Below are 114,159 nucleotides of genomic sequence, written 5' to 3'. Positions count from 1 at the left end.
CGGGCAGATCGTGCTGCCCCGCTACGCGAACCTCATGTTCCCGCCCTACTGGCTCTACGACGTGCTGCGCTCGCTCGACTACTTCCGCAGCACCGGCGAACGGCCCGATCCGCGCATCGCCGACGCGGTCGACCTCGTGCTCGCCCAGCGCGGCGGCGACGGGCGGTGGGCAGCCGGAACGCCCTGGCACGGCGAGGTGCACTTCGCGGTCGACGCGCCGGCGGGCGAGCCGAGCCGGTGGAACACCCTGCGGGCCCTGCGGGTGCTGCGCTGGGTCGAGTCGTAGGCCCGCCGCGGCTCAGCGCGCCGGCTTCGAGGGCAGCCCGAACGCGTAGAGCGCCTGGTCGGGGTCGGTGTCGGGATAGCCGGCGATGGTGTAACCGGTGCCCCAGTAGACGGTTCCGTCGGAGATCGCCGCGCCGGCGTAGCACCGGTCGCCCGAGGCGAAGTCCCACAGCACCGTGCCGTCGGTGGTCTTCAGGGCGTACATGTGCCCGTCGGCGTCAGCGGAGCACGCGTACATCACGCCGTTGGCGACGGACACGGGGCCCGACGCGATGCCTTCGGCCGGGTTCGGACGCTGCCAGAGGATGCGACCGGTGCCGGGGTCGAGGGCCGACCAGCCGCCGTACTCGACCGTGCTTCCGTCCTGCAGCTCCCAGGGCTTCGAATCGCTGTTCGCTTCGGCGGTGTAGATCCGGGTGGCGTCGATCGCGGAGCCCCATTGGAGGCCGCCGTTGTACCCGCCGGGTCCCACCTGGGTCTGCCAGCGCACGGCGCCCGTCGCCGGGTCGAGCGCCCAGTACGTGCCGCTCTTCTGACCCGCGCCGAGGAACTCCACGCCGCGGACCTTGTAGAGCGCTGGGGCCTGGGCGAAGTCGTGGTCGGGCCCGGCACCGGGCGGGCAGTCCGCGTTGGGCTGGTCGAACGGCGGGAAGCCGGGGACGCCGCAGTTCAGGTTCCAGAAGTCCGTCGGCAGCGCCCGCGTGCTCCACTTCACCGCACCGGTGGCCAGGTTCAGCGACACGATCGAATCGAAGAGGTTGGCAGGGTCCATGCAGGCGGCCCGGCCGGCGTCATCCGTCGCCTCCGAGACGCACGTGACGACCGCATCGGGAACGGAGTAGTTGTTGCCCGTCGCGATGTAGACCGAGCCGCGCTTGGCGTCCACGGCCGGGGAGCTGCCCCAGACCGCCCCGCCGGTGTAGCCGTCCGGCACCGTGTACGTCTTCCACTTCACCGAGCCGGTCGCGACGTCCACCGCCATCAGGAAGCCACGGAAGTCGAGGGGGTAGCCGAACAGGGCGAGCGCCTCCTCGAACGAGGCCGCCCCGATGTAGGCGACACCGTTCACGATCGTCGGCGATTGCGTCATGAGCGGGTATCCGCCCTCGACCGTGGTGCGCCACAGCAATTGGCCGGTTCGCTTGTCGATGCCCATCACGTAGCCGTCCGGGCTGAGCAGCTTGCCCGCCTGGTCGCCGAGTACGAGCACGTCGCCCCAGATCGCGGGGGTGGAGCGGGCGAAGTCGCCTGCGATCCCGGTCATCGCGGCGATGCTCGCCTGCCACTTGATCGTCCCGTTCGCCGCGTCGACGGCGTACAGGTTGCCCGCGTAGTCGGGCACGTACACGACCCCGTCCTCCACGGCCGGGGTGGCCGACACGTCGCCGGCGGTGGCGAGCCGCCACTTCGGCACGAGACGGCTGACGTTGCCGACGCCGATCGTCGATTCCGTGGAGTTGTGCCGGGTGTTGGACGCGTCGAAGCCCCACGACCGCCACGCCCCGTCCTTGGCCCCGTATGCGGCCGGCGACGCCAGCATCACGGCGGTGATCGTCACGGCGACGACGGCGACGACTGCACGAACTGATCTCACGATGCACCCCTTCAGAAGCGGGGCGGCGGGGCAGGTGATGAGGGGTTCGGTGACCTCGCCGTTCCGGGACATCCGAACGGGTCATCTGTCGGTCTAGCAGGTCCTCATGGGAAGGTCAATGAGCAGTTCTCATCTCTGTTCGTCAGCCGGGTGCCGCGCTTCCTCGGCGCGCACCGCGCCGTGCTCGAGCCGCGCGATGCGGGCCCGCGCGTTCCGCTCACTGGGCGACACCCCGCCGAGCACGCGGTTCGCCGTCACCAGCAGCAGCCGCGTGAGCGTCACCGCGGGCCACCACGGCCGCCGCAGGCCGAGGAGTTCGCGGTAGCGGGGGTCGAGGGAGGCGACGGCCCCGCCGAACAGGATCGGGTACAGCCGGCCGGTCAGCCCCGGCAGCCCGGGGCGTCGCAGGAAGCGCACGGCCTCGGCGACCCGATCGTCGGGCTTCGCGTCGACCAGGAACGCGGTCATCTCCTCGTGCAGCGCGGCGACCGACTCGGGCGGGTGCGGCACCCCCATGAGCCGCCCCGCCTGCGCCCACTCGCGCACGTAGGCGTCGGGCCCACCCGGAATGGGCCCGCCCCACAGTGCGTGCGCGCCGAGGAACGCCTCGGTGAACGCGTCGTGCACCCACCGCAGCAGCTCCTCGTCGTTCGCCGCGTAGTCGCGTTCGATCCCGCGGGCGTCGACGTAGGTGCCGGTGACGCGTTCGTGCAGCCGCGAGACGAAGGCGGATGCCGCGGTGGCCGCCCGCGTGTCGCCGAAGGTCGTCGTGGCGACCCACCGCACGGTGCCGTCGAGCCGCCCGAGCGGATCCTCGTGGTAGCGCGAGTGGTCGTGCACGCCCGCCATGGCACCCGGATGCAGCGTCTGCAGCAGCAGCGCGCGGATGCCGGCGACGAGCGTGGGCAACGCCCCGTTGACCGCCCACACGGCGCTGCCGGGTCCGAAGAATCCGGCGTCCTCGCCCTCGGCGAGCGCGAACGTCCACCCGGGCGGCTCGCGCCGACCGCTTCGACCCGGTCGCCAGCGGACGCCGGCCGACTCCCGCTCACGCACATCGCCCATCTCTCGACCGTACGTCGCGTCGGCCCGTGCACGGCTGCGGATCTGCTGCGAACCGGCGCCCGCGGCCTCCAGCGCTCAGAGGAACAGCTTGAACCCCACGTGCGAGGCCGCGAAGCCGAGCCGCTCGTAGAACCGTCGTGCGTCCACGCGACGCGCGTCCGAGGTGAGCTGCACGAGCGCAGCGCCCCGCTCGCGAGCATGCCCGATCGCCCACTCGAGCATCGCCGTGCCGAGGCCGAGCCCGCGCGTCGATTCCGCCACCCGCACCGCCTCGACCTGCAGGCGCGTCGCCCCGGCGCGCGCCAGCCCGGGGATCAGGGTGAGCTGCATCGTGCCGACGACCGCCGCGTCGGGCGCCTCGAGCGCCACCAGCGTGTGCGCCGGGTCGGCGTCGATGGCCTCGAACGCCCGCTCGTATCGGGCGAGGTGCTCGGGGTCGGCGCTGTCCTGGCCGGCGCGCAGCGAGTCGGCCGCGATGAGCTCGACGAGCGCAGCGACATCCGCTCGCCGTGCCCGTCGGAGGGTGAAGGTGGAGGTTCCGGAATCGATCGTCGCGAGGGTCACCCAGCCAACCTCTCACACCGCGCGAGCCGCTCTCACACCGCGCGAGCCGCCTTCGATCCCGGAGGGACCTCCGACCCTGATGCACGCGCACCGCCACTGGTGGAGTCGGACCAGGCGAGCGGAACGGGCGCGCCGCGATGGGGTGGTCGTGATGGCGGAGGCGGGCGCGGGTCAGCGACCGCCGCACGACCGCGACGTGTTCGTCAGCTACTCGACCGACGACAAGCCGATCGCCGACGCCATCGTGCACGGGCTCGAGGAGACCGGCATCCGCTGCTGGGTCGCACCCCGAGACGTCATGCCCGGCATGATCTTCGGCGACGAGATCGTGCGTGCGATCGAGTCGAGCCGGGTGATGGTGGTCGTGGTCTCCGACACGTCGAACCGGTCGCACCACGTCGTGCGCGAGGTGGGGGCCGCGGTCGCGAACAACGTCATCGTCGTGCCCTTCCGCGTCGACGCGACGGAGCTGACGGGCGCGATGTCGTACTACCTGTCGACCGAGCACTGGCTCGACGCGGTCACGCCGCCCATCGAGTCGCACGTCGCGCAGCTGGCGACGGTGGTCCGCGACATCCTCGCGACCGCGCCGGTGGCGGCGCGGCGGCAGGGGGCGACGGATGCCGCGCCGGCGAGCGCGCCCGAACCCTCGGATGCCGCGGCGGCGAGCGCGCCCGGACCCTCGGATGCCGCGGCGGCGAGCGCGCCCGAACCCTCGGATGCCGCGGCGGCGAGCGCCGCCGGGCCGCTCCGACCTCCGCCGCCTCCGCCGCAGCCGGTCGGCGCACAACCGCCACCCCCACCGCTGCCGCCGGTGCCGCAGTCCGCGCCCATGCCGGCCGTGCCGGCTCCCATCGTCGCCGCCGCCCCGACTGCCCGCAGGCTCCGGCCCGGACTCCCGTGCGCGCTCATCGCCGGCGGGGTCCTCCTGCTCCTGCTGGTCGCGGGAGCGGTCACGGCCGGCGTGCTGCTCACCCGGCCCACGACGCCGTCCGATGCCGGCGGCACCCAGCCGACCGACTCGCTCATTCCCGAGGGCCCCGTCGCCGTGGGAATGGGAGTCACGATCACCCCGGCCGAGAACTGGTCGGCCTTCGCACAGGGCGACGACTACGTGCTGCTCTACAGCGACGACCTCGTCGACTACGCGGGACTCGACGTCACGGTGAGCGCCGCCCCGCCGGCGACGATCGAGGAGGCGCTCGCCGCCGACATCCAGCTCTGGGGCAGGACGGGCGCCACGGTCGCCCCGGCAGGCTCGCCGTCGGCATGGCAGGGCGACACCTTCGACCAGGTGCTGAGCGTGACGTTCGAGTGTCCGGCCGACAGCACCACGTGCGAGGGGCCCAAGGTCGGCACGTACACCGAGCTGTTCGACACCGAGACGGGCAACCGGGCGTTCGTCATCTACGACGCGCCCAGCTCCACGGTGCTCGAGGCGCACCAGGAAGAGGCCGACAGCATGATCGAGTCGCTGGGCTAGCTCCCGCGCGACTCCCCCGCCTGCCGGGGACCGCCAGACCGGCCCGCGCTCACGCCGACTCCGGACGCTCCCCCGACAGCCCCTGCACGGCCTGCTCGATCCCGGCCTCCTCAGCCTCGACGTCCTCCACGTACAGCGTTCCGGCGACGATGAGGCCGTCCCGGATCCGGAACAACGCCACCCCGTGCACCTCGAACGGGCGCCCGTCGACGCGCGCCCCGGTCCACGACCATTCGCACCACGTGGTGTCCCCGTCCTCCACCGACCGGTGCACCTCGACCCGCAGGTCGGGCACCCCGGCGAACATCGCCGCCCAGTTGGCCCGAACCTGCGAGCTGCCCACGAACGCTCGCCCCGGGTGGGCGGGCTGCCGGCTGTCGTAGTCGGGATGGAAGAGCGCCAGCATCCCATCGAGGTCGTGGGCGTTCATGGCCCCGATCAGCTTCTCCATCACGATGTTCATCGCGCCTCCTCGGTCGAAGCAGGTTCGAGGTTCCTCGGGGCTACGGCGTCCACCACGGCCGCAACGGCAGGTCGCCGTTGCCGCCGCGGTCGTCGGGCCGCACCGCGAGCACCTGGTGCAGCTGGATGCCGTTCGTCTCGAACGCGAGCCGCGACCCGGCCATGTAGAGGCCCCAGATCTTCGCGGTCGGCAGGCCGACCTCGGCGACCGCCTCGTCCCAGTGCGCGACGAGGTTGGCGCACCAGTCGCGCAGCGTCATCGCGTAGTGCAGGCGCAGGTTCTCCTCGTGCAGCACCTCGAGGCCCACGTCCTGCGCCTCCGTGATGATGCGGCCCGAGCCGGTGATCTCGCCGTCGGGGAAGACGTAGCGGTCGATGAAGCCGCGGGTCGACGCTTCGTGCTTGTTGTCCGGTCGGGTGATGCAGTGGTTGAGCAGGAGCCCGCCGGGCCGCAGCCGGGACTGCAGGAACGTGAAGTACGAGGCGTAGTTGCGCACGCCGATGTGCTCGAGCAGCCCGATCGACGACACCGCGTCGAAGCCCGACTCGGTGATGTCGCGATAGTCGCCGTAGCGCACCTCGGCGAGGTCGGCCAGGCCCTCGTCGACGATCGCCTGCTGCGCCCACGTCGACTGTTCGCGCGACAGCGTCACGCCGATGGCCCGCACCCCGTGCCGGGCGGCGTAGCGCACCATGCCGCCCCAGCCGCATCCGACGTCGAGCAGCTGGTCGCCCCGCTTCAGGCGCAGCTTCTCGAACACGAGCCGGTACTTGTTCTCCTGCGCTTCGTCGAGGGATGCGTCGGGGCGCGGGTAGCACGCGCAGGTGTAGGTCATCGACGGCCCGAGCACCCACTCGTAGAAGGTGTTCGACACGTCGTAGTGGTGGTGGATCGCCTCGGCGTCGCGGGACTTGCTGTGCCGGAGCCCCGCAGCCACCCGTCGCCACCGCGGCGGGGCCTCCTCCGGCGGCGGCGCGATCGGCCGCAGGTGCTCGAGTCCGATCGAACGGAGCACCTCGACCATGACCTTCGGCGAGGGCAGCTTGAACTCGAGGCTCTCGGTGAGCGCCTTGAGCAGCTCGTACGGGTCGCCGGGATGCACGCCGTGGACCTCGAGGTCGCCGGCGATGTAGGCGCGGCCGAGCCCGAGATCGCCGCGGCCCGTGGCGAGGTAGGTCGTGCCGCGGGGCGACTTCAGTTCCAGCCCGAGCGGCGCGTCGGGTGGTCCGGCCGAGCTCCCGTCGTAGGCGGTGAATCGCAGCGGGAGCCTGCCGCCGGCGAAGATCTCCAGGATCTCGGCGAGGTTGAGCCTGCCGGCGGCGTTCGCCCGCGCCGTGGCATCCGGCACCGCCGCCGTCGCCACCGGCGCCGCCGCCGTCGCGGCCTGCTTCGCCGTCTCGGGCGCGCCTTCCTTGAACGAGGTCATCGTCGTTGCACCGCCTTCGCGTAGAGGTCGAGGAGTCGCGCATCGGGGTCGTACCGCCGCTTCACCGCCCGATACGTCGTGCCGCCGTAGAGCTCGTCGAACTCGTCGGGCTCGTAGTAGGCGTCGGAGTAGAGCGACTTGTGCCCGTCGAGCTCGCTCACCTTCCGCTCGATCCGCCGGTTCGTCGCCCCTTCGGTCGCACCGACCGGCACCGTCGACCAGAAGCCGACGTTGACGTACGTGCGGTTCGGGCGCAGGGGGTAGAGCGGCCAGCCCTCGTCGTCGCGCAACCGCAGCGGGCACAGCCAGATCGGCTCGATCGGCACGTTCGCGAGGAACCAGTCGACGAACTCGGCGCACCGCTCGACCGGCACCTCGATGTCCTGCACGACGCGTTCGCGCGGCGGGCGGCGCTTGAGCTGCTCGAGGCGATCCCCGATGTCGAACCGGCGTTCGAGCTTCATCAGCTTCCAGTAGGCCGCGCTGTTGCGGTAGCGCCGCGGCCAGAGCCGGCGAACGACCGGATGCTGCGCCCCGAACGCCGCCGAGCACCAGAACCAGTCGGCATCCCACCGCCAGAGGTAATCGTGGATCGTGAGCCGGTCGTGGGTCGCGCCGTCGTCGTGCTGGATCGAGCGGTAGTAGATCCGCTGGCGGGTGTAGTCGCTGACCGGGCCGGATGCCGCGGTCTGCACGCCCACGCAGAGGTAGCTCTCGTCGGCGCTGAACACCACGCCGTCGAGGTAGTCGACGGGAACTCCGTCGAGTGCGCCGGTCTCGACGATGCCGTCCATCGTCGCCACCAGCTCGCGGAGCGTGTGGAACCGCAGGTGCGTGAGCGCGACGACGGGCTGCACCGGCTCGAGCTCGATGCGCAGGCGCACCGCGTAGCCGAGCGTGCCGTACGAGTTGGGGAAGGCGCGGAACAGGTCGGCGTGCTCGCTGCGCGACGCGGTGACCGCCTCGCCGGCGCCCGTGAGGATGTCCATCTCGAGCACCGACTCGTGCGGCAGCCCGTTCCGGAACGAGGTGGACTCGATGCCCAGCCCGGTGACCGCGCCGCCGAGCGTGATGGTCTTCAGCTGCGGCACCACGAGTGGCGCCAGGCCGTGCGGCAGCGTCGCCGCGACGAGGTCCTCGTAGGTGCACATCCCGGCGACGTCGGCGGTGCGCGCATCGGGGTCGACCGAGATGACGCCCGTGAGGCCCGACGTGTCGAGGCCGGGCGCCTCGGCCTTCGCGCGCGTGCGGAACAGGTTCGAGGTGCGCTTGGCGAGCCGCACCGGGGCCGACGGCGGCACCGCCCGATAGCTCGCGAGCAGGCGCTCCACGCCGTCGGCGTGAGCGGCCGGTGCGTCGGTCGCGGGTGCGGACACGCCTCCACGGTAGTCCCGGCGCAGCACCGGAAGCGAGGGGTTGCGCCGCCTGCCCCTCCGCCCCCAGCGCATTCGCCGCCGCGACCACGTACGCTCGAAGGACCCCACCCGATCCGATGAGGAGCCCGCCTGCCATGAGCGACCCCGCAGCCCTGGACGTCTTCGACCGCCGCGAGTCCGAGGTGCGCGGGTACATCCGCGCCTTCCCGACGGTCTTCGACCGTGCGGTCGGGTCGACCCTCATCGACGCCGACGGCCGCGAGTACCTCGACTTCTTCGCCGGCGCGGGCGTGCTCAACTACGGGCACAACAACCCCGTGCTCGTTCGCGCGCTCGTCGAGTACCTCGAGCGCGGCGGCATCCTGCACGGCCTCGATATGGCCACCTCGGCCAAGAAGGCGTTCATCGAGGCGTTCGAGCGGTTCGTGCTCGAACCGCGGGGGCTCGACCACAAGCTCCAGTTCACGGGCCCGACCGGGGCCAACGCGGTCGAGGCGGCGCTCAAGGTCGCCCGACAGGCCACGGGCCGGTCGAACGTCGTGGCCTTCACCAACGGCTTCCACGGGCTGAGCCTCGGCGCGCTCGCCGCGACGGGCAACAGCCACTACCGCGCCGCGGCGGGCGTCGGCCTCGACGACATCGCGCGTCTCCCCTACGACGGCTACCTCGGGCCGGACGTCGACACGCTCGACCTGTTCGAGAAGATGCTCGACGACCCGGGATCGGGACTCGACCTGCCCGCCGCCGTGATCGTCGAGGCCGTGCAGGGCGAGGGCGGCATCAACGTCGCCAGCGTGCCGTGGCTGCAGCGACTGCGCGAGCTCACGGCCGCCCGCGGCATCCTGCTCATCCTCGACGAGATCCAGGCCGGCGTCGGCCGCACCGGCTGGTTCTTCGCGTTCGAGGCCGCCGGCATCGTGCCCGACATCGTGACGGTGTCGAAGTCGATCTCCGGCTCCGGCCTGCCCATGTCGCTCGTGCTGCTGCGCCCCGAGGTCGACGTGTGGAAGCCGGGAGCGCACACCGGCACGTTCCGCGGCAACAACCTCGCCTTCGCCTCGGCCCGTGTCGCCCTCGAGACGTACTGGGCCGACTCGGCGTTCACCGACGCGATCGCCGCCAAGTCCGAACTGCTGCGCGGCGAGCTCGAGCAGATCGCGGCCGAGTACCCCGACCTCGGCTTCGTCGTGCGCGGGCGCGGCCTCATGTACGGCCTCGCCTGCGACCGCGACCGCGGGCTCGCCGGGCGCATCTCGAAGGCCGCCTTCGCGCGCGGCCTCGTGATCGAGACCTCCGGCGCCTTCGACGAGGTGCTCAAGTTCCTGCCGGCCCTCACGATCACCGACGACGAGCTCCGGCGCGGCCTCGGCATCGTGCGCGAGAGCCTCGACGCGGCGCTCGCCGGCTAGACGGCGCCGAAGAACTCCACCGCCGCCTGGCGGAACACGCGCGACCCCGGCGCGTTGAAGTGGTGCCGATCGGGCAGCTCGACGAACGTGCCGTTCGGCGTGGCATCCGCCAGCAACTTCGACCGCTCGAGGATGGCGTCCTCGCTGCCGGTGGCGAAGAGGATCGGCTGCAGCGGCGGGTTGGCCGGATCGGGGTCGGAATCGCCGAGCCGCATGCCCTCGGCGAGCGCGACGAGCGCCCGCAGGTCGTTGCCGGGCACCCGCTCGGCGAGCGTGCAGTAGTTCCACGTGACCTTGTCCTCGACCGGAGTGCCGTGCTCCGCGTACGCGCGGGCCTGCTCGATCTGCAGCCGGGCGAGCGGCCGGCCGTCGGGGATGCCGCCGAGCACCGCCCGGTCGATGCGGTCGGGCACCTGCACCGCGACCTGCCAGCCCACGCGCGCGCCGAGCGAGTACCCGGCGTAGTGCACGGTGTCGAGCAGGTACGTGTCGAGCACGGTCACGAGGTCGTCGACGAGCGCGTCCATGCCGAAGGCGGATGCCTCGTGCGGCTTGTCGCTCGCGCCGTGGCCGCGCTGGTCGACGCCGAGCACGCGGAATCCCGCGCGCGTGAGGTCGCGCACCCACCCTGTCATGACCCAGTTGTCGCGGCAGCTCGACGCGAACCCGTGCACGCACAGCACGGTCGGCGCGTCCTCGTCGCCCCACGTGTAGGTGGCGATGCGTCGCCCGTCGGCCGACATCACGTACTGCGGCGACGGCATCTCGGTCAGGGCGGGGATCGCGGCGGTCATGCCGCCCATTCTCCCGGTCGGGCGGGCCGCGCGCTGCATCCGGTCGTATTGTTCAGCGGGCTCGACAGCGCGCTCGACCTGCTGTCGATGACGCGGCCGCCCCCGTCACCAGAACAGGACGACACGCCGACCGCGCCTCGAAAACAGGAAGACGCGCCGCGTGGGCAGGCGGGCCTACCTGTTCTCGTGACGCTTGCGGCGCTCAGCCCGGCACCCGCGCCCCCGCGCCAAGCAGGCCTCTCCCCATCGCAGCTCCGATACTGCCGTCACCAGAACAGGACGACACGCCGACCGCGCCTCGAAAACAGGAAGACGCGCCGCGTGGGGCAGCTGGCCTTCCTGTTCTCATGGCGCCCTCCGCCCCCAACCCGGCCACCGCGAGCCCCCGGCCAGGCCATCTCATGCAGCATGGTCAGCGGATGCCGCGTGGCGGGCGGATGCCGCGTGGCGGGCGGATGCCGCGGCGTCGGCGGATGTCGAGGCATCCGCGCGCGCCGCGCGCTCACTCCGCCGGCGACTCCGACTCCGCGGTGCGGGGCGGCGACGAAGCCTGCCGGTGCTGCCGCGCGTACTCCTGCAGGGTCGCATCGGTGTCGTCGTCGGCGGGGATGAACCGATCGCGCAGCACGCGAGCGAAGTCGTCGATGCCCGCCTCGAGCATGTGGCCGCTGTTGCGCACGGTGCGATCGGGCGAACGCCGGGCGATCCTCGCAAGGCGCAGGCCGTACGGGAGCTGCGCCGCGAGGGAGGTGGCGGGGTCGTCCTCGGTGAAGTAGTACGACTCGGCGTTCTGCGACAGGTCGACCCGCGCCTCGACGACGTCGACGCCGATGGAGTCGAGCATGGCGCTGGCCGTCTGCGGATCCATCTCCGGAAGGTGCTGCGCCACGTCGGCCCGGTCCATCAGGGCGAGCCGCAACGCGAGGGCGCGACGTCGGCCGAGCGCGGGATAGAGCTCGATGAACCAGGCGACCGCGGCGGTGAGCAGCGCGAATCCCGTGAGCGCCTGCAGTGGGGCGACGACCCGCAGCCACGGCTCGATCGGGTACACGTCGCCGAGGCCCAGCGTCGACATGCTGACGACCGAGAAGTAGAAGGCCTCGACGATCGGCGGATGTTGCTCGGGATGCACCTCCGACGCGTAGCCGAATCCCGACGGCACGTGCGGCAGGTACACGAGCGCCCAGCCCACCACCTGCAGCGCCGCCCACAGCGTGACGGCGGCGACCGTCGCGAGAGGTCCCGCCACAGAGCGGCCCCGCCGGCCCGCCGCCGACGACAGGCGCCAGGTCGTGTTCGCGACGAGGTGCGTAAGGCGACCGCGCCCGGTGGGGTGGAGCACCGAGTGGAAGACCTCGTTGAGGCCGATCGCGATGATGACGAGTCCGGCTGCCGTCCACACCCAGATCACGAGCCCACCGCGATCCCGCTGCGCTTCATCTCGGCCATGCGCCCAGTCTCGCAGCCGACCGGACGAGGCGAGTGGGCACTTCAGCCCTGGAAGTCCTCGGGATCCACTTCCTCGAGGAACTTCTTGAACTCGTCGAGCGCTTCCTCCTCGGATTCCGGGTGCGGTTCGACCATCTCGGCGGGGATGCCGGCCTCGTCGAGCACGTCGTCGGCGACGAAGAGCGGCGCCTCGGTGCGCACCGCGAGGGCGACCGAGTCCGACGGGCGCGCGTCGAGCACCGTCGGGCCGGAGGGGGTGGCGAGGCTGATCTCGGCGTAGAACGTGCCGTCGTCGATGCGGGTCACCTCGATGCGCTCGACCTCGGCGCCCACGGTGTCGAGCAGCGTCTTCATGAGGTCGTGCGTGAGCGGCCTCGGCGCGTGGTCGCCGCCGAGGGCGATGAGAATCGAGGTGGCCTCCTGCTCGCCGATCCAGATCGGCAGCACCCGGCCCACGCTCGGCTCCTCGCCGATGGGTTTCAGCAGGATGATGTGCTGCCCCGCAGCGTCGAGGGCAACCCCGAGGACGCGAACCTGGACCATGGCGCCTCCCGCCGGACGATGGGCGTGACACTGCCATGCTACGTCGCACCGCCGTCGGCGCGACCCCCGCGGGCGGCAGACGAGCCGGGCGGATGCCGCCGTCGGTGGCGGCTGGCAGACTCGACGCATGACCGCGCAGATCGGCACTCCGGGCGGCACGCCCGAGCGGCCCGCCCTCTTCTTCTCGGGGCCCGAGGAGTTCCGCGCGTGGCTCGAGGCCAACCACGCCACGGCGACGGAGCTGTGGATGGGCCTCTACAAGAAGCACGTGCCCGACCGCGCGCTCACGTGGGAGACGGCGGTGCCCGAGGCGCTGTGCTTCGGCTGGATCGACTCGGTCGCCCAGCGCATCGACGACGATGCCGTGCGCCAGCGCTGGACGCCGCGCAAGCCCTCGAGCAACTGGTCGAGCGTGAACATCGCGCTCGTCGAGCAGCTCACTGCCGAGGGGCGCATGCGCGAGGCGGGCCTCGCCGCGTTCGAGCGGCGACGCGACGACCGGTCGGGCGTGTACTCGCACGAGAACCCGCCCAAGGAGCTGCCGCCCGAGGCGGCGGCACGGCTCGCAGCGGATGCCGCGGCATCCGCCTTCTGGGAGCTGGCCACCCCGAGCTACCGCCGCCAGGTCGTGCACTGGGTGCTCACCGCCAAGCAGGAGGCCACACGGGAACGGCGGCTGCAACAGGTCATCGACGACAGCGCCGCGGGGCGTGTGGTGCCGTTCCAGCGCTACGGCGAGATCCCGAAGTGGGTCGAGCGGGCTGCCGCGGCGGCGCGTGCCGCAGACGGTGATGTTCTATAGTCGAACACATCGTTCACCTCGTGGGCGATCGCGTGCGGGCACGCGCCGCCGACCACCGAAGAGGACCCATGGCCGCCGCAGATGCCGGAGCAGCCGGCACCGACACGACCACCGCCGCACCGCAGTCGCAGACGCTCTCGCGCGGCATCCGCATCCTCGAGATCCTCGCCGACGCGCGCGAGCCGCTCACGATCGACGAGCTCGCCCAGCGCCTGGGCGTGCACCGCTCGGTCGCGTACCGCCTGCTGCGCACCCTCGAGCACCACCGCCTCACGGTGCGCGACCCCGGCGGGCGCATCATCCTCGGCGCGCGCCTCGCGGCGCTCGCCGCGGGGGTCGCCCACGACGTGCAGGCCGAGGCGCTGCCCGAGCTCACGAGCGCGGCGAACGAACTGGCCATGACGTGCTTCCTCGCGGTGCTCGACGCCGACGAGATCGTCACGCTCACGAGCGTCGAGCCGCGGCACGCGATCGCGTCGGTCGCGCAACGACCCGGCACGCGCCATTCCATCGGCCTCGGCGCACCGGGCAAGGTCATCCTCGCGTCGCTCCCCCAGCACGTCTGGCCCGCCGACGTCGATGCCCCGCACCGCGCCGAGCTCGACGAGGTGCGCGCCCGCGGCTACGCGATCAGCCACGACGAGGTCATCCCGGGGCTGCGGTCCACGGCGGTGCCGCTCAAGCTGCCGAACGGGCAGCCCGCCGCCCTCGCGGTCGTCTACGTCTCGAGCACGCGCTCCGACGCCGAGATCGCCGAGCGGCTCGCGACCGCATCGCGGTCGATCCGCAGCGCGCTCGGCGGCTGAGGGGCGAGCGGATGCCACGCCGCGGGCCGGATCGCGCGGGTGCGACGGAGCCCGGCCGATAGGGTGCCGGGATGTCGATCCCTACCGACCAGTCCGAGCACGACGACCGAACCGACCGAACCGCAGCCGCCGACCACCCCGCCGAGGTCGGACCCCACGCCGGTGCGCCGCGCCGGCTGAGCCCCTGGATCCCGCCGCTCATCGGCGTCGCCGGCGCGATCCTCGGCCTGCTGCCTTGGCTCGTCACGGGCATGCGGCTGCCGCTGCAGAACCTGTGGGCCACCGAGACCCTGCCCGACCGCATGCCGGTCGTGCTGCTGCCGTTCAGCCAGTACGCGCTCATGCTCATCGCTGCGCTCCTCATCATCGGCGCTGCCACCGCCGGCCTCGCCGCCCGCGCGACGCGCCCGCGCCTGCCCGGCGGCGGCGTGACCGCGATCTTCGCCGGGCTCCTCGCGACGCAGGTGATCGCGGCCGCGCAGACCACGACGGTCGTGCGAGCCGGGCTCGAGGACCGCGGCGAGTCGACCCTGTACCTCAGCGCCGTGCTCGCCGTCGTGGTGCTGGCGATCCTCGTCGGCACGCTGGCGTTCTGGCTCATCGCGACGGCACGCCGAGCGGGCGCGCTCCTCGGGCTCGCCGTCGCCGCGATCGCCGTCGGTCCGTGGCTCAACGGCCTGATCGTGCCGTTCGGCACGATCCCGGCCGAGTGGGTCACCGCGCTGTTCGGGTGGACCCGGTGGGTCCCGGCGATCCTCGTCGGCGTGGCGATCGCGTGGTGCGGCGTCGACACCGTCGGTCGCGTCATCGCCGCGCTCGCGAGCCTCCTCCTGCTCTGGGCCGCGCCCGCGGTCATCACGGGGGTCTCGAACGCCGCCGGAAGCCGCGTGCTCGCGAGCTCGCCCGCCGACATGGTCGACTACGCCGTGCAGGTCACCCGCATGGCGCTCTTCCTGCCCGAGCTCGCGCTGCCCCCCATCGTCGTCGCGGTCGTGGTGGCTGCCGCGGGACTGCTCGCTCGCGCCGTCATCCGCCGACGCGGACGGGCCGGCGAGACAGGCACGACGATCGGCGGCTGAGGGCGACGGATGCCACGCGGCATCCGTCGCCGTCGCCGTGTCGTGGTCAGGCCGTCACGGGCAGGTTCGCACCCAGGATCGGGGCGAAGAACGCCGCGAGCTCGGCCGTCGCCGTGAGCGGCAGCACGTTCGCGACGTACTGGTCGGGGCGCACCACCACCACGGCGCCGCCGCGGTCGATGCCGCGCAGCTCGAAGACGTCCTGCTCGGGGTCGGTCGCGAAGACCTTCTCGAGGTCGATGAGCTCGAACGGACCGACCCGGGGCTTGAAGACCGCGGGCACGGCGCCGAGGTCGACCTCGGTGTGCGGCTGCTGGTAGACCACCTTGACGTCGAACCATGCGTCGGGATCCGCGCCGGCGGGCGTCGCCGCGAGGGGCGAGTCGGGCGCGTTCGCGATCCACTCCGCGAGGTCGGTCACGGCGGATGCCGCGCCCGCGCGCGCCGCGTCGGCGAACACGTAGATGCGCCAGCGGCCGTCGGCCGTCGCGTGGTGGCCGAGGTGCACGTCGTTCGCGTCGCACACCCGGGTGACGACCGCGGACTTGAAGCGCTTGCCGATCGGGAACCCGGTCGCGAGCTCCTGGTGCGCGGCCTCGCCGACGATGAGCGACGGCGCGTACTGGGTCATGAACCCGGCGGGGAACTCGGCGGTGCGCACGTAGAAGTCCTCGAGCTCCGAGGGGCTCTCGAACTCCTCGGGCTTCTTGGCCATGAGCGTCGACCACTGCTTGTCGAAGTCGATGAGGTTCTGCGCCACCACCTGCCGCTCGGCGGAGTACGTGGCGAGCAGGCTCTCGGGGCTGCGCCCCTCGAGCACGTGGCCGAGCTTCCAGCCGAGGTTCCACCCGTCCTGCATCGACACGTTCATGCCCTGGCCGGCCTTCGCGCTGTGCGTGTGGCACGCGTCGCCGGCGATGAACACCCGCGGGGTGCGCGAGCCCGCGGCATCCGCGAGCACGTCGTCGAAGCGGTCGGTGAGGCGGTGGCCCACCTCGTACACGCTGTGCCACGCGACGTTGCGCACGTCGAGCGTGTACGGGTGCAGGATGTCGTTGGCCTTCGCGATGATCTGCTCGATCGAGGTCTCGCGCACCTTGCCGTGGTCGTCGGGCGCGACCTCGCCGAGGTCGACGTACATGCGGAACAGGTAGCCGCCCTCGCGCGGGATGAGCAGGATGTTGCCCGCCTCGGACTGGATCGAGCACTTCGTGCGGATGTCGGGGAAGTCGGTGACGGCGAGCACGTCCATGACGCCCCATGCGTGGTTGGCCTGGTCGCCGGCCATGTGGCATCCGATCGCCGCCCGCACCTTGCTGCGCGCGCCGTCGGCGCCCATCACGTACTTCGCGCGCACGACGCGCTGCTCGCCCACGCGCTCCCCAGTGGTGCGCGCGAGCGTGACGGCGACGGGGTACTCGGCGCCCGCGCTGTCGCCGGCGATCTCGAGGCCGACGAACTCGTAGCCGTAGTCGGGCTGCATGCGGGTCGGAGCGTTCGCAGCGAACTCGGCGAAGTAGTCGAGCACCCGGGCCTGGTTGACGAGCAGGTGCGGGAACTCGCTGATGCCGGTCTCGTCGTCGATCGTGCGCGCAGCCCGCACGATGCGCGTGGGGTCCTCGTGGTCGGGCTTCCAGAACGCCATCTCGGTGATGCGGAACGCCTCGGCGATGATGCGCTCGGCGAATCCGAACGCCTGGAAGGTCTCGACGCTGCGCGCCTGGATGCCGTCGGCCTGACCGATCTCGAGGCGGCCGGGCCGACGCTCGACGATGCGGGTCACGACGTTCGGGAACTGCGAGAGCTGCGCCGCCGCGATCATGCCCGCAGGCCCCGTGCCGACGATGAGCACGTCGACCTCGTCGGGGAGCTCCTCGGGGCGGTCGATGCCGACGCCGGCGGCCGGCTGCACCCGGGGGTCGCCCGAGACGTATCCGTGGTGGTGGAACTGCACGGGTTCTCCTTCACATCGTTGTGGCTTGGCTTCGCGATTCGAGCGGTTCGATGCATCCTTGCTGTTCGATAATCGAACGTCACATTCACATATCGCTCACCCGATGATACGCACACCGCCCCCGACGCGCAACGCGACGCCGATCTCAGTGCTGCCCCCCTGGCCGCGGACGCCCGACGGGCGTACGTTGCCCTCGTCAGCGTCGGTACGACCCTCGAGGAGGCGGTCACCATGACGTACGGCATCGATGTGGGCACATCCCAACGGGAGATCGACCTCCGCAGGGCGCGCGACGACGGCGCGGAGTTCGTGATCGTGAAGGCCGGCGGGTTCAACACCGGCGAGCTCTACGTGGCGCCCTTCTACCAGGCGCAGATCGAGGGGGCGATGGCGGCCGGCCTTCCGCGCGGACACTACTGGCTCGTCGGCGGTGTGCTGGGGCCCGAATCCCAGGCGGACTACTTCGTGCAACACCTGCACGGGTTCGACGCATCGCACGACGTGCTCGCCCTGGACAACGAGCGCCTCGATCGCAACGGCACGTTCTGGAACCAAGGAGATGCGGTCCGGTTCCTCGCGCGCGTCCAGGCGCTGACGGGCATCGCCTGGAATCGCCTGTGGCATTACGCCGGAGCATCCGACTATCGCGGTCACACCCCGTGGGGCGCGGTGGCCGATCTCGGTGTCCGATTCTGGTGGGCGGCATACGGAGACGGGCCGACCGGCCATCGGCCCGACCACATCCCCGACCTGCAGGGGTCGATCCCGACCGCACATGTGCACCAGTTCTCCAGCAACTCGAACTGCGCCGGGTTCGCCCTCGACGGCAACCACACCGACCTCTCGGTCGCCGACCTGTTCGCGACGCCGGCGGTCGCGGGAGTCGCGGCGATGGCGGCGTCGCCGCTGCGCGGAGCGGGCATCCCCCGCACCAGCACCGAGGACGACGGCGTCCCGGGGCTGAACTACTGGAAGCGGTACCAGGTCGTGGCCTCGCGATTCGGCTACACCGGACCGATCGACGGCGACCCGGGCCGCAACACGCACCGGGGGTTCGCGCGATTCCTCAACGCCCTCGATCTTCCGGGACAAGCGAAGACCAACACCGACATCGACGGCATCCCCGGCCGCGTCTTCAACGAGCGACTCCAACTGCTGGCGCAGAAGAACGGCTACGCCGGCCCGATCGACGGTCGGCCCGGCGCCGAGACCTTCAAGGGCGTCGCCCGCTACCTCAACCGCGCGGTCTGAACTCGCCGAACCGGCGCGGTGCGGTCGAGGGCTACTCCCCGCCGCTCAGCGCCTGCTCGGCCGCCGCCGCGTACTCGTTCGCGACCCTCGCGACCTTGTCGACGTAGTCGCTGTCGTGGTTGTAGGAGTAGATCGCCGCGCGCCACGCACCGTCGCTGGTCATCGGCCCCGACGCGCAGAGGTAGCGCGCCGTGGCCAGGGCGGCGTCGTCGATCTGGTTCGGGTCGGCCACGTCGTCGCCGTTCGCGTCGCTCCCCCATTCGACCCACGTCGACGGGATGAACTGCATCGGCCCGACCGCCCGGTCCCACGTGGGGTCGCCGTCGAGGAGCCCCTGGTCGGTATCCGCGATCTTGACCACGCCGACGCCGTCGAGCGCGCGGCCGACGATGGCCGGGTCGGAGTGCCCGCTCTCGTCGAGCACCGCACCGGCGTAGCGTCCGTGGTTCGACTCGATCGAGCCGATCGCGGCGATCGTGGCCCAGTCGACGCCGCACTCCGGCTGCTCGTCGGCGATCGAGACGTGGGCCGACGCGTACGCCGAGAGCGCGCGCTCGGGGATGCCCGTCGCCGCGGCGATCCGCGCCGTCCATTCGGGATCGACGCGCGGCAGCAGCACCGCCATCGAGTCCGACACCGGCGACGAGTCCTCGTCGGTGGGGAGCGGTTCGTCGGACGCTGCAGGGCGGTCGTCCGGCAGCGTCGCGGGCGGCAACGCCGTGCGCGGCAACGCCGGGCCCCCTCCCAGCGCGGGCGCCGCGAATCCGGAGGGCTTGAACGCAACGCCCGCCGTGCTCACCGCGTAGATCGCGCCGACCGCCAGCGCGACCACCCCGGCCACGAGGCCGACGTAGCCGAGCACGCGACGCACGACCTCCCAGCCCGTCGCCCGGGCTCGGCGGTGCTCACCGAACTCGTCGGAGGTCGAATCGTCATCCCAAGACATCGCTGAGCCGTTCCGTTCGGGCATCGGTACCGAGGTCGCCCGCCGGGCCGACTGCCGCCATCCCATCAGCGAGCGGTGTCGCCGACCCGTCCATTCAGGCTACTCGCGCCCCGCGAATCCCGCACGGGCGGAAGCCACCCGTCCCGGGCCCCGCGGCATCCCCGGGTCGACCTCGGATGCCGCGGTGCCGACGCTCGACCGACACGCGCTCGACCTCGTCTGCGACAATCGGAGAGCGAACCATCCGCCCGCCGCCGAGCCGAAGGACCAGCGATGACGCCGAACCGACCGATTCACGACGAACGGCCCGCAGAGGGTGAAACGAAGCTCGCGCTGTTCGGCGCCGCGCTCATGCTGGGCATGGGATTGATCGTGATCGCCAGCGCACTGGTACTCATCGTCGCGGCCGTCGCCCTGGGCGACACCGCGCTCGTGCTGCCGGAGTGATCCGGCCGGGTCGGATGACCCGCCGCCGGCGGGCCCGGTGACCTCCCGATCCCATCGCGGCGGCCAGGTGCGTCAGGTGCCGTCGTCGGTGGGGTCATCGGCGTAGAGCGCGTCGAGCACGGCCGCGGCATCCCGATCTCCGGATGCCGCGAGCCGCTGGATCTCCACGATGTCGCCCCGCTGTGCCGCGAGCTGCACCAGCTCGCTCAACGCCGCAGTCCTGCCGCTCTGGGCGAGCAGCCGCAGTTCGTAGGAGTCCGCGCGATCGCCGGCCAGCTCCACCAGTCGCGCTGCTGCCTCCTCATCGCCGCGCTCCGCGCGCTCTCGCAGGTCCTCCAGTTCGGCATCCGACAAGGCCGTTCCTCCGTTGTCTCGGGGGGGTCAATGTAGCGCTCGACGACGGGTGCCGCACGCCCGCGCCGCCCCGCGCGCGTATACTCTTCGCTATGCGTACACTCGTTCGCTTCGCGAACATGGCGACGGTTCCGCCGTGTGCGAGGCATCCGGCGCGACCGTCGGCCTGCGCGTGCGCGAACTGCTGCAGCTCGACCTGAGGGAGATCCGATGACCGCCAGCTTCGTCTACGACGCCGTCCGCACGCCCTTCGGGCGCTTCGGCAAGTCGCTCGCCGGCATCCGCCCCGACGACCTCGCGGCGCACACGATCGAGGCGCTCCTCGCGCGGCATCCCGACCTCGACCCCGCCCGCATCGACGACATCGTCCTCGGCGACGCCAACCAGGCCGGCGAGGACAACCGCAACGTGGCGCGCATGGCGGGCCTGCTCGCCGGCGTGCCCACCTCCGTGCCGGGCACCACGGTCAACCGCCTCTGCGGTTCGAGCGTCGAGAGCGTGATCCAGGCCAGTCGCGCGGTCGAGACCGGCGACGCCGCGCTCGTGCTCGCGGGCGGCGTCGAGTCGATGAGCCGCGCGCCCTGGGTCGTGCTGAAGTCGCCCACCCCGTACCCCGCCGCATCCCAGACGATGCACTCGACCACGCTCGGCTGGCGCATGGTCAATCCGCGGATGCCGCAGCAGTGGACGGTCTCGCTGGGCGAGACCGCCGAGCTGCTCGCCGACCGGTTCGACATCACCCGCGAGGAGCAGGACGAGTTCGCCGTGCGCAGCCACCGCCGCGCCGCCGCGGCGTGGGACGCGGGCCTGCACGCCGAGGTCGTCGCCGTTCCCGGCACGACGCTCACGCGCGACGAGGGGATCCGCCCCGACGCTTCGGTCGACACGCTCGCGGGGCTGAAGCCCGCGTTCCGGCCGAACGGCACCGTCACCGCCGGCAACGCCTCGCCACTCAACGACGGCGCGTCGATGGTGCTCATCGGCGGCGAGCACGCCCCTCTCGACGCCGAGCCGCTCGCGCGGATCACCGGGCGCGGCGTGTTCGGCAACGACCCGCACACGTTCGGCATCGCCCCCGTCGAGGCCGCGAACCGCGCGCTTGCGCGCGCGGGACGCACATGGGCCGACGTCGACGTCGTCGAGCTCAACGAGGCGTTCGCGTCGCAGTCGCTCGCGTGCCTGCGACTCTGGCCCGAGCTCGACCCCGAGAAGGTCAACATCCACGGTGGAGCGATCGCCATCGGGCATCCGCTCGGCGCGTCGGGGGCCCGCCTCGTCGGCCACCTCGCGCACGAGCTCGCCCGGCGCGGCGGCGGGGTCGGCGTCGCGGCGATCTGCATCGGCGTCGGCCAAGGGCTCGCCGTCGTGCTCGAACGGTAGCGTGGTCGCATGGCCCCGGAACCGAGCGACGAGTTCGTCCAGTCGTTCGCACGAGGGCTCGCCGTCATCCGCGCGTTCGACGCCGATCACCCGCGGATGACGCTCAGCGAGGTCGCCGAGCGCACCGGCCTCACCCGCGCCGCAGCACGTCGATTCCTGCTCACCCTCGTGACGATGGGCTACCTGACCGGCGACGGCAGGGCGTTCCAGCTCACCCCGCAGGTGCTCGAGCTCGGCTACAGCTACCTCTCGGGGCTCTCGTTCCCCGAGCTCGCGCAGCCCCACCTCGAGGCGCTGTCACGGGAGCTCGGCGAGTCCACCTCGGCGTCGGTGCTCGACGGCGCCGACATCGTCTACGTCGCGCGCGTGCCCACCCGGCGCATCATGAACGTCACGATCACGATCGGCACGCGGTTCCCCGCCCACGCGACGTCGATGGGCCGCGTGCTCCTCGCTCACCTGCCGGCGACACGACTCGACGCCTACCTCGCGAACCTGCACGCCGAGCACCGCACCGACCGCACCGTCACCGACCCGATCGCCCTCCGCCGCGTGCTCGACGAGGTGCGTCAACAGGGATGGGCGCTCGTCGACGAGGAGCTCGAGGTGGGCCTGCGCAGCATCGCCGCTCCGGTGCACTCCCGCGACGACACCGTGATCGCGGCGGTCAACGTCGCGAGTTCGGCGAGCGCGGCGAGCGCCGAGCGCCTCCGTGAGGAGTTCCTGCCGGCGCTGCTCGGCGCGGCCGAGCGGATCGACCGGTCGATCCGCGTCGGCAGCGTCTCGGGCTGAGTTCCCGGCGCGGTCCAGCCGCTTCGGTCAGCGTCGCGGCGTCCACCCCGGCGGCAGCGGCCCGTCGATCGCCGCGCGCTCCAGGTCCGCCTCGGCCGACCAGCCTTGCGCGGCATCCGTCGAGTCGAAGCCGCCACGCGCGACGCGGAACCCGACGTCCTCGTGGTGCATGCGCGGTGCGCCACCGCGTCGGGTCGATGCCCGAACGCTCCACGCGTCATCCGCGAAGGCGCCCCCGCGGAACACGCGGTAGTCGTCGTAGCGGGCCGGGTCGAGCAGGTCCCAGCACCACTCCCACACGTTCCCGAGGGTGTCGAACAGGCCGTTGAGGTTCGGCAGCTTGGCGCCGACCTGCTGCGGCGTCGCGACGCCGTCGGCGCTCGTCCACGCGACCTCGGCGAGCGGTCCGTAGTGCGGACCGGTCGAGCCGGCGCGGCACGCGAACTCCCACTCCGCCTCGGTCGGCAGGCGGTACCCGTCGGCGTCGACGTGCCACGTGACCTCCTCGCCGTCGTAGGTGTACGCGGGGTCGAGCCCCTCCCACTCGGATGCCGCATTGCAGAACCGGACGGCGCGGAGCCAGCTCACGTCGGTTGCCGGCCGGCGCGGGTGCGACGCCGACTCGCCGAGCAGTTCCGCCAGCTGCTCCTGCGTGACCGGATACACGCCGATCTCGAACGGCTCGAGCTCGACGCTCCACCGCACGTTCCGGCGCGCGTCGTGCAGCGCGACGGTGCCGCCCGCGATGCGCGCCAGTTCGATGTCGGTCACCGGGGAAGTCTCGCAGGTCGCGACGCCGAGCAACGTCGCCTCCATCGGCAGCGTCGACATGACGGCGAACGATCGGCTCGGTGATCGACACCGTGGCGACGCAGGCGCCGGGGCGGATCACGTAGTGTCACCCCGCTCGACAATGGCGACGACAGGATCCACCATGACTGCACCTTCCACGCTCACCGCGCACCCCACGAAGCTCAAGCGCTCGCTCGGCCTCTGGGCCATCGTGGGTCTCGGCCTCGGCTACATGACCCCCATGACGGTGTTCGACACCTTCGGCTACGTCTCGGAGGAGAGCGGCGGGGTCGTGCCGCTCGCGTACCTCTTCGCGCTCGTGGTGATGCTGTTCACCGCGATCAGCTACGGGCGGATGACGCGCATCTACCCCTCGGCCGGATCGGCGTACACCTACGCGTCCGAGACGATCCACCCGAACGTCGGCTTCCTCGTCGGCTGGACGGCGCTCCTCGACTACCTGCTCCTCCCGCTCGTGAACGCGCTCCTCGTGCGCCAGTACTTCGAGGCGTTCTTCCCCGAGGTGCCCGGATGGATCTGGGTGCTCGGCTACGTCGCGGTCATCACGCTTCTCAACCTGTGGAGCATCTCGTCGACGTCGCGGGTGAACGCGACCCTGCTCGTCTTCCAGGTCGTGCTCATCGCCGTCTTCGTGATCCTCGCGTGGGGCGCACTGCAGCAGGGCGCCGGCAATGGCACTGCATTCAGCATCGAACCGCTGTACCACGCGAACGTGCAGATCGCGACGGTCATCAGCGCGGCGACCATCGTGTGCTTCTCGTTCATCGGATTCGACGCGATCACGATGTACACCGAGGAGGCGAAGGACGCGCACACCGTGCCCAAGGCGATCGTGCTCGCGCTCGTGCTCGGCGGCGTCATCTTCTTCACCGCCGCCTGGTTCGCCCAGTCGCTCTTCCCGGTCACCGAGGGCTTCACCGAGGGCACCGCTCTCCCCGAGATCGCCTACTCGGTCGGCGGCATGATCTTCCAGATCTTCTTCGTCTCGGCGGCGATCGCCGCCGCGGCCGCATCGAGCCTCGCCTCGCACGCGAGCGTGTCGCGCATGATCTACGTGATGGGCCGCAACGGCTCCGGCCCGATCGCACGGCGCCTGTCCTACGTGCACCCGCGCTTCCGCACCCCGGCCGTCGCGGTCGTGCTCGTCGGAATCGTGTCGCTCGGCGCCGCCGTGGCCGACCTCGACTTCGTCTTCTCGATGATCAACTTCGGCGCGCTCATCGCGTTCACCGTGGTGAACCTCGCGGTCATCCTGCACTTCGCCGTCCGTCGCCGCGAGGTGAAGAGCGCGTGGCAGGTCGTGCGGAACGTCGTGCTCCCCACGATCGGCGTCGTGCTCACCGTGGTGCTCTGGCTCAACGTGAGCAGCCAGGCGATGACCTACGGCCTCATCTGGCTGTCGATCGGCTTCATCGCGCTGCTCGTGATGACCCGCCTGTTCCGGCGCCGCCTGCACATGTCGCTCGAGGAGGACGAGGTCATCGCCGAGGGCGACGAGGGCCCCGACGCACTGCTCGAGGAGGACCGGGAGCGCCTGGCCGCTGGGGAGTAGCCCGCGCTCCCGAGGCGCCGTCCGGAATGGGGTCCGGGCGGCGCCTCACCCGTTCCACGGCGGCAGCCTCGGCCGGCTCGCCCGCCGTCAGAGCAGCGAGGCCGCCCATCGCAGGTGCGGATCGGCCTCGCTCGCCCACCTGTCGGTGATCCGGCGGGCCCGGGATGCCTCGGGGCCCTGCAACCGCTCGAGCAGCGGCCGAACCACGTCGCCGACCAACGGATCGACGAGCTCGCGCACGCGCGCGTCGCGGAGGAACTGCTCGAGGCGCGTGAGGTCGTTGCCGACCAGCATCGCCGCGTGCCGCTGCAGCACCACGATCGCGGCGAACCGCCGCTCGTACACGGGCACCGACCAGAGCTCGGCGGCGAGCGCGGTGGCCTCGTCATGCGTCGAGATCGGATGCCGCCGATCGGCATCGCGCACCGTACCCCGCACCGCGCCCACCGAGGCGCCGTAGAAGCGCAGGCCTCCGCCGATCCGCTCGGCGTCGGCCTCGGCCCGCGCCTCCGACCCCTCGGCGCGGAGCGTGGAGTCGATGAACTCGGCGGCCGGCAGCGTCACCGTTCGATTCTCCCGCCTCGAGACCGCCGCCCGGCGACGGATTCGCGATGGCGACCAGCCCGCCGCCGAACTCGTCACTTCGCGCCGCATTCGGTGCGGATGGCGCCCCGCGAAGTCGCGAAGTGACGCGCGCCGCCGCAACGAGGGCAGCGGATGCCGCGAACCGAGCGATCCCGCTCCGACGAACGCCTAGAGCCCGACGCCGCGCGAGCGCAGGTCGTCGGCGAACGCCTGGCGCAGCTCCTCGTCGACGACGAGGTCGGCCGCGGCGATCGAGTCGAGCACGGACTCCACGCGCGTCGAGCCGATGACGGGCCAGGCGCCGGGCATCGCCTCGAACATGGCGGCGAGCACCGAGCGGTGCACCGAGATCCCGCGCCGCATGGCGACGGCGGCCACCCGGGGCACGTGTGTCGCCAACGGTGTCGACTTGGGGCCGCCGAACGGCGCATATGCGAGGAACGGAATACCGGCCTGGACGCAGTAGCGATACTCCGACGCGGTGTCGAACCCGAACGCGAAGCGGTTCTCGACGGCATCGAGCGTGGTGATCGCGCGCGCCCGATCGAGCAGCTCGACCGAGGCGTTCGACAGGCCGATCGCCTCGACGACGCCTTCGTCGCGCAGCGCGGCGAGCTCGCGCACCGAGGCGTCGAGGTCGTCGACGCGATCGGCGCGGTGCAGCAACAGCAGAGAGGGCGGGGCGCCGAGCACCTCGCGGCTGCGCAGCGCGTCGGCGCGCACCCGCTCCGCGCTGCCGTCGACATCCCACGCGGCACGGCCCAGCCGGAAGTGGCCGGCCTTCGTGATGATCGGGATGTCTGGCCGCTGGGTGCGGGCCGCCTGCGCGATGCGTTCCCCCGCGGCGTCGTCGTCGACCGTGGCATAGGCACGCGCGGTGTCGATCGCGAGCACGCCGGCGTCGACGGCGGCGCGCACCACGGCGAGCGCGCTCTCGATCGTGGCGCCCTCCTTGAGCACGAGGGATGCCACGCCGAGCACGACGCCCCGGGCGGGGAGTACGAACGCCATCAGCGACCTCGGATCGGTTCAGGGAGTGCGCACGTGAACCACGTCATCGCGACCTTCCAGCATCGGTGGGGAGAGGTACGTTCAAACTACTGGATCCGGTGCGAGCGCGGGTCGCGCTCCGCGGAATCGTCCGTAATGCTTGTTCCTTATAGACGTGCTGTAACGGTTCTTGTAACGTGACCTCCACTCAATGAAGAGAGGAGTGCCATGCGCACACCACGGACGGCGGCGACCCTCGCCGCAGGCACCATCCTGCTCCCCCTCATGTTCGGCACCGGAACCGCGTACGCGTCGGGTCTCGACGGCAACCTGGTCCTCATCGGCGGCGCACTCAACGAGAACGCGCAGATCCTGCAGCGGATCGTCGCCGACGCCGACCCCGACGGCGCGGGCCCCGCGCGCGCCCGGATCGCGGTGGTCACCGCCGCCTCGGTCCCCGCCGCCTCGCCCACGGAGGCATCCGACCCGACGCAGAGCAACGCCGCGGCGAACGGGCTCTACTACGCCGACCTCTTCGCCCGGTACGGCGCCGACACGTACCTCGTCCCGATCGACATCGAGACGAACTACGCAGGCGATCCGTACGTTCCGGGCAACGCCGACAGCACGACGGTGGCCGACCAGGTGCGCGCCTCCACCGGGGTGTTCTTCTCCGGCGGCGACCAGTCGCGCTACGTGCAGACGCTCCTCGACTGCGCCCCCGCACCCGGGGACGCCTTCACGGACTGCGCAGACACCGCAGTGCTGGCCGCGGTGCGGGCGGTGCTCGACGCCGGCGGCGTCGTCGCCGGTTCGAGCGCCGGGCTCACGATCCAGAACGGCAGCGACATGGTCACCGCCGGAGAGTCGTACGAGTCGTGGCGGTACGGCGCGTACGCGGGCACGGGGATCGGGTCGAACGATCTCACGTACTCGCCCTTCGGCGGGTTCGGCTTCTTCACGGAGGGCCTGCTCGACAGCCACTTCGGCACGTGGGGCCGTCAGGCCCGCATGGTCGCGCTGGCGGATGCCACGGCACACGACCTCGTCGTCGGCGTCGACGAGACGACGGCGCTCGTCTACGACCGCGCCACGCGTCGCGGGGAGGTGATCGGCGTCAACGGGGTCTCGGTTCTCGACCTCTACGGCGCGACCATCAGCGGCGACCGCGCCGAGGGGGTGCGCTGGCACTACCTCGTGAACGGCGACCGCATCGACTTCGCCACGCTCGCGGTGACCGCGGGGGCTGCCGAGCGGTCCGGGGTCGGCACCGGCAGCGGCCCCAACGTGAAGCGCGACATCTGGGACTCGCCGTCGGGTTCCGGCGGCACGTACTCGATGGTCACCCAGGCGAAGGCGCTCGTGAAGAGTTCGGCGAACGTCGCCCAGGGAACGACGTTCGAGCGGAACCCGCGCTACCGCACCCACCTCGACCGCGTGAGCGCGACGCGATGGTGGACGACGGGCGGCTTCGAGTCGCTCGAGGTCTCGTTCATCCCCGAGTAGTCCGCCTGCGCGACGATGGGCCGCCGTCCCGTTCGGGCGGCGGCCCATCGTCGCATTGTCGACCGGCTCACGCCATCGTGTCGAGGATGGCCGTCAGGTGCTCGTACGTCGTGAGCGGGTTGATGATCGCAAAGCGCGTGTTCGGCCGGCCCGCGTGCGAGCTCGGCGTGACGAAGGCGTGCTGCTCGTCGAGCAGGCGCGCCGACCACTCGGCGTAGTCGGCCTTCGACCAGCCCTCGCGTTCGAACACCACGACCGAGAGCTGCGGCTCCCGGACGAGCCGGAACCCGTCGCGCCGATCGATCTCGCGGGCGATGTCGTGTGCGAGCCGGATCGAGGCGGTGACCGCGTCGCGGTAGGCGGCGGCGCCGTGCGTCGCGAGCGAGAACCAGAGCGGCAGGCCACGCGCCCGGCGGGTCAGGTGGGCGGCGTAGTCCGACGGACTCCATTCGCTCGTCTCGGTGAGCGTGTCGAGGTACTCGGCGTGCTGCGTGTGCGCGCGGCGGCCGGCCTCCGGGTCGCGGTAGATCAGTGCGCAGGCGTCGAACGGCGCGAACAGCCACTTGTGCGGATCGACGATCACGGAGTCGGCGCGCTCGACGCCGGCGAATCGGTGCCGCGCCATGGGCGAGAGCATGCCGGCCAGGCCGTAGGCGCCGTCGACGTGCAGCCACACGTCGAACTCATCCGTGACGGCGGCGATCGAGGCGAGGTCGTCGACGATCCCGAAGTTCGTCGAGCCGGCGGTCGCGACGACGGCGAAGACGGATGCCGCGTGCTCCTCGAGCGCGGCCCGCACGGCATCGCCGCGCAGCACGCCATCGTCGCCCGGCTCGACGGCCACGACGTCGACGTCCATCACCCGCGCGGCGGACGCGATCGACGAGTGCGCCTCGGCGCTGCAGACCACCTTCCACCTCGACGGGAGTTCGGCACCGGATCGCGTCGCGACGGCGCGAGCATGCTCCCGCGCGGCCACGAGGGCGGAGAGGTTGCCGAGCGTGCCGCCCTGCACGAACACGCCTCCAGCCGACGCAGGCAGGCCGAACTCCGCGGCGAGCCACGAGAGCACCTCGTTCTCGGCGTGCACCGCCCCGGCGCCCTCGAGCCAGGACCCGCCGTACAGCGCGCTCGCCGAGACGACGAGGTCGAACGCGACGGAGGCCTTCGTCGGCGCGGTCGGGATGAAGGAGAGGTACTGGGGGTGGTCGGTCGTGATGCACGCCGGCGCGAGCACGTCTTCGAAGAGGGCGAGTGCGCGTTCGGCGCCGATTCCGTGCTCGTCGATGCTCCGCCCCGCCCTGAGGGCGAGGTCGAGCGGGGCGATGGGCTTGTCGAGCGGGGTGTCGCTCGAGAGGATCCGGCCCCTGGCATACCTCAGCACGAGCTCGACGAGCTCCGAGGTGCGGTCCGACACCTCGTGCATGGATGCCGCGGACGACGGGGCGACTGGCGTGGACATGTTCCTCCGATCGATGGGCGCTCGGATCAGTGTGCGCGAGCGGCGCTGCATACGCAAATCATCCTCACGGAAACGCCATGATGCGCCGGTTCATTGCGCAAGTGCTTCATGGAGTGCACGATTCCATCGTTCCGGTCACCGCCCGCACTGAGGCTCCGGGCGCGCCACCTCCCGCGCGGCGAACGGCATGCGAGTCGAGGGGGCCACCCGTTTGAATTGCACACAACCAAGTTGTGTGCAATTCTTTTCCCTATGGCAGTCGTGACGGATGAGATGGTGTGCTTCTCGCTGTACGCCGCATCCCGGGCCACGACGCAGCTGTATCGCACGCTGCTCGACCCTTGGGGACTGACCTATCCGCAGTACCTCGTGCTGGTGGCGCTCTGGCGCGAGGGCGAGCAGACCGTCTCATCGCTCGGCGAGCTCCTGCAGCTCGACTCGGGCACCCTGTCGCCGCTGCTGCGCCGCATGGAGCAGGGCGGCCTCGTCGTCAAGGAGCGGCGGTCGCACGACGAGCGCGTCGTCACCGTGGCCATCGGGCCGCGCGGCGCGGCACTGCGCGCCGAGCTGGCGCACGTCCCGTCGCGGATCGCCGCGGCGACCGGCGTGCAGGCCGGCGACGGCGAGGCGCTGATCCGCACGCTGCAGCAGGTCACGGCGTCGATGCACGCGGCTGCGGCATCCGCCCACGCACCCGACGCGACAGCAGCGTCGCCCCATTGATCCCGCCCGCCGGCCGCCGACCGCGGCCCGGGCACTCGAACACGAACGAACGGAGCCCCCTCATGCGCGCCCTCATCCACTCCACCTTCGGCGAGCCCGGCACGGTGCTCGAGGTCGCGGATCTCCCGCTGCCCGAGCCGGGCCCGACCCAGGCCCGTGTGCGCACCCTGCTCGCGACGATCCACAACCACGACCTGTGGACCGTGCGAGGCACCTACGGGTTCAAGCCCGAGCTGCCGGCCCCAGCGGGAACGGAGGCCGTCGGCATCGTCGACGCCGTCGGCGCCGACGTGACGGACGTGCAGGTCGGCCAGCGCGTCGTCACCGGTGGCACGTTCGGCGTCTGGGCCGAGTACTTCGTCGCGGATGCCGCGGGGCTCATCCCGGTGCCCGACGGCGTCGCCGACGAGTCCGCCGCCCAGCTCGTGTCGATGCCGTTCAGCGCGGTGAGCCTACTGCACTCGCTCGACCTGAAGCAGGGCGACTGGCTCGTGCAGAACGCCGCCAACGGCGCGGTCGGCCGGATGGTCGCGCAGATCGGCGCCGCACGCGGCCTGAACGTCATCGGGCTCGTTCGCCGGGCCGAGGGCGTCGAGGAACTCCGCGACCAGGGCATCGCGAACGTCGTCGCGACCGATGCCGAGGGCTGGCGCGACGAGGTCGCCGCGCTCACCGGCGGCGCTCGCATCGTCGCCGGGGTCGACTCGGTCGGCGGCACCTCGTCGGGCGAGGTGCTGTCGCTGCTCGCCGAGAACGGCACCCTCGTCGTGTTCGGCGCGATGCAGTCCCCGACCATGCAGCTTGACTCCTCCGATGTCATCTTCAAGCAGCTGACCATCCGGGGATTCTGGGGCAGCCGCGTGAGCCGCGACATGGATGCCGCGACGCGGTCGATGCTCTTCGGCCAGCTCATGCACCACGTGCTCTCCGGGGAGCTGACGCTGCCCGTGGCCGGCATCTACGCCTTCGACGACATCAGCGAGGCCGTCAGCGCGAGCGGCACTCCGGGGCGCGTCGGCAAGGTGCTGCTGCGCCCGTAGCGCGGCGCGGCAGCGCGGAACCCACGCGCGGGCTCACGACCGCTCCACCGCGCCGACAGGAGTCGCGGCCGCGCTCCCACCCGCGACTCGCATCGTCGCCCCCGCCCGAGCCGCGAACGCCGTGGCGGTGGCGGCGATGGTGTGCTGCATCACGTCGACGGCGGCGGTGGGCGCGACATCCGCTGGTCGGGCGAGGCTGATCGTGCGCTCGAGCGTCGGCCCGTCGAGCCGCACCGACCGGAGCCCCGGCCGGTCGATGAGCACCATGGCCGGCACGATCGCGACCCCGAGCCCGCGTTCCACGAACCGCAGGACCGCATCCATCTCGGCGCCCTCGAGCACCACGTCGGGCGCGAGCCCGGCCGTGCGGAACGCGGCATCCGTCGCACTGCGCAGGTCGTAGCTCGAGCTGAACACGATCTGCGGCAGCCCCGCGACCTCCGCGAGCCCGATGGCCTCGCTGGTGGTGACGGGCGGCAGGGCGGCGGATGACACGACCACGAGCTCCTCGACGAGCAGCGGGGTCACGGTGAACCGTTCGACGGTCGCGGCATCCGACGTCGTGATCAGGGCGAGGTCGAGCTCACCGCTCGCGAGTTCGTCGAGCAGCCGGCGCGACCCCTGCTCCGAGAGGTGCAGTTCGATGGCCGGATGCTGCGCGTGGAACGCGCTGAGCACCTCGGCGACGAGGCTGATGCAGAGGGTGGGCGTGGCGCCGAGCCGCACCCGGCCGCGCTCGAGTCCGGCGAGTTCGGCCAGCTCGCGCCGCACCGATTCGGCGTCGGCGAGCATGCGCCGCGCGAGGGGCAGCAGCGACTCGCCCGCGACCGTGAGCGTGCTGCCGCCGCGGGCGCGGTGGAACAGCTCGGCGCCGAGGTCCTGCTCGAGCGCGGCGATCTGGCGGCTCAGCGAGGGCTGGGCGAGGTAGAGCTCCTCGGCAGCACGGGTGAAGTTGCCGAAGCGGGCCACCTCCACGAACGATCGCAGTTGCTCGAGGTTCATGTCGATAGCCTATGCGCATCGTGTCGACGTCAAAGATGCATTGGACGCATCGGTACGTCGAACCTACCGTGGAACGCATGACAGCTTCAGCCGGCACCGCTTCCGAGCGGCAGATCTCCACGACGGTGCTCGTGATCGGCACCGGCGGATCGGGCCTGCGCGCCGCCATCGAGCTCGCCGAGGCGGGCGTCGACGTGCTCGCCCTGGGCAAGCGCGCCAAGTCCGACGCGCACACCTCCCTCGCGGCCGGCGGCATCAACGCCGCCCTCGCCACGATGGACCCCGACGACAGCTGGCAGCAGCACGCCGCCGACACGCTCAAGGAGAGCTACCTCCTCGCGAACCCGCACACCGTCGAGATCGTGACGAAGGGCGCGGCGCGCGGCATCGAGGACCTCGAGCGCTACGGCATGCCGTTCGCGCGCGAGCACGACGGCCGCATCTCGCAGCGCTTCTTCGGCGCCCACACCTACCGCCGCACCGCGTTCGCGGGCGACTACACGGGGCTCGAGATCCAGCGCACGCTCGTCAACCGGGCCGCCCAGCTCGGCGTGCCGATCCTCGACACGGTCTACGTCACGCGCATCCTCGTGAACGACGACGGCGCGGTGTTCGGCGCCTACGGCTTCGACCTCGACGACGGCACGCGCTACCTCATCCACGCCGACGCGGTCATCCTCGCCGCCGGCGGCCACAACCGCATCTGGCGTCGCACCTCGTCGCGTCGCGATGAGAACACGGGCGACTCGTGGCGTCTCGCCGTCGAGGCGGGCGGCCGCGTGCGCGACCCCGAGCTCGTGCAGTTCCACCCGTCGGGCATCATCGAGCCCGAGAACGCGGCCGGCACCCTCATCAGCGAGGCGGCCCGCGGCGAGGGCGGCATCCTCACCAATGGCCTCGGCGAGCGCTTCATGGCGAAGTACGACCCCGAGCGCATGGAGCTCTCGACGCGCGACCGCGTGGCCCTCGCGGCCTACACCGAGATCAAGGAGGGCCGCGGCACCCCCAACGGCGGTGTCTGGCTGGACGTCTCGCACCTACCGCGCGAGACGATCATGCAGCGCCTCCCCCGCGTCTACCAGACGATGCTCGAGCTGCAGATGCTCGACATCACGAAGCAGCCGATCGAGATCGCGCCCACCGCGCACTACTCGATGGGTGGCGTGTGGGTGCGCCCCGACGACCACGGCACGGATGTCCCGGGCCTCTACGCCATCGGCGAGGCATCCTCGGGCCTGCACGGCGCCAACCGGCTCGGCGGCAACTCGCTCATCGAACTGCTCGTCTTCGGGCGGATCGTGGGACAGGCCGCGGCATCCTATTCGGCCTCGCTGACGGCGCAGCAGCGCTCGGCGGCCGCGGTGCAGACCGCGCGCGACGAGATCGCCGGGCTGCTCGCCTCGGACGGTTCCGAGAACGTGCGCGCCCTGCAGCGCGCCATCCGCAACACCATGACCGAGCACGCCGGCGTCGTGCGCGACGAGGCCGGCCTCCTCGCCGGGCTCGCCGAGCTCGACGCGATCGAGGCGCGCATCGCCGACATCGGCGTGCACCCCGACATCGCCGGCTACCAGGACCTCGCCCACGCCTTCGACCTCAAGTCGGCCGCCCTCGCCGCCCGCGCGACCCTCGAAGCCGCGCTCGAACGGCGTGAGACCCGCGGATGCCACAACCGCAGCGACTACCCCGAGACGGATGCCGCGCTGCAGGTCAACCTCGTCTGGTCGCCCTCGACGGGCGTCACCCGCGAGGAGATCCCGCCGATCCCCGAGGAGATCGCGGCGCTCATGGGCCGCGAGGTGTCGGTGGCGGGCAAGCTGCTCGAGTAGCCGGGCCTTGGGCGGTGGCGCTCGCGCGGATAGTCTGTCGGCCATGACCGAGCGCTCCCCGGCTGTCGGCGCTCGCCGGGCCGGCCCGGACGATGCCGAGGCGGTCGCGCGCTTGTTGCACGACTTCAACACCGAGTTCGACACCCCGTCCCCCGGCGCGGCGATCCTGACTCGACGCCTGCAGTCGCTGCTCGCGGGACCCGACACGATCGCCTACCTGGCCGGCGAGCCGGCGGTGGGCGTGGCCCTCGTTACGCTGCGGCGCAACGTCTGGTACGACGGACCCGTGGCCCTGCTCGACGAACTCTACGTCGAGCCGGACCGTCGGGGCCAGGGCCTCGGTGCGGCGATGATCCGCATGCTGATCGCCGACGCCGAGGCGCAGGGCGTCTCTGCGATCGAGATCAACGTCGACGCCGGAGACGTGGACGCGCAGCGCTTCTACGAGCGCCAGGGGTTCAGCGGCGTGGACCCCGACACCGGAGAGCGCGCGTTCTACTACTCCCTCGAACTGTAGGCACCACGGGATCGCGGCGCCGTCAGACGGCGGTGTACCCGCCGTCGACGACGAGGATCGAGCCGGTCACGAACAAGGATGCGCCGCTGGCGAGGAACACGACGCTCGGTGCGATCTCCTCCGGGAGCGCGAAGCGCTGCTGGGGCGCATCTTCAACCCAGTACCGCTGGAACTCGGGCCGGTCGACGGGCGCCATCTCGGTCTTGACGTACCCGGGAGCGACGGCGTTCACGCGGATGTTGTACGGCGCCCACTCGACGGCGAGCGACTTCGTGAGGTGGTGCACCGCCGCCTTCGAGGCGTTGTACGCCGGCTGCCATTGGGGCCGGTTGACGATCAACCCCGACATGCTTCCGATGTTCACGATCGAGCCGCCGCCGAGCTCACGCATGTGGGTTCCCGCGGCGATGCTGGTCTTCCACAGGGCCCGCAGGTTCAGGTCCCACACGGCGTCCCACTCCTCGTCGGTCACCTCGAACGACGGGTTGTGGATGCAGGTTCCGGCGTTGTTGACCAGCACATCGACCCGGCCGAGGCCGTCGATCGCCGCGCCCATCATCGCCGCGACCTGCGCGTCATCGGTGATGTCGGCGGTGATCGCGAGGAACTCATGGCCCGCGCCCTCGGCTTCGGCGACGACTGCCGCATTGCGCTCCTCGCTGCGTCCGGCGATGGCGACGCGTGCGCCCGCTTCGGCGAGCCCGAATGCGAACGCCTTCCCGAGACCCTGGTTGCCCCCGGTGACCAGCGCGGTCTTGCCCTCGAGGCTGAATGGTGAGGTCATGCGAGCACCTTTCGATCGTCGGCCATCTGTGTTCGGTGTACCGGAAATGCCGTCCGCCCGCACCCCTCCGTTCTGGGCTACCCGTCCTCCGACGCTGCGAGTGGAGCGGGTGCGCGGCGAACCCGGGGGCCGGGGAGCGCGCGCACCGCAACACCGTGACCGAGCACTCCGGAGCGGTCCGGCATCTCGAGTGACGTCGAGCTCGGAACGCCCTCCGACGGGGGCCAGCGAGGAAGGGCGGTGAGGGCTAGCCTTCGGCCGGATGCGCTCAACGTGGCATCACGGCCGAACCCGCGCCGGCGGGACTCGCCGACACCCGGATGAAACGCATGCATGCTGCGAGATCGAGCGAAGGAGTCGTCGATGGCAGAGGATGGTGCGCTTCCGACTGGGGTGCAGGAGGGCGTCCGCTCTCGCCCACGACCGGTGACGTGGGCATTCTGGCTCTGGTGGCCGCAGATCATCTCTCAGGCCTTGACCGTGATCGGCGCCGTGGTTGCCTCCGTCGGGGCGCTGGTGGTCGGGGGACCTGCGTTGGACGTCGTCATCTTCGCCGCCCTGCCTCTAGGCCTTCCTGTTGCCGCCGTGACGGCGCTCGAGGTGTGGCTCCTGTTCCGTCTGCGCAGCGGCAGTCGTCGCGCGCGAACGGTGCTGGCCATCCTCGCCGTCGGATCAACCGCACTTGCGATCTGGTCGGCGGTCTTCCAGGTCCTCATGCGCCTGCCCGGCTCCGGCACCGTCATCTCCGCACAGGAGGGTCCTGGGGCCGCGTACGGCCAACTCGCCCTCAGTGCGCTCCTCGCGACCGCGATGCTCATAGCGACCGTCCTCACCTTCACCCGGTCAGCGCGCGCCTTCTTCGATCTGCGCGGCCCGGATGACACGCAGACAGGCCCGTCCGCCACGGCGGGCGATGCGCCGGCCGAGGGTGAAGCGACATCCGACCTCACGGTGCCGAATCCCCCGGAATGAGGCCACCGCGAGGCCTCGACGGGCCGATGGAAGCGTTGGCTTCCCCGCGTTCCGCACGTATCCTTCGAGTGCGGCGCCCGGGATCACGCGATTGAGTGGGGGAAGCATGGACCGTTGGGGGAACGGAACTGCACGGGACGACCAAGGGGGCGGATCGCCAGGCGCCAAGCCCCACGCCGATGACGCGCTGAGCGGCGCGCTGCGTGCGACGGATGCGCGGGCCATGGAGATCTCGGAACTCTCGCTGCGCGCCCTGTCCGCGAAGGCCGACCTGCTCGCGTACGTGGACGAGCTCGAAGACGAGATCCGTGGACTTCGACGGCGATTGAGCGTCAACGCGCCGCTCGAAGCGACCGACGACACTGCCTGAGGCCGCCGTTCGCGTTCAGCCCCTCGACGACCCCGACCGGCGACGACGCCACCGACGGCGCGCGACGGTCAGGTCGGGAAGTTCACCGGTCTGCAGCCACGCCGTCACGTCGCGAGCGACGGCGTGCCGCTCGCGGGATCGGCCGATGCCGATGATGGCGATGCCGAGCAGCACGAACGCGAGCAGGATGCCGCCGATGTACGTGAACGCCGACCCGTACCCGGCGATGTGCGGGTCGAGGAACCCGTACGGGTACCACCACGGCGTGCTGCCGTCGGGGTTCGGCACGCGTTCGCCGCGCGACATCGTGTAGGCCGTCCAGACGAGCGGGTAGCTGACGATGACCGCGAGCGACCACCACGGGAGCCCACGGCGCCTGCCCGCGAACAGCAGGTCGAGGAGGAAGTAGATCGGCAACACGACGTGCAGCGTCTCGGTGGCCCACGAGTCCATGAACTTGACCCAGGCGGGATCGGTGGCCGCGATCGGCGCCGGATCGCCGCGGAGCAGCACGTTGAACACGATGCCGAGCAGGATCACGGGCCCGGTGACCGCGGCGATCGCCATGGCGATGCCGAGCGGCTCGGGCGACGTGCCCGGATGCCGCAGCATCCATCGCGCCGCCACCGTCAGCACGCCGATGCTGAGGATCGACGACACGATCGTGAACAGGCTGAAGTAGTTCGCCAGCACGTCGCCGAGGATCTGCTCCTCGCGCAACCCGCGATCGATGTTGACCAGCAGTCCGGCGACCACACCCGAACCTGCCGCGGTCGCGGCGGCGACCCTGAACCATACCCAACGCATGAGACCCCCCAGTTCGATGCAATTCGGGTTGGGGAAGTTGTAGCACCCGCCGTCCCGCGACAGTCCGAAGTCTGGCGCAATTATTGAGGAAACCTCGGGCGAGGGCGCCGTCCATTGTGGAAGAGCTCCAAACCCCGCGAGCCGTGGGTCGCGAGCACTCGGGCCAGGCGCGCAGGCGCGCGCCACTACCATTGGGCGACGTGAACGCTCGCGCAGACCTCAACCCCTCGCTCGACAGCTCCCGCGTCACCGGCGTGACCCCCTCCGGCATCGCGTTCGATTCGGTCGCGGCATCCGGCACACCCGTCGTGCTGATCCACGCGGGCATCGCCGATCGGCGCATGTGGGATCCGCAGTGGTCGCAGCTCACCGCGGCTCGCTCCGCGGTGCGGCTCGACCTGCGCGGGTTCGGGGAGTCCGCGACCGAGCCCGAGGGCGAGTGGTCGCACGCCGCCGACGTCGTCGAGACGCTGCGTCACCTCGGCATCGAGCGATGCCACCTCGTCGGGGCGTCGTTCGGGGCGGGCGTCGCGGTCGAGGTGGCGCTGACTGCGCCCGAGCGCGTCGAGTCGCTGCTGCTGTGCCCGCCCGGCGGGAGCCTGCTCGCGACGCTGACCCCCGACCTGAAGGACTTCTTCGACGCTGAGAAGCGCGCCCTCGCCCGCGACGACCTCGACGCAGCGGTCGAGGCGAACATCGACGCCTGGGTGGTGGGCCCGCGGCGCAGCGCGAACGAGGTCGACCCGTCCGCCGTCGCAGCCGTGCGCACGATGCAGCGCCGCGCGTTCGAGGTCGCCGCATCCTGGCAGGGCAACGCACCCGAGCTGGAGCTCGACCCGCCGGCGCTCGAGCGCCTGTCGCAGATCACCGCACGCACGCTGGTCCTGGTCGGCGGCCACGATCTCGAGACGACGGATGACGCAGCAGCTCGACTGATCGCAGGCGTCACGGGTGCCCGGCGCATCGACTGGCCGGATGTCGCGCACCTCCCGTCGCTCGAGAAGCCGCAAGCGTTCCTCTACCTCCTCATGGACTGGACCGTACCCACCGAGTGACGACGCCCTCGTCAGCGCGCCGGACCCGCATGGGCCCGGACCATCTCCTCCAAGGACCGCTGGTCGCGGATCGGGCTCGACCGCGGGTAGCTCGTCGTCAGGAAGTGCTGCGCGAAGGGGAAGCACGCCACCGAGAAGGGGGACTCGGCGAGGAACTCCGTGCCGAAGGTGTTCCGTTCGACCTCGACCGAGTCCAGCGGCAGGTGCAGCGCCTGGCTCATCTCGCCGGGGTCGAACACCAGGCCGAACGGCTGCGACCGTGCATGGGCGAGCCGACCGCCGTAGTCGACGGACATGTTGCCCTCGACCCACAGTCGCTGGTCGAGCGGCCGCATGGTGCCGTCCGCCAGGCTGACGGTGAGCGCCAGGTCGTTCGGACGTTCGCGACTTCGGACGTCGACGATCACCTCGCCGGCGTGCGAGGTCGTGATGACCGCCCGGTCCGTGGTCGAGGCGGAGAAGCCCTGACCGGGGTCGTAGTTGATGGTGTTGGATTCGACATCGCAGATCACCCAGGTCAGCATCCCGGTCCGCAGGTTCTCCGCGATCAGGTACAGCTCGACGCGAGCGCCCCAGAAGACCGAGGCGTGGACGTTGAATGCGCCGAGGATCGCAGAGGTGCGCGGCGCCTCGCCCTCGAACATCGAGGTCGCGACGAGGCGATAGCCCGGCGGCAGCATCCGATCCGCGGCGGCCTCGTCGCGGATCTCGTACGCCAGGAAGGTGCAGTACGGCTCCACGACGAACCCCATGTACTCCGGACCGCGGGCCTTCGACACGATCCAGCGCTGTACCCGCAGCGGCAACCGTGCGAGCATCTCGGCTCGTCCGTACAGCGCGGCGACGCCCTTCGGCGAGATGGAGTGCTCCGTGCTGCCGATGAACCGTCGCAACTCCGACCGGGCGATCCGCGATTCCATGCCGCAACGCTAACCGCGCGCGATCGACCGCGAATCGTCCGGATGATTGACGCTCGACCGGCAACCACCGGCAGGTCGCCCCCGCCCCATCGGGCTGTCGGGGCATCCGGCCCCGTCCCCGGAATGCCCCGCCGCGCCAGACGTTGGAGAAGGGTATGAAGCGCATCGGTTTCCTCTCGTTCGGACATTGGTCGAACTCCCCCGGCTCGCAGACGCGATCGGCGTCGGACGTGCTGCTGCAGTCGATCGACCTCGCGGTCGCCGCCGAGGAGGTCGGTGCCGACGGCGCTTACTTCCGCGTGCACCACTACGCGAACCAGCTCGCGAGCCCGTTCCCGCTCCTCGCGGCGGCGGGCGCGAAGACGAGTCGCATCGAGCTCGGCACGGGCGTGATCGACATGCGCTACGAGAACCCGCTGTACATGGCCGAGGATGCCGCCGCCGCCGACCTCATCGCGGGCGGCCGACTGCAGCTCGGCATCTCGCGCGGGTCACCCGAGCAGGTCGTCGACGGCTACCGCTACTTCGGCTACGAGGCACCCGAGGGATCGACCATGGCCGACGTCGCCCGGAACAACGCGACGGTGTTCCTCAAGGTCATCGACGGGGCGCGGTTCGCCGAGCCGAATCCACGCCCGATGTTCGCGAATCCGCATCCGGGGCCGCTCGGCATCCAGCCGCAGTCGCCCGGCCTCCGCGACCGCATCTGGTGGGGCGCCGGCTCCGACTCGACCGCCGTGTGGGCGGCCGAGCAGGGCATGAACCTCATGAGCTCGACGCTCAAGGAGGATGAGTCGGGCGAGCCCTTCCACGTGCAGCAGCGCAAGCAGATCGAAGCGTTCCGCGCGGCCTGGGCCGAGGCAGGGCACGAGCGGGAGCCGCGCGTCTCGGTGAGCAGGTCGATCTTCGCCATCGTGAACGACCTGGACCGCGCCTACTTCGGCGGCGGACAGCGCGACGAGTCCGACCAGTTCGGCGTGATCGACGACTTCCGCGCCGTCTTCGGCCGCAGCTACGCCGCCGAACCCGACGTGCTCATCGAGCAATTGCGCGAAGACGAGGCGATCGCCGCCGCCGACACCCTGCTGCTCACCGTGCCCAACCAGTTGGGCGTCGACTACAACGCGCACGTGCTCGAGTCGATCCTCACGCACGTGGCGCCGGCGCTGGGGTGGCGGTAATCGAGGGCTGAAGCGGTCGGCACGAGGGGGTGATCGCGGCCTACCGCATCGGGAAGACCTCGAGCGTTCCCGCGGTGGCGCGCACGTGGAGATCCGCACCCGTCGGACGGAGCGCTGCACTGAACAGGCCCGCGGTGGAGGCGAGCTCGAACACGGGCCCGTCGACGATCATCCGCAGCGGTCCGGATGCCGGCACGATCGACTCGTCGTCACCGATCGTGACGACCGCGGTCTCGGAGGCCCGCAGGACGCGGACCACCTGCTCCCCGCCGGAGTCGACGGTCAGCTCGCCGGACGTGGCATCCCATTCGATGTCGGCGGTCAGACCCGGGATGCGACCGTCGGCAGCGAGTTCGCCCCGGTGGGCGGCGACATCCGGGTGGGGTGTCGCGACGAGCTCTCCGTCGACGATCGAGAGCCGGAAGGGCACGCTGTGCGCTCCCGCCCAGCCGGCCTGCTCGTCGACGACGCCGCGGATCCAGAACGAGAGGCACGGGCGGCCCTCCGCGTCGAAGAAGAACGAGGGCGCGTAGTAGCCGTCTCCATAGGTCAGCCGGCCCCATCCGACGGCGTCGAACCGGCCCTCCCGGTACGCACCGGTCGCGTAGCCGGCGTAGTGGAGCACGTCGGCATCCCACACCGACGAGACCATCACGTCGACCCCGTCGACCTCGAAGAACTGCGGGCACTCCCACAGGGCGCCCATCCAGACCGGCTCGCGCTCGGAGGTGGAACGCGACAAGGCCACGCCGTCGTAGCTCCAGGAACGCAGGTCCGATGACGTCCAGGACAGTGCCATCGCGGTGCCGTCCCGGTGGGCCGCACCGACGAACATGCGCCAGCCCGACCCCTCACGGCGCACGAACGGGTCACGGAACGCGATGAGGTCGAGGTCACTGGGCGCCTCGACCACGACCTCCCCCTTCCGCCATTCCCGCCACTCCCCGTCGACCGGGCGAGCGGAACGGATGCGGCCGATCCCGAAGTCCGGAACCGTGGTGGCGGTGTAGAAGATGACGGCGTCGTCGCCGTCCTCGACGAGGCATCCGGTCCAGATGCCGTCATCGCCATCGCCCGGTGCGATTGCCACCGAGTGCTCCGTCAACGAGAGGAGGTCGGGTCCGGTCGCGTGGCCCCAGTGGCAGTTGGGTGCCCACGTCGTGCGGTCGGGCACGTACTGGAAGAACGCGTGGTACCGGCCGTCACGGTAGGTGATTCCGTGGGGGTCGTTGATCCACCCGCTGCGCGCGGTGAAATGCAGGGTCGGTCTCATGTGGTGTCCTCTTGGTGGGACGAAGAGGTTCGGGCGAGGGTCTGCGGGACCGCCCGAACCTCTCCGTGTCTTCAGGCGCCGGCTCGCTCACGAGGCGGCGCAACGGATTCCCGCTCGACCAGCGGGCAGTTCAACACGGTGGGATGCGCGGCGAGCAGCGATCCGTCCTGCTTGCCCTGGATCGACTCGGCGAGCGCCGCGACCGCCCAGGCACCCATCTCGTAGTGCGGCAGCGCCACCGTCGTCAACGCGGGGAACAGGCTCTCGGGAAGGGGAGCCTGGTCGTCGAAGCCCACGACCGACAGGTCGGTGGGGATCCGCAGGCCGCGGTCGGCCGCTGCGCGATAGGCCCCCATGGCCATGCGGTCGTTGTAGCAGAACACCGCCGTGGGTTCGCGATCGAGCAGTTCGAGCGTCGCGGTATAGCCGCCACGGGCATCCGATCCGCCCGAGGCGATCAGCCCGTCGGTCGAGAGCCCGGCGCGGGTCATCGCATCGACGTAGCCTCGCAGGCGCCCTCGTGTGGCCGGAACGTCGTCGGCGCTGGCCGCGAACGCGATGCGGCGGTGGCCGCGTGCGACGAGCATGTCCACGACGGATGCCGCGCCGCCACGTTCATCCGGCAAAACGGCGGGGATCAACCCGGCCTCGTCTCGCGCGCCGATCAGTACCGCGGGGCGCACCCGCAGGTTCTCGGGCGGCGAGATCACGTCGTGGTACACGGTGGCGTAGATGATGCCGTCGGCCTGCCGGTCGAGGAACGCCTGGATCTGCGTCGAGTCCACCTCGGGGTCGGGGTTCAGCTCGGAGTTGATGATCGCGAGCGTCAGGTTGCGGCGGCTGGCCTCCTCCTGCGCACCCAGGATGATCCGACCGGCGTGCGGGGTCGTCGCGATCTCCTCGGTCAGCAGGCCGATCATGTCCGAGGCGTGCGTGCGCAGGCCGCGGGCGAGGCGGTTCGGCCGGTATCCCAGCTCCTCGGCAGCGGCCCGGACACGCGCCGCGGTCTCCTCGCTGACCCGGGTGTGCGGTGTCTCGTTGAGCACGTGCGACACCGTGGTCTGCGAAACTCCGGCGCGCGCGGCGACATCCCTGATCCCGTTCGTCTTCTCGGACACCCGGCTCCCCGTCATCGTCGGCCCCTCACGTTCGTACCACGTCTCGGTCGGATGCCCCGGGCGACGGCGCCGGGAGCGTCGGCAGCGGCCTGACGGCATTCACCGCGCGGTCCGCCCGAACCTGGTCATCGGTCCCGGAGTCGAGGATCGTGTTGCCGGTGGCCGCGGCATCGACGGCGACGGTCGTCACGTCGAGGCCGAGCGCGCTGTCGGTCGTCAGGAGCGCGTCGACCTGCGCCGCGAAGCACGAGTCGCCGGAGGTCGTGCTGACGTCCTTCGCGACGATGTGGTTGCCGGAGACGAAGTTGCCGGTGCCCTCGACGAGCCGGATGATGACCGGAACCGATCCCTCGGGCCGGACGCTGCGCGCCTCGACGATCTCGGAGAAGTGGTTCCCGATCACCGAGTTGTCGCTGCCGCTGATCGCGAGCAGCCCGTAGCGATCGTCGAGACCGTTGTCGACGCCGAGGAACGGCGTCCACGGCTCGTGGTCGCGCAGGAAGTGGTTGGACCCCACGAGGTTCTCGGAGCTGTTCGCGGCGAGGATCACCATCCCCGGGTAGAACGAATGCAGCCGGTTGTTGGTGACACTCGAGCGCGTGACGCCGTGGAGGTGGATGCTGCTCGCACCGCGCGGGAACACGTTGTTCGCGGTGATCAGCAGACCGCCGTGGTGCTCGGCGTAGATCGACCTGCCGGCGAAGCCCGCGCCGATGAGGTTGTCGGTGATCTTCGACGCCTGCCCCCACCCGCGGAGCTCGATGCAGCTGCCGCACTCGGCGATGAAGTTGTCGTGGATCGAAAGCGCGTCGGCGTTGTAGATCGTGACCGCGTTCTCCAGGTAGACGAATCCCATTCCGGTGATGCGGAACGAGTCGTTCGCATCGGCGACGTAGATGCCGGTCTTGCCGTTGACGTACGAGTTCTCGGGATTGCCGCCCGGGCCGTCGCCCGTGAAGTGGAGGCCGTCGATGCAGAATCCCGAGAATTCGACCGAGCTGATCCGGGGGCTGCCGCTGCGCGCGATCAGGAACGCGGCACCATCCGCCTCCTCCTCGACGCCGGCGGCCGGGAGGTCGACGAGGATGCGGCTGCCGCCCGGCCACAGCTCGTGGAGACCCGATCGCTCGTCCTCCGGCAGGTTGAACCGGATGCTCGACGACGTGAAGCCGTGCCCGGCGCCCTCGATCCTGAGGAAACTGACGTCGACCACCACCTGCGTGCGCAGGCGGTAGTCCCCCGGCGGAATGGAGATGACGGCGCCCGGCCTGCCTCCGTCTGCGACATCCGACACCGCTTGGCGCCGCTTCACGTCGGCGATGATGCTGTTGATCACCGCCCCGACGTCGTCGTAGGGGTTGCCATCGGGCCAGGTCGTGACGTCGTACTGGTTGCTGGTCGACATTGCGTTCCGTTCGGGTCTTCGGCTCAGCCCTTGACGGCGCCGAGGGTGAGGCCGGCGACGATGTGCCGCTGGAGGAAGAGGGTGAGGAGGATGACCGGCACCGAGTAGACCGCTGCGAGCGCGGTCATGCCGCCCCAGTCCAGGCCGAACTGGCTCTGGAAGTTCGCGATCACGACCGGGGTGGTCTGCGCCCGCACCGAGGTGAGCAGCAACGCGAAGAGGAACTCGTTCCACGAGGCGAGGAACGCGAAGATCGCGGTCACCGCCAGGCCGCCGGAGACGACCGGGAGCACCACACGCCACATGGCCTGCAGTCGGCTGCATCCGTCGACCTCAGCGGCTTCGCTCAGTTCATCGGGAACGGCTTCGAAGAAGCTCGCCATCAGCCAGATCGAGAGCGGGAGCGAGATCGTGGTGTGCGCGAGCGCGAGCCCGAACGACGTGTCCGTGAGTCCGAGCGTGCGCATGACTGCGATGAGCGGTGCGCCGACGGCGATCGTCGGCACCATGCGCGTCACCAGGGCGGCGACGATGAAGACCCGCCCGCTCGGCGTGCGGAAGCGCGTGATCGCATACGCGGCCGGCACCGCGAGCACCAGCGACAGCAGCGTCGAGGTGACGGCGGTGACGACGCTGTTGACCAGCGCGGCGGGCACGCCTTCGCGGCTGAGCGCGGCGACGTAGTTGTCGATCGTCCACGTCTCGGGCAGCACCGTCGGCGGCACCGCGATGGCATCGAGGGGCGTCTTGAACGACGTCAGCAGGAGGTACACGAACGGGAATCCGTACAGGACGATGGCGGCGGCCAGCAGCACCCACAGCAGGATGCGGCTCGTGCCTCGGGTTTCGAGCGGGTTCATCGTGCACTCCCGGGTCGCCAGATCAGCAGGATCGCGGAGATCGCCACGGCCAGCATGACGATGAGGTAGACGGTGCCCATGGCGCTCGCGAGTCCGGGATCGCCGAATCGCGTCATGGTGCGGTAGATGAGCAGGCTGAGGGTGGTGGTGCTGCCCTGCGGGCCGCCATCCGTCTGGATCAGGATGATGTCGAACGCTCGGGCCGCGTCGATGCCGCGCACGATCAGCGCGACGGCGATGACCGGTCGCAGCAGCGGGATGATGATGCTGAACAGGATGCGCGGGTAGCGCGCGCCGTCGATGCGTGCCGCCTCGATGACGTCGCCCGGGATGTTCTGCAGGCCGGCGAAGAGCACGAGCGTGATGAACGAGGTGGTGAGCCAGATGTCGGGGATCGCCACCGAGAACAGGGCGATGTCGGGGTCGCTCAGCCACTGGATCTGGTCGGGGCTGGAGAGGATGCCCGCCTCGAAAAGCAGCTGGTTGACGATGCCGAAGTTGTCGATCAGCAGGAACCGCCACAGGAGGCCTGCGACCACCGGCGCGATCATCAGCGGGTACATGAACATCGTGCGGAAGAACGTGGATCGCCGGCCGAGCGCCGTGAACAGCAGCGCGACCGCCAGTCCGAGCACGAACTCCGCCGTCACCACGATGACCGTGTACACGACGGTGCGCACGGACGCCGATTGGAAGGCTTCTGACGCGAACGCGGTCGCGTAGTTCGCGAACCCGACGAAGGTGCGCGGAGCTCCCGCGAACGGGGAGATCTCGAAGAAGCTGTCGTAGACGAACCGTACGAGCGGCCACAGCACGAATGCCGCGAGGAACAGGGCCGCCGGCGCCAGGAGCATCAGGGCGAAGCGACGATCGCCCCGGTCTTTGCTGAGGTGCCGGCGCGGCCGGTGGGGGCCCCGGGTGGGGGCTCCGGGGCCCCGGGTGGGGGCGGCCGGAGCCGCCTCCACCCGGGTCTGGGGAGCGAGTGTCTCCACGATCACCTTCTGGTCCGGACCGTCTACTCGACGATCGCTTCGATCTGGGACTTGGCGTCGGTGAGGAGCTGCGCGGTGTCGGCTCCCGGTTCGACGGCCTTCTGCATCATGGGGATGAGCACCGAGTCGACGATCTCCTGCCACTGCGGCGTCGCGGGCCGGGGCAGCGACTGCGCCGCCTCGAGGGTGGAGACGAGCGCAGGGTAGTTCTCGAATCCGGGCTCGCCTGCCTTGCTCTCGAAGGCGCTCTTGCGGGCGACGAGACCGAGCGAGGTGTCGGCGGCGAGGTCGTTGTGCTCGTACGCGAACGCGACGAAGTCCTTCGCGGCATCCTGGTGCTCACCCGACGCGGGAACCGACAGGTACCAGGCTCCCGGCACTCCCGCGACGCCGCCGGGTCCGGCGATCATCGGGGCCACGCCGATCGAGTCCTTCACCGGCGAGTCGTCAGGCGTCTGCCGGTAGGCGTGACCCCAGAAGCGCATCATGGCGAGCTTGCCCTGGTAGAAGAGGTTCTGGGCTCCGGCCCAGTCCAGCTGCGCCGCACCCGACGGCGCATAGGGCAGCAGGCTCACGTAGAAGTCGAGTGCCTTCTGGTGCTCGGGGCTGTCGACGGTCACGTCGCCGGTCGCGGCATCCAGCACCATCGCCTCTGCACCGGCCTGCGAGACGGTTGCGAGCCACTCGGTCTCGACGGCGCCCTTCACATCGGTTCCGTAGAGGTCGACGGTGCCGTCGCCGTCGGTGTCGCGCGTGAAGAACTCGGCGACGTCACGGTACTCCTCCCACGTCGTCGGCGCGGCGAGCGGGTACCCGTACTTCGCCTCGAAGTCGGCCATGTTCTTCGGGTCCTCGAAGAGGTCGGTGCGGTAGAACAGGATCTCCGAGTTGGTCCAGACGGGCATCCCGACGAACGTGCCGTCGACCTGCGACTCGCTCACGAGGCCGCCGAAGAGGTCGTCCTGAACGTCGGCGGTGAACAGGTCATCGAGCGGGGCGAGCGCGGGTGCGAATGCCGGGAGCCAGATCGCATCGAGTGCCGCGATGTCGAACGACGGCTTGCCGGCCTGGAGCTCCGAGGAGATCCGGTCGTAGAGCCCCGCGTAGGGAAGCTCGACGAGCGTGACCTTCGTGCCCGTCTTCTCCTGGTACAGGTCGGCGATCGGCTGCAGTTCGGCCTTTCCGCCGCCTTCGACGACGACGGTGAGCTCGTCGCTCTCGGATGCGGCCTCTCCCGAGGCGCCCACGCCGCAACCGCTGAGGGCGAGCGCGGCGACGGTGACCGTGGCCGCGGCGACGAGCAGGCGGCGTCCGCGCCTCGTCGGCTGTTGTGTGCGAAGCTTCATCACTTCGACTCCATTCATTGATGTGTGACAGGAACGCAGACCCTCTGGGGACGAAGTGCCAATACGTTTTGCCAAATCGTCTTGGCAGGAAGCTAGCCGACACGGATGGCGGCCGTCAAGACGTCGGGCGTGCCAAAGAATTTTGGCGCCGACTCGCAACAGGCGAGGCAGAAGCGGATGCCTGGACGGGCCGTGAGTCCGCTCGTCGCGGTCGGGCCGACCGTGTCGGCTGCCGCTTACTGCTGGGGGCTCTGAGCCGCCTGCCGACTCCACCCGGCGGCTGCTTCAGATGTCGACGGAACGTCGCAACACGTACCTCGGCCTCCGCCACATGTGCGAGCGGATGGGGCGACCGCATCCCTTCATGGGGCCATGACCTCGAAAGCGGGCGTAGCCTCGGAAGGTGACAGAGCAGCAGCCGTTCGACGTCGTCCAGGAGCATGACGGGTGGGAGGTGCGCCGCTATCCGTCACACGTCGTGGCCGAGACCGTTGTGCGGGGCGTGCCGTTCGAGGATGCCGGCAATCGGGCCTTTCGCCTGCTCGTCGGGTACATCGGCGGTGAGAACGCCGCCCGTCGGTCGATCGAGATGACGGCGCCGGTGGTGCAGTCGTCGGAGAAGATCGCGATGACGGCGCCCGTGCTGCAGGAGCGCACCAGTGAGGGGCATGCCGTGGCCTTCGTGCTGCCGGCGGGGATCACTGAGGCCGAGGCGCCGATCCCCACTCGTCCCGAAGTGAGGTTGCGGACGGTGCCGGAGCAGTTGGTGGCCGTACTCCGGTTCAGCGGTCGCTGGACGCGGGAGTCGTGGGAGCGGCACCGCGACGAACTGCTCGCCAAGGTGACCTCCGCGGGGCTCCCGGTCCGCGGCGAACCGCGTTTCGCGCGTTTCGACCCGCCCTTCACGCCCTGGTTCCTGCGCCACAACGAGGCGCAGGTGGAGGTGGAACGCGCCGCCTGATCCGGCGCCGCCGCCCGCTCGTCGGCGGTCAGGTTGGCCGCCGCCCAGCGGGCGATCTCGAACTCCGGATGCCGCGTGGCATCCCCCGTCGTCTCCTCTCGATTGCGGTCCTCGAACCGCTCGACCCCGGCCGCATCCACGAGCACCGACCCGAACGGGCCGTCGCCGGCGGCGAGCGCTTCACGCGCGAGCTCGACCGCCCGGCCGATACGCCCACGCCACAGACCGGAGACGGCGTGCACACGGGCTGTCCCGTGCGCACGCCGTCTCCTCCTCGCGCGGCAGCTGAGCTACTGCTGGATGAAGGCGAGGATGTCGGAGTTGAGGACGTCCGCGTGGGTGGTGAGCATCCCGTGCGGGAAGCCCTCGTAGATCTTGAGGGTCGAGTTGCTGAGGAGCTCGTCCTGCTTGAGAGCGGCCTGCTGGTAGGGCACGATCTGGTCATCGTCGCCCTGGAGGACGAGGACAGGCACCGAGATCGCCTTGAGGTCCTCGGTCTGGTCGGTCTCCGAGAATGCCTTGATGCCCTCGTAGTGCGCGAGGGCGCTGCCCATCATGCCCTGACGCCACCAGTTGGCGACGACCGGCTCCGATACGGTCGCCCCCTCACGGTTGAAGCCGTAGAACGGGCCCGACGCGACGGCCTGGAAGAACTCGGCTCGGTTGGCGGCCAGCGCGCTGCGGAACCCGTCGAAGACCGAGATCGGCAGCCCTCCGGGGTTCGCGTCGGTCTGGACCATGAGCGGGGGAACCGCCGCGACGAGCACGGCCTTGGCGACGCGGCCCTGGGGTTCGCCGTGTTTCGCGACGTAGCGGGCGACCTGGCCTCCGCCGGTCGAGTGGCCGACGTGGATCGCGTTGCGCAGGTCCAGGTGCTCCACGACGGCGGACGCATCGCTGGCGTAGTGGTCCATGTCGTGGCCGGTGCTGATCTGCGACGAACGGCCGTGACCGCGACGGTCGCTGGCGATGACGCGGTACCCCTTTCCGAGGAAGTAGAGCATTTGGGCGTCCCAGTCGTCCGAAGACAGGGGCCACCCGTGGTGGAACATGATGGGCTGGGCGTCGCGGTCGCCCCAGTCCTTGAAGTAGATCTCCGCACCGTCGTCCGTGGTCACAAAGGACATGACCGACCTCCAGTTTCCTCTTCAGCCGAGGCTCTGCCCGGCCATCTTGCGTTGGATGCTGCGCCAGGTCGGCGAGGCATGTTCGACGCAACGGTTGCGGGTCCCGATCCTTTCGGCGCCTCCGCGCGTCGCGCCCGTGGCGCCGTCTTCGGTTGCCAACGGGTACTTGATTTCTGCAGATAACCACCATCTCCGATCGAAGGACACACCGCTACCCCGCTTCAGAGACTTCACCCCGACGTATCCCCGAATTCAGTCACCGCGAGGACCTCGTGCAGCTGGATGCCGCCGCGCTCGAACTTGAGCCGCGGCCCGGCCAGGCGGCGATGTGGGCCTGGATGTGCGGGTTCGGCCCGTGGTGGATGAGCGGCACGCGCGCGGCGTGGCCGACGAGCAGGAAGGCCGGTCGTTCGGCCGATATCCAGCCTCCCCATGGACTCGGATGCGCACCCGACTATCGCGGTTCGATTCGGTCTGGCCGCCGAACGCAGGCGGCTAGATGGAGCCAACTGCGCGTTCGATGAGCGCCCGCACCTCGGGCACGAGTTCGTCGACCGGCCCCTCGACCGGCAGCCCCGGCACGACGGCCGTGATCGGCAACACAGCGACAGCGGATGCCACGGCGCCGGCCGCCGCGCGCCATCCGCTGATCTGTTCCGCCGACGCCACGTAGACGATCCGCCCGAGCCCCACCCACGCGTGCGCCGCCGAGCACATCGGGCAGTGCTCCCCCGAGGTGTACACCGTGGCCGCCGCCCGCTCGTCGGCGGTCAGGTTCGTCGCCGCCCAGCGGGCGATCTCGAACTCCGGATGCCGCGTGGCATCCCCCCATCGTCTCCTCCCGATTGCGGTCGGCGAACCGCACCGTGCCCGACGCGTCGACGAGCACCGACCCGAACGGGCCGTCGCCGGCGGCGACCGCTTCACGCGCGAGCTCGACCGCCCGGCGCAGATGGATGAGGTCGGTCTCGCAAATCGACATGCCTTCAAGCTTGGCGCGTGCTCTTGGAGATGGCACCTCTTCCATAGGATGTCTCGGTGCCTCTCTTCGACCACATCGGCATCACCGTCGATGACCTCCCCCGTTCGATCGCCCAGTTCGACCCGGTGATGCAGGCGCTCGGCTGCACCCGCCAGGACGCCGACAACGGCGTCTCCTGGTACCTCGGTGAGGAGGAGTTGATCCTCTTCCCCGCCCGCGAGCCCGGCACTGGCCCGCACCGACACGGCCAGGTCGGATGGCAGCACCTCGCCTTCCCCGTCGACTCGCGCGCCGACGTCGACCGCCTGCACCAAATCGCGCTGGATGCCGGCTGGACGGCGGTGAGCGGCCCGAAGCCGTTCCCGCGCTTCAACGACCGCTACTACGCCGCCTTCGTCGAGGACGACAACGGCATCCGCCTCGAGTTCATGTTCAACCCGCCGCGGGAGCCCGCGGCGACGGAATCGGCCGTCGGGAGCTGACCTGCGTCCGCGGCCCCGGCCGACCGGCTACGGCGTCCACCACGGCCGCAGCGGCAGGTCGCCGACGCCGCCGCGGTCGTCCGGCTCCACCGCGAGGACCTGGTGCAGCTGGATGCCGCCGCGCTCGGACCGGACCCGCGGGCCGGCCATGTAGAGCCCCCATACCTTCGCGGTCGGAAGGCCGACCTCGTCGACCGCCTCGTCCCAGTGCTCGACGAGGTTGGCGCACCAGTCGCGCAGCGTCATCGCGTAGCGCGGGCGCAGGTTCTCCTCGCGCAGCACCTCGAGGCCGGCATCCTGCGCTTCGCTAATGATGCGGCCGGACCCGGTGAGCTCCCCGTCGGGGAAGACGTAGCGGTCGATGAACCCGTGCGTCGAGGGCTCGGACGTGTTGTCGGGCCGGGTGATGCAGTGGTTCAGCAGCAGCCCGCCGGTGCGCAGCCGCGACTGCAGGAAAGCGGAAGTACTTCGCGTAGTTGCGCACCCCGATGTGCTCGAGCAGCCCGATCGACGACGTGGCGTCGAACCCGATGTCGCGGATGTCGCGGTGTCGCCGTTACGCACCTCGGCGAGCTCGCCCAGGCCCTCGTCGGCGGTGGCGCGCTGCGCCCACGTCGCCTGCTCCTCCGACAGCGTCACGCCCGTGACCCGGATGCCACGGCGCGCCGCATGACGCACCCTGCCGCCCCAGCCGCAGCCCACGTCGAGCAGCCGGTCTCCCGGGCTCAGCCGCAGCTTCTCGAAGACGAGCCGTGGCCCTTCCGTACGAATACCGGCCACCGCGATCAATAGCACCGACGCTTTCTTCAGCAACTCGAAGGCTTCACGCACGAAGGGATCCTCTTTCGTGGTGTGCTCAAGCTCGGCGAAGTTGACGACGTAAAGCTCTGGGAGCATCGCCGGATCGTACGGGCTGGCTCCTGGACGCAATTCAGGATCCATCGGCATACCCGAGTAGCTCTTCGTGCGGAGGCGAGTCGACCTTCCAGCGGTATCCCGCCCCTGCGGGCTTCAGACGGCTCTGCGCCGTCGTCAGTACTAGTTCGTCTTTGGCGCGGGAGATAGCCACGAAGAACTCCGCCTTCACATCGGCATCGTCATCGCCCCAGAAGAACTGCGGTTCAACGCCCAGGACGATGACCTTCTCGAACTCCAGCCCTTTGCACTTATGCACCGTGAGGATTCGCACGGCGTCTTCCTCGGAGAGTCGGTCCAGTGCCCCGATCGGATCACCGTCGACGTTCAGCTCTCGCTCGAACGACTCCAGCGCCTTGGTGATCATGTCGTCTAGACGCGACCCCTGTTGGTAGGCGGGTGACAGCGCACTCAGTGCGGGTCGCGTTACGAACTCCAGGAAGGTCTGGATCAGCGGTTCCCACGACGCGAAGTCGGTGGCGTCGAACCCAGCCGCTCGCACGGCAGCCCGTGCGTTCAGGAGGATTGCGCGGAGCTTGCTGTCCAGAACCCCGTCCGCCTCCTCGATGCCGCCGCGCGTTACCACGCGCACCAGTTCCGCGTAGGCCTCAGGGCGACCCTTGTCCGCCACGACCCGTAGGAAGTTGAAGATGAGTGCCGGCACTGGCTCGGCGGTCATGTCTTGCGACTGCTGCTCGTTGCGGTACGGAATACCAGCCGCTGCGAGGTGTCCGCCAAGGACGCTTGTGATGAGATGCGGCTGCTGCCGAGCGAGCACGGCGATCTCCCGCGGCGGCACACCCGCATCGAGCCAGCCGCAAACCAGGTCCGTCACCGCGATTGCTTCGTCCTCGTCGGTAGCGAAGCGAAGCACCTGCAGGACGCCTTCCTCACCTTCGAGGTCGGCCGGCGGGCTGGCTGCCGCCGGATCCATCTCCAAAATCATGCGGTTCTGCATGCGGCGCAGCCGAGGCTTTGATCGGAAGTTCTGGTACAGCTTCAGGCCCAACGCGCTGAAGTCGGTCGCGAAGGTGGCCATTACGCCGCGAAGCGCGTCGGCGAACCCCATGATCCGCTGCTTGGTGTCGCCGACCCCGATGAGCTGCACCCCGGTGCCAGCGAAGGCCTCCTTCAAGAAGGCGTACTGCGCAGTGGTCGCGTCTTGGAATTCATCCATGAAGACGTGACTGTAGGTCTGGCGCAGCGCGCCCCGTGCATAGGTGTTCTTCTGCAGGATTTCGAGCGCAAGCGGAACCAAGTCATCGAAGGTGATTTGCTCGCTCTGGATTCGCGTGCGCTCGTCGAGGCGGTAGTCCGGGTCGAGCGCGTTCACGCCAGTAAGAGCCGGCCGAAAGTTGTCGATTAGACGCTTGGCGAAGGCGTGAAACGTGAAGCTGTCGAATCGGGCGGCGTACTGCGAGCCCGAGCGGAGGCGAACCCGCGATTGCAGGTTGCGAGCGGCATCTACCTTGAAGGAGATGGCGAGGATGCGCTTCGGGTAAGGACTCGCTCCGGTACGAAAGAGGAAGTCTGCCCGCTGAGCGAGAAGCTCGGTCTTGCCGGCGCCGGGGCCGGCCGTGACCACGACGTTCGCGCTGGTCTCACGGACCGCTTTCAGTGCGTTCGGCTCGAGCTGCAGCCCACCGACCGGCGTCCAATCCTCCGGACGAATCACTCGGGCAGCGCTCCCAGTCGCGCGCGCACATCTTCGACGAGTCGGCTCAGTACGGCGGGAAGTTCGGCCAGCAGCTCCGCATCTGTGAGGGCCGCCATCGCCTTTAGGTGCGACGCAGGCTTGCTCTTCAGATCGAATAGCCGGTGGTAGTCATCGAACAGCTCGAGGGTGTCCTCGGGGATGTGGTCCTCATTCGCGTGAGATTTGCCGAGCACCGCAGCGATGGTCTTCTCCTCGGGAGTGCCGACCACCTCGACACCGTATGCGTCTGGGAACGCTTCGAGCATCATGAGGTCGAGATCGACAGGGTTCGAGAAGTACACGCTCTTCTGCTCGAGTGCGTAGACCGGGCCGTGACCGTCCTTGAAGTTCACGTCGTTGTAGACAGGGAAGTCGGCGGCGGCGTCCCAAGCCGGGAGACCGGAAATTTGCGCGTCCGTGAAGCTACCCGCGTTGAGTTTGTTGAACTGCTTGAGTGCGTTGCGTACGCGACCCCAACCACCCTGATGCCGCCCAGAATCCAGGTCGAGCAACGTGACATGCGGGATTCCCAGTTCATCGAGCAGTCGCCAGAAGTGATTGACGTGGCGGCCACCAAGCGGCACGACTGAAACGGATGCATCGTCCTCTGCAATGCCGGCCGCGGCGAGGACGCGCGGCAGCACAATCTGCTCGCTGTCGCCCTCGCCGAGCACGACCAAGCGCGAGAAATAGAGCTCCGGAAATGCCAGGACGGCTTCGCGAACGTACTTTGCGGTTTCGTCGCTCGTTGTCGGCAGAACGATGCGCCGCACCTGAGATTGGCGGCCACCGTCGAGCCGCAAGAAGCAGATGGCTTCGGGATCGACGCGGCGCAGCAGTGCAGGGGAATGCGTCGCGATCAGCGCCTGAGAATCGCCGTGCTCGGCAGCCTTTCGGAGCTGCCGGATGATACGGCCAAGGTACTGCGGCGCCAGGCTGTTCTCCGGCTCCTCGAGTGCGATGACGGTATGTACGGGCGGACGAAGACGGTGCTGGTCGAACGATGTCTCGGAACCGTTCAGGACCTCGCGTGCGAGAGACTGCCAGGCGAGCACGAGCGAGATGTAGAGGAGTGACTTCTGCCCGTCACTGAGCCGGTCGAACGGCAACGCGGTGCCGGATGGTGACGGCGCGAAAGACACCGTTAGCTGTCGAAGCACGCTCTCCAGATCGCCACTCCCGAACGCGATCGAAGGGTCGGCTAAGAAGGCGCCGGAGTGAAGTCCCGACCACTCTTCCGCGAGCTGCACGCTAATGCTCTTGACCGCATCATTATCAGCGAGAGCCTCCGTCAGATCTTTGGAGAGTCTGGCGAGCGTGCTGCGCTCGGTCGTCCAATCGGCGGCGCGCAGAGCCCGCCCGACCAATGAGGCCGTCGTGTAAGCGAGGTGCTCGGCCGGATCCCGGCGCGCTGGCAAGTAGTGCACCTCGATGTTGGCGCGGTCGAACCGCGACATGTCGGCCTGCTGCCGCGGTGTTCCGTCCGCGTCCGCCTCGAGGATGTACTGCAGCTTCTCCTCGATCACATTGTCCGAGGCGATGGTAGCCGTCAGTCGCACCCGAATGCGCGGGACGCCATCCTCGGTAGCGATACGCATGTGCGCAAAGTTCGGCGGGACAGATGCGTGCTCCCCCTCCTCGCCGGACTCGGGTACCTCGATGTCGACCTCGATCCACAACTCCGGACCCTCGGCATGAACCTCCGCAGAGCTTCGCCCGCTTGGAACGTGAAAGTCGGTGTGCCGGATCTTTCGCTGCGCCGAAAGTGGGCTGAAGAGCCGGGAGAGCGCCTCGAGTACTGCCGTCTTGCCGGCACCGTTCGGGCCTAGGACGTACGCGACGTCCCTCAGTGCGATGGTGGTCGGCGTCGGACCGAAAGACTGGAATCCGGAAACCCGGAGGTGGGTGATCTTCATCAGGCGTCCTCGTCTCGATGCGCAAACGAAAGAGCGCGCCGGTATGGGCGCACAACGCGGGTCAGCTGGGATGCTTCATCGGGTGGTCAATCCGAGCGCATTAGTCGTGTTTCGCTCATTCTCCGGTGTGCGCTTAGTTATGACGCACCGAACGCGCCGTGGCAATAGGCCAGATCTTGTGACTTGAGCAACTCCGGTGGGCCGGAAAAGGGAAGAGCGGCGACCCCGAGCGACGAGCCTGTCGTTGCTTGGGGGGGGCCGCCGGTTGTCAGCTGGAGTCGAGATCCGGGGACGGATTCGAAACCGCACGCCTGGGCGAGCGGAGAGCGTCAGCAACATGCACCAGACGGCATTCTCGAACACGGCGCCAAACTGCGCACGCGTCTCACGCCAGAGCCGGCCGGAATCGGCTCTCGCGTCGTTGAAGAAGTGAGGAGGAGGCGAGAAGCATGTGGACGGCGGGCGCCAGATGGGTAGTGCGCCCACACGTCCGGGAGATCACTGGCGGTGCTCAAACCGGAGCCCCCGGACCCAGGCTCCAGCGCGAGGCGGATTTCCTCGGTCAGGCTTCGGTCGTGGGGCTCGCGATCATGTCGATCTGCGCTCGAAGTTCGTCGGTGATGCGCACGCTCACCGGGCGGATGTGACCGAGAGCCGTGGCCAGCGCCCCGGGTTGTTGGTTCTCGCTCATAGCGAGCCTCCTCATCGGATGCGGCCGACGAACCCCGGATGAGTTCCTCAAAGTGAAGTCGCGCCCCCGGCGAGGAGGACTGCTGAGTATGACGGCTCGGGCCAGAACGTCAATGCGCCGGTCACCTTCGCCGCGAGGGGTGCAACGGCTTTACGCTTCTCACCCGGCACCCGATTCGTCATAGTCGAGGTAGACATGATGATGAACCACTCAACCCGAAACTGCGCGCGAGGCCGCCGATGATGATCGATTACAACGTCAGCGACCACTGGGCGGAAAGCACCCCCCACTGGTTGAAGTCTCTGGTGTCATCGCTCGACCGCCGACATCGCTTCTCGACCGTGCTCCCACTCACGGTCGTAGGAGAAGAGATTCTGCAATGGATCGTGCTGGCGAGCGGCGTCGATGCCTGGAAGAAAGGAGCCAATCGCGATTCACTCGAGCGAGACATCGCCCAGTCCTTCGCAAGCATCGGCTCGCACCTCACTGCCCAGATAGCTTCCGAGCTGGCCGCATTCCGCGCAGCGTTCAAAGCGCTCTCGGGCAGCGGCAATGCTGTCCTCTCCCAGCCGCCGGGGACGACGCGGACGGCGCCTGAGTGGCAGACGCTGCTCACCGCAACCGGTGACATGCTGACGGCTCTCCAGTCAGACGATGCGGTGCGCGCCAGCTGGGACGATCTGGTCGATGCGGCACAGGACCGGACGCTTGATCGTCGACAGTACGGCCCGATTGCCGACCTCCTGTCGGAGCAGTTGCGACGTCGAGGAATCGATGCAGACTCGGCCTTTCGTGGTCTCGTATCGATCATGGCGTTCGGACGCCACCCGGACGACATCCCGGTGGGTGAGGCCGACACACCTGTCACCGACCGAATCGATCAGGCACGGGTGTACATCGGTACGCCCGCAACGATCGAGCCCGTTGCCGTCTGGCTCGGCTATAAGGGCCGAGCCCACGTGCAGCTCACGGCGGGACGCGTATCCTTCTACGAGCCTCTGTGGGCGGTGCCGAACGCCGAGCCCGGTCGACAGGACTTCGATCATAAGGAAGAGCTCTGGGCGATCGTCAAAGGCGGTTTCAACTTCCGCGTGCCGGAGAAGGTGGATGAGCTCCGCGAGGTCGAAACGCTCGTCCGTGTCGACTTGGGCAACACCACCACAGCCGGCGCCGTTGAACGAGCCGTGGCCATTGTCGACGTGATCATCAACGTCGCGCTGCACCGGTCAGGCGGTATTCGCCCCCAGCTCGCTGAGCACGTCATTGTCGTCTCTGGCAAGCCTGTCGGTTCGGGTCATAACGCCGTGTGGAACCAGACGGGCTTTCCCGACGACACCTACGGCGCCGGTATGACCTCAGAGGCGATCGCGGAACACGGTCCACGAATTGCCGATACCCTGGCGCGCGAGGAATTGCCGCGCTTTCTCGCCGCCGCGATCGAGGTGCAGACCACACTTGATCACCCATTCAGCCGCGACATGGCACTGCGCAAGCCCTCTGAGGCGGACATCAGCAGCGTCATTCCGCTCGCGGATCGCATCGTGCAGCACGTTGCTGCTCATGCGGCGATGGATCCGAACGACCTCTTCCCGCTGTTGGTCGATAAGTGGGCGCACGCGCGCTGGCTCGGGGATCTTCAACGGGCGGCGGGCATGTGCCTGCTTGGCGGCGGGGAGCGCCGCGATCTTCAGCACGAGCTCACCGTCGAGTGGCTCTCAACCCGACCGAAGCAGCCGTGGTTGCTGTTGCTGGCAGATCGAGCCGCCGACTTTATCTCGCTGTGCCGACTCGAGCACGAGCGTGGCTGGATAGAGCGCATGTTCGCAAGCATCAGCGACCACGCCACGTACAGGGCGCTCATCGCTGAATATGCAGCGGAAGGTGAGGTGCTGGAGGGTCGGCGTCGACGCATCCGGAACGCGCTCGTTCACGGAAACCCAGCGACCTTCCCAGTTGTTGAATCGACCCGCGCCTTCGCCGAGTTCCAAAGCCGAACGGCGCTCTACGTCGCGCTCGAGTCATTCGTCGACAGCACCGATCCACAGTCTGCACTTGCCGAGCGAACCGATGAGTTCAATGCAGTACAGGGCGGGACGGATGCGGCGACGTACTGGCGCGACCGAGTCAGGAACGAGGGCTGGCCGCTCCCCAAGTAGTCACTGCGGTGCGATCCGCCTAGTTGCGGACTGAAGCCGAGCGCTACTCCATTGCGTCTAGTTCGAAAGCGCTTTGAGAGCCCTCGGTCTCGGCGACGATGTCGTCCCACGGCCATGCGACTGTCGAATAGCGTCGGTAGAGAAGCAGCTGAAGGTCAACAACGTAGACCGCTTCCCGTCCCTCGTCATACGAAAGAACCAGTCCCCGTCCTTCATCGTCAGTCTGAAGAGCCTCGATCTTGCTGAGGGCGGTTCGCAAGTTCGGCAGCAGGATGCGCGGTTCACGCTCGTGCGCCTTCGCGTGTATCTCCTTCAGCGGGAGGCCCCGCATTAGCGACTCATCTGACTCTTCGAGAATCACGGCCATCGCGTGGGCGTAGATTCCTGTTGAATTCTTGCGCCGTCGAATGCCAGACGACACTCGCTTCGCGAAGTTCTGATAAAGGACGTTGAGGTTCTCCGCGTGCTGCATTGCTGCGGCCTCGAACAGTCTATGGTCGACAAGGTCTCGAGTCTGCTCCGGGCGCTCATCAATCCCGGCCTCGTCGAGGAGTTCAAGCGTAAGAGCCTGGAGTAGGCCAGCGTTGCCGTAAGACGCGCGGACCAAGCTATCGATGATTAACGGAGCAAGGGCGACGTTGAGAGCTTTCGTGCCCTTCGCAATGATCTTCTCGAGATCCTCGTCGGACCACGTAACGGACATCTCCTTAACACGACCACTCAGGTCGGGGTTGAGATCTATGAGCGACTGCTCCTTCCAGACGCCGATGATGATTACGAATAGACCAAGGTCCCAGAGCGCTTTGAGATCGAAAGAAAGCCGGCGACGCTCCGCATGTGAGAGGTAATGAACGTCCTCAATTACGAGCCGACGACCGCTCTCGACAAGGAGCTCGGCAATGAAGCTGATGTCCGAGACGTCTTGACGAACCGGTACTGACTCGCTCTGGGCATGACGCGTGTAACCCAACCCGAGCTTGCCGGAGACCTTCATGATCAACGCTTGACCGAAACCGACGGACGATTCCACATGGCCCGAGAAGGAATCCCCTGCGGTACGCCGCACCTCCAACGTGATGCCGAGCATGCCCAAGGCTTCGCGATAGAGATCCTCCACCGTCTTTCCAAGGCGACATTGGATCACAACCGCGTCTGGCGCAACCATCTGCCTTAACCACGACTTACCGCTCTTAGATGCACCACGAATGGCGATGTGATTCTGCCGTTGAAGCAGGCTGCCAAGACGCTCATCCAGGCTTCCACGGTCCACATAGGAGTCTGGGAGTACGTCCCTGGATACTCCGAACACCTCGTAGGCCTTCTTAGGCGTAACTGCCATCGGTGCTCACGTCCCGTTCAGGGCTTGCCGGCTCGACCGTGCTTCACATGGAAGTCGGAAGAGCAGATGGCTATCAGCCTCTCCGAACCCTTCCTCTGACGACGACGCCAGGCTAGAAGTCCCAGTCCTCGTCCTCCGTCACGACGGCCTTGCCGATGACGTACGAGCTCCCCGACCCCGAGAAGAAGTCGTGGTTCTCGTCGGCGTTCGGCGAGAGGGCCGAGAGGATCGCGGGGTTCACGTCGGTGACGGACTTTGGGAACATCGGCTCGTAGCCGAGGTTCATGAGGGCCTTGTTGGCGTTGTAGTGCAGGAACTTCTTGACGTCTTCGGTGAGGCCGACGCCGTCGTAGAGGTCCTGCGTGTACTGCGCCTCGTTGTCGTAGAGCTCGTAGAGCAGCGAGAACGTGTAGTCCTTGATCTCCTCGCGGGTCGCGTCATCCACCCGCTCGAGGCCCTTCTGGAACTTGTAGCCGATGTAGTAGCCGTGCACGGCCTCGTCGCGGATGATGAGGCGGATCAGGTCGGCCGTGTTGGTGAGCTTCGCGCGGCTCGACCAGTACATGGGCAGGTAGAAGCCCGAGTAGAAGAGGAACGACTCGAGCAGCGTCGAGGCGACCTTGCGCTTCAGCGGCGAGTCGCCCTGGTAGTACTCCATGACGATGGAGGCCTTCTTCTGCAGGTTCTCGTTCTCGACCGACCAGCGGAAGGCATCGTCGATGTCCTTCGTGGAGCACAGCGTCGAGAAGATCGACGAGTAGCTCTTCGCGTGCACCGACTCCATGAACGCGATGTTCGTGTACACCGCCTCTTCGTGCGGGGTGATCGCGTCGGGGATGAGCGACACCGCACCCACCGTGCCCTGGATCGTGTCGAGCAGCGTCAGGCCCGTGAACACCCGCATCGTGAGCTGCTGCTCGTCGGGCGTGAGCGTGTTCCACGACTGGATATCGTTCGACAGCGGCACCTTCTCGGGCAGCCAGAAGTTGTTCACCAGGCGGTTCCAGACCTCGAGGTCCTTGTCGTCTTGGATCTTGTTCCAGTTGATCGCGTTGACGTGGTCGACCAGCTTGACCTTGCCGCGGTGGGCGGGGTCGTTCTTGGCCGAGTTGACCGGATCGGTGAGGGTCATGTCAGTTCCTTCTGAGCGGATGTCGCGAAGCGGATGTCTGGGGGCTGGGGGCTGGGGGCCGAGACCGGGCGGGTCTCGATACGGCGCTGCGCGCCTACTCGACCGGCGCTAGAGCGTGCACGAGACGCACATATCCAATTCCGTGCCCTCGAGGGCCATCTGGCGGAGGCGGATGTAGTAGATCGTCTTGATCCCCTTCTTCCACGCGTAGATCTGCGCCTTGTTGATGTCGCGGGTCGTGGCGGTGTCCTTGAAGAAGAGCGTCAGCGAGAGGCCCTGGTCGACATGCTGCGTGGCCGCAGCGTAGGTGTCGATGACCTTCTCGTAGCCGATCTCGTAGGCGTCCTGGTAGTACTCGAGGTTGTCGTTCGTCATGAACGCCGCCGGGTAGTAGACGCGCCCGAGCTTGCCTTCCTTGCGGATCTCGATCTTCGACGCGATCGGGTGGATCGACGCCGTCGAGTTGTTGATGTACGAGATCGAGCCGGTGGGCGGCACCGCCTGCAGGTTCTGGTTGTAGATGCCGTGCTCCTGGATGGAGGCCTTCAGCTCCTGCCAGTCGTGCTGCGTGGGGATGTGCACGCCGGCGTCTGCGAAGAGCTCGACGACCTTGGGCGTCGCGGGCACCCACGGGGCATCCGTGTACTTGTCGAAGAACTCACCCGACGCGTACTTCGAGTCCCAGAATCCGTCGAACACCTCGCCGCGCTCGATCGCGATCTTGTTCGAAGCGCGCAGCGCGTGGAACAGCACCGTGTAGAAGTAGATGTTCGTGAAGTCGACGCCCTCGTCGCTGCCGTAGAAGATGCGCTCGCGGGCGAGGTAGCCGTGCAGGTTCATCTGGCCGAGGCCGATGGCGTGCGACTTGTCGTTGCCGTCTTCGATGGAGCGCACCGATGCGATGTGGCTCTGGTTCGACACCGAGGTGAGGCCGCGGATGGCGGTCTCGACGGTCTTGCCGAAGTCGGGCGAGTCCATCGTGAGGGCGATGTTCAGCGAACCGAGGTTGCAGCTGATGTCCTTGCCGATCTGGTTGTACGACAGGTCTTCGTTGTAGGTCGTGGGCGTGTTGACCTGCAGGATCTCGGAGCACAGGTTCGACATGTTGATGCGGCCCTTGATGGGGTTCGCCTTGTTCACCGTGTCCTCGAACACGATGTAGGGGTAGCCGCTCTCGAACTGGATCTCGGCGAGGGTCTGGAAGAACTCGCGTGCGTTGATCTTCGTCTTCTTGATGCGCGGGTCGTCGACCATGGCGCGGTAGTTCTCGGTGAGCGGCACGTCGCCGAACGGCTTGCCGTAGACGCGCTCGACGTCGTACGGCGAGAAGAGGTACATGTCCTCGTTGTTCTTCGCGAGCTCGAACGTGATGTCGGGCACGACCACGCCGAGGCTCAGCGTCTTGATGCGGATCTTCTCGTCGGCGTTCTCGCGCTTGGTGTCGAGGAACCGCATGATGTCGGGGTGGTGCGCCGACAGGTACACGGCGCCGGCGCCCTGGCGCGCGCCGAGCTGGTTGGCGTACGAGAACGAGTCCTCGAGGAGCTTCATCACGGGGATGATGCCGCTCGACTGGTTCTCGATCTGCTTGATGGGCGCACCCGACTCGCGGATGTTGCTGAGCAGCAGTGCGACGCCGCCGCCGCGCTTCGACAGCTGCAGCGCCGAGTTGATGCCGCGCGCGATCGACTCCATGTTGTCTTCGATGCGGAGCAGGAAGCACGAGACGAGCTCGCCGCGCTGCGCCTTGCCCGTGTTGAGGAACGTCGGCGTGGCCGGCTGGAAGCGGCCGCCGATGATCTCTTCCACCAGGTCGATGGCGAGCTGCTCGTCGCCCTGGGCGAGGCCGAGCGCGGTCATCACCACGCGGTCTTCGAAGCGCTCGAGGTACCGCTTTCCGTCGAAGGTCTTGAGCGTGTAGCTCGTGTAGTACTTGAACGCGCCGAGGAACGTCTCGAAGCGGAACTTCTTCGAGTAGGCGAGGTCGTTGAGCTTCTGGATGAACTCGAACGAGTACTGGTCGAGCACGGCCTGCTCGTAGTACTCCTTCTCGACGAGGTAGTCGAGCCGCTCCTTCAGGGAGTGGAAGAAGACCGTGTTCTGGTTGACGTGCTGCAGGAAGTACTCGCGCGCCGCCTCACGGTCCTTGTCGAACTGGATCTCGCCGTTCGGACCGTAGAGGTTGAGCATCGCGTTGAGCGAGTGGTAGTCCATGCCGCTCGTGCTCCCGCGCGGTGCGTCGATGAGCGCTACGCCGTCAGTTGCTGCTGAGTTCGCCAAAATGCGTCCAATCCATCGTTGACGGCGCGAACGTCGTCGGGGGTTCCGAATACTTCGAAGCGGTAGAGGTGCGGCACGTGGCACTTGGCGGCGATGATGTCGCCGGCGAGTCCGTATGCCGAACCGAAGTTGGTGTTGCCCGCGGCGATGACGCCGCGGATGAGCGCGCGGTTGCGGGGGTCGTTGAGGAACCGGATGACCTGCTTCGGCACGGCGCCCTTGCCGTCGCCGCCACCGTAGGTGGGCACGACGAGCACGTAGGGCTCGTCGACGTGCAGTTCGGGCTCCTTCGCGAGCAGCGGGATGCGGGTCGCAGGGCGGCCGAGCTTCTCGATGAAGCGCTCGGTGTTGCCCGACACGCTCGAGAAATAGACCAGGTTCGTCATGATCTGCCTGCTGCTCGAATTCCTGTACTGCTCGCGGATCGAGGCCCGCTGCGCGGGTCGTGGAGGCGTGGTGCGGGTCGAGGAGGCCGGAGGCATTCTCTTCCCGCTGGTCGAGGAAGCCGGAGGCCACCCGATCTGTGCCGGTCGAGGAGGCCGGAGGCCGTCTCGAGACCCTGGGGCGATGCCGCCCGAGACCCCCGTCTCGCCGGCTTCGCCCGTCGGATCAGGCGAGTCGTGAGGCGAGCTCGTTGATCTTGTCGGGCCGGAAGCCCGACCAGTGGTCTTCGTCGGTGATGACGACCGGGGCCTGCAGGTACCCGAGCTCCTTCACCGCGGCAAGTGCCTGCTCATCGGCAGAAAGGTCGAGCACCTCGTACTCGATTCCCTTGCTGTCGAGGGCACGGTAGGTCGCCGTGCACTGCACGCAGGAAGGCTTGGTGTAGACCGTGACCGTCATTCTGGTTCCCCTCGTTTTCTCCGAGCTCCGGAGGAGCTCGCCCCCGTGTTCTTGCTGGACTTCAATACTACATCTAGTGTCTGGCGAACTGAACAGCCACAACATGCAGTAGTTACATTCGTGTAGTTTTCCACCGCGTTCTCCACCGTTCATTCACAGGGCGCCACCCCCGTGACCTGCGGATTTTCGCGGTTCGGAGCCGGGTTATCCACACCTCGCCCTCGTGAGGCGATTTCGACCTGTGCATGGATGCCGGGCGTGTCGCGGCGTGTCGCGCTCCGCTCCCCCACCGACATCTGGGACCACCGGCCCCGCCGACCCCTACATATGGTGTTGTGAGTCTCATGGTGCCACCAGCCACCGACATTCCGGCGGATGCCGCGGCGCGTCGCCGCACCCGCCCCGACCCCCCTTCCCGGGGCCGCTCGGGCGCATGCCCGCGGCATCCGTCTCGTCGCGGCATCCGCCCGTCGCGGCCGCCCGCAAGGGCTACCGGATGTCGCGGCTCGGGGCCACCGCACGCCGCACCGCAAGGGCTACCGGATGTCGCTCGGCGGGGCTAGCCTGACGGCGTCCGCACCGCGGCATCCGCACGCCCGTCACGCACCGCGCCACCTGCGCCCGAACCGCACGGAGCACCGCATGAGCCAGAGCCACACCGCCATCTCGTCCGACGGCACGAGCATCGCCTACGACCGCGAGGGCACGGGGCCGGTGGTCGTGCTCATCGGCGGGGCGATGCAGTTCCGGGCGTTCGACCCCGTGACCCGCCAGCTCGCAAGCGTGCTCGCCGACCGCGGGTACAGCGTGATCAACTACGACCGGCGCGGGCGCGGCGAGAGCCACGACGCCCCATCGATGACCCTCGACGACTCGATCGCCGACCTGCGCGCGATCGTCACCGAGCTGGAGCGCACGGGCGAGCTCGGCGACGGGGTCGCGCTGTTCGGCAACTCGTCGGGCGGCTCGATCGCGCTCGCGGCCGCGGCCGCCGGACTGCCCGTGACCGCGCTCGTGCTCTTCGAGGTGCCGCTCGGCGACGAGCTGGGCGCCGACGGCGCGGAGTTCGTCGCCGGGCTGCGCGAGCGCATCGCGGGCGACGACCCCGACGCGGTCGTCGAGTACTACATGAAGGACATGCCGCCGGCGTGGCTCGCGGGTGCGAAGGCGAGCCCGTCGTGGCCGATCATGGTGCGCATCGGCCCGAGCCTCGAGCCCGACGCGGAGTCGCTCGCGTGGTCGCAGAGCGCGCCGCGCCGCGAGCTCTGGGGGCATGTCATCGCGCCGACGCTCGTGCTCACCGGCGACGAGACCCTCGACCTCATGACCACGGCCGCGAAGTCGATCGAGTCGACGCTGCCGAACGCCGAGCACCGCACGATCCCGGCGGCGAACCACTCGTGGGAGCCGCACATCATGGCGACGACGATCGCCGACTTCCTGCACGAGCGCGCCGGCATCTGAGGCGGATGCCGCGGGGCGGGCGCCCGCTGCCGGCGTCGCCCCTCCCTGCCGCCCGCCCAGGCGCGAGCTGACGCCACCTGTCGGAATGGGCGGTCCATTCCGACCATTCGCGTCATCTCGAGGCACAGCGAGGCCGGCGCCAGGAGCGGCGTGCCGTCGGCAGGGCCAGGGGAACCCTGAGAGCGCTTCCATGGATGTGAGGGATCACATTCGCGACACCCGCCGAAATCAGCACTTGTCGCCGTCGAACTGTGAGCGCTAACATTCACAACGTCGCCGTCGGGGCGTCGCGTTCGCACGAAGGAGTGTGTTGCCCATGGTTCTCCGCAGACTCGCCGGTCTCACCATCGCCCTGGTGGCCCTCATCGCCCCACTCGCGGTGACGAGCAGCGCGCAGGCCGCGCCCACCACCGACGGGCTCGTCGCGTGGTACCCGCTCGACGAGACCACGGGCACGGTCGCGAAGGACGCGAGCGGCAACGGCCGCAACGGCACCGTCGAGGGCGCGGCCACCTGGCTCGACGGCAACGGCTTCCGCTTCGGCGGCGGCGCGGCGAGCAGCGGCAACGCCATCAAGCTCCCCGACAACGTCACGGCGGGCCTTGCGAGCATCACGGTGTCGCTCGACGTCTGGGTCGACCCGGCGCTCACGGGCAACCACTTCGTGTACAACCTCGGCAACCTCGCGGTCGGCAGCCCGCAATCGGGCACGGGCTACCTCTTCACCACCACGACGCCGTACCGCGCCACGATCAGCAACGCGGCGTGGTCGAACGAGCAGGTCACGAGCAAGGGCTCGAATCTCGCGAAGGCCGCCTGGAAGCACCTCACCTACACGCAGACCGGCACCGTGGGCACCCTCTTCGAGAACGGCGTGCAGGTCGCGCAGAAGACCAACGTCGCCTACACGCCGGCGCAGATCGGCAACGGCGTCACCACGCGCAACTACCTGGGCCGCTCGGCGTACGCGGCCGACAACTCCTTCATGGGCGTCGTACGCGACGTCCGCATCTACAACCGGGCGCTCGCCGCCGCCGAGGTGCTCGAGCTCTCGACCACCTCGCACACGGCACTGGTGGCGTCGGATGCCACGTGGGTCGAGTCCGCGCTCGGCGACGTGTCGGCCGTCACCTCCGACCTCAGCCTCCCCGCCCGCGGCCCCGCCCGCGCGGGCATCACGTGGAGCTCGTCGGACACCGCGATCATCGCCGACACGGGCGTCGTGACCCGGCCCACGCAGGACACCGTCGTGAACCTCACGGCCACCGTCGCGATCGACGCCATCAGCCAGACCCGCGTCATCCCCGTGACCGTGAAGGGCGCCGCGAGCCCCGACCAGGCGGCCGTCGACACCGCGGTCGAGAAGCTCGTGGTGAACGGGCTCGACGACGTGCGCGGCAACCTCACGCTCCCCACGACCGGCGCAGGCGGCGTCACCGTCGCCTGGGCGTCGTCCGACGCGGCCGTCATCGACGGCACGGGCATCGTGCACCGGCCGGCACACGGCGAGGCCGCGGCATCCGTGGAGCTCACCGCGACCTTCACGAAGGGCGCGGCATCCGCCCAGAAGACCTACCCGGCGACGGTGCCCGCGCTGCCCGCGCAGGTCGATCCCGAGGCGTACCTCTTCACCTACTTCACGGGCGACTCGATCGCGGGCGAGAAGATCTACTTCGGCGCGAGCAACGGCGACAACGCCCAGGACTGGATCACGCTCAACGACTCGAACCCCGTGCTCACCTCGACGCAGGGCACCACGGGCCTGCGCGATCCGTTCGTCATCCGCTCGCCCGAGGGCGACACCTTCTACCTCATCGCCACCGACCTCTCGATCGGCGGCGGCACGAGCTGGGACGCCTCGCAGCGCAGCGGCTCGAAGTACATCGAGGTGTGGGAGTCCACCGACCTCGTGCACTGGTCGGACCAGCGGCACGTGAGGGTCTCCCCCGACACCGCCGGCAACACGTGGGCGCCCGAGGCGTACTACGACGAGTCGATCGGCGCCTACGTGGTGTTCTGGGCCTCGAAGCTCTACGCCGAGAGCGACCCGAACCACACGGGCAGCACCTACAACCGCATGCTCTACGCGACCACGCGCGACTTCCGCACGTTCAGCGAGCCGAAGGTGTGGCAGGACACCGGCGTGAGCCGCATCGACTCGACCGTGATCAAGGTGGGCGACACGTACCACCGCTTCACGAAGGACGAGGGCAACGCCACCGGATGCGTCGACATCATCGAGGAGACCTCGACCGACCTGCGCGCCGTCACCACGACGACCTCGCCCACCGGCACGTGGGCGCTGAAGGACACGTGCATCGGCCGTGACGCCGGCACCGCCGCCGTCGAGGGACCGACCGTGTTCGCCGCGAACCCCGGCGATGTGAACGGCGCGGGCTACTACCTGCTCGTCGACGAATACGGCGGCCGCAAGTACATCCCGCTGCACTCGCAGGGCCTCGGGGCGGATGCCGCGTGGCAGGCGCCCGCGAACTTCACCCTGCCCTCGCCGGCACCGCGCCACGGCACCGTGCTGCCGGTCACGGCCGAGGAGTACGCCCGCGTGCTCGGCGCCTACCTGCCCGACGCGACGGGCACCGAGACGCTGCGGCTGAACACCCCCATCGGCACCGAGGCGACGCTGCCCTCGAAGGTCGGCGTGACGTTCGCCGACGGCAGCAGCCGCTCGATCGCCGTCACGTGGGAGGAGCCGCCCGCCGGCTACGCCGACCAGGCCGGTGAGGTGCAGGTGCACGGCGTGGTCGCCGGGCTCGGGCTCGAGGCGACCGCCGTCATACGCGTGCTCTCGGCAACGGGCGACCTGCGCCTGCACTACGACTTCTCGCAGGTCGACGGCACGCGGGTGCCCGACTCGTCGCCGTACGGCAACGACGGCGTCATCCGGGGCACCGGCGCGACGGTGTCGGGTGACGTGCTCACGCTGCCCGGCGGTGGATCGACGAGCGGCGCGGCCTACGTGCAGCTGCCGACCGGCCTGTTCGACGGCAAGGACACGCTCACGATCTCGACGTGGCTCAAGAACGACACCGCCGCGGGCAACTACTCGGCGATGTTCTTCGGCACGACGCAGAGCACGCCGTCGCAGTACTGGCTCCTGAACCCCCGAAACCCCCAGGGCCGGGTCAAGTCGGTCGTCACGAACGGCCTCAACGCGAGCGCGCCGTGGGGTACCGAGTACGGCATCTCGCCGACCAACTCGGCCCAGGGCATCGCCGGCCCGCTCACCTCGAGCGACTGGGGGCTCTACACGACCGTGATCCAGCCCGGCTCGATCACCGCGTACCTCAACGGGGACCTCATCGGCACCGTCGCGACGACACGCACCGTGAGCCAGTTCGGCTCGAACCTCGTGGCCTACCTCGGCAAGTCGTCGTACCCCGACGCCTTCTACAAGGGCGGAATCCGCGACGTGAAGGTCTACACGACGGCGCGCTCCGCCGCCGAGATCGCGGGCGAGTACTTCGCGGGCGTCGACGACCCGGCTGCGGTGCAGCGCGCGGTGGATGCGGATGCCGCGGCGCTCGACCTCGGCCCGTCGGTCATCGCCGCCGACCTCGACCTGCCGGCGCTCGGTGCGCACGGCTCCGCGATCGCGTGGTCGTCGAGCGACGCGGGGGTCATCGCCGAGGACGGCACCGTGACGCGACCGGCGGCGGATGACGCATCCGTCACCCTCACCGCCACGCTCACCCTCGGCGGCCAGACCGCCACGCGCGCATTCGCGTTCACCGTGCTCGCCGACACCCCGCAGAAGGACCTCGACCTCGTGGCGCTGCGCTTCGAGCTCGGCATCACGCACGTGGCCGACTCGATCGTGCTGCGCAGCGGCGTGGGCGACGTCGACATCGCGTGGTCGTCGTCGATGCCCGAGGTGCTCGACGGCGACGGGGCGATCCACCGCCAGGCGGCGGCCACGTCCGTGACGCTCACGGCAGCGTTCACGCGCGACGGCCTCACGTCGACGCGCACGTTCGACGTGACGGTGCTGGCCGAGGAGCGCGGGCGCGTGGGCAGCTACATCCGGACGGGCGACACGACGCGCACCGACGTGCTGCACCTCGCGGCATCCGTGGAGGGCATCGCCTACAGCGCCGTCAACAACGGACGCGGCGTGCTCTACCCCACGCTCGGGTCGGCCAAGTTCGGGGCGCCGGTGCTGTTCCGCCACCCCGACGGCGCGTTCGGACTCGTCGCGACCGAGAACGGAGCCGGTTCGCGCATCTACGTGTACGACTCGGCCGACCTCGTCGCGTACTCGAACGAGCGGCTCGTGCGGTTCACGTCGACGAGCCACTCGGCGGCGCGCGTCGCCGTGGCCTACGACAACGGCATCGGCGCCTACCGCCTCACCTACGTCAACACGGCCGACGGCCTGACCTACCAGGTGACCACCGGCGACTTCGCCTCGTTCACTCCGCCGCAGCGGGCGACCGAGGGCGAGGGGATGCCGCCGGCCGAGTCGGGCAGCTTCCCGACGGGCTCGCTCGACACCGCGAGCATCGGCGTCACCGCGGCCGAGTACGAGCGCGTCACGGGCAAGCTCGGACGCGTGGCGAGCACGGGCGTACGCGCCTTCGACGACCTCGCGCTCGACGCGGGTACCGCGTTCGAGTTGCCGGCGACGGCGACGGTCGAGTACTCGAGCGGCAGCACCGCGACCATGCCGGTCGAGTGGGATGCCGCCGACCTCGCCGCCGTCGACACGTCGAAGCCCGGCGAATACCTCGTCGACGGGACCGTGCAGCGTCGTGAGTTCGCCGACCCGCTCATCGAGCGCCGAGCCGACCCCGACGTCACGATCGGCGACGACGGCTGGTACTACTTCACGGCCTCGTACCCGATGACGAAGGCGAGCGACCCCGAGGGCTACGACCGAGTGATCCTGCGCCGCGCGCAGACGATCGACGCCCTCGCGACCGCACCCGAGGTCACGATCTGGGACGAGGCGAGCGACCCGGCGCTGAACCGCTACATCTGGGCGCCGGAGCTCACGAAGATCGGCGACGACTGGTACATCCTGTTCACCGCCGCCCGCACCGGCGGTGTCTGGGACATCCGCCCGGCGATGCTGAAGTTCACGGGCGACTCGTTCTCGGGCGAGGCCGCGCTCGACCCCGCCAACTGGACGAGCCTCGGCAGCGTGAAGGCGGCCGCCGGCGACCCGATCGCGTTCACGAACTTCTCGCTCGACATGACCCACTTCGAGTCGGGCGGCAAGCACTACGTGATCTGGGCCGAGAAGCCCTCGGGCGGCTCGACGCTGCGCATGGCCGAGATCGACCCGGCGAACCCCGCGCAGCTCACCTCGCAGTCGATCCTGCTGTCGTCGCCCCAGTTCGCCTGGGAGAAGAACGCCGGCGACTCGATCGACGAGGGCCCTGCGGTGATCGAGCACGACGGCAGGCTCTACGTGGCGTTCTCGGCCGGTACGGTCGACGACAAGTACTGCATCGGCCTGCTCACCGCCGACGTCGGCGCGAACCTCATGGACCCCGCGTCGTGGACGAAGTCGGGCTACCCGCTGCTCACGACCGACGACGTGCCCGGCCAGTTCGGCCCCGGACACAACTCGTTCACGATCGACGAGTACGGCAACCCCGTGATCGTCTACCACTCGCGCACGGTCGGCGACACGTCGAACACGGGCGAGGCCGCCGACGGCGGACTCTACGACCCGCGCCGGCACACGCGTGCCGCGCTCGTCGCCTGGGACGTCGACGGCGCCCCGGTCTTCAACCAGACCGAGCAGGAGCGGCTCTCCGACGAGCAGGCAGCGGTGCAGCTGCGGATCGTCGTGGCGGTGCCGCAGATCACGGCGACCGTCGACCCGGCCGCGCCGAGCGGCGCGAACGGCTGGTACACCGGCCCGGTCACGATCGGCCTCGCGCTCGAGGAGGGCCCCGCGGCCACGATCGAGGCGCGCGTCGACGGCGGCGCCTGGACGGCGTACGGCGAGCCGATCACGCTCTCCGATGACGGGCTGCACCGCGTCGAGTACCGCGCGGTCGTGGCGGGCGCTCCCGTCGCGGAGAGCGCCGGTGCGGTCGACGTGCGCATCGACGCCACGGCGCCGACCATCGGGCACACGCTCGACCCCGATGCGGGCTACGGCTGGGTCGGCACCCCCGTGACGGCGACGCTCGAGGCGGCGGATGCGGCATCCGGCATCGATCGCCTCGAGTACCGCCTCGACGGCGGCACCTGGCAGACGACGGGCGACACGCTCGAACTCGACGAGGTGGGCGTGCACGAGGTGGAGGTGCAGGCGGTGGATGTCGCGGGCAACGTGAGCGCGACCGACCGGTTCACGGTCGACATCGCGCCCGCCGACGGCGCGACGCGGGCACCCGGCACCGGGCAGCTCTCGAGCGACAACGGCTGGGACACGGGCCTGCTCGACGGCGACTACCGCATCACCATGAACCTGTGGTGGGGCGAGAACGGCAGCCGGTTCACCCTCTACGAGAACGGCGTGGAGGTGGGCTCGAAGTGGCTCACGGGCGCGTCGCCCGCCGCGCAGACGACGTCGATCGCCCTGACGGGCCGCCCGAACGGCACCTACGTCTACACGGGCGTGCTCACGAATTCGAAGGGCAGCACGCCCACCGGGTCGCTCACCGTGCAGGTGACCGACGCCAACCCGGGCAAGCCCGTGCTGAGCCACGACAACCAGGACCGCGACGGCAAGTACACCGTGACGGCGAACCTGTGGTGGGGCACGAACGCCACTTCGTACCGGTTCTTCGAGAACGGCGTGGTCGTGGCGCAGGGCGCGCTCGCGGCGGCGACGCCGAACGCCCAGTCGGCCGCGCTGAAGGTCACGGGCAAGCCGAAGGGCTCCTACGAGTACACGGTCGAGTTCCGCAACGCGGCCGGCGCCACCGTGAGCAAGCCGCTCACCGTGACCGTGTCGAAGTAGCGCTCGCGCGCGACCCGAGGGGCGGCACCGGTTTCCGGTGCCGCCCCTTCGTGCACGGATGCCCCGCCGGAGGGAGGTTTCTGCGGCCGAGGTCGATTGCCGATGGCACTCTGGCGCAGAAACCTCACTCCTGCGCGATGACCCGCGCTATGCCGCCTGGGCGAGCTCGGCCGAGTCGCGCACCGAGCGGAGCGCGAGCGCCCACGGCACGAGCTGGTCGAGCTGGGCGGCGAGCATGCCCGCGTGGTAGCCGGCGGGCGTGAACTTCGTGTAGGCCTCGAAGTCGGTCATGAGGGAGAACGACACCTGCTGGCGCACGTCGGCGACCTGCAGCTCCCCGAGGATGAGCCGGAGGTGCTCCGCGGCGCGCGTTCCTCCCGCCGAGCCGTAGCTCACGAGCCCGGCGGCCTTGTTGTTCCACTCGGCGTAGACGAAGTCGAGCGCGTTCTTCAGCGCGCCCGAGGTGGAGTGGTTGTACTCGGGCGTCACGAAGATGTAGCCGTCGAAGGAGTCGACCTTCTCCGCCCACGCCTTGGTGTGCGCCTGCGCGTACTGCCCCATCGCGGGCGGGATCGCCTCGTCGAGGTGCGGCAGGGCGAAGTCGACGAGGTCGACGAGCTCGAACTCGGCGTCGGTGCGCGTCTGTGCCTGCTCGAGCACCCAGCGAGCCACCTGCTCGCCGACGCGGCCGGGCCGCGTGCTGCCGATGATGATGCCGATCCTCACTGCGGACATGTGGAGTCCCCTTTCGAACGATGTAGTTGACACGTCATCATAATCAGAACAGATGACACGTCAACTACATTCCGGATAGGCTCGACGCATGTCCACGACCGAGGTGTCCGAGGTCGGCGCGGCCGAATGGGCGCTCTTCGACGGGTTCGTCGCGATGCACGCCGAGCTCGCGCGTGAGCTCGACCGGCGCCTCCAGCGCGACGCCGGCATCTCGCAGGCCGACTACGCGGTGCTGCTCACGCTGTTCAAGGCGCCCGAGCGGCAGCTGCGCCCGGGCGCGCTCGGTGAGCTCATCGGATGGGAGAAGAGCCGGGTCTCGCACCAGCTCACCCGCATGGTCAGTCGCGGGCTCGTCGAGCGCATCGAGTGCGACACCGATGGGCGTGGCTCGCTCGTGGTGCTCACCCGCGCCGGCCGCCGGGCGCTCCTCGGCGCGATGCGCGATCACGCGCTCGCGATCCGCGCCCTCTTCCTCGACCTGCTCGAACCCGACGAGAAGCAGGCGATCGCGAGCGCGTCCTCCCGGGTGCTGCAGCGGCTCACCGAGTCGCGCGAGCTCGACGCGAGCTGAGGACGGCCGACGCGATCGCGCGTCAGGACGAGATGGCGACGCGGTCGCGGCTCGGCGCCGCCGTGCTCACGCGCACCACGAGGTCGGGCACGCGCGGCGTCGGCACGAGGCGGTCGTCGTCGCCCAGCACGGCGAGCACGCCCGCCATCGCGTCGCGGCCGAGCCCGTCGAAGTCCTGTCGCACCGTGGTGAGCGGGGGCGCGAAGTAGGCGGACTCGGGGATGTCGTCGAACCCCACGATGCTCACGTCGCCCGGCACCGAGAGCCCCGCCTCGGCGAGCGCGTGCATCACGCCGAGCGCCATCTGGTCGTTCGAGACGAACACCGCCGTCATCTCGGTGTCCTGGGCGAGCGCACGGCCGTGCACGTAGCCGCTGCCGGGCGACCAGTCCCCCACGAGCGGCTCGCGCGCGGGCAGGCCGTGCTCGCCGAGCGAGGCGGACCAGCCGCGCACCCGCTCCGCGGCATCCATCGCGTTCGTAGGGCCCGCGACATGCCGGATCTCGCGGTGGCCGAGGCCGATGAGGTGCTCTACCGCGAGGCGCGCACCCGCGTACTGGTCGAGCCAGACGCGGTGCATGCCGCCACGATCCTCGGATGCCACGGCCACGATCGGCACGCCGAGTTCCACGCCGTCGAGCGCGTCGAGCGCCGCCCGCTGCGCCGCGATCAGCACGATCGCCTCGACGTTCTGGCGCACGAGGAGCTCGGCGGCGGAGCGCATGCTCGCGGCATCCGTCTCGAGCATGCTCGCGGTGATGACCGAGTAGCGGGCGTCGCGCGCCGCCTCGTTGAAGTGCAGCGCCGTGCTCGACGGACCGTAGTCGGGCGCGCCCGTGACGATGAGTCCCAGGGTGCGGGTACGGCGCGTGACGAGCGCGCGAGCGGCGGGCGACGGGACGTAGCGCAGCTGCTTGATGGCCTGCTCGACCCGGGCACGGGTGGCCGGACGCACGTTCGGCAGGTCGTTGAGCACCCGCGAGACGGTCTGATGCGACACGCCCGCGAGGCGCGCGACATCGAAGATGGTCGCGACGCGTGCCTTGTCGTCCCGGTCGCTCACTCGCTGCCTGGCTCCTGCCCCGCGCCGTCGGCGCGCTCGTTCCCTCGATTATCACGCCCGGCGCCGGGTGGGGCCGGGATGTTCGGCCCTCCGGGTGCCCGCGCCACGCCACCGCACGCGCGGGCCCCGGGGGCCTGCTCAGCGCCTCCGGGCGGTGAGCACCTTCTGCAGGATGAACACGAGCAGCAGGGCGCCGATGAAGATCTTCGTCCACCACGACGAGAGCGTGCCCTCGAAGGTGATGATCGTCTGGATCACGCCGAGCACGAGCACGCCGAGCACCGAACCCAGCACGAAGCCGTACCCGCCGGTGAGCAGGGTGCCGCCGATGACGACCGCGGCGATCGCGTCGAGCTCGGTGCCGATCGCCGTGAGCGGGTAGCCCGAGAGCGTGTAGAAGGTGAAGAGCACCCCGGCCAGGCCCGAGCAGAAGCCCGAGATCACGTAGACGAGCACCTTGGTGCGCGCCACCGGCAGGCCCATGAGCAGGCCGCTGTGCTCGCCGCCGCCGATCGCGTACACCGTGCGGCCGAACCGGGTCGCGTGCAGCACCCACACGGCGATCGCCACGACCACCAGGGCGATGACCACGCTCGGCGTGATCGACAGGTTGCCGCCGAGCGGGATGCGGGCGACCGCGAGCTCCACGAACGTGGCATCCGTGATCGAGATCGAGTTCTGGCTGATCACGTAGCAGAGGCCGCGGGCGAGGAACATCGCCGCGAGCGTCGCGATGAACGGCTGCACCTTGAACACGTGGATCATGAGGCCGACGAGCAGCCCGAGCACGCTCGTGAGCACGAGGATGAGCGGGATGACGACCCCGGGCGACCAGCCCGTCTGCAGCAGGCTCGCGGCGATCATGCCGCTGAGCGCCACGACGGCGCCGACCGAGAGGTCGATGCCGCCCGTGAGGATCACGAACGTCATGCCGACCGCGAGCACGATGAGGTACGAGTTGTCGACGAGCAGGTTGAGGAACACCTGCCCCGAGAAGAACCCGCGGTAGCGCACCCCGCCGACGATGAAGATCGCGACGAACAGGATCGCCGTGACCGTCACCGGTCCGTACTTCGGGCTCGTGAGCAGGTTCCGGATGCCGGTGGCGATCCCGCGTGCGGAGAGCGGCGTCCGGCCGGGGCCGGTCGGGCCTCCGCCGCTTGCGCCGCGGCCGGCGCGGCCGGGACGGGAGGGGCGTGCGGGCGACGCCGGCGCATCGAGGAGCTTCGTCATGATGCCACGACCCCCTTTCCGGCTCGGAGGCCGAGTCGTCGACGGAAGTCGCGCAGCGCCTCGGCAGTGGTGGGCGACTGCAGCAGGCAGACGATCGTCACGACCGCGGCCTTGAACACCATCGTGGCGATCGGCGGGATGCCCACCGTGTACACCGTGGTCACGAGCGTCTGGATGACGAGCGCGCCCACGAGCGTGCCGACGAGCGAGTAACGACCGCCGGCGAGCGAGGTGCCGCCGATGACGACCGCGAGGATCGCGTCGAGCTCGATGAACAGGCCCGTGTTGTTCGCGTCGGCGGCCGCCGTGTTCGCGGTGAGGATGAGCCCCGCGATCGCCGCGCAGAACGCGCAGAACGTGTAGACCGCGATGAGCAGCCCGCGTGCCCGCACGCCCGCCTGGCGGCTCGCCTCGGGGTTGATGCCGACCGACTCGATGAACATGCCGAGCGCCGTGCGCCGGGTGATGAGCGCCGCGGCGCCGAACACGACGGCCGCGACGATGACCGCGATCGGGATGCCGAACCAGAACCCCGAGCCGAGGAACTTGAACGGCGGGCTGTTCACCGTGAGGATCTGCCCCTCGGTGATGAGCATCGCCACGCCGCGGCCCGCGGTCATGAGGATGAGGGTCGCGATGATCGGCTGGATGCCGAGCACCGCCACGAGGAACCCGTTCCACACGCCGAGCACGAGCGAGATGAGCAGCGCCACGGTGACCGCGACCGCGACCGTCGCGAGGCTGCCCGGCTCGGGCGAGCCGAGGATGATCGAGCACGCGACCGCCCCCGAGATCGCGGCGACCGCGCCGACCGAGAGGTCGATGCCACGCGTCGCGATCACGAGCGTCATGCCCACCGCGATGATGAGCGTCGGCGCACCGTTGCGCAGGATGTCGATGAGGCTGCCGAACAGGTGCCCGTCGCGCACGGTCACGGCGAAGAATCCGGGGAACGCGATCAGGTTGATCGCGAACAGCGCGAGCAGCATCACGACCGGCCAGAACAGTCGGCTCGCGACGAGCCGGGCGATCACGGCGCTCATCGGCGGCCTCCTTCGGTTTCGTCGGTGGTGGGTGCGGTGGGTGGGGCGGGTGCGGTGGCGGATGCCGCGACGGCGGCGCCTGCGGTCACGGCCGGCGCCGCGGCATCCGCCTCGCCCGGCTCTTCGACCGAGACCGAGCCGTCGGCGATGAGGGCGAGCAGCGAGTCGACCGTGAGGCCGTCGTTCTCGAGGTCGGCCACGACGTGCCGGTCGCGCAGCACGACGATGCGGTGGCTGAGGCGCAGCACCTCCTCGAGCTCGGCGGAGATGAACAGCACGCTCATGCCGTTCTCGGCGAGGGTGAAGACGAGCTTCTGGATCTCGGCCTTCGCGCCGATGTCGATGCCGCGCGTCGGCTCGTCGAGGATGAGCAGCCGGGGTGCGATCGCGAGCCATCTGGCGAGCAGCACCTTCTGCTGGTTGCCGCCCGACAGGTTGCGCACGAGCGCGTCGGGGTTGCCGGGCCGGATGTTGAGGGCTTGGATGTAGCTCTGCGCGAGCTCGTCCTGTTTCCTCTTGGGGATCGGGCGGAACCAGCCGCGATCGGCCTGCAGGGCGAGCACGATGTTGTCGCGCACGGTGAGGTCGCCGACGATGCCCTCGTCGCGTCGGTTCTCGCTCGAGAACGCGATGCGGTGCGAGATGGCCTGGCGGGGCGTGCGGAGCTTGATCGCCTTGCCGCGCACCGTGAGCTCGCCGGTGTCGGCGCGGTCGATGCCGCCGAGGAGGCGGGCGAACTCGGTGCGGCCCGATCCGAGCAGGCCCGCGAGGCCCACGACCTCGCCCGCCGCGATCGGCAGGTCGGCGGGGTGGATCGCCCCGCGACGGCCGAGCTTGGCGGCATTGACGAAGAGCGCGGCATCCGACTCGTCGACGACGACCGAGCGGGCGCGCTGCTCGAGGTCGTCGAGTGTGGTGAGCTCCTTGCCGATCATCTTCTGCACGAGGTCGATGCGCAGCAGCTCCTCGACGAGGTACTCCCCCACGAGCTTGCCGTTGCGAAGCACCGTGAGGCGGTCGCAGATCTCGTACACCTGGTCGAGGAAGTGCGAGACGAAGAGGATCGCGACGCCCTGCTCCTTGAGCGAGCGGATGACGCGGAAGAGCTCCGCGACCTCGTCGGTGTCGAGGCTCGAAGTGGGCTCGTCGAGGATGAGGACCTTCGCCTGCACGTCGATCGCCCGCGCGATCGCGATGAGCTGCTGCACGGCGAGCGAGTGATCGCCAAGGAGCGATCCGGGGTCGATGTCGAGGTTGAGGCCCGCGAGCAGCTCGGCGGAGCGGCGCCGCATCGCGCGCCAGTCGATCGCGCCGAAGCGGCGGGGTTCACGGCCGAGCATGATGTTCTCGGCGACCGAGAGGTTGGGCAGGAGGTTGACCTCCTGGTACACGGTCGAGATGCCCGCGGCCTGCGCCTGGGCGGGGCCGCTGAACGCGACCTGCTCGCCGGCGAGCGCGATGGTGCCGGAGTCGATGAGGTAGACGCCCGTGAGCGCCTTGATGAGCGTGGACTTGCCGGCGCCGTTCTCGCCCATGAGCGAGTGCACCTCGCCGGGGAACATGCGGAAGTCGACGCCGTCGAGCGCCTTCACGCCCGGGAAGCTGATCGAGATGCCGCGCATCTCGACGACCGGGGCGGCCGGGTCGGTGTGGTGGGTCACGATGCTCTCCATCGAGTCGTCGGGCGGGTGGTGCGGGGTGGAGCCGGGCGGAGCGGGGAGTGCGGGTGCGCGGCGTGGACTGCCGCGCACCCGCTGCCGAGGGGCGGGCCGCTCCACGCGGCCCGCCCGTCGGGGTCAGTACTGGCGAGTGGGCAGCGCCTCGATCGCCTGCTCCTGCGTGAAGGTCGTCTCGTCGGTGATGATGCGCTTCTCGGGCGTCTCACCGTCGTTGATCTGCTTCACGATATCGATCAGCTGCTTGCCGAGCAGCGGCGAGCACTCGACGATGAAGTTGATCTTGCCGTCGGCGAGGGCCTGCATGCCGTCGTGCACGGCGTCGACCGTGACGATCTTGATGTCCTTGCCCGGAACCAGGCCGGCCGCCTCGATCGCCTCGATCGCGCCGAGACCCATGTCGTCGTTGTGCGCGTAGATGAGGTCGACGTCGGGGTTCGACTTCAGCAGCGCCTCGGTGACCTGCTTGCCGCCGGCGCGGGTGAAGTCACCGGTCTGGCTCGCGACGACCTCGAGGTTGGGGTTCTCGGAGATCACGTCGGCGAAGCCCTCGGCCCGGTCGATCGCCGGAGCGGCGCCCGTCGTGCCCTCGAGCTGGATGATCTTGACGGGCTCGGTCGCGTCGGCGTACTCGTCGAGCACCCACTGGCCGGCCTTCTTGCCCTCCTCGATGAAGTCGGAGCCGAGGAAGCTCACGTAGAGCGAGTCGTCGGCCGAGTCGACGGCGCGGTCGGTGAGCACGACGGGGATGCCCGCGGCCTTGGCCTCGTTGAGCACGGCGTCCCAGCCGGTCTCGACGACGGGCGAGAACGCGATCACGTCGACCTGCTGCTGGATGTAGGAGCGGATCGCCTTGATCTGGTTCTCCTGCTTCTGCTGCGCGTCGGAGAACTTGAGCTCGATGCCCGCGTCCTCGAAGGCCGCCTGGATGTCCTTCGTGTTGGCGGTGCGCCAGCCCGACTCCGCGCCGACCTGCGCGAACCCGACGACGAGTTCGTCGAGCGGCTTGGGCCCGTCGCTCGCGGCGCTGGTGCCCGAGCATCCGGCGAGCGCGACGAGCATCGCGCCGGCGGCTGCGATTCCGATGAGCTTCTTCATCAGCGTGAACCTCCTTGTTCAGTGGTGCCGGCGGTGTCTGTGGTGCTGCGTTGTCTGGTGCGCCGGGCAGCCAGTCCATCCTGGCCGCATTCAGGATGTTAGCGCTCACTTGTGAGCGCTCACAAGTGGCAATTCGGTAACGGATGCATCACGGCTCCGCCGCCGCACCGTTCTGGGTGTCTGACAGGCCATTCTTCCCCGGCGAGCCGTCTCAGCGAACGCCGGCAGGGCCGGAAGCCGTCCTTGCACAGGTCGCGTCCATCCCTCGAATGTGAGCGCTCATCCTTCCGTCTCGCGACGCTCGCGGCATGGAGCCTGGCATCGAACGGTCGCCAGTCGTCGGTTCCGACGCCCGCGCCGCCCCCTGCCGCCGTGCTCTGGCCGCACGCAACTCCGGACAAAGCCGACGACTCGCCGCGCCTCAGACTCCGACACGCGGAGGCTCCACGCCCGATCCGGAGTTGCGCCCCATCGCTCGGCAAGGCGCGGCCTGTTCGGCAGAGCGCGGCGGCCACGTCGCGCTCCGCGACGCGGTTCACGCGGTGGCGAGCCGACTGCGGCAGAATGCGCAGCATGACTCTGCAGACCCACCTCGTGATCGGCGCCGGACCCGTGGGGACTGCACTCGCTCTGCGACTCGCAGAGGCCGGCGAACCGGTGCGCGTGGCCACCCGTTCCGGCCGCGGCCCCGAGCATGATCGCATCGAACGGATCGCGCTCGACGCGAGCGATCCCGATCGCCTGGCCGAGGCCGCCCGCGGCAGCGCCGTCGTGTACAACTGCGCGAACCCCGGCGCGTACCCGCAGTGGGAACGCGTGTGGCCGCCGCTCGCGGCGTCGATCCTGCATGCCGCCGAGGCATCCGGCGCCGTGCTCGTCACGCTCGGCAACCTCTACGGCTACGGTCCCGTCGACGGGCCCATGCGGCGCGACACCCCGCTGCATCCGTCGGACCACAAGGGGGCGCTGCGCGCACGCATGTGGCACGACGCGCTCGCCGCGCACCGGGCCGGACGAGTGCGGGTGACGGAGGCGCGCGCCTCCGACTACCTCGGTCCGACGGCGCCGCAGTCGAACGGATTGCTCCCCAGATACGCGGCCGCAACGCTCGTCGGCAAGTCCGCGCTCGTCTTCGGCGACCCCGATCAACCGCACTCATGGACGGCCGTCGACGACATCGCGGCGACGCTCGCCGCACTCGGCCGCGACGAGCGCGCGTGGGGGTCTGCGTGGCTCGTCCCGTCGAACCCGCCCGCGAGCGTGCGCGAGGTGCTCCGCGAGCTGGGCCGTCGGGTCGACGCCGGCAAGCCGCGACTGCGACGGATGCCGCGCAGGGCGCTCTCGGCAGCCGGGACCGTCGTGCCGCTCCTCCGCGAGGTGGCGGGTGTGGTCTACCAGTTCGAGCGGCCGTTCGTCGTCGACGCGAGCGAGACGACCGAGACGTTCGGCATCGAGCCCACGGATTGGGCGGCGCTGCTCGATGCGACCGCGCGCGCCTGGCACGATCGCGCGCAGCGGTCGGGCGAGTAGCGCGGCATCCGCTGGTCGAGTAGCCGCGGAGCGGCGTATCGAGACCCGCTGTCGACATCCGCTGGTCGAGTAGCCGCGGAGCGGCGTATCGAGACCCGGCTGCCCGCTGGGAGGTCTCGATACGCGCCTTCGGCGCTACTCGACCGGCGGGCGACTTCGGCGCTGCTCGACCGGCGGGAGGTCTCGATACGCGCCTTCGGCGCTACTCGACCGGCGGGCGCCTTCGGCGCTCCTCGACCGGCGGGCCGCTCCTACTTCGCGGCCTTCGCCGCCGCCTTCGCGGCCTGCTTCGTCGCGCGCACCTTCGTGAGCGAATCGGGGTCGACGATGTCGGCGACGGAGTAGTGCGAGCCCTCCTCGCCGTAGTGCCCCGCGGCCGCGCGCCAGCCCGGCGCCTCGAGTCCGCACTGCTTGCCGAGCAGCGCGAGGAAGATCTTCGCCTTCTGCTCGCCGAACCCGGGCAGCGCCTTGAGCCGCTTCAGCACCTCGGCGCCGTCGGGGTCGCCCTGCGTCCAGATCGCGGCGGCGTCGCCGCCCCAGTCGTCGCGCACGGCCGCGGCGAGCGCCTGCACGCGCCCCGCCATCGATCCCGGATAGCGGTGCACCGCGGGTGTCTGCCTGAACACCTCGACGAGCGCGTCGGGCTCGTAGCCGGCGATCGTTGCGGGGTCGATCGATCCGACGCGCTCGCGGATCTTCTCCGGCCCCGCGAACGCGGTCTCCATCGGCACCTGCTGGTCGAGCAGCATGCCCGTGAGCAGCGCGAACGCGTCGCTCGAGAGCAGTTCGTCGGCAGCGGCGTCCCCCGTGATGTGCAGCGAAGTCATGCGCCCATCCTCGCAAACGGATGCGGCGGCGTCACCCCGCGGGCGGCCGGGGCGGTCGCTTGGCGAAGCCGGCGAAGTCCGCGGCATCCGATCTCGAATGCGGACGGAACCTGACCGCAATCTTGACGAGACTGGCCCCATGGCGGTCGGATGACGCGACTCGCCCCGAACCGAGGAGAACATCATGGACTGGAAGATCGAGCTCATCTTCGTGCCCGTCACGGACGTCGACCGCGCGAAGGAGTTCTACGTCGACAAGCTCGGATTCAACGCCGACCACGACCAGCGCGTGAGCGACGAGCTGCGGTTCGTGCAGCTCACCCCGCCCGGGTCGGCGTGCTCGATCGCGATCGGCGAGGGCCTCGGCGGCACGCTCGAACCCGGCAGCCTCGACGTGATCCAGGTGGTCATCCCCGACGCCGACGCCGTGCTCGCCGAACTGCGCGCGAAGGGCGTCGAGGCCGAGGGCGTCGACGAGCAGGCGTGGGGCCGGTTCATCACCCTGCGCGACCCCGACGGCAACCGCTGGACCCTGCAGCAGCTGCCGGACTACTCGGCCGCCTGACGAGCGGATGTCTCGGCGCCCGGCGTGCGGCGTTCAGTCACGCCGGCGTGCCGCGTTCAGTCACGCAGGCGCGCCGCGCTCGCCCGCACCACGAGCTCGGGCACGCGCGACGTGCGGTCGACCGCCGACCGCTCGTCGCGGAGCACGTCGAGCACGGTCGCCATCACGTCGCGGCCGAGCGCGTCGAAATCCTGGCGCACGGTCGTGAGCGGCGGGGTGAAGTACGCCGCCTCGGGGATGTCGTCGAAGCCGACCACGCTGAGCTCCTCGGGCACCCGCACGCCCGCCTCGGCGCACGCGTGCAGCAGCCCGAGCGCCATCTGGTCGTTCCCGACGAACACGGCGGTGGCGGCACGGTCGGCCAGCAGCTCCCGTCCGGCGGCGTCGCCCGATGCCGCGAGCCAGTCGCCCACGAGCGGATGCCGCGCCTCGAGGCCGTGCGCCCGCAGCGCGTCGGCCCAGCCGCGGCGCCGCTCCGCGGCATCCATCGAGTCCGGCGGCCCCGTGATGTGGCGGATCTCACGATGCCCGAGTCCGATGAGGTGCTCGGTCGCGAGCCGCGCGCCGGCGTACTGGTCGATCGCGGCCCGGTGCAGGCCGGGCTCCTCCTCGGAGGCGACCGCGACGAGCGGCACGCCCGCATCGATACCGCGGATGACCTCGACGCCGTCGCGCTCGCCCGAGATGAGCACGATCGCCTCGACCCGCTGCAGCACCAGTCGGTGCACGGCCTGGGTGAGGGCATCGGCGTCGAGCGCGCGCATGCTCACCTGCGAGACGACGTAGCCCGCCTCGCGAGCCGCCTCGTTGAACCCGAGCGCGGCGTTCGACGGCCCGTAGTCGGGCCGGCCCGCCTGGATGAGTCCGATCGAGCCGCTGCGCCGCTTCGCCATGGCGCGGGCCGTGGGCGACGGGGTGTAGTTGAGCTCGGCGATCGCCTGCTCGACGCGCTCCTTGGTGGCGGCGGCGACCCCCGTGAGTCCGTTGAGCACGCGCGAGACGGTCTGGTGCGAGACGCCGGCGCGTTCGGCGACGTCGAACATCGTGGGCACGCCGGTCGGCGGGGTCGGGACGGTCGGCGGGGTCGCGGCGGCCGGCACGCTCGGGGCCGCCGACGCGTCCGGGCCGCCGGGGGATGCCCCCGGCTCCCCCGGCGCGACGGATGCCCCGGCCGGGGAACCCCGCCGGCTCGCGGCATCCGTCTCGGTCATCGGAACCCGCTGCTCGCTCAGAACCCCTGCGCCAGGCGGTAGTACGCCTGGTTCCAGCGCACCTCCCGCTGGAAACCGGGCAGGGTGGTGTCCTCGTCGATGACGAGGAGCTCGGCCTTGGCCATGTCGGCGAAGTCGCGGAACACGTCGACGCCCACGGCGGTCGACATGACCGTGTGGTGCGCGGCGCCCGCGGTGAGCCACGCGGCGGCGCTCGTCTGGAAGTCGGGGGCGGGCTTCCACACGGCCCGGCCCACGGGGAGCTTGGGCAGCGGATGCCGCAGCTCGACGTTCTCGACGACGTTCGCCGTGAGCCGGAAGCGGTCGCGCATGTCGCTCATCGCGACGACGACGGCGGGGCCGGGATCGGCCGTGAACACGAGGCGCACGGGGTCCTCCTTGCCGCCGATGCCGAGCGGGTGGATCTCGAGCGTCGGCTTCGCGGTGGTGAGCGACGGCGACACCTCGAGCATGTGCGCGCCGAGGATGAGCTCGTCGCCGGGCGTGAGGTCGTAGGTGTAGTCCTCCATGAGGCTCGCGCCGCCGGGCAGGCCCGCGCCCATGACGTTCGCGACGCGTACGAGGATCGCGGTCTTCCAGTCGCCCTCGGCGCCGAAGCCGTAGCCCTCGGCCATGAGCCGCTGCACCGCGAGGCCCGGCAGCTGCTTCAGTGCGCCGAGGTCCTCGAACGAGGTGGTGAACGCGCCGAAGCCGCCCTCCTCGAGGAACGAGCGCAGGCCGAGCTCGATCGCGGCGCCGTCGCGCAGCGACTGGTGGCGGTCGCCGCCCTTCCGCAGCTCGGGCACCACCTCGTAGAGGTCCTCGTACTCGGCGACGAGCAGGTCGACCTCGGCGTCGGATGCCGCGGCCACCGCCTCGGCGAGCTCGTTCACGCCCCACGTGTTGACCTGCACGCCGAAGCGCAGCTCCGCCTCGGTCTTGTCGCCCTCGGTCACGGCGACGTAGCGCATGTTGTCGCCGAAGCGGGCGAGCTTCAGGCTGCGGGATGCCGCGAGGCCGGCCGCGGCGCGCTGCCATGTGCCGAGCTCCTGCTGCACGCGCGGGTCGCTCGCGTGGCCCACGATCGTCTTGCGCGGAACGCCGAGGCGCGTCTGGATGTAGCCGAACTCGCGGTCGCCGTGTGCGGCCTGGTTCAGGTTCATGAAGTCGAAGTCGATCTCGCCCCACGGCAGCTCGACGTTGGCCTGCGTGTGCAGGTGGGCGAGCGGCTTCTGCAGCGCGTCGAGGCCGGCGATCCACATCTTCGCGGGGCTGAAGGTGTGCATCCACGCGACGAGGCCGATCACGTTGTCGGCGGCGTTGGCCTCGAGGGCCACGCGCTTGATCGCGTCGGAGTCGGTGAGCACCGGCATCCACACGACCTTCACGGGCACGTCGGATGCCGCGTCGAGCGTCTCGGCGACCTGGCGCGACTGGTCGGCGACCTGCTTCAGCGTCTCGGGGCCGTACAGGTGCTGGCTGCCGGTGAGGAACCAGACCTCGTACTGGTCGAGGCTCGTCTGGAGGGGCGTGCGGGTCATGTCTGTCTCCCTGGTGCGATGTTCGATGAAGCAGTTCGGTGAGTCGGGGGGCGCTCGGTCAGAGGGCGTCGACGGCTGCCGCCTCGGCGGCGAGGCCGGCCCGGTAGCGGTCGAGGAACGCGGAGAACCCGGCCACGTCGGCTGCGACGGGGTCGACCACGTCGAACGGGGCGTTCGCGAACACGCGCTCGTTCAGGTAGTCGCCGAGGTCGACCTCGGCGGCCTCCGACAGGTACGACGCCAGCACGGCGATGCCCCAGGCCCCGCCTTCCGACGCCGTCTCGCCGACGGCGACGGGCGCATCGAGCGCGCCGGCCAGCAGCCGCTGCGCGACGCCCGCGGTGCGGAAGATGCCGCCGTGCGCGAACATGCGGTCGAGCTCGACGCCCTCGCCGTCGAGCACGCGCATGCCGAGGGCGAGGGTGCCGAACACGCCGTAGAGCTGGGCGCGCATGAAGTTCGCGAGCGTGAGGCGACTGTCGGGTGTGCGCACGACGAGCGGCCGCCCCTCGACGAGTCCCGCGATGGGCTCCCCCGCGAGGTGGTTGTACGCGAGCAGCCCGCCCGCGTCCGCCTCGCCGTCGAGGGCCGCCCGGAAGAGCACCTCGAACACGGCGTCGCCGTCGAGCCGGGCTCCGGATGCCGCGGCGAACTGCCCGAACACGCCCGCCCACGCGGCGAGCTCGCTCGCGCCGTTGTTGCAGTGCACCATGGCCACCGGATCGCCCGCCGGCGTCGTGACCAGGTCGAGTTCGTGGTGGGCGCTCGCGAGCGGGTGCTCGAGCACGACCATCGCGAAGATGCTCGTGCCGGCGCTGACGTTGCCGGTGCGCGGGGCGACCGAGTTGGTCGCGACCATGCCCGTGCCGGCGTCGCCCTCGGGCGGGCACAGCGGGATGCCGGGCTGCAGCGCACCGGTCGGGTCGAGGAGCGCGGCGCCCTCGGCGGTGAGCTCGCCTGCACGCCGGCCCGCCGGAAGCACCTCGGGGAGCAGCTCGGCGACGCGCAGGCCCGGTGCGCGATCGGCGACGAGCCCGTCGTACACGGCGAGCAGTCGCGCGTCGTAGTCGTGCGTCGCGGCGGAGATCGGGAACATCCCCGAGGCATCGCCGACGCCGAGCACCTTGCGGCCCGTGAGCCGCCAGTGCACGTAGCCGGCGAGGGTGGTCACGAAGTCGAGCTGCGGAACGTGCGGCTCCTCGTCGAGGATCGCCTGGTGCAGGTGGGCGATCGACCAGCGCAGCGGGATGTTGAGGCCGAAGCGCTCGCTGAGCTCCGCGGCGGCCGCACCCGTCGACGTGTTGCGCCACGTGCGGAACGGCACGAGCAGCTCGTCGCTCGCGTCGAACGCGAGGTAGCCGTGCATCATCGCCGAGACGCCGATCGCGCCGAAGGTCTGCGGCTCGACGTCGTAGCGGCGACGCAGGTCGGCGACGAGGTCGGCGTACGCCGCCTGCAGTCCCGACCAGACGTCGTCGAGCGAGTAGGTCCAGACGCGGCCCTCGAACCGGTTCTCCCACTCGTGGCTGCCCACGGCGAGCACCACGGTCGGATCCGCGCCGACGAGGCAGGCCTTGATGCGGGTCGAGCCGAACTCGATGCCGAGCGACGTGCGCCCCTCGAGGATCGCCGCGCGCGCGCCGCCGTCGGCCGCGCCCTGCTGATTCGTGTTGTCGCTCATCGCCCTGCGTCTCCGCTCTCTGCGTCCGTGCCGGTCGAGCCGCCCTCCGTGCCGGTCGAGCCGCCCTCCGTGCCGGTCGAGCCCGTCGAGACCCGAGCGTCCCCGCTCTGGCCGTACACGTTCTGGTACCGGTCGAAGAGGCGGTCGATCGACTCCTGCGGGATCGGGATCAGCGGCCCCGCCTCGCGTGCGAAGTGCACCGTGCGCGCGACATCCTCGACCATCACCGCGGCCTTGACCGCGTCCTTCGCATCGGTGCCGATGGTGAACGGCCCGTGGTTCCGCATGAGCACCGCGCGGGAGCGGTGGCCCGAGAGGGTCTCGACGATGCCACGGCCGATCGAGTCGTCGCCGATGATCGCGAACGGACCCACCGGGATCGGCCCGCCGAACTCATCGGCCATCGCCGTGATCACGCACGGGATCGCCTCGCCGCGCGCCGCCCAGGCGACGGCGAACGTCGAGTGGGTGTGCACGACCCCGCCGACCTCGGGCATGTTGCGGTAGACGTAGGCGTGCGCCGCCGTGTCACTCGACGGGCTGCGCTCCGACCCGGGCGTGCCCGGGATCACGTCGCCGTCGAGGTCGCAGAGGATCATGTTCTCGGGGGCGAGGTCGTCGTAGCTGACGCCCGACGGCTTGATCACGAACAGGTCGGCACCGGGCACGCGACCCGACACGTTGCCGCCGGTCCATACGACCAATCCGTAGCGGGTGAGCTCGCCGTGCAGCCGCGCGACGTCGTGCCGCACCTGTGCGATGGCCGCCTCGACCTCGGGCGCGTACTCGGGGGCAGCCATGCAGTCTCCTTCGACGAGAGGTTCGTTAGCGCTAACGGCCACCCTGATGTTAGCGCTAACGAAGCTCGGCTGCAAGCGGCATCCGGAAACCCCGAAGGGGCCCCCGCCTACCGGCGAGGGCCCCTTCGGACCAGGATTCGGAACTGCGGATGCCGCGGGTCAGCTGCCCGAACGACGACGGTTGTACACGTCGAACGCGACCGCGAGCAGCAGCACCATGCCCTTGACGACCTGCTGCCACTCGATGCCGATGCCCATGATCGACATGCCGTTGTTCAGCACGCCGATGATCAGGCCACCGATGATGGCGCCGCCGATCGTGCCGACGCCGCCCTGCACGGCCGCGCCGCCGATGAACGCCGCCGAGATCGCCTCGAGCTCGAACCCGTCACCGGCCTTCGGGCCCGCGAGGTTCAGTCGCGCGGTGAAGATCAGGCCGGCGAGCGCCGCGAGGGTGCCCATGTTGACGAAGAGCCAGAAGTCGACGCGACGCGTCTTGATGCCCGAGAGCTCGGCCGCGTGGCGGTTGCCGCCGATCGCGTAGATGTGGCGGCCGAACACCGTGCGGTTCATCACGATGCCGTACACGAGGATGAGCACCGCGAGGATGATCAGCGTGATCGGGATGCCCTTGTACGACGCGAGCGAGTAGGCGAAGAAGCCGATCGCCGCCGAGATGAGCACGAGCTTGGTGATGAACCAGGCCATGGGCTCGACGTCCTGGCCGTACTTCTGGCGGCCGCGACGGGTGCGCACCTGCTGCACGATGAGCGCGATGATCGCGATGGCGCCGACGCCGAGGGTGAGCGGGTCGAGCTCGAACTCGCCGAACAGGTTCGTGAGGAAGCCGTTGCCCAGTGCGCGGTACTCGGTGGGGAACGAGCCGATGTTCGCGTTGCCCAGCACCACGAGCGCGAGGCCGCGGAAGATGAGCATGCCCGCCAACGTCACGATGAAGGCTGGGATGCCCACGAACGCGATCCAGAAGCCCTGCCACACGCCGACGAGTGCGCCGATGACGAGCGAGAGGATGACGGACAGCCACCACGGCAGTCCCCACTGCACGGCGAACACGCCGGAGCACGCACCCACGAACGCGGCGACCGAACCGACCGACAGGTCGATGTGGCCGGCGATGATGACCATCACCATGCCGATCGCGAGCACGAGGATGTACCCGTTCTGCACGACGAGGTTGGAGATGTTCTGGGGGCGCAGCAGGATGCCGTTGGTGAGGAACGAGAACAGCACCACGACCGCGATGAGGGCGATGAAGATGCCGTTCTTGCCGAGGTCGGCGAGCACGTGGCTCAGGCGCTCGGTGAACTTGTTGTCGACGGGGTTGATGTTGCCGCCGGCCGCGTGGGTTTCCTCGGTGACGGGGGGATTCGGATTCGACATGATGTCTCCTGGTGTGATCCGCTGGCGCCGGCGCTAGCGGGGCTTTTCCATGGTCATGAGCTTCAGCATTGCTTCGGGCGTGGCCTCCTCGACGGGCAGCTCTCCCGTGATGCGCCCCTCGGAGAGGGCGTACACGCGGTCGCAGATGCCGAGGAGCTCCGGCAGCTCGGAGGAGATCACGATGATGCCCTTCCCCGCTGCTGCCAGTCGGTTGATGATCGAGTAGATCTCGTACTTCGCACCCACGTCGATGCCGCGGGTGGGCTCATCGAGGATGAGCACGTCGGGGTCGGCGTAGATCCACTTCGACAGCACGACCTTCTGCTGGTTGCCGCCCGAGAGCTTGCCCGTCTTCACGAGCACGCTCGGCGCCTTGATGTTCATCGACGAGCGGAACTCGTTGGCGACCTTGTACTCCTCGTTGTCGTGCACGAGGCCGTACTTCTCGAGCTTCTTGAGCGACGCCATCGAGATGTTGCGCTTGATGTCCTCGATGAGGTTGAGGCCGTAGGTCTTGCGGTCCTCGGTGGCGTACGCGATGCCGTGGTCGATCGCCTCGGCGACCGAGCGCGTCTTGATCTCCTTGCCGCGAAGGAACACCTTGCCGGTGATCTTCGACCCATACGACTGCCCGAAGAGGCTCATCGCGAACTCGGTGCGGCCGGCGCCCATGAGGCCGGCGATGCCGACGATCTCGCCCGCGCGCACGTTGAGGTTGACCTTGTCGACCATGACGCGGGAGGTGTCCTGCGGGTGGTGCGCGGTCCAGTCCTCGACGCGCAGCAGCTCCTCGCCGATGTTCGGGGTGTGGTCGGGGTAGCGGTGCTCGAGGTCGCGGCCGACCATGTCCTTGATGATGCGGTCTTCCGTGACATCCGCCTTGGCGATCGTCTCGATCGTCTTGCCGTCGCGGATGACCGTGACGGTGTCGGAGACCTTCTTGATCTCGTTCAGCTTGTGGCTGATGATGATCGACGTGATGCCCTGCCCCTTGAGGTGCAGGATCAGGTCGAGCAGGTGGTCGGAGTCCTCGTCGTTCAGGGCCGCGGTGGGCTCGTCGAGGATGAGCAGCTTCACCTGCTTCGAGAGCGCCTTCGCGATCTCGACGAGCTGCTGCTTTCCCACGCCGATGTCCATGATCTTGGTCGTCGGGTTCTCCTTGAGACCCACGCGGGCCAGGAGCTTCGACGCCTCGAAGTTCGTCTTGTTCCAGTCGATGAGGCCGTTGCGGCCCTTCAACTCGTTGTTCAGGAAGATGTTCTCGGCGATCGAGAGGTAGGGGCTGAGCGCGAGCTCCTGGTGGATGATCACGATGCCCTTGGACTCCGAGTCGGTGAGGTCCTTGAACTCCACGACCTCGTTCTCGAAGACGATGTCGCCGTCGTAGGTGCCGTGCGGGTACACGCCCGACAGCACCTTCATGAGGGTGGACTTGCCGGCGCCGTTCTCGCCGCAGATGGCGTGCACCTCGCCGCGCGCGACCTCGAGGGTCACGTTCGAGAGCGCCTTCACACCGGGGAAGGTCTTCGTGATGCCGCGCATCTCGAGAATGTTGGTGGTCATCCTTGCTCCTGCTCCATTGCCGGTGCGCCTGGCCGGTGACGGATGCCGCGGGCCGGGACCTGAGGCGAGAGTACTCCCGCTCAGGCCCCGACACGCGGCAGGGCCGTCAAACGACTCGGCTCAACCGAATCAGCCGTTGATCTCTGCGTCGGTCCAGTAACCGCTGTCGACGAGGACTTCCTGGATGTTGTCCTTGACGACGATCTGCGACTCGAGGAGGTACGACGGCACGACCTTCACGCCGTTGTCGTAGTCGGTCGTGTTGTTGACCTCGGGCTTCTCGCCGTTCAGGATCGCGGACGCCATGTCGACGGCGACCTTCGCGAGGTTGCGCGTGTCCTTGAAGATGGTGGCGTACTGCTCACCCGAGTTGATGGCCTTGACCGAGTCGAGCTCGGCGTCCTGGCCGGAGATGATCGGCCACTCGGCGCCGACCGTGTAGCCCGCGTCGGTGAGTGCCGAGATGATGCCGCGCGACAGGCCGTCGTACGGCGAGAGCACCGCGTTGACCTTCGAGCCGTCGGAGTAGTTCGCCGTGAGGATGTCCTCCATGCGGCTCTGCGCGACCTCGCCGTCCCAGCGCAGCGTCGCCGCCTGCTCGAACTCGGTCTGGCCCGACTTCACGACGAGCGTGCCGTCGTCCATCAGGGGCTGGAGCACGTCCATCGCACCGTTCCAGAAGAACGTGGCGTTGTTGTCGTCGGGCGAACCGGCGAACAGCTCGATGTTGAACGGACCGGCGGGCGCGCCGTCGATCGGGGTGCCGTCGAGCTCGGTGAGGCCGAGGCCGTTGAGCACCGACCAGGCCTGCTGCTGGCCGACGACGAAGTTGTCGAACGACGCGTAGTAGTCGACGTTCTCCGAGTCGCGGATGAGGCGGTCGTAGGCGATGACGGGGATGTCCGCGTCAGCGGCGTCCTGCAGCACCTGCGAGAGCGTGGTGCCGTCGATCGACGCGATGATCAGGGCCTCTGCGCCCTTGGTGATCATGTTCTCGATCTGCGAGACCTGGGTGGGGATGTCGTCCTCCGCGTACTGCAGGTCGACGGTGAAGCCCTGGTCCTCGAGCTGCGACTTGACCGCGTCGCCGTCCTGGATCCAGCGCTCCGAGCTCTTGGTGGGCATCGCGACGCCGATGAGGCCACCGTCGCCGCCGCCGTCGCCCGATCCGCCGGAGCCGCCCGAGCACGCTGCGAGTGCGAGCATGGAGCCCGCTGCGAGCGTTGCGAGAAGCACCTTCTTCGTGTTCTTCACGGTGTTTCCTTTCACTGTGTCATTCATGGACGTCGTTGTCTTGGTGACAGTCGGAGCGGGCGTCGTCCACGTACGTCCGCTCCCCCGCGGCATCCGCGATAGGCGTCGGATGCTGCAAGCGTGTTGAGTTGTGGTGGAGCTACAGGCCGGGTGCCGATCGCCGGCGGGCCTGGTTCCAACGCACCTCGCGCTGGAAGTCTGTGGTGGCGTCGGGCCCGAGGGCGCCGCGCGTGGAATCGGTCATCGTGCGCCCGCCTTCCGGGCGTCGGCCGGCTGCCCGTACACGTTCTGGTACCGGTCGAAGAGGCGGTCGATCGACTCCTGCGGGATCGGGATGAGCGGACCGGCCTCGCGGGCGAAGTGGACGGTGCGGGCGACGTCCTCGACCATCACGGCCGCCTTCACGGCGTCCTTCGCCGACGACCCGATCGTGAACGGCCCGTGGTTCTGCATCAGCACCGCACGGGAGCGATGGCCCGAGAGCGTCTCGACGATGCCCCGCCCGATCGAGTCGTCGCCGATGATCGCGAACGGACCCACCGGGATCGGCCCGCCGAACTCATCGGCCATCGCCGTGATCACGCACGGGATCGCCTCGCCGCGCGCCGCCCACGCCGTCGCATACGTCGAGTGCGTGTGCACGACCCCGCCGACCTCGGGCATGTTGCGGTAGACGTAGGCGTGCGCCGCCGTGTCACTCGACGGGCTGCGATCGGCACCGGGCGTTCCCGGGATCACGTTGCCGTCGAGGTCGCACAGGATCATGTTCTCGGGGGCGAGGTCGTCGTACGAGACTCCCGACGGCTTGATCACGAACAGGTCGGCGCCGGGCACGCGACCCGACACGTTGCCGCCGGTCCAGACGACCAATCCGTAGCGGGTGAGCTCGCCGTGCAGCTTCGCCACCTCGGCGCGCACTCGTGCGATGGCGACCTCGATCGCGGGACCGTACCCGTTCACGCCCGAACCGCCCCTGCCTCGCCCACGAACGAACCGGCGCGGTGCGCAGCGCGAACGGCTGCTCGCTCGTCGGTCGTGGTGACGGTCACGGCGGGGGACTCCTTCGTCAGGTGCGTCGTCAGATGCTGCGGGCCGTGTGACAGTCGATGTGACCGTTCACATGGCGGGTCTCACTTTAGCCACATCCCATGCGGCGCTGTCAACTCGCCGTGCGTCACGGAACGGTAACGACCCCGTAACCGGCCGGGCGGCCCACCCGAAGTGGGGTCAGAACGACGGGGGCCCGACGCTCTCGCGGATGACGAGCTCGGGCATGATCGTGCTGCGCCAGTCGGACGCCACGACGTCGAGGTCGCCGAGGAGCAGTCCGACGCAGCGTCGGCCGATCTCGGCGAAGTCCTGCCGCACGGTCGTGAGCGGCGGCCAGAAGTGCGCCGCCTCGGGGATGTCGTCGAAGCCCACGATCGACACGTCGCGCGGCACGTCGAGGCCGGCGTCGCGCACCGCGTGCATGACGCCGAGCGCCATCTGGTCGTTCGACGCGAAGATCGCCGTGAAGTCGCGCACCGTGAGGAGCTCGCGGCCGGCGTAGTAGCCGAAGTCCGCGGTCCAGTCGCCGAGGATCGGGGCGGTCGTCGGCACGTCCTGCGCACTCATCTCGTCGAGGAACCCGCGCATGCGCGCCTCGGCCTCGATCCAGTCCTGGGGCCCCGCGAGGTGGTAGATGCTGCGGTGTCCGCGCTCGATGAGGTGGCGCGTGGCCAGCCTCGCCCCGGCGATCTGGTCGACCGAGAGGCCGTGGTCGGGGTCGCGCCCGGTCGACTGCAGCGTGACGTACGGGACGTCGATCGAGAGCTGGGCGAGCGTGTCGAACACGCGCACCTGCGGGGCGATCACGACGAGTCCCTCGATGCCCTGCGCCGCGAGGTGGGCGAGTCCGTCGGCGATCGACCGGGCGTCCGAGGAGGCGATGTTCGCCGTGCTCACCCAGTAGCCGGACTCCCGGGCAGCCGCCTCGATCGCCTGGATGCTCGACGCGGGCCCGTACTGCGTGCTCGACGCCGACAGGATCCCGATCGTGCGCGATCGGCTGGTGACGAGCGCCCGCGCCGCGCGGTTGGGCGTGTACTGCAGCTCGTCCATCACGTCGAGCACGCGCTGCTTCGTCTCGGGACGGATGCTCGGGTGGTTGTTCAGCACCCGCGACACCGTCTGGTGCGAGACGCCCGCGAGGCGCGCCACATCGCGGATGCTGGGGGCACGCCCCCGCTGCGGCTCCAGTGGCGCCTCTGACACGGTGACCTCGTTCGATCTCGGCATGTTCACGGTCACACATGCCGGCGACACCAATTATGCACAGATCCGGGCGATGTGACTGTCACAGATGTGACGGTCACATGACGAACGGATGCCGCGATCCGTCCATGTGACAGGCACATGGCGGGCTCGGCGCACCCGCGAGCACGCATTCAGTCGACGGATGCCGCGGGCGCGACGCCGTACCGCAGGCCGCCGCCCTCGCCCGCCGGCCGCATCCGCGGGGCGAGCACCACCCCGACGAGCGCAATCAGCACGGTGACGACGAAGTCCGCGGTGAACGCCGCCGTCCCGGCGACGCTCGCGACGAGGGCGGTGATCGCGAGGGCGATGGCGGAGCTGAGCGCCTCGCCGATGTTCAGCGCGGCGCTGTTGAAGCCCTGCGCCGACTTCGCCGACAATTCGAGGACCGCGACCGAGAAGCGCGGGTACATGAAGCCCATTCCGGCGCCCGCCGCCGTCCACGCGACGAACGCCACCGCGGGGGCGAGCGAGAAGGCAGAGACCGCGAGCACCGCGACGAGGGCGACCGCGAGCACGCCCGTGCCGACGCGCACGGCATCGGTGTTCGACATCCGCTCGCCGAGGCGGCCCTGCACCCACGAGGCCGCGGCCCACGAGAGGCCCGCGCCGGTGAGCACGACGCCCGCGAGGCTCGGCGAGAACTCGTACCGGTCGATGAGGAGGTAGGGGAGGTAGATCTCGCTCCCGAAGAAGGCGCCCGCGACCACGGCGCGCAGGAGCACCGTCGCAGGCATGCCGCGCGCCGCCCGGAGCGTGCCGGCCGGCAGCAGCGGACGCACCGCCACCACCGCGACCGCGATGGCCGCCGCCGCGACCACCCAGCGCCAGGGCTCCCCGAGCTCCTTCGCGAGGCTCACGCCGAGCGCGCCCGCCGCCGCGAGCACCGACCAGCCGAGGCGCGAGAGGCTCCACCGCACCGTCGGGTCGCCGGCGACCAGGTCGTGAACCCGCAGCAGCGGCCGGAGCATCATGCCGGCGGCGGGCAGCACGAGCACGATGACGCCGAGGAACACCCACCTCCAGCTGGCCTGCTCGGCGATGACGCCCGCGACCGCGGGCCCCACGATCGACGGGATCACCCACGCGGCCGCGAACCCCGCGAACACGCGGGCTCGCAGGTGCTCGGGGTAGACGCGCGCCACGATCACGTAGAGCGGCACGGTCACCGCCGTGCCGCCGATGCCGTGCACGAGACGGCCGAGCACGAGCACCTCCATGTTCGGCGCGAGGCCGGCGATCACGAGGCCGATCGAGAAGAGCACGCCCGCGGCGATGAGCGGCGGCAACGGACCGGAACGGTCGGCCCAGTTGCCGGACGCGACCATGCCGACGACGCCCGCGGCGAACGGCACCGAGAACGCCAGCGCGAACAGGCTCTCGCCGTGGAGCTCCTCGGCGACGAGCGGCATGATCGTGGTGACCGCCATCACCTCGAACGCGGCGATGAAGATGAGCGCGAACATGCCGATCGACAGCCAACGGTAGGGCTGCGAGAGCGGCCCGCCACGCGGGGTGTCGCGTGGTCTGCGCCGCCGCCCGTCGGCGACGACGGGCTCGGATCCGGCGCTGGAATCGATCACCCGATCGAGCCTACGACGGCCCCGCGACATCCGCCCGGGGCACGACTGCCGAGCACCGGCTGCCGGCTGCCATCGCCGGCGACGAGCGGATGCCGCCGCCCCGGCCCGGCCCCGGCCCGCAGCTACATCTCCTCGTGGGTGTCGGGGTCGCCGCCCCAGAGCCGTCCGCGCTCGAGCGACGAGATCGCCTCGACATGCTCGGGGGCGAGCGAGAACCCGAATACGTCGAGGTTCTCGCGCCGGCGCGCGGCATCCGCCGACTTGGGAATCGGCACGGTGCCGAGCTCGACGTGCCAGCGCAGCACGAGCTGCGCTGGCGTGACGCCGAGGCCCGCCGCGAGCCCGGTGACGACCGGCTCGGCGAGCAGTTCGGAGCGCTTCGCGAGCGGGCTCCAGCTCTCGGTGCGGATGCCGAGCTCGGCGTGGAACGCGCGCAACGGCGCCTGCGGGAAGTAGGGATGCAGTTCGACCTGGTTCACGACGGGCACGACGCCCGTCTCGTCGATGAGCCGCTGGAGCATCGGCTCGGTGAAGTTCGAGACCCCGATCGAGCGCACGACGCCGCGTTCGAGGAGCTTGATCATGGCGCGCCAGCTGTCGACGTACTTGTCGATGCGCGGGTTCGGCCAGTGGATGAGGTACAGGTCGACCCAGTCGAGGTCGAGCCGCGAACGCGACTGCTCGAAGCTCGCGAACGTCTCGTCGAAGCCGTGGTGGCGCCCCGGGAGCTTGGTCGTGATCATGAGGTCGCTGCGGTCCACGGGCGACCGACGCACCGCCTCGGCGACGACCCCTTCGTTGCCGTAGTTGTAGGCCGTGTCGATGAGCCGGTAGCCCTCGTCGATCGCGTCCACGATCGCGGCGACCCCTGCCTTGTCGTCGAGCCCGTAGGTGCCCAGCCCGAGCGCCGGGATGGAGTTGCCGTCTCGGAGCGCATACACGGGTGCGGTCATCCCCCCATCCTCACCCAGACGACGGGCGGATGCCACGCCCAACGCCGACCGAGGGAGGCACGACCTGCCCGGCACGGGCTCAGGCGGCCGCCGCCTCCGGGACCTCGGCGTGCGCGCGCAGCCCCGCGAACACCGCGACCGCCCAGACGCCGAGCGCCACCGAGATCGCGCCCGCGACCGCGACGACCGGACCCGTCGGCAGGAGCAGCGCGTAGACGATGGCCGTGAGCGCGATGGCCACGGCGGAGCCGAGCGCATCGGCGACCGCCATCGCCGAGCTGATGAAACCCTGGTTCTCGACCGTCGACGACTGCAGGCCGATCACGGTGGTGCGCGGGTACATGAGTCCCATGCCGCCGCCCGCGAGCACCCACGTGAGCAGGAACGCGATCGGGGGCAGGGTGAGCACGGTCGCCACGAGGGTCAGCCCGATCGCGGCACCGAGGAGCGCGAGTCCGATGCGCAGGCACCGTTCGTGGCTGAGTCGCACCGGGTTGCGCCCCTGCACCTGCGACGCGATCGCCCACGAGACTCCGCCGACGGTGAGCACGAGGCCGGCCATCGAGGTGCTGAGGGAGTACGGCTCGCCGGTGAGCAGGAGCGGCAGGTACACCTGCGTGCCGAAGAAGGAGCCGGCCAGCATGCCGCGCGTGAGCACACCGGCGGGCAGGCCCTGCGCCGCGCGCAGCGTGCCGCGCGGCACCATCGGGCGCACGGCGACGGCGATGACCGCGATCGCGGCGATCGGCAGCACCCATCCGGCCCAGCCGCCGGCCTGCGTGGAGAGGTTGAGCACGAGCACGGCGACGCCGGCGAGGGCCGCCCACGCGATGCGCGACCAGCGCCACGGCGGAGGGTCGGCGATCGTGCCGGTGTCGAGGCCGCGCAGGCTCGGCACCACCATCAGGAGCGCGGGCACGACGAGCGCGACGACGCCCAGGAACACCCATTCCCAGCCGATGCCGTCGGCGATCACTCCGGCGATGAACGGGCCGACGAGCGAGGGCACCACCCAGGCGGCCGCGAAGCCCGCGAAGATGCCCGGCTGCAGCCGTGGGGGGATCACCCGGCCCACGATGACGTAGAGCGCGACGGTGAGTCCGCCGCCGCCGATGCCGTGCACGAGGCGCCCGATGACGAGTTGCCACATGTCGGTGGCGAGCCCCGCCACGAGCAGGCCCGCGACGAAGAGCGCAACCGAGCTGTAGAGCGCGAGGCGCGGGCCGCCGCGGTCGGCGGCGTTGCCGGCGACGATCATGCCGATGACGCTCACGGCGAGCGGCCCCGCGAAGGCGAGGGCGTACAGCGACCGGCCGTCGAGCTCGGCGGCGACCGCCGGCATGACCGCCGTGACCGCCATCGCCTCGAACGCGGCGAGGAAGATCAGCGCGCACATGCCGATGCTGATCCACCGGTACTCGGGGCTCAGCACGCTCTCGCGGGCGGGCATGACGGGCACGGGCGCCGCGCCGGTCTCGTCGGGGGTCTCGACAGTCATGGGTTCGAGCGTATGACCTCAACTATGGTTGAGGTCAATTCGGAGATGGGAGCGAACGGATGCCGCGACTCGAGCCCGACGGTCACGCGACGCTCAGCGTGGGCGAACTCGCCGCCCGCAGTGGCGTCGCGATCTCGACGCTGCACTTCTACGAGCGCAAGGCGCTGCTCTCCTCGGAGCGCGACGCGCGCAACCAGCGGCGCTACCGACGTGACGCGCTGCGCCGGGTCACGTTCATCCGCGTCGCCCAGCGCGTCGGGATTCCGCTCGCAGAGATCCGCGCGGCGCTCGAGTCGCTGCCGTCGGGGCGCACGCCGACGAAGGCCGACTGGACGCGGCTGTCGCGGCACTGGCGTGCCGCCCTCGACGCGCGCATCGCCGACCTCGAGCACCTGCGCGACGACCTCGACGGCTGCATCGGCTGCGGCTGCCTCAGCCTGAAGACCTGCCGGCTGCGCAACCCCGGCGACGAGCTGGGCGCGACCGGGACGGGCGCCCGGGTGTGGGCGGGCTGACCGAGGTACCTGGCACGGCACCGGACGGGACGTGCGCGCGGCGATCGTCCCGCGCCTGCGCCCGGCGATCGTCTGCGGCCTGCGCACGGCGATCATCCGAGCCCCGGCTGTGCCGCGGTGCCTGCGGGCAGCTCGGCGAACGCACGCACCGGGAACGTGCCGAACCGCTCGACCTTGGGCGGTACCGCGGTGAACCGCGCCCCGCGCGCCGGCACTCGGTCGAGACCCGTGAGGTGCTCCACCACGTGGATGCCGGCCGCGAGCAGGATCGAGTGCGCCGGGCGGGTGCCGGTGGACTCGGTGTCGTCGATGTTGAGCGCGTCGATGCCCACGAGCGCGACGCCCGCGTCGGCGAGGTGCCGCGCGCCCGCCTCGGTGAGGAAGGGTGAGCCGTGCGCGTAGGCCGGGGCACCGAAGTGGCGGCTCCAGGCGGTGTGCAGCAGCACGGCGGTGCCGGCGAGCTCGCAGTCGAAGAAGACCTCGGCGGGGATGCCGCGCTCCGCGGCATCCGTGAGGTGGAAGACCTCGGCGGGCAGGCCGACGAGGGTCTCGAGATCGAGGCTCGCGAGGTCGCCGCCCTGCTCGTAGCGGTGGAACGGGCTGTCGAGGTAGGTGCCCGTGTTGCCCGCCATCGTGATGATGTCGATCTCGAACTCGGTGCCCGGCGCGTAGTGCTCGCGCGACGCCTCGCGGGTGAGGTGCGGCGTGATCGTCGGCGCGGGGATGCCGGGATAGGTCACGAGCCCCGCCCGGATCGGGTGGCTGAGGTCGACGAGCTCGCCGCGACCCGTGGCGACGCGCGCGGACGCCGACGCCGCGGCATCCGCCCCCGGCCCTGCCGGGAGGTCGGTCACGGCGACGCCGCGCGACCCTCGATGCGGCTCAGGACGCACCTCGAGGTTGGCGAGCTCGACGCTGCCGACGAGCGCGAGCCCGAGATGGCGCACGAGGAGTTCGGCGATCTCGGCCTCGCCGACATCGCCCGACGGCAGGTCGAGGCGGAACCCCTCGGCCCGCAGGCTCCCCCCGTTGACGAAGCGGATGTCGGCGTCGAAGGCGGCGCGGTACTCGGTCAACTGGGCTCCTCGATGACTGCGGTGGCGGCGGGGGTGGTTCTCGCGCGGACGCGTTTCACGATCGTGACTACGACGGATGCCGCGGCCAGCACGATCGGCACGATCAGGTTCTGCCACGCGAGCACGAGCAGGCCCGCGGTGAGCACCGTCGCGACGACGGCGAGCCACCAGCCGACCGACCAGCGTCGCAGCAGCAAGGTGGCGGCGAGCATGCCGGCGGCGTAGATCGCCACCATGTTGCTCGTGTGGATGAGGATGAACCCGGTGAGGTCGAGGTCGTTCCAGAGCATGAGCGCGAAGTAGACCACGATGAGCACGCCCGTGAGGGCGAGCGCTCGGCGAGGCACGTCGCCGTCGGCGGCGCCCTTCGCGAAGAAGCGCGGCAGGTCGCCGTCGCGGCCGAGCGCGGCGCCGAGCTTGCCGAACGCGGGCAGGTACGCGTTCACGACTCCGACGGTGACGATGGCCGCGACGATCGCGACGAGCACCGACCCGACACCGGGCGCGGTGGTCTCGACGAGGTCGAGCAGCGGCACCTGGCTCGCGCCCGCACGGTCGCCGAGCACGGCGACCGTGACGAACTGCAGCGCGAGGTAGCCGGCCCCCACGACGACCACGGCGATGGCGGTGGCGATCGGGATGGTGCGGCGCGGGTTGCGGAACTCGCCGGCGATGTGGGTGCCGACCTCCCAGCCCGCGAACGCCCACACGAACAGGCTCACCGCGACGCCGACGCCCGCCCAGCCGTGGGGCAGGAAGGGCTCGAAGTTGGCCGTGTCGGCCGCCGGGAAGGTGGCGGCGACGACGCCCACCACGACCGAGAGCAGCAGGCCCGTGAGCACGAACTGCACCCAGCCGGCGACGCGCACGCCGAACCAGTTCGCGACGAACGGCGGGAGGAAGACCGCGAAGCCGATGATCGGCACGGCCGAGCGGTCGACGCCGAGCACGGCGACGACGTACTCGCCGCCGAGGATCGCGACGACCGGCGCGCCCACGCACACGCCGAAGAAGAACCAGTAGCCGGCCATGCGCGCCGCGGTGCCGCCGAGGGCACGTCGCACGTAGCTCGCCACGCCGCCGGCGTCGGGGTAGCGCGCGGCGAGCGCCGCGAACGTGCCGGCGAGCGGGATCGAGAGCACGAGCACGGCGGCGACGGCCACGATCGACGCGGGGCCGGCCGCTGCGGCCGCGAGCCCCGGCAGCACGAGGATGCCCGTGCCGAGCACGCTCGCGATGTACAGCGCGGTGCCCTGCACCAGGCCGAGGCTGCCGCGGTGCGGCTCGGCGACTCCCCCGCCGAGCGCGCCGCTGCGCACCCCGGGGTCGCCGACGGTGGCGGATGCCGCGGTGGCGGCGGTGTTCGAAGTCACCCGTTCATGCTGCCGCATCCCACCGGTACCGCGCGCTGGCAGGAATGACAGCTTGCGTCAAGTTCCTGCCAGTGTCTCGCCGCCGCCGCGCACTTGGGAGACCGCGGCTTCCCGATCGAGGAAGTTCGTGAGCTCGCCGATCGAGTTCATGAGGGGCGCAGGCACCACCACGAGGGTGTTCTTGTCGACGCCGACCTCCACCACCGTCTGCAGGGTACGCAGTTGCAGGGCGAGCGGATGCGCCATCATCGTGTCGCTCGCGGCGCCGAGCTGGGCCGCGGCGAGCGCCTCCCCCTCGGCCGCGATGATCTTGGCCCGCTTCTCGCGCTCCGCCTCGGCCTGCTTGGCCATGGCGCGCTTCATGGAGTCGGGCAGCAGGATGTCCTTGAGCTCGACGAGGGTCACCTCGACGCCCCAGTCCACGGTGGTCACGTCGAGGATCTCGCGGATGTTCGCGTTGAGGGTCGCGGTCTCGGCGAGGGTCTCGTCGAGGTGGTGCTGGCCGACCACCTTGCGGAGCGTGGTCTGCGCGATCTGGTCGATCGCCGAGTGCACGTTCTCGATCGCGATGACCGACTTCACGGGGTCGACGACGCGGAAGTACGCGACCGCCGAGACGCCCACGCTCACGTTGTCCTTCGTGATGATGCCCTGCGACTGGATCGGCAGCGTCACGATGCGCATCGACACCTTCGTCATGACGTCGACGACGGGGATGATGAACCGGATGCCGGGCTCGCGCACCGAGTGCAGCCGGCCGAACCGCAGCACGACGCCGCGCTCGTACTGCTTCACGATCTTCACCGACATGAAGAACAGCACGATCGCGATCACGACCACGATGACCAGGGTGACGATGAGGGCAGTGCTCATCGGGACCACCTCCCGGGGCGCCGGTGACGTGCCGCGCGCTCTCCTCTTATTGTCCCACCGTGCGGGGGCTCCCCCGCCGGTCGAGTGGGCGCGCAGCGCCGTATCGAGACCCGCCGGACAGGTCTCGATACGCTTCGCTCCTCGACCGGCGGACGGCTACAGCCGCGCGAGCGCCTCGTCGATGTCGGCGAGCAGGTCGTCGACGTCCTCGATGCCGACCGAGAGGCGCACGACCGACTCGGGCACCTCCGCCTCGGTGCCCTTCACCGATGCGTGGGTCATCTCCGACGGGTAGTTCACGAGCGACTCGACGCCGCCGAGCGACTCGGCGAGCTGGAAGAGCGTCGTCGACTCCGCGAACCGGCGCGCCGCCTCGCCGCCGCCGGCGAGCTCGATCGAGAGCATGCCGCCGAAGCCCGACATCTGGCGTGCGGCGAGCGCGTGCCCGGGGTGCGACTCGAGTCCGGGGTAGAAGACGCGCGCGATGCCGGCGTGCTCCTCGAGCCGCCGCGCGATCGCGAGCGCGTTCTGGCTGTGCCGCTGCATCCGCACGCCCAGGGTCTTGATGCCGCGCGAGGTGAGGAACGCGTCGAACGGGCTCGACACCGCGCCCGCGGCGAACTGCGTGAACGTGACCTGCTCGGCGAGCTCGTGCCGGCCCGAGGCGAACACGAGGCCGCCGCCGACGACGTCGGAGTGCCCGCCGAGGTACTTCGTGGTGGAGTGCACCACGACGCCCGCGCCGAGGGCGATGGGCTGCTGCAGCGCGGGCGACGCGAACGTGTTGTCGACCACGACGAGCACGCCCGCCTCGTCGCCGAGCTCGGCGAGCGCGGCGATGTCGCTGATCTTCATGAGCGGGTTCGACGGCGTCTCGACCCAGAGCACCTTCGTCGTGCCGAGCTCGATGGCCTCGCGCACCGCGTCGAGGTCGCTCGTGTCGACCGTGGTGTGCTTCACGCCCCACGCCCCGAAGATGCGCCGGATGAGGCGGTGCGTGCCGCCGTACACGTCGTTGCCGATGACGACGTGGTCGCCCGGCAGGAGGATCGTGCGCAGCAGCGCGTCCTCCGCGGCGAGGCCCGACGCGAACGAGAGGCCGACGATGCCGCCCTCGAGCGCCGCGAGCTGCGTCTCGAGCGCCGTGCGGGTGGGGTTGCCGCCCCGCGAGTACTCGTAGCCGCCGCGCAGGCCGCCGATTCCGTCCTGCACGTAGGTGGAGGTGAGGTAGACGGGCGGGATCACCGCGCCGGTCGTCGGGTCGAACTCCTGCCCGGCGTGGATCGCGCGGGTGTCGAAGCGTGCGTGGTCGTGCATGGCGGTGCCTTTCGAGCGGATGCCGCGGGGGCGGCGGGGTGCGTCAGGAGGAGAGGTACGTGAGCAGGTCGGCGCGCGTGATGACGCCGAGCGCCTTGCCGCCGTCGGTGACGAGCATCGCGGGGGCCTCCCCGAAGGCGGCGCGCGCCGCCGCGACGGGCTCGTTCACGCCGATGAGCGGCAGCGGCTCGCCCACCACGGTCGAGACCTCGTCGGTGAGCTTCGCCCGGCCCGAGAACACGCTGTCGAGCAGTTCGTCCTCGTGCAGCGCGCCGACCACCTCGCCGAGCACCACGGGCGGTTCGGCCGACAGCACGACCACCTGGGAGACGCCGGTCAGCGTCATCCGGTCGATCGCCTCGCGCACGGTGTCGTTCGGGTGCACGTAGACGAGCGGCGCGGTGCGGTCGGCCTTCGCCGAGAGCAACTCGGCCACGGTGTGCCCGGCCGGCGCATTGCCGAAGCCGTACGCGCGCAGCCACTTGTCGTTGAAGATCTTGCCCAGGTAGCCGCGGCCGCCGTCGGGCAGCAGCACGACGAAGACGTCGTCGGCGGTGACCTCGGGCCGCGAGGCGGCCTTGAGCGCCGCGACGACGGCCATGCCGCTCGATCCGCCCACGAGGATGCCCTCCTCGCGCGCGAGGCGCCGCGTCATCGCGAACGACTCGGCGTCGGACACCGCGATGATCTCGTGCGGCACGGCGGGGTCGTAGGCGGTCGGCCAGAAGTCCTCGCCGACGCCCTCGACGAAGTAGGGGCGGCCGGTGCCGCCGGAGTAGACGGATCCCTCGGGGTCGGCGCCGATGATGCGAACGCGATCGCCCGACACCTCGCGCAGGTAGCGGCCCGTGCCCGTGATGGTGCCGCCCGTGCCGACGCCCGCGACGAAGTGCGTGATCTTCCCGTCGGTGTCGCGCCAGATCTCGGGGCCCGTGGTCTCGTAGTGCGAGAGCGGCCCGTTGGGGTTGGAGTACTGGTCGGGCTTGAACGCACCGGGGATCTCGCGGGCGAGCCGATCGGACACCCCGTAGTACGACTCGGGGCTGTCGGGCGCGACCGCGGTGGGCGTCACGACGACCTCGGCTCCGTAGGCCGTGAGCACGTTGCGCTTGTCCTCCGACACCTTGTCGGGGCAGACGAAGATGCAGCGGTAGCCGCGCTGCTGCGCGACGAGCGCGAGCCCCACGCCGGTGTTGCCCGAGGTCGGCTCCACGATCGTGCCGCCGGGCTTGAGCTTGCCCTCGCGCTCGGCCGCGTCGATGATGCGGCCGGCGATGCGGTCTTTCGAGGAGCCGCCGGGGTTCAGGTACTCGAGCTTCACGAGCACCGTGGCATCCGTCACGCCCTCGGTGACCCGGTGGAGCTTGACGAGCGGGGTGTTGCCGACGAGGTCGACGATCGATTCTGCGTACTTCATGCCGGTGTGTTCATTCCTTGTGTGGATGCGTCTGAGGCGCCCGGGAATCGGCGCGTGACGCGAGGAAAGGGGTCGCCTGCCTAGCGACGACAACACCGAAGCGAAGAGCTCACGCCGAAAGCCTAGCGGGTACGACGGTCGGGGGCACCCGGGATCCGGCGCGTCATCCGGCTTCGCACCGGGCCGCACACGGGGCGATCTCCCAGCCTCATGCGCTCGACTGGGTCATGCATGCGTACGTATGATCCAGCAGCCCCACGAGCACGAGAGAGGCCCCCGCGTGAGCGCGACCCCGCCGATTCCCCCGGCCGCCAGGAAGGCGGCCACCGTCAAGCAGCAGCGCGCCGCTGAACGCGAGCGCAAGCTCGAGGAGTTCCGCAGGCGCGAGGCGAAGGCCAAGCGCAACCGGCGCATCGGCATCGCCTCGGCGATCGTCGGCGCGGTGGCCGTCGTCGGGCTGCTCGTGACCGTCTTCGTGCTCACCCCGCAGCCCGTCACGTATGCGGCGGGCGGCACGGGCGCCGAGATCGACGGCGTCGAGACGTTCGAGAACCCCGCCGGCCACGTCGAGGGTGCGGTCGAGTACCCGCAGACGCCGCCCGCCGGCGGCGAGCACAACCCGGTGTGGCTCAACTGCGGGGTGTACACGGAGCCCGTTCCGAACGAGAACGCCGTGCACTCGATGGAGCACGGCGCCGTGTGGGTCACCTACGACCCGTCGCTCTCGGATTCCGAGCTCTCGACGCTGCGCGCGAAGCTCCCGTCGACCTACGCGATCCTGTCGCCCTTCGACGGGCTGCCCTCGAAGATCGTGCTGAGCGCGTGGAACACGCAGCTGCAGCTCGACGACGTCGACGACCCGCGCATCGCGCAGTTCCTCGAGGAGTACTGGCTCAGCCAGGACGCCCCCGAACCCGGCGCGCCCTGCACGGGCGGACTGGACGCGCCCGGCAGGGCGTCGTGACCGGAGGCGTCGACGCGGCGGCGGCCGAGGCCGGGGTCGGCTCCGACGCCGACGGCGGCACCGCGGCATCCGCACCCCGCAGTGTCGGCGCGCGCGCCGCGGTGATCGTGGCGGCATCCGTCGCCCTCGTCGCCGTCGTGGTCGTCGCATTCTCGATCGGCCGCCTGTCGACGCTCGCCTCCCCGACGCCCACCGACGCGAGCGCCGACGCCGGGTTCGCCCGCGACATGCAGGTGCACCACCAGCAGGGGGTCGAGCTCGCCATGATCGTGCGCGACGCGACCGCGGACCCCGACGTGCGGCTGCTCGCCTACGACATCGCCCTGACGCAGGCGCAGCAGTCGGGCCAGATGTACGGCTGGCTGAACGAGTGGGGCCTGTCGCAGGCGGGCTCCGAGCCGTCGATGACGTGGATGTCGCTGCCCGCCGTCGACGGCGGCGGCGGAGCGCGGCACGACGGCCATTCCGGCGACGGCGGCGCTGCCGGGGCCGCGCATGCGCCCGGCGGGCCGATGCCCGGGCTCGCGACGGCGGAGCAGGTCGCGGAACTGCGCGCGGCGACGGGCGGCGAGGCCGAGCGGCGGTTCCTCGAGCTCATGATCGCGCACCACGAGGGCGCCGTCGAGATGGCGGATGCCGCGCTCGCACGCGCGTCGAGCGACGTCGTGCTGCGGCTCGCGCGGACGATCGTCGAGAGCCAGACCGCCGAGATCGCGATCATGCGGGAGATGCTCGCCGAGCGGGAGTGACCGGCGAGGGTCTCGGGGTCTCGATGCGCGCTTCGCGCTACCGAGCGGAGGGAAGGGCCTCGATACGCGCTTCGCGCTACTCGACCGGCGGGAAGGGCCTCGATGCGCGCTTCGCGCTACTCGACCGGCGGGGCGCGCTTCGCGCTACTCGACCGGCGGGGCGCGCTTCGCGCTACTCGACCGGCGGGGCGCGCTTCGCGCCACTCGACCGGCGAGCGGTCAGCCGGTGACGCGCAGCGCGACCGGCGGCTCGAAGCCGGCCGTCGCGAATGCGGCCCGGGCGCGGTGCATGCGGTGCTCGAGCTCCTCGCCGAACTCCCGCGCGAGCTCGGGGTCGTCGTGCACGAGCGTCTGGGCGACCTCGGCGGGCAGCACGAGCACCGTGACATCCGTCGCCGCCGCCACGCTCGCGTCGAGCGCGCGCTGCATGATCGCCGTGAGCCCGAACGCGTCGTGCCGCCCCAGCTCGAAGAGCAGGAGCTCGCCCGTGTCGGCTGCGGGCGCGGCGCGCACGGCCACCCGTCCTTGGACCACGATGCGCAGGGCGTCGGGCACGACCCCGCGCGCGTGGATCGTCTCGCCGGCCGCATAGCGTTCGAGGCGTGCGCTGCCGCCGAGCGCCTCCGCGCTCGACGCGTCGAGGTTCAGCACGGATGCCTCGGAGCGGAGCGCGGCGGCGAGCTCCGCCGCGGCGTTCTCGTCGACCGGACCCACCCCCGAGAGCGTGAGCCCCGCGCGCCGTGCGGAGTACCAGAGCCGGGTGCGGAACGCCTCGAGCGTGCTCGAGCGGTCGCCCGGCGAGTGCACCGGGATCGACACTGTGTAGGCGCCGCCGCCCTCCATCGCCGCCTCCGGCACCGCGTCGGCGGGCAGGTCGGGCAGGTCGGCTGCCGTCTCCACGAGCAGGCGCTTCACCGTGTTCGGCGGATCGGCCGGGTCGAACTCCACGGTCGCCTCGGCGAACTGCGGGCCCGCGGTGCGCGAGAGGTTGGTGAACGATGCATCGGCGAGCACGGCGTTCGGCACGACGCGCATGCCGTCGCCCGTCGCGAGGTGCACTGAGCGCCAGTTGACCTCGACGACGCGGCCGCGCACATCACCGGTGTCGATCCACTCGCCCTGCTCGAACGGCTGCTCGAAGAGCAGCAGGAGGCCCGAGATCACCCCGCCCACGGCGTGCTGCAACGCGAGGCCGACGATGATCGAGGTCACGCCGAGGGCTGCGAACAGCCCGCCCACGTCGGCGTCCCACACCCACGACATGAGCAGGCCGACGCCCACGACGACCACGGCGATGCGCGCGATGTCGATGAAGATCGACGGGAGCCGCTCGCGCCACGTGCCCTTCGCGGCACGAGTGAACATGAGGTGGTTGATGGCATTCACGATCACGAGGATCACGACGATGCCGAACACCGTGGCGACGATGCGCCCCCAGCTCAGCTCGAGCTGCGGATCCTCGACCTGGCCCAGCAGGATGAGCAGCGCGCCGGTGGGCAGCACCCAGTCGCGCACCATGGCGAGCACGCGCGCCGCGCGGCTGCCGCGGCGGTCGAGCAGCACGATGCATTCCGACAGCACCACGATCGCGATCGGCAGCCCCACCACGACGGCGACGGTGGGCCAGAACCACGGCTGGTCGACGATGTTCACGGCGTCCCCGCGTTCACTGCGGCTCCACCCGCCAGACGCGCTGCACCCCGGAGCTCGTCTCGATCTCGCCGGCGGGCTCCAGGCGGTGGTGACCCCGCGCCCGCTCGATCACGCGCTCCGTCGCGAAGACGCCGGATGCCCCCTGGTCGCCGCTGACGCGGAACGCGAGGTTCACTGCATCCCCCCACAGGTCGTAGACCACGCGCGCCTGGCCGACGAGGCCGCTCGTCGCGCGCCCCGAGTCGAGCCCGGCGCGTACCGACAGCTCGGTGCCGTTGCGGTCGTTCCAGCGGTCGACGACCTCCTGCAGCGCGAGCGCGAACTCGAGCGCACGCCGCGCGTGGTCGACGCGGGGCACGGCGAGCCCGCAGCTCGCGAGGTAGCCCTGCCGCGTGGTGCGCACGCGCTCGACGCCGACGCGCTCGGCGACGTCGTCGAAGTCGTGGAAGACGTCGTTGAGCATCTCGAGCGCTTCCGTGGAGCTCAGCCCCGCACTCGCGCCCTCGAACCCGACGAGGTCGACGAACACCACCGTCACGTCCTGGTGGTCGGTGGCGATCGCCCGGTCGCCCTTGCGGTACCGCTCGGCCATCTCGGCGGGCATGAACGACAGCACGAGGCGCTCGGTCTCCCGTTCGTGCTCGGCGATCGCGGCCGACTTCGCCTCGAGGCTGCGGCTCATGTCGTTGAAGGCGGCTGCCACGTCGGCGAGCTCGTCGCCGAAGCCCGCGCGCACCTGCACGCCCTCGTTCCCCTCGGCGATGGCCCGGGCTCCGTCGCGGAGGCTCCGGAGGGGCCGCACGATGAGTCGCGCGAGCACGACGGAGAGCAGGCTCACGATGATCACGATCGCCGCGGTCGAGAGGAACAGGCCGCGGGTGAAGTCGTCGACGGGCCCGAGCGCCTCGGCGCGATCCATCTGCGCGATGACGACCCAGTCGAGCCCTCCGGCGGGCAGCGGCGCGTATGCGGTGAGCTGGTCGCCCCCGAGGTAGCCCTCGGCGGTGACCACTCCCGATTCGCCGCGCAGCGCCGCCGCGACGGCGGGAGTCGTCACGGGCTGGAGCATGATCGTGTCGCCGTTGCGCGCGGCGAGCTCCGCGACCTCGGGCAGCGCACCGGCCGCGACCGCGAGCCGCACGTACTGCTTCGGATCGTCTTCGAGAAGGCGCGCGTTCGACCGCATGAGCCGGTCGGGACCGACGAGGTAGGTCTCGCCGCTGTCGCCGAGGCCGGTCGAATCCGCGTCGACGGCCATCGCGTCGTTGATCGCGTCGATCGGCATCTCGACCGCGATCGCGCCGAGCACCTGCCCGTCGTCGACGACGGGTGACACGGCCCAGGCCGCCGGCACGCCGAGCGACGGCACGTACGGTGCGAAGTCGGTGAACACCACGTCGCCCGGCACGTTGCGGTTCATCGCGAGCCGGTACGCGTCGGCGAGGTCGCTCATGCGGTACGGCCCGTCGATGAGGTCGGTGCCGAGGTCGACGCCCTTGTACGCGGTGTAGACGACCCGGCCGTCGCGGTCGATGAGCAGCACGTCCTCGTACGCCATCCGCTCGGTCATGGCGCGGAAGTACGGATGCACCGCGCGGTGCACGGCCGACCAGGTGCTGCCGTCGCCGGCGTCGTCGACGGCGAGCGCGTCGGCGAACGACTCGGACGGCACGGTGTAGGCCGCGCGGAGGTACCGTTCGGCGCGGCTCGTGGGCAGGAACGTCGACACGTCCATCTCGTCGGCGTCGCCCATGGCCGCCGCGAGTTCGGGCCCGAACCGCTCGTGGTACCAGTCCTCGACCGTGACCGCCTCGGCGGCGTCGGTCGAGGGGTCGACGCCGGTGTCGAGCTCGTCGTACGCCGCGGTGAAGTCGCGCAGCGCCTGCCGCGTGTCGCCGCTCGCCGCGGCGAGCGCCACCTGGTCCTCGACGGTGCCGAAGAGCGCCTCGATGCGGTCGGCCCGTGCGTCTCGCACCTCGACGAGCCGCGCCGACGCCGCGGCCGTGAGCGAGGATGCACCGTTGAAGTAGCCGATGAGACCCACGACGATGCTCACGATGACGGTCGAGGCGAGCAGCACGATGAGCAGGATCGAGAAGATGCTGAGGCTCTTCACGCGCGCCGCGATGCGCCCGCCAGCAGCGGGCTTCGCCGACGTCGTCTCCGACACGCGCACCTCCGCCGGCCACCGCACCGGGCCGGATGAGCCATATCGTACGGTTCGAGGATCCCTCGGGTACACAGGGTGCACCCTGAACTGGGGGCGCGGATGCCGCGACGCGGGGTCGGCGAGGTCAGCGGAAGTACTCGGGCCGGCTCACGGCGGTGCTCGAGACGAACATCACCCCCGAGCCGCCCTCGAGCACCGGGCGCAGCCCCGCGACGAGGGCCGCGGCGCGCTCGGACGGCACGACGGTGATGAGCAGGGTGAGCGCGTCGTGGTCGTTGAACAGCATGCGACCGCCGTGCGCACCGTGATGCCCGACCCCGGAGACGCCACCGAGCGCCGTGTACCCTGTCGCGCCGACCGATCGCATGAGCGCGGTGACGGCATCGACCTCGGCGCTCGGGATGACGAGCTCGATCTTGGTCATGGACGTGAGGCCTTCGATGTTCACGGTCGTTCCTCCACGGGGACGGGTCGGTGGTGCGGGGCGCCGGCGGTGCGCTCGGCGGCGGAGTCGGGGGCCGTGTCCGCGCGCGGCGCTGGTGCGGACGGCGCTGCCGAGAGCCCGGGCTCGCCGATCCCCTCGCGGGTCCAGCCGAACTCGCCGTAGCGGAGCCACGGGTCGGCCTCCTGCTCGCGGACGCGGAGGGCGATCCACCCGCCGTCGAGCAGGCCCCGGACGAGTCCCGAGCGGCCGATGACCGCGCAGACCCGCGCGACGGGTGCCTGCACGAACACCTGCAGGCGTACGGGCTCGTGCACGGGGTCGCGCCCGACGCCGACCGACTGCCACGGCAGCCCCGTCCGCAGGTCGCCGCCGTAGCCGGTCTGCACCGCGAAGGCGCCGACGAGGTTGGCGAGCGGCTTCGGTCCGGCTCCCCACCGATCCGGATCGACCGTCGAGGTGAGGTACTGGGCGTTGATCCACTGTGCGACGATCAGCGGTGCCGTCAGGATCGTCTCGAGCGCGGAGCCGTCGAGGTCGGCTTCGGCCTCGTAGCTGTGCAGGAACGTCCGCCGCGCGAGGTCGAGCCCGCGGGTCGCGCGGCGGGGCGCGACGATGAGGGCCGCATTGCCCGCGAGCCCCCACTCGGGGTACGACTCCGACCAGTCCGCGGCACGGCGGTCGGCGTCGGCGAGGAGCGCGGCGTCCGGCGCGGCGATCGCGGCCGATGCGGCCGGCGCGCCGGGCAGCGTCGCGAGTCGTTCGCGCACCGCCGCCGGCCGCGCTGCGCGCAGCACGGCCTCCGCCTGCGCGACGTCGCCGAGGTGCGAGGCGGGCACGGACCACGGCTCGCACACCGCGACGCGGTCGGTCACGGTGTCGTGCTCGACGGCGACGAAGACGGTGTCCTCCGGTACCCGGATGCCGCGCCCCGCGAGTCCGGCGCGGGTGCCCGGATCGTTGAGCATCGCGGCGGCGGCCCGCGCGTTCGGCCCGCCGCGGAGTCCGCCGCAGGCACCGCAGTGCAGCGCGGACGCGAACGGGTTGTTCACGGTGTCGGCGCCGTGACCGGCGAGCAGCACGAGGCGCGCGAAGCCGCCGACCAGGCCCATCATCCGCAGCGCCGCCTCGGCGTACGCCACCCGCTCGTCGAGCGCGAACGCCGCGTCGGCGTCGGCCCGGGTCGCGGGTCGGGCAGCCCCACCCTGCCACGCCTCGACGAACCGCGCCCACGCCAGGGGGCGCGCCGTGCGCACCGCGGCGGCCGCGCCCATCGGCCATCCGGCGGTCTCGGCCAGCGCGTACGGGGCCACGAGGGACTGCTTGGCACGTGCGACCACCGCGGCGGCGGCCGACCGCGCCCGCAGGCGTTCGCGATACCGGGTCGCGCCGACCGCGTCCGCCGCCCGCTCGCCGACGTCCCGGCGCGGTTCGAGCAGCACGGGGCAGGCGGCCGCGGGCGGGTCGCCGTCGAGGTCGTGCCAGCGCATCGCGACGGCGAAGAACCCCGCGAAGCCGAGGGTGTCGACCTCGAGGCCGCGGCGCCCGGCCTCCTGCTCGACCGCCCGACGCAGCCCCTCCGAACGCGGATCGATGCAGAAGACCGCCTGGGCGAAGGGACGCTCCCCCGGCTCGACCGTCGCGTGCGCTTCCGTTCCGCCCGCGCGCGGCGGCGCGAGCCTCCTCGCGGCGCTGTGATCCAGCGCCTCCTGCCAGATCAGGATCCGCTCCTCGGGCCGCACCAGCGACAGCACGCGGCCCACGACGGCACGGGCGTCGCCGTCGTCCCCCGCCAGGCCCAGTCGCTCCATGACGGCGTCGATGCGCTGCGGATCGGCACGGCCCCCGCCTGTCGAGCGCACCGACGCGCGCGGCAGCGGGGCAGGCCCGTCGGGCAGCTGGTCCGGCCCGGCGGGCAGGAGCAGCCGTTCGTAGGTCGCGCGCACGGCGATGAGGTCGACGAGATCGATGCCGCGACCCTCGGATGCGGCGTTCGCCACGTGACCGGCGAGGCCGGGCAGCGCCGCGAGGTGCGCGCGCAGGAAGCGGCCGGCGTCGTCTCCGAGCAGGCGCCAGTGCGCCAGCGCCTCGGCGACGGCGTCCTCCGGGTGCGGTCCGAGCGCCCGGATGCCGCGGCGGACGCGCCGGGGCACCAGGGGGTCGCGTGCGGCGAGCCGGCGCCACGCCGGCCAGAACGCCTCGTCGCGCATCGGCGACCACGCCGCGTGCGCGCTGCCCAGGTGGGCAGTGGTCCACCGCAGGACGAGGTCGTCGACCCGTGCGGCGACGCGCGGATCGAGGTGCTCGGCGGGGGTCAGCAGGGTGCGCTCGGGTGCGGGAGCCAAGGGTGACGCGTACAGGTCGGCGACGAGGATGTCGGCGACCGAGAGGCTGTGCCATCCGGGCCGGGGAGACCACCGGGCGCGGTCGCGCGCCTCGGTCACGTGCCGGTCGAGTGCCGCGCGCAGGTCGTGGTCGGTGATGATGCCGGCGAGGTGCCGGCGTCGGAACGCGGGCTCGTCGAGCGTGAGGCGCGTGCCGTGCTCGGCGGCCGCGCGAGCGACGGCCTCGTCGAAGCCCCACCGCTCGTACCCTGCGAGCGGATTGCGCGCGACGAAGGCGGTGAGCGGCCGGTGCGGCGCGACGACTCGATCGGCGGCGGCGATCATGCCGCGGATCACGGCGCGACGCGTCTCCGAGCCGGGCTCGCCGGTCGCGACCGTGTCGTTCGGCAGGTTCAGGTGGTTCGTTGCGGTCATCGACGGCTCCCATACTCGGAGGGGACGGCAGCGGAGGCGACGCGCGGCCCGGTGGACCGCGCCACCATGGGCCGCGGCAGCGGTGGTCGGGCCCAGCCGAGTGCGAACGCGTAGGCGACGTCGGCCACGCCCCCGCGGCGCCGGCTCACGATCGCGAGGACCCCGAGCACGGCGGCGAGCACGACCACGACGATCCAGGGCATGGCGCCCGGAGTCGCGTCGAGGCCGAGCCAGCCGCCGAACGCGTGCGTGGCCAGCACGTAGGCGACCCCCGTGCCGGCCGCCGCGGCGGCGAGCAGCCAGTCGGCGCCGATGCGGCCCGCGCGGCCGCGGAGGGCGCCGTTCGCGGCGACGCCGACGGCGAGCACGGTGAAGAGCAGCAGGGCGGATGAGGCGGATGCGGCGCCGCCGAGCCACAGCGCCACGGCCGCGGGCGCGA

Annotated in this window: 97 protein-coding genes and 1 pseudogene (1 of these 98 only partly in view); 31 read left to right on the top strand and 67 right to left on the bottom strand. The window is 70.2% G+C overall.

Annotated features, from left to right (window positions below):
* Positions 1-286, top strand: partial view of a prenyltransferase/squalene oxidase repeat-containing protein gene (locus tag EDM22_RS00480; RefSeq protein ID WP_122935331.1) — the 3' end only. Its footprint begins 641 nt before the window's first position; the window shows 286 of its 927 coding nt (coding positions 642-927); its start codon lies beyond the left edge, outside the window; its stop codon occupies positions 284-286.
* Positions 287-298: 12 nt separating this feature from the next.
* Here the strand turns inward: EDM22_RS00480 and EDM22_RS00475 are convergent, their stop codons facing one another.
* The 3 genes from EDM22_RS00475 to EDM22_RS00465 form a co-directional block, all read right to left on the bottom strand.
* A complete protein-coding gene (locus EDM22_RS00475) occupies positions 299-1,879 on the bottom strand; it encodes an outer membrane protein assembly factor BamB family protein (RefSeq protein WP_245989064.1) in 1,581 nt (526 codons plus the stop codon).
* A gap of 129 nt (positions 1,880-2,008) precedes the next feature.
* Positions 2,009-2,944, bottom strand: a complete 936-nt coding sequence (locus EDM22_RS00470) for an oxygenase MpaB family protein (RefSeq protein WP_122935068.1) — start codon at positions 2,942-2,944, stop codon at positions 2,009-2,011.
* 75 nt (positions 2,945-3,019) lie between these two features.
* Complete coding sequence (locus tag EDM22_RS00465) at positions 3,020-3,508, bottom strand: GNAT family N-acetyltransferase (protein WP_212591848.1); 489 nt, start codon at positions 3,506-3,508, stop codon at positions 3,020-3,022.
* A gap of 151 nt (positions 3,509-3,659) precedes the next feature.
* On the opposite strand from EDM22_RS00465, the gene EDM22_RS00460 reads away from it, so the two are divergent.
* Positions 3,660-4,991, top strand: a complete 1,332-nt coding sequence (locus tag EDM22_RS00460) for a toll/interleukin-1 receptor domain-containing protein (RefSeq protein ID WP_170963944.1) — start codon at positions 3,660-3,662, stop codon at positions 4,989-4,991.
* A gap of 49 nt (positions 4,992-5,040) precedes the next feature.
* Here EDM22_RS00460 and EDM22_RS00455 read toward each other — a convergent pair whose 3' ends face one another.
* From EDM22_RS00455 to EDM22_RS00445, 3 genes are read right to left on the bottom strand one after another with little or no spacing between them, the layout of a single operon-like run.
* Positions 5,041-5,454 carry a nuclear transport factor 2 family protein gene (locus EDM22_RS00455; RefSeq protein ID WP_122935066.1) on the bottom strand — a complete coding sequence of 138 codons (414 nt, stop codon included), beginning with the start codon at positions 5,452-5,454 and terminating at the stop codon, positions 5,041-5,043.
* A gap of 40 nt (positions 5,455-5,494) precedes the next feature.
* Positions 5,495-6,880, bottom strand: a complete 1,386-nt coding sequence (locus tag EDM22_RS00450; RefSeq protein ID WP_122935065.1) for a class I SAM-dependent methyltransferase — start codon at positions 6,878-6,880, stop codon at positions 5,495-5,497.
* Positions 6,877-8,256, bottom strand: a complete 1,380-nt coding sequence (locus EDM22_RS00445) for an FAD-binding oxidoreductase (protein ID WP_122935064.1) — start codon at positions 8,254-8,256, stop codon at positions 6,877-6,879. The genes EDM22_RS00450 and EDM22_RS00445 overlap by 4 nt, the downstream gene beginning before the upstream one ends.
* Before the next feature lie 134 nt (positions 8,257-8,390).
* Here EDM22_RS00445 and ectB point away from each other — a divergent pair, with 134 nt between their 5' ends.
* Positions 8,391-9,665, top strand: coding sequence for a diaminobutyrate--2-oxoglutarate transaminase (ectB, locus tag EDM22_RS00440; protein WP_122935063.1), 1,275 nt, complete (start codon positions 8,391-8,393; stop codon positions 9,663-9,665).
* Here ectB and EDM22_RS00435 read toward each other — a convergent pair.
* The 3 genes from EDM22_RS00435 to EDM22_RS00425 form a co-directional block, all read right to left on the bottom strand.
* A complete protein-coding gene (locus EDM22_RS00435; protein WP_122935328.1) occupies positions 9,662-10,459 on the bottom strand; it encodes an alpha/beta fold hydrolase in 798 nt (265 codons plus the stop codon). The genes ectB and EDM22_RS00435 overlap by 4 nt on opposite strands.
* Before the next feature lie 502 nt (positions 10,460-10,961).
* On the bottom strand, positions 10,962-11,870 hold the full coding sequence (locus EDM22_RS00430) for a potassium channel family protein (RefSeq protein ID WP_122935062.1): 909 nt from the start codon (positions 11,868-11,870) through the stop codon (positions 10,962-10,964).
* Between the two features lie 80 nt (positions 11,871-11,950).
* Positions 11,951-12,451 (bottom strand): bifunctional nuclease family protein, encoded by a 501-nt coding sequence (locus tag EDM22_RS00425; protein WP_122935061.1) that lies wholly within the window; start codon positions 12,449-12,451, stop codon positions 11,951-11,953.
* 127 nt (positions 12,452-12,578) lie between these two features.
* Here EDM22_RS00425 and EDM22_RS00420 point away from each other — a divergent pair, with 127 nt between their 5' ends.
* The 3 genes from EDM22_RS00420 (at position 12,579) to EDM22_RS00410 (ending at position 15,138) form a co-directional block, all read left to right on the top strand.
* On the top strand, positions 12,579-13,253 hold the full coding sequence (locus EDM22_RS00420) for a YdeI/OmpD-associated family protein (RefSeq protein ID WP_122935060.1): 675 nt from the start codon (positions 12,579-12,581) through the stop codon (positions 13,251-13,253).
* Positions 13,254-13,321: 68 nt separating this feature from the next.
* Entirely contained in the window at positions 13,322-14,059 is a 738-nt protein-coding gene (locus EDM22_RS00415; RefSeq protein WP_122935059.1) for an IclR family transcriptional regulator, read from the top strand.
* Positions 14,060-14,130: 71 nt separating this feature from the next.
* Positions 14,131-15,138 carry a hypothetical protein gene (locus EDM22_RS00410; RefSeq protein WP_122935058.1) on the top strand — a complete coding sequence of 336 codons (1,008 nt, stop codon included), beginning with the start codon at positions 14,131-14,133 and terminating at the stop codon, positions 15,136-15,138.
* A gap of 46 nt (positions 15,139-15,184) precedes the next feature.
* On the opposite strand, the gene EDM22_RS00405 is transcribed toward EDM22_RS00410, so the two are convergent.
* A complete protein-coding gene (locus tag EDM22_RS00405; RefSeq protein WP_122935057.1) occupies positions 15,185-17,092 on the bottom strand; it encodes an FAD-binding monooxygenase in 1,908 nt (635 codons plus the stop codon).
* Positions 17,093-17,323: 231 nt separating this feature from the next.
* Here EDM22_RS00405 and EDM22_RS00400 point away from each other — a divergent pair, with 231 nt between their 5' ends.
* A complete protein-coding gene (locus tag EDM22_RS00400) occupies positions 17,324-18,343 on the top strand; it encodes a glycoside hydrolase family 25 protein (RefSeq protein ID WP_122935056.1) in 1,020 nt (339 codons plus the stop codon).
* A gap of 31 nt (positions 18,344-18,374) precedes the next feature.
* On the opposite strand, the gene EDM22_RS19910 is transcribed toward EDM22_RS00400, so the two are convergent.
* Positions 18,375-19,289, bottom strand: a complete 915-nt coding sequence (locus tag EDM22_RS19910) for a lytic transglycosylase domain-containing protein (RefSeq protein ID WP_245989063.1) — start codon at positions 19,287-19,289, stop codon at positions 18,375-18,377.
* Positions 19,290-19,562: 273 nt separating this feature from the next.
* Between EDM22_RS19910 and EDM22_RS19370 the strand changes: the two genes are divergently transcribed.
* Entirely contained in the window at positions 19,563-19,736 is a 174-nt protein-coding gene (locus EDM22_RS19370; protein ID WP_170963942.1) for a hypothetical protein, read from the top strand.
* Between the two features lie 72 nt (positions 19,737-19,808).
* On the opposite strand, the gene EDM22_RS00390 is transcribed toward EDM22_RS19370, so the two are convergent.
* Complete coding sequence (locus EDM22_RS00390) at positions 19,809-20,090, bottom strand: hypothetical protein (RefSeq protein WP_122935055.1); 282 nt, start codon at positions 20,088-20,090, stop codon at positions 19,809-19,811.
* 210 nt (positions 20,091-20,300) lie between these two features.
* On the opposite strand from EDM22_RS00390, the gene EDM22_RS00385 reads away from it, so the two are divergent.
* Together EDM22_RS00385 and EDM22_RS00380 are read left to right on the top strand one after the other, a co-directional pair.
* Positions 20,301-21,470: a thiolase family protein gene (locus EDM22_RS00385; protein ID WP_122935054.1), complete on the top strand. Its 1,170-nt coding sequence runs from the start codon at positions 20,301-20,303 to the stop codon at positions 21,468-21,470.
* Between the two features lie 9 nt (positions 21,471-21,479).
* Positions 21,480-22,262 carry an IclR family transcriptional regulator domain-containing protein gene (locus EDM22_RS00380; protein ID WP_122935053.1) on the top strand — a complete coding sequence of 261 codons (783 nt, stop codon included), beginning with the start codon at positions 21,480-21,482 and terminating at the stop codon, positions 22,260-22,262.
* Positions 22,263-22,289: 27 nt separating this feature from the next.
* On the opposite strand, the gene EDM22_RS00375 is transcribed toward EDM22_RS00380, so the two are convergent.
* Positions 22,290-23,033 (bottom strand): formylglycine-generating enzyme family protein, encoded by a 744-nt coding sequence (locus EDM22_RS00375; RefSeq protein ID WP_122935326.1) that lies wholly within the window; start codon positions 23,031-23,033, stop codon positions 22,290-22,292.
* Positions 23,034-23,196: 163 nt separating this feature from the next.
* On the opposite strand from EDM22_RS00375, the gene EDM22_RS00370 reads away from it, so the two are divergent.
* Positions 23,197-24,627: an APC family permease gene (locus EDM22_RS00370; protein WP_122935052.1), complete on the top strand. Its 1,431-nt coding sequence runs from the start codon at positions 23,197-23,199 to the stop codon at positions 24,625-24,627.
* Positions 24,628-24,714: 87 nt separating this feature from the next.
* Here the strand turns inward: EDM22_RS00370 and EDM22_RS00365 are convergent, their stop codons facing one another.
* Positions 24,715-25,191: a DNA alkylation repair protein gene (locus tag EDM22_RS00365; protein ID WP_245989062.1), complete on the bottom strand. Its 477-nt coding sequence runs from the start codon at positions 25,189-25,191 to the stop codon at positions 24,715-24,717.
* A 189-nt stretch (positions 25,192-25,380) separates the two neighbouring features.
* Entirely contained in the window at positions 25,381-26,223 is an 843-nt protein-coding gene (locus tag EDM22_RS00360; RefSeq protein ID WP_122935050.1) for an aldo/keto reductase, read from the bottom strand.
* A gap of 207 nt (positions 26,224-26,430) precedes the next feature.
* Here EDM22_RS00360 and EDM22_RS00355 point away from each other — a divergent pair, with 207 nt between their 5' ends.
* Positions 26,431-27,708, top strand: a complete 1,278-nt coding sequence (locus EDM22_RS00355; protein ID WP_122935049.1) for a cyanophycinase — start codon at positions 26,431-26,433, stop codon at positions 27,706-27,708.
* A 67-nt stretch (positions 27,709-27,775) separates the two neighbouring features.
* Here the strand turns inward: EDM22_RS00355 and EDM22_RS00350 are convergent, their stop codons facing one another.
* Complete coding sequence (locus EDM22_RS00350) at positions 27,776-29,170, bottom strand: pyridoxal phosphate-dependent decarboxylase family protein (protein ID WP_122935048.1); 1,395 nt, start codon at positions 29,168-29,170, stop codon at positions 27,776-27,778.
* A 252-nt stretch (positions 29,171-29,422) separates the two neighbouring features.
* Between EDM22_RS00350 and EDM22_RS00345 the strand changes: the two genes are divergently transcribed.
* Both EDM22_RS00345 and EDM22_RS00340 read left to right on the top strand, forming a co-directional pair.
* Positions 29,423-29,893, top strand: a complete 471-nt coding sequence (locus tag EDM22_RS00345; RefSeq protein ID WP_245989060.1) for a MarR family winged helix-turn-helix transcriptional regulator — start codon at positions 29,423-29,425, stop codon at positions 29,891-29,893.
* Between the two features lie 62 nt (positions 29,894-29,955).
* A complete protein-coding gene (locus EDM22_RS00340; RefSeq protein ID WP_122935046.1) occupies positions 29,956-30,933 on the top strand; it encodes a zinc-binding dehydrogenase in 978 nt (325 codons plus the stop codon).
* A 33-nt stretch (positions 30,934-30,966) separates the two neighbouring features.
* Here the strand turns inward: EDM22_RS00340 and EDM22_RS00335 are convergent, their stop codons facing one another.
* The gene (locus EDM22_RS00335; RefSeq protein WP_122935045.1) at positions 30,967-31,935 is read right to left on the bottom strand and encodes a LysR family transcriptional regulator; all 969 of its coding nucleotides are present in this window, start codon (positions 31,933-31,935) and stop codon (positions 30,967-30,969) included.
* Positions 31,936-32,012: 77 nt separating this feature from the next.
* Between EDM22_RS00335 and EDM22_RS00330 the strand changes: the two genes are divergently transcribed.
* Together EDM22_RS00330 and EDM22_RS00325 are read left to right on the top strand one after the other, a co-directional pair.
* The gene (locus EDM22_RS00330) at positions 32,013-33,764 is read left to right on the top strand and encodes an L-aspartate oxidase (protein WP_122935325.1); all 1,752 of its coding nucleotides are present in this window, start codon (positions 32,013-32,015) and stop codon (positions 33,762-33,764) included.
* A gap of 43 nt (positions 33,765-33,807) precedes the next feature.
* Complete coding sequence (locus tag EDM22_RS00325; RefSeq protein WP_122935044.1) at positions 33,808-34,281, top strand: GNAT family N-acetyltransferase; 474 nt, start codon at positions 33,808-33,810, stop codon at positions 34,279-34,281.
* A gap of 22 nt (positions 34,282-34,303) precedes the next feature.
* Here the strand turns inward: EDM22_RS00325 and EDM22_RS00320 are convergent, their stop codons facing one another.
* Positions 34,304-35,065: an SDR family NAD(P)-dependent oxidoreductase gene (locus EDM22_RS00320; RefSeq protein ID WP_122935043.1), complete on the bottom strand. Its 762-nt coding sequence runs from the start codon at positions 35,063-35,065 to the stop codon at positions 34,304-34,306.
* A gap of 426 nt (positions 35,066-35,491) precedes the next feature.
* On the opposite strand from EDM22_RS00320, the gene EDM22_RS00315 reads away from it, so the two are divergent.
* Positions 35,492-36,037 carry a hypothetical protein gene (locus EDM22_RS00315; protein WP_122935042.1) on the top strand — a complete coding sequence of 182 codons (546 nt, stop codon included), beginning with the start codon at positions 35,492-35,494 and terminating at the stop codon, positions 36,035-36,037.
* A 223-nt stretch (positions 36,038-36,260) separates the two neighbouring features.
* Entirely contained in the window at positions 36,261-36,407 is a 147-nt protein-coding gene (locus tag EDM22_RS19365; protein ID WP_170963941.1) for a hypothetical protein, read from the top strand.
* Positions 36,408-36,422: 15 nt separating this feature from the next.
* Here EDM22_RS19365 and EDM22_RS00310 read toward each other — a convergent pair whose 3' ends face one another.
* Complete coding sequence (locus EDM22_RS00310; protein ID WP_138707992.1) at positions 36,423-37,214, bottom strand: Pr6Pr family membrane protein; 792 nt, start codon at positions 37,212-37,214, stop codon at positions 36,423-36,425.
* A gap of 200 nt (positions 37,215-37,414) precedes the next feature.
* Here EDM22_RS00310 and EDM22_RS00305 point away from each other — a divergent pair, with 200 nt between their 5' ends.
* Positions 37,415-38,269, top strand: a complete 855-nt coding sequence (locus EDM22_RS00305) for an alpha/beta fold hydrolase (protein ID WP_138707991.1) — start codon at positions 37,415-37,417, stop codon at positions 38,267-38,269.
* An 11-nt stretch (positions 38,270-38,280) separates the two neighbouring features.
* On the opposite strand, the gene EDM22_RS00300 is transcribed toward EDM22_RS00305, so the two are convergent.
* Positions 38,281-39,189: a hypothetical protein gene (locus EDM22_RS00300; protein WP_122935039.1), complete on the bottom strand. Its 909-nt coding sequence runs from the start codon at positions 39,187-39,189 to the stop codon at positions 38,281-38,283.
* Positions 39,190-39,344: 155 nt separating this feature from the next.
* Between EDM22_RS00300 and EDM22_RS00295 the strand changes: the two genes are divergently transcribed.
* On the top strand, positions 39,345-40,370 hold the full coding sequence (locus tag EDM22_RS00295; protein WP_122935038.1) for an LLM class flavin-dependent oxidoreductase: 1,026 nt from the start codon (positions 39,345-39,347) through the stop codon (positions 40,368-40,370).
* 40 nt (positions 40,371-40,410) lie between these two features.
* On the opposite strand, the gene EDM22_RS00290 is transcribed toward EDM22_RS00295, so the two are convergent.
* The 6 genes from EDM22_RS00290 to EDM22_RS00265 all read right to left on the bottom strand — a co-directional run bounded on the left by EDM22_RS00290 (position 40,411) and on the right by EDM22_RS00265 (position 47,364).
* Entirely contained in the window at positions 40,411-41,643 is a 1,233-nt protein-coding gene (locus tag EDM22_RS00290) for a glycoside hydrolase family 32 protein (RefSeq protein WP_122935037.1), read from the bottom strand.
* 71 nt (positions 41,644-41,714) lie between these two features.
* A complete protein-coding gene (locus tag EDM22_RS00285; RefSeq protein ID WP_170963940.1) occupies positions 41,715-42,761 on the bottom strand; it encodes a LacI family DNA-binding transcriptional regulator in 1,047 nt (348 codons plus the stop codon).
* A gap of 25 nt (positions 42,762-42,786) precedes the next feature.
* Positions 42,787-44,166 carry a NosD domain-containing protein gene (locus EDM22_RS00280; protein ID WP_122935035.1) on the bottom strand — a complete coding sequence of 460 codons (1,380 nt, stop codon included), beginning with the start codon at positions 44,164-44,166 and terminating at the stop codon, positions 42,787-42,789.
* A 23-nt stretch (positions 44,167-44,189) separates the two neighbouring features.
* The gene (locus tag EDM22_RS00275) at positions 44,190-45,026 is read right to left on the bottom strand and encodes a carbohydrate ABC transporter permease (RefSeq protein WP_122935034.1); all 837 of its coding nucleotides are present in this window, start codon (positions 45,024-45,026) and stop codon (positions 44,190-44,192) included.
* A complete protein-coding gene (locus EDM22_RS00270; RefSeq protein WP_122935033.1) occupies positions 45,023-45,880 on the bottom strand; it encodes a carbohydrate ABC transporter permease in 858 nt (285 codons plus the stop codon). Before EDM22_RS00270 ends, EDM22_RS00275 begins: the two co-directional genes overlap by 4 nt.
* A 161-nt stretch (positions 45,881-46,041) precedes the next feature.
* The gene (locus tag EDM22_RS00265; protein WP_122935032.1) at positions 46,042-47,364 is read right to left on the bottom strand and encodes an ABC transporter substrate-binding protein; all 1,323 of its coding nucleotides are present in this window, start codon (positions 47,362-47,364) and stop codon (positions 46,042-46,044) included.
* 403 nt (positions 47,365-47,767) lie between these two features.
* Here EDM22_RS00265 and EDM22_RS00260 point away from each other — a divergent pair, with 403 nt between their 5' ends.
* Positions 47,768-48,325, top strand: a complete 558-nt coding sequence (locus tag EDM22_RS00260) for an SOUL family heme-binding protein (RefSeq protein ID WP_122935031.1) — start codon at positions 47,768-47,770, stop codon at positions 48,323-48,325.
* Between the two features lie 290 nt (positions 48,326-48,615).
* Here the strand turns inward: EDM22_RS00260 and EDM22_RS00250 are convergent, their stop codons facing one another.
* The 3 genes and pseudogenes from EDM22_RS00250 to EDM22_RS20210 form a co-directional block, all read right to left on the bottom strand.
* The gene (locus tag EDM22_RS00250) at positions 48,616-49,452 is read right to left on the bottom strand and encodes an alpha/beta fold hydrolase (RefSeq protein ID WP_122935030.1); all 837 of its coding nucleotides are present in this window, start codon (positions 49,450-49,452) and stop codon (positions 48,616-48,618) included.
* Between the two features lie 313 nt (positions 49,453-49,765).
* A pseudogene (locus EDM22_RS19905) lies at positions 49,766-49,864 on the bottom strand (AraC family transcriptional regulator); the annotation flags it as partial.
* Positions 49,865-49,947: 83 nt separating this feature from the next.
* Complete coding sequence (locus EDM22_RS20210) at positions 49,948-50,196, bottom strand: tRNA-specific adenosine deaminase (RefSeq protein WP_342768482.1); 249 nt, start codon at positions 50,194-50,196, stop codon at positions 49,948-49,950.
* 294 nt (positions 50,197-50,490) lie between these two features.
* On the opposite strand from EDM22_RS20210, the gene EDM22_RS00235 reads away from it, so the two are divergent.
* Positions 50,491-50,916 (top strand): VOC family protein, encoded by a 426-nt coding sequence (locus EDM22_RS00235; RefSeq protein WP_122935029.1) that lies wholly within the window; start codon positions 50,491-50,493, stop codon positions 50,914-50,916.
* A 27-nt stretch (positions 50,917-50,943) separates the two neighbouring features.
* Here EDM22_RS00235 and EDM22_RS00230 read toward each other — a convergent pair whose 3' ends face one another.
* From EDM22_RS00230 to EDM22_RS20130, 4 genes are all read right to left on the bottom strand, one after another.
* On the bottom strand, positions 50,944-51,858 hold the full coding sequence (locus EDM22_RS00230) for a class I SAM-dependent methyltransferase (RefSeq protein WP_245989058.1): 915 nt from the start codon (positions 51,856-51,858) through the stop codon (positions 50,944-50,946).
* Positions 51,848-53,506, bottom strand: coding sequence for a UvrD-helicase domain-containing protein (locus tag EDM22_RS00225; RefSeq protein ID WP_122935028.1), 1,659 nt, complete (start codon positions 53,504-53,506; stop codon positions 51,848-51,850). Before EDM22_RS00225 ends, EDM22_RS00230 begins: the two co-directional genes overlap by 11 nt.
* Positions 53,503-55,443, bottom strand: coding sequence for an ATP-dependent nuclease (locus EDM22_RS00220; RefSeq protein WP_122935027.1), 1,941 nt, complete (start codon positions 55,441-55,443; stop codon positions 53,503-53,505). Before EDM22_RS00220 ends, EDM22_RS00225 begins: the two co-directional genes overlap by 4 nt.
* A 562-nt stretch (positions 55,444-56,005) precedes the next feature.
* Positions 56,006-56,134, bottom strand: coding sequence for a hypothetical protein (locus EDM22_RS20130; protein WP_281274026.1), 129 nt, complete (start codon positions 56,132-56,134; stop codon positions 56,006-56,008).
* 239 nt (positions 56,135-56,373) lie between these two features.
* Between EDM22_RS20130 and EDM22_RS00215 the strand changes: the two genes are divergently transcribed.
* Positions 56,374-58,290: a hypothetical protein gene (locus EDM22_RS00215; RefSeq protein WP_122935026.1), complete on the top strand. Its 1,917-nt coding sequence runs from the start codon at positions 56,374-56,376 to the stop codon at positions 58,288-58,290.
* Positions 58,291-58,333: 43 nt separating this feature from the next.
* Here EDM22_RS00215 and EDM22_RS00210 read toward each other — a convergent pair whose 3' ends face one another.
* The 5 genes from EDM22_RS00210 to nrdH all read right to left on the bottom strand — a co-directional run bounded on the left by EDM22_RS00210 (position 58,334) and on the right by nrdH (position 63,884).
* Entirely contained in the window at positions 58,334-59,629 is a 1,296-nt protein-coding gene (locus EDM22_RS00210) for a hypothetical protein (RefSeq protein WP_122935025.1), read from the bottom strand.
* Between the two features lie 112 nt (positions 59,630-59,741).
* On the bottom strand, positions 59,742-60,761 hold the full coding sequence (gene nrdF, locus EDM22_RS00205) for a class 1b ribonucleoside-diphosphate reductase subunit beta (RefSeq protein WP_122935024.1): 1,020 nt from the start codon (positions 60,759-60,761) through the stop codon (positions 59,742-59,744).
* A gap of 108 nt (positions 60,762-60,869) precedes the next feature.
* Positions 60,870-62,975, bottom strand: coding sequence for a class 1b ribonucleoside-diphosphate reductase subunit alpha (gene nrdE, locus EDM22_RS00200; RefSeq protein WP_122935023.1), 2,106 nt, complete (start codon positions 62,973-62,975; stop codon positions 60,870-60,872).
* 35 nt (positions 62,976-63,010) lie between these two features.
* Positions 63,011-63,427 (bottom strand): class Ib ribonucleoside-diphosphate reductase assembly flavoprotein NrdI, encoded by a 417-nt coding sequence (gene nrdI / locus EDM22_RS00195; protein WP_122935022.1) that lies wholly within the window; start codon positions 63,425-63,427, stop codon positions 63,011-63,013.
* A 223-nt stretch (positions 63,428-63,650) separates the two neighbouring features.
* Complete coding sequence (nrdH, locus tag EDM22_RS00190; RefSeq protein ID WP_122935021.1) at positions 63,651-63,884, bottom strand: glutaredoxin-like protein NrdH; 234 nt, start codon at positions 63,882-63,884, stop codon at positions 63,651-63,653.
* Positions 63,885-64,526: 642 nt separating this feature from the next.
* Here nrdH and EDM22_RS00185 point away from each other — a divergent pair.
* A complete protein-coding gene (locus EDM22_RS00185) occupies positions 64,527-65,348 on the top strand; it encodes an alpha/beta fold hydrolase (RefSeq protein ID WP_170963939.1) in 822 nt (273 codons plus the stop codon).
* A 316-nt stretch (positions 65,349-65,664) separates the two neighbouring features.
* Positions 65,665-72,288, top strand: coding sequence for an immunoglobulin-like domain-containing protein (locus EDM22_RS00180; RefSeq protein WP_122935019.1), 6,624 nt, complete (start codon positions 65,665-65,667; stop codon positions 72,286-72,288).
* Positions 72,289-72,435: 147 nt separating this feature from the next.
* Here EDM22_RS00180 and EDM22_RS00175 read toward each other — a convergent pair whose 3' ends face one another.
* Positions 72,436-73,023, bottom strand: a complete 588-nt coding sequence (locus EDM22_RS00175) for an NADPH-dependent FMN reductase (protein ID WP_122935018.1) — start codon at positions 73,021-73,023, stop codon at positions 72,436-72,438.
* Between the two features lie 88 nt (positions 73,024-73,111).
* Between EDM22_RS00175 and EDM22_RS00170 the strand changes: the two genes are divergently transcribed.
* A complete protein-coding gene (locus tag EDM22_RS00170; protein WP_212591846.1) occupies positions 73,112-73,594 on the top strand; it encodes a MarR family winged helix-turn-helix transcriptional regulator in 483 nt (160 codons plus the stop codon).
* A 22-nt stretch (positions 73,595-73,616) separates the two neighbouring features.
* On the opposite strand, the gene EDM22_RS00165 is transcribed toward EDM22_RS00170, so the two are convergent.
* The 5 genes from EDM22_RS00165 to EDM22_RS00145 all read right to left on the bottom strand — a co-directional run bounded on the left by EDM22_RS00165 (position 73,617) and on the right by EDM22_RS00145 (position 79,707).
* Entirely contained in the window at positions 73,617-74,657 is a 1,041-nt protein-coding gene (locus tag EDM22_RS00165) for a LacI family DNA-binding transcriptional regulator (RefSeq protein ID WP_122935017.1), read from the bottom strand.
* A gap of 138 nt (positions 74,658-74,795) precedes the next feature.
* Entirely contained in the window at positions 74,796-75,890 is a 1,095-nt protein-coding gene (gene yjfF / locus EDM22_RS00160) for a galactofuranose ABC transporter, permease protein YjfF (RefSeq protein WP_122935016.1), read from the bottom strand.
* Positions 75,887-76,933 (bottom strand): ABC transporter permease, encoded by a 1,047-nt coding sequence (locus EDM22_RS00155; RefSeq protein ID WP_122935015.1) that lies wholly within the window; start codon positions 76,931-76,933, stop codon positions 75,887-75,889. Before EDM22_RS00155 ends, yjfF begins: the two co-directional genes overlap by 4 nt.
* Positions 76,930-78,606, bottom strand: coding sequence for a sugar ABC transporter ATP-binding protein (locus EDM22_RS00150; RefSeq protein ID WP_122935014.1), 1,677 nt, complete (start codon positions 78,604-78,606; stop codon positions 76,930-76,932). The genes EDM22_RS00155 and EDM22_RS00150 overlap by 4 nt, the downstream gene beginning before the upstream one ends.
* Positions 78,607-78,729: 123 nt before the next feature.
* A complete protein-coding gene (locus EDM22_RS00145; protein WP_170963938.1) occupies positions 78,730-79,707 on the bottom strand; it encodes an ABC transporter substrate-binding protein in 978 nt (325 codons plus the stop codon).
* Between the two features lie 573 nt (positions 79,708-80,280).
* Here EDM22_RS00145 and EDM22_RS00140 point away from each other — a divergent pair.
* On the top strand, positions 80,281-81,237 hold the full coding sequence (locus EDM22_RS00140) for an NAD-dependent epimerase/dehydratase family protein (RefSeq protein ID WP_245989056.1): 957 nt from the start codon (positions 80,281-80,283) through the stop codon (positions 81,235-81,237).
* A 251-nt stretch (positions 81,238-81,488) separates the two neighbouring features.
* Here EDM22_RS00140 and EDM22_RS00135 read toward each other — a convergent pair whose 3' ends face one another.
* Complete coding sequence (locus EDM22_RS00135; RefSeq protein ID WP_122935012.1) at positions 81,489-82,064, bottom strand: HhH-GPD-type base excision DNA repair protein; 576 nt, start codon at positions 82,062-82,064, stop codon at positions 81,489-81,491.
* A 184-nt stretch (positions 82,065-82,248) separates the two neighbouring features.
* Here EDM22_RS00135 and EDM22_RS00130 point away from each other — a divergent pair, with 184 nt between their 5' ends.
* Complete coding sequence (locus EDM22_RS00130) at positions 82,249-82,629, top strand: glyoxalase superfamily protein (RefSeq protein WP_122935011.1); 381 nt, start codon at positions 82,249-82,251, stop codon at positions 82,627-82,629.
* A 56-nt stretch (positions 82,630-82,685) separates the two neighbouring features.
* Here the strand turns inward: EDM22_RS00130 and EDM22_RS00125 are convergent, their stop codons facing one another.
* The 12 genes from EDM22_RS00125 to EDM22_RS00070 form a co-directional block, all read right to left on the bottom strand.
* Entirely contained in the window at positions 82,686-83,840 is a 1,155-nt protein-coding gene (locus EDM22_RS00125; RefSeq protein ID WP_245989055.1) for a LacI family DNA-binding transcriptional regulator, read from the bottom strand.
* A gap of 17 nt (positions 83,841-83,857) precedes the next feature.
* The gene (araA, locus tag EDM22_RS00120; RefSeq protein WP_122935010.1) at positions 83,858-85,381 is read right to left on the bottom strand and encodes an L-arabinose isomerase; all 1,524 of its coding nucleotides are present in this window, start codon (positions 85,379-85,381) and stop codon (positions 83,858-83,860) included.
* A 58-nt stretch (positions 85,382-85,439) separates the two neighbouring features.
* Positions 85,440-87,062, bottom strand: coding sequence for a xylulokinase (locus EDM22_RS00115; RefSeq protein WP_122935009.1), 1,623 nt, complete (start codon positions 87,060-87,062; stop codon positions 85,440-85,442).
* Positions 87,059-87,862 (bottom strand): L-ribulose-5-phosphate 4-epimerase, encoded by an 804-nt coding sequence (locus EDM22_RS00110; protein WP_245989053.1) that lies wholly within the window; start codon positions 87,860-87,862, stop codon positions 87,059-87,061. The genes EDM22_RS00115 and EDM22_RS00110 overlap by 4 nt, the downstream gene beginning before the upstream one ends.
* A gap of 159 nt (positions 87,863-88,021) precedes the next feature.
* A complete protein-coding gene (gene mmsB, locus EDM22_RS00105) occupies positions 88,022-89,263 on the bottom strand; it encodes a multiple monosaccharide ABC transporter permease (RefSeq protein WP_122935008.1) in 1,242 nt (413 codons plus the stop codon).
* A gap of 33 nt (positions 89,264-89,296) precedes the next feature.
* Complete coding sequence (mmsA, locus tag EDM22_RS00100) at positions 89,297-90,826, bottom strand: multiple monosaccharide ABC transporter ATP-binding protein (protein ID WP_122935007.1); 1,530 nt, start codon at positions 90,824-90,826, stop codon at positions 89,297-89,299.
* Between the two features lie 129 nt (positions 90,827-90,955).
* Positions 90,956-92,032, bottom strand: coding sequence for a multiple monosaccharide ABC transporter substrate-binding protein (gene chvE, locus EDM22_RS00095; protein ID WP_212591858.1), 1,077 nt, complete (start codon positions 92,030-92,032; stop codon positions 90,956-90,958).
* Positions 92,033-92,320: 288 nt separating this feature from the next.
* On the bottom strand, positions 92,321-93,040 hold the full coding sequence (locus EDM22_RS00090; protein ID WP_122935005.1) for an L-ribulose-5-phosphate 4-epimerase: 720 nt from the start codon (positions 93,038-93,040) through the stop codon (positions 92,321-92,323).
* Positions 93,041-93,307: 267 nt separating this feature from the next.
* Positions 93,308-94,360 carry a LacI family DNA-binding transcriptional regulator gene (locus EDM22_RS00085; RefSeq protein WP_122935321.1) on the bottom strand — a complete coding sequence of 351 codons (1,053 nt, stop codon included), beginning with the start codon at positions 94,358-94,360 and terminating at the stop codon, positions 93,308-93,310.
* 149 nt (positions 94,361-94,509) lie between these two features.
* Positions 94,510-95,961, bottom strand: coding sequence for an MFS transporter (locus EDM22_RS00080; protein WP_245989051.1), 1,452 nt, complete (start codon positions 95,959-95,961; stop codon positions 94,510-94,512).
* 122 nt (positions 95,962-96,083) lie between these two features.
* A complete protein-coding gene (locus EDM22_RS00075) occupies positions 96,084-96,914 on the bottom strand; it encodes an aldo/keto reductase (protein ID WP_122935003.1) in 831 nt (276 codons plus the stop codon).
* Positions 96,915-96,993: 79 nt separating this feature from the next.
* Positions 96,994-98,412, bottom strand: coding sequence for an MFS transporter (locus EDM22_RS00070; RefSeq protein WP_122935002.1), 1,419 nt, complete (start codon positions 98,410-98,412; stop codon positions 96,994-96,996).
* 59 nt (positions 98,413-98,471) lie between these two features.
* On the opposite strand from EDM22_RS00070, the gene soxR reads away from it, so the two are divergent.
* Positions 98,472-98,927 (top strand): redox-sensitive transcriptional activator SoxR, encoded by a 456-nt coding sequence (gene soxR / locus EDM22_RS00065; protein WP_122935001.1) that lies wholly within the window; start codon positions 98,472-98,474, stop codon positions 98,925-98,927.
* A gap of 92 nt (positions 98,928-99,019) precedes the next feature.
* Here soxR and EDM22_RS00060 read toward each other — a convergent pair whose 3' ends face one another.
* The 5 genes from EDM22_RS00060 to EDM22_RS00040 form a co-directional block, all read right to left on the bottom strand.
* Entirely contained in the window at positions 99,020-100,003 is a 984-nt protein-coding gene (locus tag EDM22_RS00060) for a cyclase family protein (RefSeq protein WP_122935000.1), read from the bottom strand.
* Positions 100,000-101,376 (bottom strand): APC family permease, encoded by a 1,377-nt coding sequence (locus EDM22_RS00055; protein ID WP_245989049.1) that lies wholly within the window; start codon positions 101,374-101,376, stop codon positions 100,000-100,002. Before EDM22_RS00055 ends, EDM22_RS00060 begins: the two co-directional genes overlap by 4 nt.
* A gap of 57 nt (positions 101,377-101,433) precedes the next feature.
* Positions 101,434-102,249, bottom strand: coding sequence for a slipin family protein (locus tag EDM22_RS00050; RefSeq protein ID WP_122935320.1), 816 nt, complete (start codon positions 102,247-102,249; stop codon positions 101,434-101,436).
* Between the two features lie 156 nt (positions 102,250-102,405).
* A complete protein-coding gene (locus EDM22_RS00045) occupies positions 102,406-103,566 on the bottom strand; it encodes a cystathionine gamma-synthase (RefSeq protein ID WP_122934998.1) in 1,161 nt (386 codons plus the stop codon).
* A gap of 43 nt (positions 103,567-103,609) precedes the next feature.
* A complete protein-coding gene (locus EDM22_RS00040; protein WP_122934997.1) occupies positions 103,610-104,983 on the bottom strand; it encodes a cystathionine beta-synthase in 1,374 nt (457 codons plus the stop codon).
* 280 nt (positions 104,984-105,263) lie between these two features.
* On the opposite strand from EDM22_RS00040, the gene EDM22_RS00035 reads away from it, so the two are divergent.
* The gene (locus EDM22_RS00035; RefSeq protein ID WP_245989046.1) at positions 105,264-105,947 is read left to right on the top strand and encodes a DUF3105 domain-containing protein; all 684 of its coding nucleotides are present in this window, start codon (positions 105,264-105,266) and stop codon (positions 105,945-105,947) included.
* Positions 105,944-106,696, top strand: coding sequence for a DUF305 domain-containing protein (locus EDM22_RS00030; RefSeq protein WP_245989045.1), 753 nt, complete (start codon positions 105,944-105,946; stop codon positions 106,694-106,696). Before EDM22_RS00035 ends, EDM22_RS00030 begins: the two co-directional genes overlap by 4 nt.
* A 219-nt stretch (positions 106,697-106,915) precedes the next feature.
* On the opposite strand, the gene EDM22_RS00025 is transcribed toward EDM22_RS00030, so the two are convergent.
* The 5 genes from EDM22_RS00025 to EDM22_RS19360 all read right to left on the bottom strand — a co-directional run.
* Positions 106,916-108,349, bottom strand: coding sequence for a mechanosensitive ion channel domain-containing protein (locus EDM22_RS00025; protein WP_122934995.1), 1,434 nt, complete (start codon positions 108,347-108,349; stop codon positions 106,916-106,918).
* Between the two features lie 13 nt (positions 108,350-108,362).
* Positions 108,363-110,519, bottom strand: coding sequence for an adenylate/guanylate cyclase domain-containing protein (locus tag EDM22_RS00020; RefSeq protein WP_138707990.1), 2,157 nt, complete (start codon positions 110,517-110,519; stop codon positions 108,363-108,365).
* Between the two features lie 124 nt (positions 110,520-110,643).
* Positions 110,644-110,967, bottom strand: coding sequence for a P-II family nitrogen regulator (locus EDM22_RS00015; RefSeq protein ID WP_122934993.1), 324 nt, complete (start codon positions 110,965-110,967; stop codon positions 110,644-110,646).
* The gene (locus tag EDM22_RS00010) at positions 110,964-113,720 is read right to left on the bottom strand and encodes a putative inorganic carbon transporter subunit DabA (RefSeq protein WP_122934992.1); all 2,757 of its coding nucleotides are present in this window, start codon (positions 113,718-113,720) and stop codon (positions 110,964-110,966) included. The genes EDM22_RS00015 and EDM22_RS00010 overlap by 4 nt, the downstream gene beginning before the upstream one ends.
* Positions 113,717-114,159 (bottom strand): hypothetical protein (locus EDM22_RS19360; RefSeq protein WP_212591845.1); only part of this gene is annotated, 443 nt, incomplete at its 5' end. The genes EDM22_RS00010 and EDM22_RS19360, both read right to left, overlap by 4 nt.

This window comes from Agromyces tardus (genome assembly GCF_003710805.1).
In the GTDB taxonomy this organism is placed as follows: domain Bacteria; phylum Actinomycetota; class Actinomycetes; order Actinomycetales; family Microbacteriaceae; genus Agromyces; species Agromyces tardus.
This window is presented reverse-complemented; position numbering and strand designations above follow the sequence as displayed.

Excerpts from the sequence above, each read along its gene's own strand:
- EDM22_RS19365 (WP_170963941.1), top strand. The coding sequence starts at position 36,261 with ATGGAGATCTCGGAACTCTCGCTGCGCGCCCTGTCCGCGAAGGCCGAC.
- nrdF (WP_122935024.1), bottom strand. The coding sequence starts at position 60,761 with ATGACCCTCACCGATCCGGTCAACTCGGCCAAGAACGACCCCGCCCAC.
- EDM22_RS00340 (WP_122935046.1), top strand. The coding sequence starts at position 29,956 with ATGCGCGCCCTCATCCACTCCACCTTCGGCGAGCCCGGCACGGTGCTC.
- EDM22_RS00085 (WP_122935321.1), bottom strand. The coding sequence starts at position 94,360 with ATGCCGAGATCGAACGAGGTCACCGTGTCAGAGGCGCCACTGGAGCCG.
- EDM22_RS00270 (WP_122935033.1), bottom strand. The coding sequence starts at position 45,880 with ATGCTCCTGGCGCCGGCGGCCCTGTTCCTCGCGGCATTCGTGCTGTGG.
- EDM22_RS00470 (WP_122935068.1), bottom strand. The coding sequence starts at position 2,944 with ATGGGCGATGTGCGTGAGCGGGAGTCGGCCGGCGTCCGCTGGCGACCG.
- EDM22_RS00450 (WP_122935065.1), bottom strand. The coding sequence starts at position 6,880 with ATGACCTCGTTCAAGGAAGGCGCGCCCGAGACGGCGAAGCAGGCCGCG.
- EDM22_RS00275 (WP_122935034.1), bottom strand. The coding sequence starts at position 45,026 with ATGAACCCGCTCGAAACCCGAGGCACGAGCCGCATCCTGCTGTGGGTG.
- EDM22_RS00135 (WP_122935012.1), bottom strand. The coding sequence starts at position 82,064 with ATGACTTCGCTGCACATCACGGGGGACGCCGCTGCCGACGAACTGCTC.
- EDM22_RS00425 (WP_122935061.1), bottom strand. The coding sequence starts at position 12,451 with ATGGTCCAGGTTCGCGTCCTCGGGGTTGCCCTCGACGCTGCGGGGCAG.
- EDM22_RS00230 (WP_245989058.1), bottom strand. The coding sequence starts at position 51,858 with ATGGATCCTGAATTGCGTCCAGGAGCCAGCCCGTACGATCCGGCGATG.
- EDM22_RS00265 (WP_122935032.1), bottom strand. The coding sequence starts at position 47,364 with ATGAAGCTTCGCACACAACAGCCGACGAGGCGCGGACGCCGCCTGCTC.
- araA (WP_122935010.1), bottom strand. The coding sequence starts at position 85,381 with ATGACCCGCACGCCCCTCCAGACGAGCCTCGACCAGTACGAGGTCTGG.
- EDM22_RS00400 (WP_122935056.1), top strand. The coding sequence starts at position 17,324 with ATGACGTACGGCATCGATGTGGGCACATCCCAACGGGAGATCGACCTC.
- EDM22_RS00310 (WP_138707992.1), bottom strand. The coding sequence starts at position 37,214 with ATGCGTTGGGTATGGTTCAGGGTCGCCGCCGCGACCGCGGCAGGTTCG.
- EDM22_RS00040 (WP_122934997.1), bottom strand. The coding sequence starts at position 104,983 with ATGAAGTACGCAGAATCGATCGTCGACCTCGTCGGCAACACCCCGCTC.
- EDM22_RS19370 (WP_170963942.1), top strand. The coding sequence starts at position 19,563 with ATGACGCCGAACCGACCGATTCACGACGAACGGCCCGCAGAGGGTGAA.
- EDM22_RS00345 (WP_245989060.1), top strand. The coding sequence starts at position 29,423 with ATGGCAGTCGTGACGGATGAGATGGTGTGCTTCTCGCTGTACGCCGCA.
- EDM22_RS00300 (WP_122935039.1), bottom strand. The coding sequence starts at position 39,189 with ATGGAATCGCGGATCGCCCGGTCGGAGTTGCGACGGTTCATCGGCAGC.
- EDM22_RS00145 (WP_170963938.1), bottom strand. The coding sequence starts at position 79,707 with ATGAAGAAGCTCATCGGAATCGCAGCCGCCGGCGCGATGCTCGTCGCG.
- EDM22_RS00380 (WP_122935053.1), top strand. The coding sequence starts at position 21,480 with ATGGCCCCGGAACCGAGCGACGAGTTCGTCCAGTCGTTCGCACGAGGG.
- ectB (WP_122935063.1), top strand. The coding sequence starts at position 8,391 with ATGAGCGACCCCGCAGCCCTGGACGTCTTCGACCGCCGCGAGTCCGAG.
- EDM22_RS00360 (WP_122935050.1), bottom strand. The coding sequence starts at position 26,223 with ATGGCGTTCGTACTCCCCGCCCGGGGCGTCGTGCTCGGCGTGGCATCC.
- soxR (WP_122935001.1), top strand. The coding sequence starts at position 98,472 with ATGCCGCGACTCGAGCCCGACGGTCACGCGACGCTCAGCGTGGGCGAA.
- EDM22_RS19910 (WP_245989063.1), bottom strand. The coding sequence starts at position 19,289 with ATGTCTTGGGATGACGATTCGACCTCCGACGAGTTCGGTGAGCACCGC.
- EDM22_RS00355 (WP_122935049.1), top strand. The coding sequence starts at position 26,431 with ATGCGCACACCACGGACGGCGGCGACCCTCGCCGCAGGCACCATCCTG.
- EDM22_RS00185 (WP_170963939.1), top strand. The coding sequence starts at position 64,527 with ATGAGCCAGAGCCACACCGCCATCTCGTCCGACGGCACGAGCATCGCC.
- EDM22_RS00150 (WP_122935014.1), bottom strand. The coding sequence starts at position 78,606 with ATGGAGAGCATCGTGACCCACCACACCGACCCGGCCGCCCCGGTCGTC.
- EDM22_RS00420 (WP_122935060.1), top strand. The coding sequence starts at position 12,579 with ATGACCGCGCAGATCGGCACTCCGGGCGGCACGCCCGAGCGGCCCGCC.
- EDM22_RS00070 (WP_122935002.1), bottom strand. The coding sequence starts at position 98,412 with ATGACTGTCGAGACCCCCGACGAGACCGGCGCGGCGCCCGTGCCCGTC.
- EDM22_RS00385 (WP_122935054.1), top strand. The coding sequence starts at position 20,301 with ATGACCGCCAGCTTCGTCTACGACGCCGTCCGCACGCCCTTCGGGCGC.
- mmsB (WP_122935008.1), bottom strand. The coding sequence starts at position 89,263 with ATGTCGAATCCGAATCCCCCCGTCACCGAGGAAACCCACGCGGCCGGC.
- EDM22_RS00370 (WP_122935052.1), top strand. The coding sequence starts at position 23,197 with ATGACTGCACCTTCCACGCTCACCGCGCACCCCACGAAGCTCAAGCGC.
- EDM22_RS00215 (WP_122935026.1), top strand. The coding sequence starts at position 56,374 with ATGATGATCGATTACAACGTCAGCGACCACTGGGCGGAAAGCACCCCC.
- nrdE (WP_122935023.1), bottom strand. The coding sequence starts at position 62,975 with ATGGACTACCACTCGCTCAACGCGATGCTCAACCTCTACGGTCCGAAC.
- EDM22_RS00220 (WP_122935027.1), bottom strand. The coding sequence starts at position 55,443 with ATGAAGATCACCCACCTCCGGGTTTCCGGATTCCAGTCTTTCGGTCCG.
- EDM22_RS00335 (WP_122935045.1), bottom strand. The coding sequence starts at position 31,935 with ATGAACCTCGAGCAACTGCGATCGTTCGTGGAGGTGGCCCGCTTCGGC.
- EDM22_RS00295 (WP_122935038.1), top strand. The coding sequence starts at position 39,345 with ATGAAGCGCATCGGTTTCCTCTCGTTCGGACATTGGTCGAACTCCCCC.
- EDM22_RS20130 (WP_281274026.1), bottom strand. The coding sequence starts at position 56,134 with ATGAGCGAGAACCAACAACCCGGGGCGCTGGCCACGGCTCTCGGTCAC.
- EDM22_RS00175 (WP_122935018.1), bottom strand. The coding sequence starts at position 73,023 with ATGTCCGCAGTGAGGATCGGCATCATCATCGGCAGCACGCGGCCCGGC.
- chvE (WP_212591858.1), bottom strand. The coding sequence starts at position 92,032 with ATGCTCGCACTCGCAGCGTGCTCGGGCGGCTCCGGCGGATCGGGCGAC.
- EDM22_RS00325 (WP_122935044.1), top strand. The coding sequence starts at position 33,808 with ATGACCGAGCGCTCCCCGGCTGTCGGCGCTCGCCGGGCCGGCCCGGAC.
- EDM22_RS00415 (WP_122935059.1), top strand. The coding sequence starts at position 13,322 with ATGGCCGCCGCAGATGCCGGAGCAGCCGGCACCGACACGACCACCGCC.
- EDM22_RS00250 (WP_122935030.1), bottom strand. The coding sequence starts at position 49,452 with ATGTCCTTTGTGACCACGGACGACGGTGCGGAGATCTACTTCAAGGAC.
- EDM22_RS00210 (WP_122935025.1), bottom strand. The coding sequence starts at position 59,629 with ATGGCAGTTACGCCTAAGAAGGCCTACGAGGTGTTCGGAGTATCCAGG.
- EDM22_RS00290 (WP_122935037.1), bottom strand. The coding sequence starts at position 41,643 with ATGAGACCGACCCTGCATTTCACCGCGCGCAGCGGGTGGATCAACGAC.
- EDM22_RS00320 (WP_122935043.1), bottom strand. The coding sequence starts at position 35,065 with ATGACCTCACCATTCAGCCTCGAGGGCAAGACCGCGCTGGTCACCGGG.
- EDM22_RS00170 (WP_212591846.1), top strand. The coding sequence starts at position 73,112 with ATGTCCACGACCGAGGTGTCCGAGGTCGGCGCGGCCGAATGGGCGCTC.
- EDM22_RS00435 (WP_122935328.1), bottom strand. The coding sequence starts at position 10,459 with ATGACCGCCGCGATCCCCGCCCTGACCGAGATGCCGTCGCCGCAGTAC.
- EDM22_RS00125 (WP_245989055.1), bottom strand. The coding sequence starts at position 83,840 with ATGACCGAGACGGATGCCGCGAGCCGGCGGGGTTCCCCGGCCGGGGCA.
- EDM22_RS00110 (WP_245989053.1), bottom strand. The coding sequence starts at position 87,862 with ATGGCTGCCCCCGAGTACGCGCCCGAGGTCGAGGCGGCCATCGCACAG.
- nrdH (WP_122935021.1), bottom strand. The coding sequence starts at position 63,884 with ATGACGGTCACGGTCTACACCAAGCCTTCCTGCGTGCAGTGCACGGCG.
- nrdI (WP_122935022.1), bottom strand. The coding sequence starts at position 63,427 with ATGACGAACCTGGTCTATTTCTCGAGCGTGTCGGGCAACACCGAGCGC.
- EDM22_RS00460 (WP_170963944.1), top strand. The coding sequence starts at position 3,660 with ATGGCGGAGGCGGGCGCGGGTCAGCGACCGCCGCACGACCGCGACGTG.
- yjfF (WP_122935016.1), bottom strand. The coding sequence starts at position 75,890 with ATGACGAAGCTCCTCGATGCGCCGGCGTCGCCCGCACGCCCCTCCCGT.
- EDM22_RS00115 (WP_122935009.1), bottom strand. The coding sequence starts at position 87,062 with ATGAGCGACAACACGAATCAGCAGGGCGCGGCCGACGGCGGCGCGCGC.
- EDM22_RS00350 (WP_122935048.1), bottom strand. The coding sequence starts at position 29,170 with ATGTCCACGCCAGTCGCCCCGTCGTCCGCGGCATCCATGCACGAGGTG.
- EDM22_RS00010 (WP_122934992.1), bottom strand. The coding sequence starts at position 113,720 with ATGACCGCAACGAACCACCTGAACCTGCCGAACGACACGGTCGCGACC.
- mmsA (WP_122935007.1), bottom strand. The coding sequence starts at position 90,826 with ATGACCACCAACATTCTCGAGATGCGCGGCATCACGAAGACCTTCCCC.
- EDM22_RS00155 (WP_122935015.1), bottom strand. The coding sequence starts at position 76,933 with ATGAGCGCCGTGATCGCCCGGCTCGTCGCGAGCCGACTGTTCTGGCCG.
- EDM22_RS00130 (WP_122935011.1), top strand. The coding sequence starts at position 82,249 with ATGGACTGGAAGATCGAGCTCATCTTCGTGCCCGTCACGGACGTCGAC.
- EDM22_RS00050 (WP_122935320.1), bottom strand. The coding sequence starts at position 102,249 with ATGAGCACTGCCCTCATCGTCACCCTGGTCATCGTGGTCGTGATCGCG.
- EDM22_RS00075 (WP_122935003.1), bottom strand. The coding sequence starts at position 96,914 with ATGACCGCACCCGTGTATGCGCTCCGAGACGGCAACTCCATCCCGGCG.
- EDM22_RS00330 (WP_122935325.1), top strand. The coding sequence starts at position 32,013 with ATGACAGCTTCAGCCGGCACCGCTTCCGAGCGGCAGATCTCCACGACG.
- EDM22_RS00045 (WP_122934998.1), bottom strand. The coding sequence starts at position 103,566 with ATGCACGACCACGCACGCTTCGACACCCGCGCGATCCACGCCGGGCAG.
- EDM22_RS00280 (WP_122935035.1), bottom strand. The coding sequence starts at position 44,166 with ATGTCGACCAGCAACCAGTACGACGTCACGACCTGGCCCGATGGCAAC.
- EDM22_RS00140 (WP_245989056.1), top strand. The coding sequence starts at position 80,281 with ATGACTCTGCAGACCCACCTCGTGATCGGCGCCGGACCCGTGGGGACT.
- EDM22_RS00180 (WP_122935019.1), top strand. The coding sequence starts at position 65,665 with ATGGTTCTCCGCAGACTCGCCGGTCTCACCATCGCCCTGGTGGCCCTC.
- EDM22_RS00455 (WP_122935066.1), bottom strand. The coding sequence starts at position 5,454 with ATGAACATCGTGATGGAGAAGCTGATCGGGGCCATGAACGCCCACGAC.
- EDM22_RS00410 (WP_122935058.1), top strand. The coding sequence starts at position 14,131 with ATGTCGATCCCTACCGACCAGTCCGAGCACGACGACCGAACCGACCGA.